This window comes from Maribacter sp. 1_MG-2023, assembly GCF_030547005.1.
GTDB lineage: Bacteria > Bacteroidota > Bacteroidia > Flavobacteriales > Flavobacteriaceae > Maribacter.
The window spans coordinates 57,672-173,014 of record NZ_JAUOPN010000008.1; the positions used below are offsets into that span (position 1 = coordinate 57,672).

Consider the following 115,343-nt stretch of genomic DNA (forward strand, 5'->3'; position numbering starts at 1 on the left):
ATTGGGAAAGACCCTGCAGCAGCATAATGTTCTGCACCCATCTGTTGCAATTGGTAATCTGCACCGTTCATGGTTAAAAACAAGACCATTAATACAAGCTCTATATATAAAATAAGGTTTCCGTCTTTTTTTGGCCATCCTTCCATTTCTGGCTTAAAGAACCGTTTTAGTTTTATTACATTCCTTCTAATCCAGAAAACTACAACAGCTATTATAACCAACAAGGCTAAAACCTCAAATGATCCAATTAAGAAATCATATACAGGTCCTAATACGGCAAACATTCTGTGCGTACCAAAAATACCATCTAAAATAATTTCTAGAACTTCGATGTTTATAATAACAAAACCAACATAAACAATAATATGTAGTACTCCAGCAATTGGGCGCACCACCATTTTAGATTGCCCTAGAGCAATTTTTACCATGTTTTTCCAACGTTGTGGTTTATTATCTGTTACCGAAGCTTCTTTACCTAAAAAAATATTTCGTTTCAACCTTGAAACATTTTTTACAAAGAAACCAATACCTACTATTAGCAGGACTACAAAAATAATATTAGGGAGATATTGCATATAAATTAATCTTCTTTACTTCTCAATTGAATTTGCCGCTGGATCATCTTCTGGTACTTCGTACTCTTTCTGCTTTTTACCAAAAACAGAAACATTTACATACCTCTTAGGATTTAAACGAAAATCTTGCAACAATAAATCTAACTCGTGTGACGCACTATTTAGATTACCATACAATTCTTTATCATTCATAAGTAATCCAAGTGACCCATCGCCATTCTCAATTCTTTCTGTCACCTTATCTAAACTAGCCATAGTAGATTCTAGACTTGCCAAAGTTCTACCAAGTCCCGCAGAATTTAAAGAATCTGAAAGCTTTGCAAAATTAGCAGTTAATTGTTCAAAGTTTTCGAATGAGCTATTCAGCTTTTCTTTATTAATATCTAAAACAGAATTAATTTGAGTGGCACTAGTATTCAAGTTAGTAATTAAAGTATTTAACCCTCCAATAACCTCTTTCAGTTCTTTCTTGGTTTTTTCATCTAAAACAGAATTTACATTGACCAAAACAGAATCTGCACCAGATATTGCCGATTCTACTTTACGCACCAATGGAGTTAATTTCTGCTGCGCCAAATCAGTAATACCAGGTCTGGTTTCGGTACGTAAAGTATCGCCCGATTGTGCGAAGGCTTCATCAAAGATGGGTTTTATTTGTAATCCCTTCCCCCCTATGATACCAGTATCGTATAGTTCAACGGTACTGTTTCTAGAAAACTTAAATTTATTACCCACTGTAAATGTTACTAATAAATTTCCTTTATCATCTAAAAATTTTATATCATTAACCTTACCGACACTAAAGCCGTTAATAGAAACGTTAGTACCAGATTGTAAACCACCAACATTTGGGTAGATAGCGTAAAACGTTTTACTATTATCAAAAATAGGAGTCGACTTTAAATAGCTGAATCCCATGATGAACAGTAATAAGCCACCTATAACAATAATTCCTGTTTTTAATTCTCTAGATAGTTTCAAGCAATTTTATTTTTAGTACTTTCAAAATTATGAATAATATTTACACTTTAAGGTCTAAAATTAGAAACCTCGTCAATAGCGTCTTGAATCGGAATTCTCTCACCTAATTTATAAGCCACAATATAAGCAGTTGCATAGCCCTTTTCTTGAGCTTGAGATTGCATCATTTTTGCTTCTCTATATGACCTTGTTTCACCATACATATAACGATAAAGGTTCTTAAAAGGCTCTTGAGAAAGATTCGAAAGTCCTTTAAAGTTACTAGAACTAAGAGCAACATTCTTACTACTTGCCATCAATTGAATTTTAAAGACAATAGAATCTGCCACTTCTTTTTCATTAATTGCCTCTTTAACCTTCACAACAGGTACTTCTGCTACAACTTCTTTAACTCCCTCAACCTTAGGTGTTGAAATAAGCTCTTTAGTCTCCTCTACTTCAGCAACTATCTCTTTTAAAGGTTCAACGACAACTTCCTTTTTTTCTTCAACCTTTTCTATAACTGCTTCTTGTACAGGTGGTGCATTAGGCTTATTAACTGTAGTAGCCACAGATTTCACTGTTGGCTGAACACCTTCTTTATAAAGCAATATTGCCTTAGCAATTGCCTCGCCCATATCATTCTGCCCCTTAGTAGAGTTTAAATAAGCGCCTTCATCTTTATTAGTTAAGAAACCGGTTTCTACTAAAACGCTTGGCATAAAAGTTTGGTGTAATACAATAAAACCCGCCTGCTTCACTTTTCTATCTGTTCTTTTTAACTTGCTAGAAAAATTCTCTTGAATCATTGTTGCCAAAGCCACACTTTGATCTAAAAATTCTTCTTGCATAATAGTTAATCCGATTACAGATTCAGGAGAATTAATATCATAATCGGCATATCTATTCTCGTAATTATCCTCTAAATAAATTACCGAGTTCTCTTTCTTCGCTATTTCAAAATTTTGCTTATTTGCATGAAGACCCAATACAAAGGTACCTGCACCATGCGCGTCTGAAGTATGAGAATCGCAATGCACCGAAACAAACAAATCTGCATTTGCCTTATTTGCCACCTCTCCCCTAACGTATAAATCAATAAACGTATCGTCTTTTCGCGTGTAAACAACTGTAATGTCTTTATTCTTAGAAAGAATCTCACCTACCTTCAAAACAATATTTAAAGCTATTTTTTTCTCTAAATAGCCATTGCCTAAGTTACCAGGATCATGACCACCGTGCCCTGCATCAAGCACAACAATAAAAGGATCGTCTGATTTGATTTCCTCATCAGATACCGTAAAAGACAGAAGTAATAACGCTGTTGTTAAAACTAAAGAAAAGCTAAAGAATTTTATTTTCATATGTGTTAGGGATTATATCGCCCTGATAATGGTTAAATTTATTGTAAGACCCTACATAGGGATTAAAAAATATATGTAAGTTTGACATCTTAAATAACGGCTCATTGGACCGCCAAACCTTTACAAAAATAGGATATATAGCCTTGCAATCAAACAAACATTACTTACTTTTCCTATTCTTCGTCTTTGTCAATGCTTTTTACGCTGTTGGTCAAGAAGGTAAAATCACGACTCTTAATATCGAAGCAGAAAGAGATTCAATCATTGCGCCATTGTTTCCGCCTACCGCAATAATAGACTCTATCGCCAATGATTCTTTAGTTGCCGATTCTCTTAATCAAAAACCACCTTTACTTTTAGATAAGATAACCTACAAGGCTAAAGACTATGTAAAGTTAAGTCAAAAAGAAAATAAAATTTACCTCTATAACGAAGCAGAAATCTACTATCAAGACACCGAACTAAAAGCAGGTGTTATTATAATGGATTATATAAAAAATGAAGTTTATGCTGGCAGAATGGTAGATTCTTTAGGCAATTACACACAACTACCCTATTTCAAACAAGGTACAAATATTGTAATACCAGATTCTATTCGCTTTAATTTTGATACTCAAAAAGCACTTATCTGGAATTCGAGAACAGAACAGCAAGCGGCAGCAGGTGCTTTAGGTAGTGATGCTATGAAAGTTTATGCTGAAATCACCAAAAAAGAGAACGACTCGGTCTATTTTTTAAGTGAAGGAAAGTTGACTACATCTACAGATACTATAAACCCAGACTACTATATACGAGTTCGAAAGGCGAAATTTGTACCTAAAAAGAAGGTGATTGCCGGTTTCAGTAATTTATATATTGCCGATGTGCCAACGCCTATTGCCATGCCTTTTGCGTATTTTCCACTTTCACAAGGTAGATCTGCAGGTATTTTAATGCCCTCTTTTGGTAATGACCCAAATACAGGATATTTTCTACAGGATATGGGGTACTATGTTCCTTTAGGTGATTATGCAGATATGACCCTTTCCGGAGATTTTTATACAAATGGTAGTTATGCCTTTAGAACCGCATCAATTTATACGAAACGATATAAATACCGAGGCAATCTCAACTTACGATACGAAAACCAAGTCAGAAGTCAAAAAGGCTTTAGTGACTATAGCTTATCAAGAAACTATAATATACAATTTTCGCACTCTCAGGACACAAAATCCAGTCCGAATTCACGGTTTTCAGCGTCTGTAAACTTAGGGAGTAGTGAGTATTATCGAAATTCTTTACAACAACGAAATTTACCTAACACTCAGAATAACACCTTGTCGTCATCGGTATCGTATTCAAAAACATTTCCTAATTACCCTTCTGTGAATATGAGTTTAACTGCTACACATTCGCAATTAACTTCTGCAACTGCAACAGAATCTGACACAGATAACATTACCATGACTCTACCAACATTTCAAGCAAGTGTAGAGCGTATCTATCCTTTCGTAAAACGAGATGGTATAAAAAAGGGAATAATCGATAATATCAATTTTCAATATAGTGTAAACGCTCAAAATAGACTAACCACTAACGATGATGATTTCTTGACAACCAAGATGTTTGATAACGCGAGAGTTGGAGCAAGTCATAGTATACCTATTGCCACAAATTTTAAGGTTGCCAAGTTTTTTAGCGTTAGTGTTGGCGGTAATTACGAAGATGTTTGGTCTTTAGAAACTTACAATCAGCGTTTTGATGCAGATACAGGGTCAGTAGTGAGAGACACAATAAGCGGTTTTGATCGCTATAACACCTACAACTTTAGTGCGAGTGTAGGTACAACCCTTTACGGCACTTTTAATTTAGGTGAAGACAAAAAAATACAGGCAATTAGACATACCTTAAGACCATCTTTAAGTTATGGTTATGCACCGTCTTTTGAACAGTTTTATGATGAATATCTTGATGAAGATGGCGTTGAAGTTCAATATAGTCGCTTTCAAGGTACCCTGAACGGAGCGCCTTCATTAGGCAAGTCCAACAGCCTAAGTTTTTCATTAGCAAATACCTTAGAAGCAAAAGTTAGAGATAAGGATTCTACCAAAATAGAACCTAAAAAAATATCTTTATTAAGCAATTTTAATATTTCTTCGGGATATAATTTTGAATCAGACTCTCTTAAATTGAATCCGGTAAGTATTAACGGAGGCACCAACATACTTGACAATAAAATGTCTATAAATTTCTCAGCTGGCTTAGACCCATATGCAATTGACAATAATGGCACACGAATAAATGAATGGAATATAAATAATGGAGGAAGCCTTTTTAGGCTTACACGTGCAAATGCCAATGTCTCCTATTCCATAAGCAGTGATATGTTTGGCAAAAAAGACAACAACGACAAAGATGAAGAGGAAGATCTATTTGACTACGTTGCCCAAAGTGGCGGTAGAAACGATGACCTTTTCGGAAGAGCCGACGATTTCAACTCTAACCCTGTTAGAAAAGACGACAAGAACAACGATGTAGAAAATCCTATATTCGGCACGAAAATACCCTGGAATTTTAGACTTGCTTATTCTGCAAATTACACTAATTCGGCACGGCAAAGTGAATTTAGCAGTCACTCGTTAATGTTTTCAGGCGACATAGAACTTTCACCAAGGTGGTCTGTTGGCGGGTCTTCTGGTTACGATTTTAAAAATCAAGGATTCACGTTAACACAGTTACGTTTTCAAAGAGATCTAAAGAGTTTTACCATGCGTTTTAATTGGACACCTTTCGGAACCTATAAAAGATGGTACTTCTTTATCGGTATTGATTCTTCGATACTTAAAGATCTTAAGTGGGAAAACAGAAGCCAAAACTAACACCTAAATTTTATCTAACATGAAAAAAATTATCAATACAGTAAATGCTCCTGCACCTATAGGACCATACAATCAAGCAACTTTAAGTAATGGAACTTTATATATTTCTGGTCAAATTCCTTTAGACCCTAAAAGCGGAGAATTAGTTTCTGGAGATATAAAACTAGAGACAAAACAGTCTATGGAAAATTTAAAGGCCATTTTAACTGAAGCTGAAATGACCTTTGAAAATGTTGTGAAGTCGTCTATTTTTCTTAGCGACATGAAACAATTCACTGAAGTAAACGAGGTATATGCTTCTTATTTTAATGCAGAAACTGCACCAGCAAGAGAAACCGTAGAAGTTGCAAATTTACCTAAGTACGTAAATGTTGAAATCTCTATGATTGCCGTAAAATAAAATCTTACATATTAGATCGGTGAAAATCAACCAAACCTTCAATAGGTCTTTGTCTAATTACCCCAACAATTAAATCATTTCTAAGTAGTACAGAAGTTAATTCATCTCTTAGATAATGTGCAATACTACCTACAAAATTGATTGGAACCTTCGTCGCCAATTCAAATTGCATTACGTAGTTATTTATAAATTGCTGAAAGCCTTTATCTATAACACCTTTTGCATACGGGTGATCCTTGTTCTCGATTAAAAAACGAGCAAAGGTCGCTAAGTACGTATTTGGGTTAGGCTGCTTGTATAAGTTCTCTTTTATTACATCGGCATCTAAATCATGAGAAGCAGCAAATTTATGCGCTAAATCAGACGGCATTTTATGAAAATAGTAATCACGAATAAGTTTACGACCAAAGAAATTTCCACTACCATCATCCATAGGTATGTACCCCAATGATGTTACTTTCTGAAATAACTGATTACCATCATAATAACTACAGTTAGAACCTGTACCTAAAATACAAACGATACCTTGATGACCAACTTTTGTTGTAGCAAATATGGCAGCATAAGTATCTTCTTTTACATCGGCTTTTGCATTAGGAAAATAATCTTTAAAGATTGCCTTTAAGAACAACTTCATACGATCGGTACCACAACCGGCACCATAGAAATAAAGATGTGAAACCTTTTCTCTATTTTTAGAAAGCTCAAAATTATTCGCTAAGCGATCTTCAATAACATCTTTTGTCAACACCTCAGGACTCAACCCCAAAGTCTGCGTTAAAAAAAGTTGTTCGCCATTTTCATCTAATGCAATCCAATCTGACTTGGTTGCGCCACTATCTACTATTAAAATCATATACCGAATGTCTTTAAAAAATAAACCTGAAAATAAGGAAAAACTGCCTCATTTTCAGGATATATCTTTGTTATACTAAAATGATGGTTATAAGGTATTAACGTGTTGCATTAAGTCTACCATTTTATTGGAGAAACCAGCTTCATTATCATACCAAGAAATTAACTTAAAGAAAGTAGAGTTTAATTCGATACAAGCACCTGCATCAAAAATGCTAGTTCTAGGATCACCAATAAAATCTTGAGAAACAACGCTCTCTTCCGTATAACCTAATACACCTTTTAATTCACCCTCTGAAGCTGCTTTAAAAGCTTTTTTAATCTCTTCTAAAGAAGTTGCTTTTTTAACTTTCACAGTCAAATCTACCACAGAAACATCGGCAGTTGGTACTCTAAAAGCCATACCAGTAAGTTTTCCTTTCAATGCAGGTATTACTTTAGTTACTGCAACCGCAGCACCTGTAGAAGCAGGTATTATGTTCAACATTGCACTTCTACCGCCTCTCCAGTCTTTTCTAGAAGGACCATCAACAGTCATTTGTGTTGCAGTAGTTGCATGAACCGTAGTCATCAATGCTTCTTCAATACCGAAGTTATCATTAACAACTTTAGCCAAAGGTGCTAAACAGTTAGTAGTACAAGATGCGTTAGAAACTATAGTATCAGTTGCTTTAACATCTTTGTGGTTTACACCAACTACGAACATTGGAGCATCTTTAGAAGGAGCAGATATAACAACTTTCTTAGCACCACCATCAATATGATATTGAGCAGTCTCTAAAGTTGTAAAAATACCAGTACATTCTGCAACAGTAGCAGCACCTACTTCATCCCACTTACAATTCTTAGGGTCTCTTTCTGCAGTAATACGAACAGTTTTACCGTTTACGATTAAGTGACCATCTTTTACATCAACAGTACCATCGAATTTACCGTGAACTGAATCATATTTCAATAAATAAGCTAAGTGCTCAACATCTAATAAATCGTTGATAGCAACTACATCTACATCACCACGCTTAATTGTAGTTCTGAATACCAATCTACCTATTCTACCAAAACCGTTAATTCCTATTTTCAAATTTGACATTTTCTCTATTTTTAATTTTTATAATTATGTAGTCATTATTTCTGAAACTCTAATAAGTTCCTTATCAATTTTTGTATGCCCTTTTATTGCCTTGTTAATAGGGGTCAACGTTAATTGGTTATCTTGAATACCTACCATTAGGTTGGTTTTACCTTCTAACAAAGCTTCTACAGCTTTTACTCCCATTCTACTTGCTAATACACGGTCGTAACATGACGGCGACCCTCCTCTTTGCATATGCCCTAATACAGATACACGCACATCATAAATTGGTAAATGCTCTTCAACATACTCCTTAAGCTCGAATACGTTTTTACCAGATTTATCACCTTCGGCAACAATTACGATACTTGAAGATTTACCCGATTCTTTACTTCTTTTTAAAGATTCAAGTAATCTATCTAAACCTAAATTCTCTTCTGGTATCAAAATTTCTTCAGCACCTGCACCAACACCTGCATTCAATGCAATATGCCCAACATCTCTACCCATAACTTCTACGAAGAAAAGCCTATTGTGAGAACTTGCCGTATCTCTAATTTTATCGATACATTCCACTACTGTATTTAAAGCGGTATCAAAACCTAAGGTAAATGTAGTTCCAAAAATATCGTTATCAATAGTACCAGGAATACCTATAACAGGAAAATTGTATTCTCTGTTAAATATCATGGCACCAGTAAAACTACCATCACCTCCAATTACCACAAATGCATCTATTCCCGCTTTTAGCAACTCCTCATGCGCTGTTTTTCTACCTTCTGGAGTTCTAAAGTCATCGCAACGAGCAGACTTAAGTATAGTACCACCTTTATTAATAATATTATTTACACTACGGGCGTCCATAGGTTTAAAATCGCCCTCTATCATACCTTGATACCCTCTATAGATTCCAACACAATCTACCTTCAAGTATGCACAAGTACGAACAACTGATCTTATGGCAGCATTCATTCCTGGAGAATCACCTCCTGAAGTCAGTACTGCTATTTTTTTTATTTCTGAAGACATTGAAAAATTTAAGCCAACGAAAGTAAGAAATCTTAGTCGAAATTGGAATAAAAGTGAGTCGCATTTTAAGAAAAAATCAACGAAAAGGATTTCGCTATAACAGATTAACACTCAAATTCTTAAAATTTGTTATTTATTCATAAAGAGATAAGTATTTATCTATTAATTTAATGATTTGGGCTTGTCGTAAAAACGGATTAAGCTATCATTACCCATGACAGAAGATGGGGTTTCGATTTCTTCAACAGGTTCTCTCTTTTCAACCGGCTTAGTGGCCAATATTTTTTGAAAGAGTTCTTTAAAATTATTAAAATCTACTTCATAAGATATCCCTGCACCTTGAGTTGAACCTTGTTGATCTGACAAATAAGCCTGTATTTCACTTTGTCTACTGAAAAAATTAGCACTTAGCGTACCTTCTTCATTCAACAAAACCTGTATTTCAAAATCACCAGCCACCAATGTTTCACTAGATGCACCCACCGGTACCCCTACTTTTCCATTAAATAATATTCTATCTGATATTTGTGTAGATACCGTTACCCCTATTCGATCATCGGTTTCTATATCTGCAGATCGATCGAGTATACCTTGTTCGTAAGAAAGCCCTAAATTAAACTTATCATTACCTCCACTTAAAATTGAGTTTAAAATACTTGATGCACTTTGTACCAAATTACCTGTTATCGCTTGCTGATTAATACCACTTTGAGAATTTACAAAAGTACCTTGTGCCAATAAGAATATTGCATTCTTTTCTTCTACCGTTGGATCCTGCAAAGTATATTCTAACTCGGACTTAACAATAGAGCTCGTACCTGGAAATTCAATACCAAAATCAATATCAGGGCTCTCTAACTCCCCTGTTAAACTAATAATAACATTTGTTGGTATTCTACGTGTAAATCCGGCATCCTCAAGTAATGGAGCTGGGTTGGCGTTTAGAGAATATACCGCCTCCATACTCAAAATAGCCTCTAATGGCTTTTGATCCCAATTAATAGTTCCACCGGGTTTCACCTTAAATTTTTTATCAATAATACCTCCAAATTTATAATTAAAGTCCCCTGTAACTACAACATAATCTCCATACATTTCAAACTTACCATTGGTATTGATCTGTATTAAAATAATACCAACTCCAGTACCTTTTAAAGAACTTCCTGTTTTGGTGTCAGTCACAATTTCAACCTCGGCATCGGGTGTAATATCTAGATTGAACTCTAACTCCAAACCTTGATAATCTTTTAATTGACGTTGACTTTCAATTCTTTGCTTATCCTTCTTTTCTAAAAAATTAATAAAGGAGTAATCACCAACACTAGCGACATCACTTAAAGGTATTTTCAATGAAGTACCTTTTGCGGTAGACCCATCAACAGTAATATTCAAAGCAGTTGTAGGTCCGTAAATACGACCAGTACCATTTAAATAACCTGTACCATAATACAGTTCCCCCTCCTTAAACTCTGTATTCAGAATTAAAAATTTGTCTTTCTTGGTATCCACATTTAAGTCTAAAACCCAATCTTTAAAGAAACTATGCGTAATAGTACCATCTAAATTTGCTCGTGTGCCTTTTGCAACGTCTTCTAATGCTATATTTTCGAAATCAAAAGTCTGATCTTTAAGAATTACCCTTGAACGTGGAGCAAAACCATAATCAACATTTAAATAAGGCACTGCAATACCTGCATTATCTAAAGTTAGCAGACCATTAAAACTCGGATTATCTACATTACCCTCTATCTTAACCCTACCATCAATATCACCTCGTATATTATCTATTACCCCTTCGCCTAACGGACTAAATGGTTCTAAACCAAAGTTATTGAAATTGGCAATTAGGTTCGCTTTTGGTATCTCGCCCTTATTTTCTATGCTACCAACTACACTGAATTTTTCGACATTATTATCAGACAATTGAGAGTTAACTTGAAACTCAGATAAATCTTTATTCCCGATAATATTAATTGCTAAATCTCCTAAAGGTATATTGTTAATTCCGAATTGATCGATATTTAAATTCGATGATGGTAGATAGATTCCATCTTTTTGAAGCACGTTTAAAGTACCATTGACTTCCCCTTGCAGTTTTAAGCTATCAATTACCGGTGTTATTTTATCTAAGGATACAATTTTGAACTGAAGCTGAAGATCTTTATATGTAGAATCTGCCAACTGTCCTTTTAGCCGTATTTGCTCTTTTTCTTCGTTATTCATTACAATTTCTTGAATTGTAATACTATCTAAAGCCCTGTTCAGTATAACTTTATTCTTGGTGTCACCATCTTTGTTCAACACCCATTTATTCCCTTTAAAATTGACATCAGACGTTTTGAGACCAATAACAGACTTATTGTCTTTATTAAACGTGTGGTAGAAATTCAAGTTATAAGAATCGTCAAAATCACTACCTCCTTTAAATTCAGACCTAAAGAATAGCGTATCTTTTAATGTGGTATTAATTAGGTTGAAGTCTTTAAAATTATAATACGGCGTATCTAACTCACCTACCGAAACGAAAGTGTTAAACAGCGGATTCTTATTATCAATTCTAACTTCTATATTATCGGCAGCCGTACCAAACGCCTCAATACTAGGTGACTCAAAATTTAGCTTAAAATCACCTTCATCTGCAACAATATTACCCTTTATAAAAGTATTTGGATCGAAGCGTACTTCAGGAAAAAATACATCTACAATCTTATTATAAATTTTAAAATTGAAAGAAAGATTTTGACCATCAGAAATTTGAAAAGGCCTATAGTTTGTATAAATACTACCCAAAGAGTTCTGCACAAGTTTACCCAATTCTCGTACTTTAAAATTACCCTTCATAAAACCGGTAATAATATCTGGAGAGTTTATATTAATTGTACGTTCACGATCTTCACCAAAATTAGAGGTCACCGCAAAGTCTTCGAAATAATACGTGTCGTTTACATTTTGATAGCTCGTTTGCGTAAAGTTTATATCACCAATGATATTATCTAAGGTGGTACCCGTAATATCCATACTAACATTTCCTTTAAAAATAGAAACGCTGTCATTTATGATATTCAATTTCTTTAGATCGGCATAATCTACAGCGGCGATAAAATTGAAATTATTTCTAGTCTCGGCTACATTCGCAAGACCCTTAAAGTTAAATTTAAAATTCTCGTCGTTACTAATTAAAGAACCATCGAACAATTGATCTTTAATTAAACCCGAAACTCTTAAATCTTGATAATTATAGTTATTAAATTCAATAGAATAAATTTGACCTATAACCTCTGTATTCAGTTTCTCTTTTACAAAACCCTTGCCCTCAACATTAAAATCTAAGGTTGTTTTACCAAGATTCTTATTCTCAGTAAAATCACCTAAATCAAAATCAATTAAAGAGATGAAACCCTTGTAGGTTGCATTATCAATATTATTAAAATCACTTAAAACGATATCAGCATAACTACTACCAACAGCAGTATTTAAGTTCACTTTCGCATCTACCGAAGAATTAGTGATAAACGCATTACCACGAATAGTAAATTGCCCCAATTTACTGAAAGAAGACGGCAAAGATTTACCAATTAAATTAGGCAACAAAGCATTTAATTGATAGTAACTACTGGTAACATTTTTCATTTCAGCATTTAAACTGAAGGGTTTTTGTTTGCTAAATAAGTTCTTGAAATTAAAATCACCACGTATGCCAGTGTCATCAGAAAACAAGAAAAGATCATCTGTATTTAAATCATTTAAAACCCCGTTAACATTAGCATTGAAGGTTACTTCTTTTCCTTTCCCAAATTCATTATACAGTAAATTAACCTCGTCAAAAGCGACTAAAGACTCCTTAAATTCTGCAACAACATTTACTTTATTTAAAAAATCTTTAAAATCTTCACGATTATAATTAAATATGAGATTACCATCTAAAGCAGAAAGCGGTGTTTTTATTTTCAAAGAATCGAAACGCATTTGCTGCTTCGTATACTTAAAATTTGTTGCCAATTTTTCTACTTTTAATCCTCGATTGCTATAAAAAGACATTTCTTGAATATCTGTAGAAACCTCTGGACCAAGAATTAAAAAATCGGCTGCACCAATATTAAGACTATCAAAATTTAAAATAGTAGTGTTATTTAAATTTTCATCAATATACTTGAACCTACTATTTTCAATATCTACATACGATGAAGAAAGCCTAAAGGGCGGTGTACCTGACGCCCGAGGTTTGCCATCATCAAGCTTATCTACAAAAACCTCTAGATTGGTATTTGTTTCTCCGAAATACGTCTTTAGCTTAAAGTTTAATTTATCAACCGAAATATCACCAAATTCTAAGTTACCCTGTACCAAATTATTGATACTTAAAATGGATGTTTTAAGCTCATTGACATAGAATAAAGTATCTTGTTTGTAGTCTTCGATAAAGACACCTTCTAAACCGGTATTCCAAGAAATTAACGAAACCTTTAAGCGCTCAATATTAATATGTGTACCGTATTGATTGTTAATTTTTTTCGTAGCAAACTGTGCCAGTAAGGTCTGTACCACTGGCAATGAAAAAATGATAGTACCCAAAACACATATCAGCAAAAGCACCAATAATGTTCGAACCAATATTTTTCTCAGTTTTTTGATAGGTCTTTATGTTTTACCTTTGTTATTTAAATTTTATTCCAAATATGTCGGAACACGATACAATTTATATACTTGCTATAGAATCTTCTTGTGATGACACTTCTGCGGCAGTTTTAATGAACGATAAAGTGCTCAGTAATGTTGTCGCCACCCAGGCTATTCATAAAGAATATGGAGGGGTTGTACCAGAACTTGCATCAAGAGCACATCAACAAAACATAGTGCCGGTTGTTCATCAAGCCATAGCCAAAGCAAATATCGATAAAAAACAATTATCAGCCATAGCATTTACACGCGGACCTGGACTAATGGGTTCTTTACTTGTAGGCACATCGTTTGCAAAATCTTTATCATTAGGTTTACAGATACCGCTTATTGAAGTTAACCACATGAAAGCCCATATTTTAGCTCATTTTATAGATGACGAAACTATGAACGCACCGTCATTTCCGTTTTTAGCTTTAACTATAAGTGGAGGTCATACACAGATTGTTCAAGTGAATGATTACTTTGACATGAAGATTATTGGGCAAACTTTAGATGATGCCGTTGGGGAAGCATTTGACAAGAGTGCAAAAATTTTAGGTCTACCCTACCCTGGCGGACCTTTAATTGACAAATATGCAGCAACAGGTGATCCTCATAAATTTGAATTTACCATACCGAACGTAAAAGATTTAGATTTTAGTTTCAGCGGATTAAAAACGAACATACTCTATTTCATTCAGCGAAAAACGAAAGAGAATCCTGATTTTATCAAGAATAATCTAGAAGATATCTGCGCATCAATACAGTATACCATTATCACTATACTGATGAAAAAACTGAAAAAGGCAGTCAAGCAAACTGGCATAAAAGAAATTGCTATTGGTGGCGGCGTGTCTGCAAACTCGGGTATTCGAAAAGTTTTGACAGAAGCCCAGACAAAATACCAGTGGAAAACCTATATACCCAAATTTGAATATTGTACAGATAATGCTGCTATGATTGGTATTGTAGGATATCAGAAATACAAAAACGAACAATTCTCTCAACAAGATGTCACGGCTAAAGCTAGGTACGTTATATCATAGTTAATAAAATAAACCAAATGCAATTATTTTACAATCCTGATATTAAAGATACTGACACTACTTTCACTTTCGATAGCAATGAAAGCAAGCATATAGTTAAGGTTTTAAGAAAGAAAAACGGTGATGAATTATGGATTACCAATGGCAACGGTTACTTATTTGAGGCTAAAATAAGTAACGACAATATTAAAAAATGCGAGGTTGAGCTTATATCCTCCAAAAAATCGCATCCAAAATCTCATTGGTTACATATAGCAGTAGCACCAACAAAAATGAATGATCGTTTTGAGTGGTTTTTAGAAAAAGCTACTGAAATAGGGGTAGATGAAATAACACCTATAATATGTGAAAGATCAGAACGTAAAGTATTAAAACTTGAGCGTATGCAACGCGTGCTAGAGTCTGCCATGAAGCAATCGCTACAAACATATTTACCAAAATTAAATGAACCTATTAATATCTCTGAGTTTTTAGAGAAACCTGTATCTGAACTTCAATTTATTGCGCATTGTGAAGACACAGAGCGCCATGAACTAAAAAGAAGAGTTGCGGCAGATAAAGATGTAACCATATTAATTGGTCCTGAAGGTGATTTTTCTCCGGAAGAAATTAAAAATGCCATGCAAAAAGGCTATGCCCCTGTTGCTATGGGCAAAACAAGATTAAGAACAGAAACAGCGGCAATTGTTGCCTGCACTATTATTGCGTCGATAAATAACGGATAATTGAATCGCTAAAAAGCACAGTTTCAATTTATCACAACCTATTTTTGTAGATTTGAATATGAGAAAAACCATTCTTGCCTTTAAGTTTTTCATATTGTTTTTTGGCTGGTCTATAAACGCCCAAGAAATAGCCATTTTAAAATATCAAGGTGGTGGCGACTGGTATGCCAACCCAACAGCATTACCAAATTTAGTTAAATTCTGCAATAATAATATTGACACAACTTTAAAAAATAAGCCAGAAACTGTAGAAGTTGGTAGCAGCGCTATTTTTCAATATCCCTTCTTACATATGACAGGGCATGGCAACGTGGTATTTTCTGATGAAGACCTAGAAAACTTAAGAACCTATCTTTTATCTGGTGGCTTTTTACATATTGATGACAATTATGGCATGAAGCCCTATATCACCAGAGAATTAAAAAGGCTTTTTCCTAATACAGAATTAGAAGAACTAGGTGCTGAACATCAGATATTCAAAAACACCTATAGTTTTCCAAAAGGGTTGCCAAAAATTCATGAACACGATGGGCAGCGCCCAAAAGCATTTGCCATATCACACAACAATAGAATAGTCTTACTATTTACCTCAGAATCAGATTTAGGTGATGGCTGGGAAGACCCTACCGTACATAACGACACAGCAGAGGTTAGAGAAAAAGCACTACAAATGGGTGCAAATATTATAACTTACGTTTTTAAAAATTAATCAATGAACTCAAAAACCATCTCAAAAGGTATATTAAGAGCTATAGGCGTTTTGGTCGGCATAGCACTTTTACTCTATTTTTTATACACCATACAATCTGTTATAGCCTATTTAGCAATTGCAGCGGTCACCGCATTAATTGGTAGTCCTTTAGTTCGTTTTTTTAGATTACGGCTTAAATTACCAAATATACTTGCTGTAATTATCACCATGCTTTTTATGGTGGGTCTATTAGTTAGTGTAATAGCGTTATTTATTCCTTTATTATCAGAGCAAGGTAAAAATTTGTCGCTTCTTGATATCAATGAGTTACAGAAAAGCTTAAATACGTTATATCATCAAATTACTAATCATTTAGGGCTCTCTTCTCATTTAGTTGAAAACGTCATTGATGATGCAGGTTTAGAAAAAAATATTTTACAAGGTCTAGATATTGGCTTTATACCTAACTTTTTAAATTCGTTTTTAAATGTTTTAAGCACGGCTAGCATTGGTTTGTTTTCCGTCCTTTTTATATCTTTTTTCTTTTTAAAGGATAGTAAATTGTTCGAGCATGGTTTATTGATATTTATACCAGTAGACAAAAAGAAAGGCACCACAAATTCAATTGGCAAAATCAATGGACTATTATCAAGATACTTTGTTGGTCTTCTACTTCAAATATTCATTCTATTCGTCATTTACACTATAGTTTTACTGATAGTAGGTATTGAAAATGCTGTAGTGATAGCATTTCTCTGCGCCTTATTCAACATTATACCATATATAGGACCCATCATTGGTGGTGTAATTATGTTGACACTGACTATGACCAGTAACTTAGGCTCTGATTTTAGCGAAGTAATTTTACCAAAAACAGGATATGTATTTATAGGTTTATTAATTGGTCAACTGGTAGACAACTTTTTCTCTCAACCTTTTATATTTTCAAATAGTGTAAAATCTCATCCCTTAGAAATTTTCTTAGTGATTATTATTGCTGGATTGTTATTTGGTACCGTAGGTATGATTGTTGCTGTACCTGGGTATACCGCTATTAAGGTTATTCTGAAGGAGTTTCTATCTGACAATCAAATTGTGAAATCTTTGACCCATAATCTCTAGGCATTCGTGAATTCTAAAATATTAGCAAGTGATGTACAAGAGTTTATCAATGAAAATTTAAACACTGATATTCATAAAATCCTTTTATCTAAATCAAAATTTCCCGAGGTTTCTTCGAGAGAACTAGTTGAGCAAATAGAATCGAAATTAAAAGCAAAATCAAAATTACCTACTTGGTTTGCAACAGATCACATATACTACCCCAACAAATTAAATCTTTCGCAAACATCTTCAGAGACCACGGCAGACTACAAATCTACCTTAGTTAACGGCAATACAATCGTTGATCTAACCGCTGGATTCGGTGTTGATTCTCTTGCTTTTAGTAAAAAAATGAACCATGTTATTCATTTGGATAAAAATGAGGAGTTATCAAAAATTGCACATCATAATTTTAAACAACTCAATGCTGTCAATATAGAATGTATTGCAGTTGACGGATTAGAATTCCTTAGAAAGACCAATAGCCCTTTTGATTGGATATACATTGACCCTTCAAGAAGAGATAAGGATAACAAAAAAGTCTATTACTTATCTGACTGCGAACCAAATGTTGTTAGCAACATCAACCTTTTACTATCAAAGACATCAAACCTACTAATTAAAACCGGACCATTATTAGACCTTAAAAGTGGATTAAAAGAATTGTTGCATGTAAAAGAAATACATATTGTAGCAATTAATAATGAAGTAAAAGAAATTCTTTGGTCAATAGAGAAAGGCTATAAAGATGAACCATTGATAAAAACAGTTAATGTTAAGGCGTATACTACACAAAAATTTTATTTTCAATTAAGTGATGAAGAAAACGCACTTATATTATATTCAGGTCCACTTACCTATATATATGAACCAAATGCATCAATTTTAAAATCTGGAGCTTTTAAAGTTTTAGCACAACATTACAAATTATTTAAAATACACCCAAATTCACATCTTTACACCTCTAAAGAATTAATACCATTTCCGGGGCGCATATTTAAAGTTCAAAATATCTATGATTATTCTAATAAAATATTTAAAAAATCAGGTATTTCAAAAGCTAACATTACTACCAGAAATTTCCCAGATTCCGTTGAAAAAATCAGAAAAAAACTAAGTATTAAAGATGGAGGCAAAAACTATCTTTTTTGTACTACAGATTTAAACGAAAAGTTGATTATTATCTCTAGTTTTCAAATTTTCTACGACCAATAATAGACGCTTAAATTGAGAATTCCATAATTTAAAAATCAGATAACTACAACGATATAGATTACCATTTAACGTAATTTTTCTCTACATAACACCGTAAAAATGTTAAAATTTTAACGTGTTAAATTCCTAATTAAGCAAGAGCTATATTACTGATATCCCAATAATTACACCTATTAATACAGATTATTACAATAACAATAGTCGAAAATGATATTATCATGCTCGTAAAAAACTATTAATGAAATATCGGTAATTGAAGGAAAAGTGCTATTATTATACCAGATTTTGATTTTTTTAACATTTAGACACTGCAACTAATAATATTAAAAAATCAATTTCTACACATTTAATTTAAACTAACAAACAACAACGATTATGAATCAAAAACGTGATTACACGTTGATGAAATCCCAAAAAAGGTCTTCCTTTATTAAGACTGGAGTTTTATCAATGCTTGTTTGCTTAAGTGCCCAATTGGCCCAGGCAAATGAAAACACAAGTACTTCAAACGAAGTTGAAGTAAAAACACTTCAATCTACCATTACAGGAACCGTTCTTGATGACACTGGCCAACCACTACCTGGTGCTAATGTCGTAGAGAAAGGTACTACTAATGGTACACAAACAGATTTCGATGGTAACTATAGCTTAAATGTATCTGATGGTGCTACATTAGTATTTAGCTATATAGGATTTAAAAGCACACAAATTGCCGTAAACGGTCAATCAAGCGTTAACGCAACTTTAGCTGAAGATGCCGCGGCTCTCGATGAAGTTATTGTATTAGGGTATTCTACCCAAACAAGAGGTGATTTAACTGGTTCAGTAGCCTCTGTAGATGTATCTGAAGCAACAAAAGCACCAGTTGTAAATGCTGCTTCAGCATTACAAGGTCGTGTAAGTGGTGTTACTGTAGTACAAAATGCAACACCAGGTAGCCCTCCAAAAATAAACATTCGTGGTTTTGGTACTAGTAACAACACCAACCCACTGTTTATTATAGATGGTCTACAAACAGATGACCCATTTGTTTTGAATAGTATTAACCCGAACGACATTGATCAAATGAACGTTTTAAAAGATGGTGCTGCAGCTATATATGGTGCAAGGGCATCTAACGGGGTAGTAATTATCACAACTAAAGGTGGCGGTTACAATATGGATAAACCTGTTGTATCAATTGACACATATACAGGTGTTTCTACTTTAGCTAACACGCCAGAGTTTTTAAACGCACAACAATTAGGAGATGTGTTATTTCAAAGTTCTGCTAACGACGGTACAGCTTTTGATCATCCACAATATGGTAATGGATCATCTGCTGTTGTTCCTTCTGCTTTAAACGGTTACACAAGAGTAGTTTCTTATGACCCTATTACTAGAGGTCCTGCTTCTGCAACTGTTAACCCTAATGGCACAGATTGGATTGATGCAATTACTAGAACTGCTATTATACAAAGTATTGCATTCTCAGTAGCAAATGGTGAAGAAAACAGTAAATACAGTCTTTCTGCCAACTACTTGAATAACCCCGGTAACCTTTTAGAAACAGATTATAAAATCGGACAAATTCGTTTAAACTCTGAATTTAAAATTGGAGATAAAGTACGTATTGGAGAACACTTTAGTACAGCTTATTCAAATTCTAAAGGTGGCGGCGGTGCTCAATACGAAGAAGCAGTAAGAAGTAGCCCGTTAATTCCTTTATACGATGATGCAGGAAGATTTGCTGGTACTGGAGCACAAGGAACAGGTAACTCTAGAAGTCCTTTGGCTAATTTAATTAGACAAAGTGATAACTTTAATAAGACGGTAAGAATTTTGGGAGATGTATATATGTCTGCCGAAATTTTAAACAACCTTACCTTCAAAACAACTTTTGGTGGAACCATAAACTCATTCAACACACGTAGTTTTTTAAAATTAGATCCTGAGCATAGTGAGCCTTTAGGAACAAATGCACTTACTGAAACAAATCAAGATGGTTATTCTTGGACATTTACGAATACGTTGAATTATAAAAAAACGTTCAATAATAGTAAAATTGATGCTTTAGCAGGTATTGAATCAGTAAAAGATGGTATAAAAGGAAAAACAGTTAGCCGTACCGGTTTCTTATTCGAAACTCCAGATTTTTACTTATTAAATAACGGTAGTGGTGTTCCATTCGTAAATAACGCATTCGACGCTACAACATCACTTTATTCTTTATTTGGTTCAGCTACGTATTCTTATGGTGACAAATATTTTGTTACTGGGACCTTACGTAATGATACCTCTTCTCGTTTTACAGGAGATAATAAAAGTGCTACATTCCCTTCACTTAGTGCAGGTTGGGTAGTAAGTAAAGAAGATTTTATTTCTTCTGACGGAGCTTTAAGCTGGTTTAAGTTAAAGGGTTCATGGGGGCAATTAGGTAACCAGTCGTTGCCTGCTAGTAACCCTACTATAAATATTTCATCCTTAAACGAAGCTCAAGCCAATTACGCTCTTGATGGTAACTCAATAACTACAGGTGCTATATTATCCTCAGTTGGTAACCCAAATTTAAAATGGGAAACTAGTGAGGCTATCAACGCTGGTATTGAATTAGGTTTTTTCAATGATAAATTAAATTTAGATTTTGAATGGTTTAACATCAAAACAAAAGATTTAATTACACAAGATAACAGCTTAATAAGTACTACAGCTATTGATGCTAGTGCGCCTTACGTTAATGCAGGTAATGTTACAAACACAGGTTTTGACATTAACCTTCGTTATAAAGACGAAACTACTGCTGGATTAAAATATGGTTTTGACATTAACTTCTCTCACTACAAAAATGAAGTAACTGATTGGATTAGTGAGTTCCAAACTGGTAATGATGGTTTCCGTGGTGGTGCTGTATCTAGAACACAGGTTGGTCAGCCTATTTCTTCTTTCTTTGGTAGAGAAGTAATCGGTTTTACTGATGAAGGTAGATTCGAATACAGAGATGTAAACGGTGACACAGTAATTGACGATGATGACAGAACCTTTATTGGCTCTCCTCACCCAGATTTCACTTATGGTGCAAACTTTAACATAGGATACCAGTCTTTTGATTTGTCTTTATTCTTACAAGGTTCTCAAGGAAATGACATTTACAATTACCAAAAGATATTTACCGATTTTCCAACTTTTGTTAACGGTAACAGAAGTGTAAGAGTATTAGATTCTTGGACACCAACAAACACTAACGCAACATTGCCTGCTTTAAGCAACTCAATTCAGAATAGTGAAACACAACCAAACTCTTACTTCGTAGAAGATGGTTCTTACTTACGTCTTAAAAACATTCAATTAGGTTATGCTTTTTCTGATAAGGTAACTGATAGAATCGGATTAGACTCTTTTAGAGTTTATCTTCAAGGGACAAATTTACTTACTATTACAGGATATGAAGGTTTTGATCCAGAAATCATTTCTTCAGTAACTGGTAATAACTTAACATTAGGTGTAGACAGCCAGGTTGTTCCTCAATCTAGAATATTTACACTTGGATTTAATTTAAAATTGTAAAAAAATGAAAAAGAATTTAATTTATTTACTCATATTATTTGTTGCTATAAGTGCATGTAGCGATGATTTTACAGAGCAACCCGCTGTAGGGGCTCTTAGTGATGCCGCTGTACAAAATGAAGCAGGTGTAGAATTATTACTAGTAGGCGCATATTCAACTTTAGACGGAATACGTAACAACTTATCTGGTAACGGATTTGCTGCAAGTGGAGACAACTGGTGGTTCGATGTTATGGCAGATGATGCCCATAAAGGAAGTACTGATGGTGATCAAGCTGACCTATTTGAAATGGAAATTTACAACTGGACAACTGGTAACCCTTACGTTCTTGGAAAATGGTCTTCTATTTTTGCAGGTATAAACCGTTCAAATGCAGTTATCGCTTTAATTGCGACTATAGAGGATGCCGACTTAACTGGAAAACTTGCTGAAGCTCGTTTTTTACGTGGTCATTTCAATTTTGAATTGCAGAGAATTTACGGAAACGTACCTTACATTTCAGAAGAGAATTATGCAAACACAGAATTTAATCAGCCAAATCCTGGTCCTATCTGGGACCAAATTGAAGCTGATTTACAGTTTGCAATTGACAACCTTCCTGCGTCACAAGCGCAAACAGGTAGACCAAACTCTTGGGCTGCTAAAGCTTATTTAGGAAAAGTTCACTTACAACAATCTGAATGGGCAGCAGCTTTCGATTTATTCGAAGAAGTAATCAACGATGGTCCTTATTCATTAAATCCTGAATTTGTTGCAAATTTTGAAAGCGCTGGAGAAAACAGTTCTGAAGCTATTTTTGCAATTCAATTTACTGCCGATGACGGTCAGTCTTTGAACGGAAATATTGGAGGGGTATTGAATTTCCCTAATCCAGGACCATTTGGATCTTGTTGTGGTTTTTACCAACCTTCTCAAGATTTAGTTAATGCTTTTCAAACAGATGGTTCAGGTCTTCCTTTATTGGACACCTTTAATGATACTGATGTTGCTAATGATTACGGTTTAGAAGATGCTGATGCGTTCACACCCCATGCAGGTCCTTTAGATCCTAGATTAGATTATACAGTAGGTAGAAGAGGTATTGATTATAACCGTTATGGTACTTTCCCTGGTCATTCTTGGATTCGTGCAACTTTCTCTGATATTTCAGGTCCTTATTTACCTGCTAAAAATGTTTACCAATCTGGCGATACCGACAATCAAGGTTCAGGTGCATGGGGACAACAACACGCAGGTATCAACTATCACATAATACGTTATGCTGATGTTTTATTAATGGGAGCTGAAGCTGCTGCCGAAACTAATGATTTAGCTTCTGCATTAACATGGACAAACTTAGTTCGTAACAGAGCTAAGAACATGACCTACATTCAAAATGAAGCTGGTGATACTGATGCCGCTAACTATGAGATAGAGCCATATACATCTTTTGCTAGTCAAGATTTCGCTAGAAAGGCTGTTCGTCATGAGCGTCGTTTAGAGCTTAGTATGGAAGGTCACCGTTTATTCGATTTAAGAAGATGGGGTAATACCGAAAGTGTAATGAACGAGTACGTTATAAATGAAAGCCGTACAATACCAAACTATGGTACTAAAGCTAAAACAGTTGAAGCAAAACATGATGTATTGCCTATTCCTTTATCTGCTATCGATTTAAGTGGTGGAATTCTAGAGCAAAACCCTGGCTATTAATAATTAGTTATGAAATTTGTAATAAGCAGGACATCAAATTGATGTCCTGCTTTTTTTTGAACAAAACTCAAATAAGCAGAAACTCAATTTCTATAGTAGTCAAATAACTCTATATTAAATTATAACCGCACATAATACTAGCTAAACTGAAACATTTTTATAAAAAATAAACAAGTTAAATCTTTAAGTAAGAACACAGCTACCTGTGATATTCAGTACAAAAACACTATTTTGGTACTGTAAAACTGTAGATGACCATCTGCAAACCAAAGATATTTTATCACATTATTTTCTTTACAATAAACACTCTATATATTGAATACTTCTTCACGATTAAATAGCACTAAATTCACAACTATGCGAATCCTTTCGGCTATAGGTATAACTATACTTATTATCAGCATTTTTTCATGCAATCAAAAAAAATCTACTACCCTATTTAAAGTCATACCTTCTTCAGAATCTGGAATCTCATTCAACAACAAAATTGTTGAAACCGATAGCTTCAACATTTTAACCAGTGAATACATATTTAATGGTGGTGGTGTTGCAATTGGAGATTTCAACAATGACAATATGCCCGATATATTTTTTAGCGGAAATCAAGTAACTAATAAGTTATACTTGAATCAGGGGAATTTCAAGTTTAAAGATGTCTCTAAAGAATCTGGTATAGAAGCACTAAACAAATGGAATACCGGTGTGGCTCTAGCAGATATTAATAACGATGGTTTTTTAGATATATATATATGTTCTGCGATGTTAGACAGCGCTGAAGAAAAGAAGAACATTCTTTACATAAATAAAGGTTTAAATAAAGACAACATACCCACTTTTACAGATAAAGCTTCAGAATTTGGAGTTGAAGAATCAGGTAATAGTATGGGAGCTTCCTTCTTTGACTACAATAAAGACGGACTTTTAGATTTATACGTTTTAAACAATGTTGATATTCATGTTTTACCATCTAATTTTAGAAAAAAAATTACTGATGGCTCTGCATTAAGTAATGATAAATTATACAAAAACAATGGCGATGGTACTTTTACAGATGTTACTATAGAAGCTGGCATAACTATAGAAGGTTATGGTTTAGGGCTTTCAATTGCAGATTTAAATTACGATGGATGGCAAGATATCTATGTAAGTAATGATTATCTATCTAATGACATTTTGTACATAAACAATCAAGATGGCACATTTTCCAATAAAATAAAAGAGAACATAAAACACCAAAGTAAGTTCTCTATGGGTAACGACATATCTGATTTTAATAATGATGGTTACCTAGATATCATCACATTAGACATGCTAGGTGAAACCAACGAACGGTTGAAAACAACTTTACCCGGAAACAAATACACCGAGTATATATTAAATGACCGTTTTGATTATGAATATCAGCATACCAGAAACATGCTGCAGAAAGGTAATGGAAACAATGTACCGTTTAGTGAAATTGGTTTAATGGCAGGCGTATCAAAAACAGACTGGAGCTGGTCTCCCCTATTTGCTGATATGGATAACGATGGTTATCAAGATATATTAATTACAAATGGATTTCCAAGAGACATTACAGACTTAGATTTTGGTGATTTCAAATTTAACGTAAGTAGATATCTAAGTCCCGCACAAATTTTAGACTCTATTCCTAAAATAAAGATTCCTAACTACGCCTATAAGAATAACAAAAACAACCAGTTTACAGATGTTAGTGAAAATTGGGGAATAGGCATTCCCTCCTTCTCCAATGGAGCAGCATTTGCAGATCTAGATAACGATGGCGATTTAGATTATATCGTAAATAACATAAACGACGAAGCTCTTATTTTTCAAAACAATACGGATAAAAAAGATGGACTACATAATTACCTAAGTATAGAGTTATTAGATACTTCTTCAAAATCGCTAAAGACAGGAGCCAAAATTGCATTAAAATTTAAAGACGGTACTTTTCAATACCAAGAACACCATACGTATAGAGGCTATATGTCTACCGTGGAAGACATTGCTCATTTTGGACTAGGCAATAAAAAACAAGTAGCATCTATTGAAGTACTTTGGGCAGATAACAAGTTTCAAAAAATAGAGAACGTTGAAGTTAACCAAAGGTTAATCATAAAATACGAGGATGCAATTTCGATATTTTCAGAAGATTTAAATTTTCCATTTGTTGCAAAAAAAGTAGACCCAATCTTCAAAGAAGTTTCTAATGCTATTGGCATCAACTATTTACATAAAGAAAAAGATATTGTAGATTCTAATATTCAACGAACTATACCACACAAACTAACTCAAAATGGTCCTGTCATAGCTACAGGAGATCTTAACGGCGATGGTATAGAAGATTTTATTATTGGTAGCTCTTCAGGTATGTCTCCACAATTATTTTTTCAAGACAAAGAAGGCAGCTTCATACAACAGACATTATTTAGTGATGAAGAAAACAAAATCTATGAAGAGGAAAGTATTGCTTTATTTGATTTAGAAAATGATGGCGATTTAGATATGTACCTAGTTTCAGGCAGTAATGAATTCAACTTAGAAACTATAAACTATACCGATCGATTATTAGTAAATGATGGCAAGGGTAACTTCAGTGTTTCAACCAATAAAATGCCACAAGTAAATGCAAGCGGCTCAGTCGTTACCATCTCAGATTTTGACAAAGACGGTTTCGTCGACCTCTTCGTTGGTGGCAGAACACCTTATTCAAAATATCCCACTGCTGAAAAAAGCTTCTTACTAAAAAACGAAAACGGCATATTAAAAGATGTGACAGATAGTCTTGCTCCAGAATTAAGAAACCTAGGTATGGTTACCGATGCAGTTTGGGCAGATATTGATTTAGACGGAAATGATGACTTGATTATTGTCGGTGAATTTATGCCTATCACTATTTTCAAAAATAATAGAACTAGTTTCAATAAATTAGAAAAAACAGGAGTTGAAGAACTTTCTGGTTGGTGGGAAAGTATTGTAAAAACTGATATCGACAATGATGGGGATATTGATTTCATAGTAGGCAACTTGGGTATGAACAACTACTATCAACCATCATCAGAAAGACCAGTTACAGTAATCGCGAAAGATTTTGATAACAATGGTACTATTGACCCTGTTATGTTTGCTTATTTTAAAGAGAGCTTTGATAATCCTACATACAAATCATTTCCTGTAAATTTTTGGGGAGATTTAAATGGCCAAAGCCCCCTATTTAGAGGTAAATTCAGCACTTTTAAAGAATACTCTAAAGCAACCATCTCAAGTTTATTTACCGATGAGGAATTACAAGGATCAACAAAACTAATTGGCAATTTCGATAAGAGCATAGTTTTGGAGAACATGGGCAATGGTACATTTAAATACAATGCATTACCAATAGAAGCACAAGTTGCTCCAATTAACGGAATTGCAACATTAGATTATAATAATGACGGCAATGAAGATATATTGTTAGTAGGTAATGATTTTGGAAATGAAGTCTTCATTGGACGATATGACGCCTTCAATGGTTTATTATTACAGCATAATGGTAAAGGTAATTTCAAACCTATTGAGACATCTAAAAGCGGATTTCTAGTACCAGGTGATGCCAAAAACATCATAAAGGTAAATAGTAATCTAGAAGACCGACCATACTTCATTGTTACTCAAAACAGAGATTCTGTAAGGGTATTTCAGAGGAATTAATTAGCAATTTCTGTTACCTCAATTCCTGATTCATAAACCAATCATACAAAGCTTCTGTTTCGTAAGCTTTGATCCAAGCGCTATGACCTACATTGGGGTATCTGGTAAATATAACTTCGTACCCCATTTCTTTTAATTTAGCTACCATGGTTTCAGATTCTTCTATTGGTATCGATTTATCTTTCTCCCCATGAAAAACCCATATAGGCATGTCTCTATTAATCCAAGAAGCATAAGGTAAAGGCGTCATTCCACAGACTACTGCCATCGCAGCGAAGGTATCAGGATATTGCACTGCCATTTCCCATGCGGCACCACCTCCACGGCTTAATCCGGTTAAATAAATTCTACGTTTATCTATTCTATTATTATCTACAATGGAGTCTAGTAATTGCTTCACCGCCCTTGTATTCCACCACTTTTTTTCATTAGGGTTCTGCGGTGCCAATATTAAAAACGGAAATTTCTTTCCCTGAACTATAAGTTTTGGCGGACCATTTCTTTTCACCGTAACCAAACTATCGCCCGATTCACCACCGCCATGTAAAAACAGTAATATCGGGAAATCTTTCTCAGGCTCCTCCTCGTAATCTTCTGGATAATACAGGTAATAGGCTAGGTTCTCTTTTACATTCGTTTCCATTTCTGAATCTATCAGAATAGGTTTTGCCTGAGATGCACAACTTTGAAAGATAACCAGTAAAATAATATATATAATTGACCTCATCTGTAAATTCAAAATTTCTATCAAATGTACCTTAAAAACAAGCTCTTTTAAAGTTAAAGTGGTTTTAGGTCCATTTGTGTTCGAAAGGTTAGACGAATAAGAATTCAAAAACTTATTTAAAATTATACAAAGCAAAAAGGAGGATGCAAAATGCATCCTCCTTTTTCAAATTTATGTTCTCTCTATTATTTATCTGTATAAAGTAAAGTGACCCACATACTTAAGCGAATCGCTATTGGCATTTACTACATACCAATAATCTCCTGTCGGCACTTCTTTACCTTCATATTTACCATCCCAACCACTTACCTCATCTAATATAGCCACTACTCTACCATAACGGTCATAGATTCGAACCTCAACACCATCAAAAAGTTCTCTATTATTCGGCGACCAGATATCATTTAGATTATCTCCATCGGGAGTAAAGAAATTAGGGAATTCTAACATACCTGTAAATTCAAATGGTACACTAAGTTCTAACTCACAACCTCTTGCATCTCGTACACGTACATTTACAATTCCGCTTTCATTGGTTGTAAAGGTAGTTTCCTCACCAAAAGATTGTCCGTTGAAAAAGAACTCATATTCACCATATCCACCAGCTGCAGTTGCAAGAACCTCATTTGGTCCGGTTTTATCTACTACTAAGCTTAAAGGCTCATATCCATCAATACTAAACTCTACCATATTGGTACAACCATTTTCATGATAAATGTATACGATATGATCACCAGCAGGTAAATCTCCCCAAACATATTCGTCGTTGGCATTTGCAGTAATTGCATCTGTAGGATCAATAGGGTCAAGTGCGAACATTAATTCTGACAACAAGTTGGTATTAGCCAACTGAATAGTTGATGTACTTGTAGGGAATATGCCTTCACAACCATATTGTACTTGAGGCTCTGCTGTTAAATCTACCCCTATATCTATAGTAAACAATTCTGATGCTGTACAAAAATTAGAATCTTGTATGTAAATTATATACGAAGCACCGCCCTGTAAATTTTCACTTATTTCTCCGTTATAAGGTGCAAATACTGCTGTTCCCGTTTCATCAACTGGATCAACCATTTCAATTTTATACTCAAAATACGGAGTAGGATTCACTAAAACATCATCAAAAGGAGTACCACCACTTATATCAAAAACCACTGTACCATTATTAGCACCGATACACAATTCATCTGTAGTCTCAATATTAATTACCTCTAACTGATCTGGCTCTTCAACGGTGATAAAATCTTTTTCAAAACAACCGTTGTCATCTTTTATTAAAATCTCATATGTACCTGCCGCAAGTTCATCAAAAGTATACGTACCTGGATTATCAGAATCGCTAAAGAACTCATTAAAATTAGGAGCAATTGCAAACTGAATTAAGCCTTCACCACCAGCACTAACAGAAACAGTTATAGTACCATCTTCTTCTCCATTACAAGTTACATTAGTTGGCACAGCATCGAAAATTATAGGATCTGGTCTAACTATTTCAAAAGGACCAGCAATGTCCATACAAGTATCGCCACTAGTTACAGCAATGTAATATTCTGTACCTGCAGGAAGACCTTCAAAAGTACCATTATCTTGAGGACCTCTTATTACCGTTGCAGTCACTGCAGGATTAAAAGCATCTACAGGATCCCCTTCATATAGGTAAAATAAATCTGCACCTACACCACCGTTAACAAAAGATTCTATTCTACCATCTAATTCAGAAGCACAAGAAATATCATCTGGTAAGTTTGGAAGTAAAGTAATACCCGTGGCATCAGTCATGGTAATACCATTAGAACGTATTGCCGGACAAACACCAGCCCCATTCACCTTTCTAACATCAAATTGATATGTAATACCTTGAACACCTGTAATAGTTACAGAATTACCAGTCATTGGCATATAAACACCTATAGTTACTCCGTTTTCAACTCTTAAGTATTCATAAGTAAATAAAGGATCAGGATTCTCTATTGTCATTCTCATTTCTCCGTCTCCTCCACAACCAGGTACTCTTGTTTGTACCAAAACTGGTTGAACTGGTGGTGGTGGGTCTACGTAATACGCTTCCGTTACAAATGAACATCCGAAACTAGAAGAAACTTCTATTGCATACCAACCTGCACTAATATATCCGCCACTATCGCCAATGAAAGTAGGCGTGTTCTGTAATCCACTTTCAGACACAACAGCTGTATTATCATCACCACTTAAGTATAATAATGTGTAATTGTAACCTGCACCGAAAAAACCTCCGCTTGCACCTGCTGTAGCGGTAATGGCATCACCCGTTGTAGTGTCATAAGCTTCAAGCACTGCATTATTACCATTAGGGCAATCTAGTGTTTGTGGTTCTCTAATACCGGCGATAATTTGTGGCACTTCTTCCAATTCTATTTCTACTGTATTTGTGCATCCTTCAACATCTGTAATTTCTACTTCATAGAATCCGAAAGACAAACCTGTGAATTCATTATTATTAGAGAATGCTGCAATTTCAGTAGTATACGTAGCACCGCCATCTGCACTCATTAGTAATCTATACTCATACGGAGTAGTATCCCAGCCACCAGTACCAGTAGCAATTATCTCACCTGTATCATTTGTGCAACTTACATTACCTATAGATTCTGCAGTCACTTGAAGTTCCCCATTAGGAGTTCTAATATTTGTAACATTACTTGTACCAGTACAGAATGGAATATCTGCAGAAACAACATCAACAATCAAGTTGCCACCTGGTAAATTATCTATTCTAGCCTCAAATCCATTTACATCAGGGTAGTTAGTTGTATTAAAAATTTGAGAGGTTAAAAGTGTAGTTCTAGTTACATCAGTTGCTTCATAAACAAACACCTCATATTCACCAGAATAATTACCTACAGTTATAAATAATGCACCATCATTACCAGGTACTGCACAACTAACAGGTTTAGCCTCGCTAATTAAAACCGTTGGTGCTATTGGCGTATTCACCGTATGCACTGGCATTGGGTAAGTACAACCGACTGTATTGTCGGTTACTTCGAATAAATAATCACCAACATCAGGCAAGTAAACATCTACATAGTTATTACCTGAAGTATTTGATACCGGAGCTACAGGAGTAACCGATACCGTATTTACTGTAAAATCAGTTGTACCTATAACTTGTATACGTACACGTTCATCATCTCTACAATTTAAAATATCTACATCAATAATTGTTGGAACTACATCTGTTGGCGGATTAATGGTAGGAACATCAAAAGTAGTCTGACAACCATTTCCATCTATAGCATACACTGTAATATCTTGTGCACTACCATCATCTATAATTTCAAATGTATTACCAGGTTGGTAATTCTCAAAACCGGTAATACTGTACTGATATCCTGAACCAACAGTACCTGCATCAGCAATAGTCACTGTAATAATCGTTGAACTATATCTATTTGCACCTGGTTCACAAGCAAAATCTGCAGCACCGGCAGTAATACTAAATGCATCAGGATTTGTAATCGTATGTACAGCAGATAACACCTCACAGTTACGTGCCGTCACTACCTGAACTTGATAATCACCTGCTGGTAAATCTGAAAATGCACCAGTATTATTTCTATCTTGTTCAGAAGATGTAGTTAAGTTATTTAGGATATAGGTAATTGGAGTGTCTTGAGATGTGAATGGCACTAATGCATTTGCAGGACCAACTACTACCTCTATAGACCCATCATTTTCATCTCTACAGCTAATATCAATTGCTTCTTCTGAAACTATAACTGGCTGTGCTGCTTGATTTAAAATGATGTTTGACACCGTAATTTCACAGAAATCAACACCATCACGAACTATATTGTCCGTTATTAAAACCTCATAAGTACCAGGAGTTAATCCTGTAAAAATTGGATCATTAATTTGGGTTATTGGGCCAACGGAATTCGAATTATAATCCGTTCCAGTTAATTCAAACTCGAAATCTCCACTACCGCCATTCGTATATATTGTTATTATTCCGTCAGCATTATTACAAGTACTCTCTGTTGAAAACTCACCTGTAGCAGATGAGAAATCATATACAGTAGCAGTACCTTCACTAGTACAACCATTAGCATCTACAACATCTACAACATAATCACCAGGACTACTTACAATATATGTATACTCCCAAAAAGCACCAACTACGGTTGGTAATTGTTCATCACCACCCAAAGTAAATCTTGGCGTGTTTACAGAACTAGGTACTCTTACCGTAATATCAAAAGCAGTAGAAGTAGGATCACATTGATTTACTACAGTAAAATCTGGAATAGGTAAATCTGGATCTAAAGAAATAATCGTAGCAATATCAAATGAAGTACAACCACTTGCATCTCTTACATAAACATCATAAGTACCATCAGCTGCAGAAAACGTAGTATCGGTTGTCCAACCTGTAGGAGCTACACCTGTATCCATAAAAGCAAATTCATATGGTCCACCAGAACCACCTCTACCCTGAACGGTTACCTGACCAAATGCATTACAATTTGCAGGAACCTCTTGTAAAATATCAATATCAGGTAAATTCTGAAGTATTGTAACCGGAACGGCATCTGTACATGTATCGGTTAAATTTTCAACCAATATCTGATAATCGCCAGGTAATTCTGCATATGTATCAGTATAAGGCAATCCAGTTGTGGTGACAGAATTTTCAAGAACTATACTTGAGCCATCTGAATTATCTATTAATGTAATTCTTAAAGCATCACCAATGGTAAAACCAATGATGTCATAAGCTATTTCTCCATTTCTATTCGTATCACAAGCCCCAGGTGTTGAAATTGCAGTAACCTCTAAAGTGGAAGGTGCATCTACAGGTGGAATTTCCTGCTCATACGTACAATTTGTAACCACATCTAAAACAACAACCGTATAAGCCACACCATATTGAATACCATCAGTAGTATTGCTAAAGGTATGATCATTGACAGCTGGTGTATTATTTAATGCGTAAAAACTAGGCTGATCTAATAATCTAATTTCATATGAACCAGAACCTCCACTTACGGTAACTGCATAAGTAAATGACGTATCATCACAATCTACTGGTGCTGGTGGTGGAATTGGTGTAATTACTACTTCATTTGAAGTAATTGTCACCGTATCAATATCGGTACAACCATTGGCATCTATTGTAATTACAGTATATGTACCCGTAACCAAACCAGCATCTAAAATTTGTACCGGAAAAGTACTTTGATTTTCTAAACGTGTAATTTCAACCCCTGTGTTATCTTCAATAATAAAATCATAATCAGGTGTACCGTCAGTTACAGCATCAATATTGATTCCACCACTAACTGGTCCACTACCTCCACAAACTGCCTGCTCTTCAGAAACCGTAGTTGAAGGTGGCGGTGTTGAATCTAACACAATATCAAAAGTATCAGCTGGGGTTTCACAACCTCTAGCATCTCTAACCAAGTAAGAATAAGTACCTACAGTTAAGTTGGAGTATACTGTTTCTGAAGCCCACCCCGTTCCATTGAAATTAACTTCATATGGTGGCACACCACTAGTAGCGTCTGGTATGATAGTAACCGCGCCATTATTTGTGGAACTACAACTAACAGGTCTTGTCGTATAAGCAGCCGCTGCAATATTTTGAGGCGGATTTAAGGTAATTGAAACAGACTCTGCTACGCAACCACTACTTGTAGTATTGTTATCTGTAATTCTAAAAACATAATCGCCAGGTGTATTTGTATCATAATCAAAAGTATCGGTAGTAAGTGGCAAGGCAGCTCCAAAAGTAGCACCGCCATCAGAACTAACCTCATACTGTTTTGCTCCAGCTCCAGATGTATAACCTCCATTAACACTTACGTTAATTCTACCATCTGCTCCACCACATGGTATTTCAGCTTCAATACTAGTACTTATCCGTAATTGAGGAGCAATAGTAATTTGTAAACTATCTGAACAGTCATTACCATCTACCACTTCAATTGTGTAATTACCAGGCGAAAGTCCTACAAAAGTTGGAGTTGGTTGTAACGTACCACCATTAATCCTATATTGATGTGTTCCAATAGCTGCCGTTCCCGCAGTAGAAGTAACTGCTACAGTAGCTCCAGTACCTGCTACAAAACAGAAATCTGAAGATGGACCGTCTAAGGCTATACTTGGCGCATCAATAGGGGTTAAATCGAATGAGAATGTATCTGTACAACCCTCAGCATCTTCAACAGTTAATGTATATGTTCCCGCTGCAGAAAGATTACTAAAGGTTCTTCCAGATTTTGGTCCTATTTGCGGTCCTACAGGCTGTGTTAAGGTATATCTAAAAGTACCCCAACCACCAGTGGCATCTGCTCTAACAGCACCTAAATTTCCATTTGCACAACTCATATCGGTAACCGTACTTGTTGCCAAATCTAAAACCGGAGCATCTTGAATATCGAAAGAAGTAGTATCGGTACAACCAGTATCAGCATCCGTAACTGTAATTGTATACGTACCTGCACCTGATAATGGTAAAACTACTTCGTTAGCACTTTGAGGTCCGCCAGAGAATAATCCTCCGTTAATATCATATGTATAGTTATTCGCAAATCCGTCAATAATAAATGTTCCTGTACCATCGGTAGCTCCATTACAAACTCTTAAATCTCCTCCTGATTTTACACGAGCACGAATAGAACTTATCACTACAGGTCTAAATCCTTCAGTATATGAACAACCGTTAACATCTGTTATTTGAAAAATATATGCCTGAGAGGTTAGTAAACCTGTAAACGTATCGTTATTTCCATTATCAAAATAAGCAGGACTAATAATTTCATATCTATTAATTGCAGCGTTGCTTGTTGGAGTCAACTGAACATCAGATGTACCAGCAGCACAACTAACATTACTTTGTGCAAAATCTAGATTAGTTGGAGGATCAACATCTAAAATTTCTATCGAAGTAAGATCTAGACGACAACCACCTGCATCACGAATAATAGGTGTATACGTACCTGCTGCTAAATCTGTATAAGAAGTTATTGCAGAGAAATTGACCCCATCAATACTAAAAACATATCCACTACCTGATCCACCAGAAAACGGACCAACAAAATCAATTTGTCCGCCAGTAGTTCCTGCTCCTGTACAAGTAACATCAGAAATTTTAGTTGCACTACCTGTTAATGAACCAACAGTATCAACCGTTATAGAAGGTAAATCTAAAGTACATTCGAATGCACCTTGTTGGTATCTTACTTCAATATCATTATAAGTACCCGCAGCTACTGAAATTTGTGGTGTATTCACCCAAACTTCAGAAGCACTTTCTCTATAAGAAATATTATAACCTCTACCATTATTTATAGTAAACTCTAGTTTTGCTCCACCATTACTACACGTACCATCAATACCTGCAACCGTAACATCTGGCGGCAATAAATCTTCAACATCAGAAGAAGCATTTATAATACAACCATTACTATCGGTAATTACAAAATCATAAGTTCCTGCAGATGATACTGTATATGTAGTTGTACCAGAATCTGTAGTAGCATCTCCAAATGAAGGTTGAACAGTGCCACCATTAACTGTAAATGTATAAGGTGCTGAACCTCCTGTTGTGTTTAAAGTAATATCTACACTAGAGATATCTGAACAACCAAAACTACTATTAACTTCAGTTGAGGCATCCAAAGCCGAAGCACCCGCCCCAATAGTTAAGGGATTACCACTTGTATCAACATCCTGTCTTGGAGCGGTAATTCCGTTTAAAGGATCACCTGTACATTGTTGAGTCTCTACCTGAACAGTATATGTACCAAAACCTACCGCAGAAAACGTATAAGGGTTTGTTGCTATAAAAGCAGTAAACTCTTGGGCTACACCACTAGAGTTCAATAGAGTATATTTATAAGGTCCTGGTACGTTAGAGGCAGTAACAGTAATACTACCAGTATCTCCACTACATAATGCATCTGTAAAAGTAGCAGCTATTTGAATTTCCTTTTCTTCTATAACAATAGGCTCATAAGGGTATTCACATGTATTTGCCGTATTTCTTAATCTCGCTAAAATATTATACGTACCTGGTGTTAGGTTAGAAAATATAGCACCTTGCCAAGAAGTACCACCATTAATACTAAATTCGTAAGCACTTGATAAATTGGTAATCTGTATTCTACCATCTACACCACAGATATAATCTTGTTTTACATACGTTTGGGTTATAGTACTTTTCTTTACTTTAAAGTAATAGGGTTGACCATCTACCAATACTCTATATTCAGCACCTGAAGTTGCAGGAACAGAACTAGCATCTAAATTAAATGTTTGTCCAGAACTTAATGTAGAGTAACAAGAAGCTGTTGTATTCGGGCATTCTGTATTTACGTTCGCTGAGCAAGAACCACCTAATACTTGCCATGAAACTGAACTATACGGACCGCCAGACAAACTTATAATACGATCATCAAAATCGCCACATAAATTAAAACGTGCAATTGTAAATCCGTTATCATTACAAGTCTCCGTAGCATCTGCACCCACAATCAGTGTAGTAAACATTGCTGGAGCTGCTAAGTTAGACTTACGTGCAACTTGATTTTTCTTTTCTAAAGTAGATGTGTTTTTGACAGAAACCGAAACAGCCTTTTCGATTACATGAGCCACTTCTTCGTATAAAGTAGTTACTTTAGAGTTGGCTAAAGCCGTAGTACCAATTACTGAAAGAACAATCAGAAAAAGTACATACAGCGCATACCGCTGTTGTTTTGGAAGCATAGGTTAAGTTTCGTTTTTAAGAACAAAGTTGATTTGGGATCTAACTTAGTTCTTTGGTGTAATTTTTTGCTTATATTTTATCCTTTAAATAATCATGTGTTCTCTAACATAATTCTAACGCTCTTATATGAAAAATAGTATCATCTTCAGCCTTTTATTCGTTGTATGGCTAAATTTTTCTTGTGCACAAAATACTGATAACAAAGCAACTACACCAAAAGAGTCTGTTTTTACAGGTGAGCTGTTCGTCGATGAGCTACAGATTCCATGGGGGTTCACCTTCCTTCCTGACAAAAGTATTTTAATCACTGAAAAAGAAGGTAAATTGATTCATTTTAATAATGGAAAAAAAACGATAATCGGTAATTTACCTGAAGTGTATAATAGAGGCCAAGGCGGATTATTAGATGTTGCCCTTCACCCTAATTACAAAGAAAACGGATGGATCTACCTCACTTACGCATCAACGGAAGGTGATGAAAAGGGCGGACATACCGCATTAATGAGGGCAAAATTAAAGAACAATTCTTTAACCGAAACACAAGTACTTTATAAGGCGGTACCGAATACTACAAAAGGGCAACATTTTGGATCTAGAATTGTCTTTGATAATGATGGTTACCTATACTTTTCAATCGGTGAACGTGGGGATAGGGACATTAATCCACAAGACATTAAAAGAGATGGCGGTAAAATTTATCGTTTACATGACGATGGGCGTATACCGAAAGACAATCCGTTTATAAGCGAAAAAGGCGCGAAGACTGCAATTTACAGTTACGGACACCGAAATCCGCAAGGGTTGATAAAGCATCCTATTACAGGAAAAATTTGGGATAACGAACACGGACCTAGAGGTGGTGATGAAATAAATATTATTAAAAAAGGGGCTAACTACGGATGGCCTTTAGTTACCTACGGAATCAATTATGGCGGTACCCCAATTACAGACAAAACAGAAATGAAAGGTATGGAGCAGCCCATTCATTATTGGGTACCATCTATTGCCCCAAGCGGAATGGAGTTTGTAACTACGGATAAATACAAAAATTGGAAAGGGAGTTTATTGGTCGGATCTTTAGCTTTTCAATATTTAGAACGTTTGGTTTTAGACGGAAACAAAGTAATATCAAGAGAAAAATTAATGGACGGACTAGGTAGAGTACGTGCTGTAAAGCAAGGTCCCGATGGTTTTGTTTATGTCGCCGTTGAAGGAAAAGGTATTTATAAACTAATTCCGAAAAAGTAGCATAATACCAAGCTATCGAAATCAAAAAAAGGTCTGTAATCATATTTGATTACAGACCTTTTTTTCTAACATAAAAATTAGAAGAGCTACTTACCCCCTACCAGCATCAATAGCTAGCTTAACGGAGCCATGTTCTTTCAATAAAGCTTCAGCGGCGGTGTATTCAATATTCAGCCCTTCCATAATATAGCGCGTACCACGATCAACCAACTTATCGTTGCTTAATTGCATGTTTACCATCTTATTCCCTTTAACTCTACCAATTTTTATCATCAAAGCGGTAGATATCATATTTAATACAAGTTTTTGAGATGTACCACTTTTCATTCTAGTACTGCCGGTAAGAAATTCAGGACCTACATTAATCTCAATAGGAATATCTGCAATTCTGGCTATTGGTGCACCAGGGTTGTTTGTAATTGCAGCCGTTAAGATTCCGTTTTTCTTAGTCTCTTCCAATCCGCCAATCACATATGGTGTACTACCAGATGCAGCTATACCTACTACCACATCATTCGAATTAATATTATGAGCTTTTAAATCTAACCATGCCTGTTTAGTTGCATCTTCAGCATTTTCTACTGCTTTTCTAATGGCAGTATCACCACCAGCAATTAAACCAACTACACGCTCATGTGGCATACCAAAAGTTGGCGGAATTTCAGAAGCATCTAGAATTCCCAATCTACCACTGGTACCGGCACCGATGTAAAATAATCTTCCACCTTTATTAAATCTTTCGGTTAAGGCATCTACAAGTTTTGTTACTTGCGGAATCGTCTTTTCTACTGCATCGGCAATCTTCTTATCCTCCTCATTCATTTTTTGAAGAATAGTAGTGGTATCCATCAACTCTAAATTGTCGTGGTTCGACGGAGTTTCGGTAATTTTCTTGTAATCCATATACTTATAAAATTTTTATATCGTGGTTTCTAAAAGCCTTTAACAATGTATCATCAGGCTTTAACTCTGTAATCATCGTATTAATAGAATTAATATCGCACGTTTTATATCTGTGTTGAGAATTCAGTTTTTCTGAAATGGATAAAAGCACGGTCTTCTTTGAAGCTTTAATCACCGCTTTTTTGATTTGTACAATATCCCAATCAAATTCTGTTAATCCGTAGGTAGCATCAACATATCCTGTTCCTATAAAACTATTATCGAATCGTATTTCAGATATATGATGAATGGCATTTGCGCCTATAGCAATCTGTGCTTCCTTAGAAATTTGCCCACCAATAGAAATTACATTAATATTCGCCTTATGAGACAATTCCATAGCTACCGGTAAACTGATCGTAAAACAAGTAAGGTTTAGATTCTCAGGTATAATTCTGGCAAGTTCCATACAAGTAGTTCCTCCATCTAAAAAAATAACGGCACCATCTCGTAACATACTAACCGCCTTCACCGCAATTGCGGCTTTATCTTCTATCTTATATATATTAGTATTTCTAGCACTATTGGTCATGTAACCCATAGAGATAGCACCACCATGAACTTTACGCAGTTTATTCTCCGCATCAAGCTCTTTTACGTCGCGCCTTATAGTATCAATTGATACGTCTAAAGACTCAGCAATATCTGTTATAAGTATTCTATTGTGTAGATCAACCTCACTTAAAATAGTTTGCTGACGTTCTTCTTTTAGCATGTAATAGCAACTTTATTACTTATCAATATGTCAAAGATAATGATTTTTACCACATGCCGTTTTATGACGTTAATGTTAGTGTAACATAAAATTAAGATTAATTAACGGCATAATACGGCATAATTTCTTGCAAAAAACGGCATTTAATAAAAATAACGCATATATTTGCATGATTTAAAAATCCAAAAATCTACCACTATCTCATGAAAACAACCGTTAAAAATTCTAAAATCGACATCTCCCACAAACCTATAGGTCAGTTTGAAGAAACGCGATTCGAAAAAATACATAATGTCATTTTCGAAGACTCCAATGAAGCTTCAATAGTAGTAGCTCATGAAATTGCTGCTTTAATAAAAAAAAGACAAGGGCAAAAGAGAAATTGCGTTTTAGGTTTAGCAACTGGTTCTTCACCAATAAGAGTTTATGAAGAACTGGTTCGTATGCACAAAGAAGAAGGTTTAAGCTTTAAAAATGTTATCACCTTCAACTTAGATGAATACTTACCAATGGAGCCGAATAACATACAGAGTTATTTCTACTTCATGCATGAACATCTTTTTAATCATGTAGATATACCTGAAAAGAATATTCATATACCAGATGGTACGGTAAGTAATGAAGAAACTACAGCATACTGCTTAAGCTACGATCGCAAAATAAAGGAGCATGGCGGTTTAGACTTTCAATTATTAGGTATTGGTAGAACGGGGCATGTAGGTTTCAATGAACCAGGATCACATTTTAATTCTGGAACACGAGTAATTACTTTAGATCACATTACAAGAGTAGATGCAGCACCTTCTTTTTTAGGTATAGCCAATGTGCCTAGAAAAGCAATTACTATGGGCATCGCTACGGTAAGAAAAGCCAAGAGAATTGTTTTATTAGGTTGGGGTGAAAACAAAGCGGGTATCATTAAAAAAACTATTGAAGGTGATATTTCATCTCATGTACCGGCAACATATCTACAAGAACATGACAATTGTACTTTTGTTTTAGATACAGGTGCAGGCAGTCAATTAACTAGAAACAAAACACCGTGGTTGGTAGATGCCTGCGAATGGACAGAAGAACTAAAAGCAAAAGCAATGGTTTGGCTGTGCGAAAACACAAGCAAGACCATATTAAGTTTGACAGACAAAGATTATAACGATAACGGTATGGCTGATCTTTTAGCCTTAGATGATTCTTATGACCTAAATATTGAAATGTTCAATAAATTACAACATACCATTACGGGTTGGCCAGGCGGAAAGCCAAATGCTGATGACACCCACAGACCAGAACGTGCTACACCGGCTAAAAAGCGAGTGATCATATTTAGTCCACACCCAGATGATGATGTTATTTCAATGGGCGGCACTTTTGACAGGTTAGTGGAGCAAGGTCATGATGTACACATCGTATATCAAACATCGGGTAACATTGCCGTTTCAGATACCGATGCTAGAAAATATGCTGAAATAGCCATGCAAATTAATCCGTCTGACGAGGCTAAAAATATTATAAAATCTATAGCAGAGAAAAACGAAACACGCATAGATGCTCCAGAAGTTAGAAATCTGAAGGGAAAAATAAGAAGAGGAGAATCATATGCCGCAACTAGATATATGGGGCTTGATGATAAAAACGTACACTTTTTAGATCTTCCGTTTTATGAAACAGGTACGATAAAAAAGAAAAACTTATCTGAAGAAGATATTAATATAGTTGTAGATATTATCAAACAGATAAAACCTCATCAAATTTATGCCGCTGGCGATTTAGCTGATCCGCATGGTACACACAAGGTTTGTTTAGATGCCGTATTTGCAGCGTGCGAAGAATTGAAATCCGAATCATTTATGAAAGATTGCTGGGTATGGTTATACCGTGGTGCTTGGCATGAGTGGGATATCAACGAAATTGAAATGGCAGTACCTATGAGTCCGGGGCAAGTATTGAAAAAGCGATATGCTATTTTCTGTCACCAATCTCAAAAAGACGGAGTAATGTTTCAAGGAGATGATTCTAGAGAATTCTGGATGCGTGCAGAAGAAAGAAACCGTGATACCGCCAATAAATACAAAGCAATGGGATTATCATCATACGCTGCTATGGAGGCCTTTGTAAGACATAAATTTAACTAACAACTAAATTGAATTAAAAGGCCTATTTTTAGTTTTAAAATGGGCCTTTTTTACATTTATGACAAAACAACTCACCCTACTACTTTTACTTCTTAATTCTTGCGGAGTTTTTCAATCATACGAAAAACATCCGAAGAGAGAATTTAGAGGCGTATGGATCGCTACGGTCGTCAATATCGATTGGCCAAAAAATGGCAATGATACTTCTGAGAAACAAAAAGCTGACTATCTTAAAATTCTAGACTTTTACGAAAGAGAAAATTACAACGCAGTAATCGTACAAGTTCGTGCTGCAGGTGATGCTTTTTATGAATCTGATTTCGCACCCTATTCCCGATTTTTAACCGGTAAAGAAGGCACTGCACCAAAGTGGAATACAGATGTTCTTGAATGGATGATTAACGAAGCTCACCAGCGTGGTATGGAGTTCCACGCATGGCTGAATCCGTATAGAGCAACTTTCGATGAAAATTTCGAAGTCCTTTCTGAGAATCATGACTACTGCACTCACCCAGAGTGGATAGTGCATTATGGCAAAAAGAACTACTACAACCCTGGTTTACCAGAAGTACGCAAGCATTTTTCAAATATCATTGCAGAATTAGTTACTACATATGATATAGATGCCATTCATTTTGATGATTATTTTTATCCGTACACCATTAAAGATGAAGTTTTTAATGACTCTTTAACTTTTGAAACTTACGCACAAAAAGATCAGACTATTGATGACTGGCGACGTAACAATATAGACTCTCTTGTAAGTCAATCTCACAAAACTATAAAATCGATTAAGCCATGGGTACAGTTTGGTATTAGTCCGTTTGGGGTGTGGAAAAACAATTCCACCGATCCAAAAGGTTCAGATACTAAAGCAGGGCAAACCACTTACGAAGATTTATATGCAGACCCTTTACTTTGGATGGAAAAAGGATGGATCGATTACCTAGCTCCCCAAGTATATTGGAGTATGGATTTACCTGTAGCGTCTCATACCAAAATTGTAGACTGGTGGTCTAAAAACAACTATAGCACTAACCTATATGTAGGTAACGGTCCATATAAAATCAGAAACAACAGCGATAAAGCTTGGGATGATATTAAAGAAATACCCAATCAATTAGAACTCGCACGAGAAACTCCACAAATAAAGGGCAACATCATGTTCAGTGCTAAATCTTTAATGAGCAATAATGAAGATGTAGTTGAATATATTCATAAGAAATATTACAAGTTACCAGCTTTGAATCCTGTTTCTTCACTGGCAAAAAATCATATTTCAACATCACCTAAACTATTAGATGTTTCATTAGATGGTGATGAGGTCATTCTAGAATATGATGATTTAAGAAGCTATCGTTATGCACTTCTTTATAGGGCTGGTAGAAAGGTAAAAGAGGAATATCCTATTAAAAAATTACTATCTAAAAATTTAGTGACAGCGAATTCTAATTCCATTCGCATATCAAAATCAGATTACCGTAAATCATTTTACAGCATCAGCTTTATTGATTTTTATAGTGCAGAAACGAAACCAACAGTTATCAACCTAAAGAACAATCTTAAAAATGATTCAAAAAGATAAGGGCGCCTGGGCATGGGTTCCAGTTTTATATTTCACACAAGGGTTGCCTTATGTTTTGGTGGTTACCGTTTCGGTAATTATGTACAAAAAATTAGGTGTCAGCAATGAAGACATTGGATTATATACCAGTTTATTGTATTTACCATGGGTATTGAAACCATTATGGAGTCCGTTCGTAGATTTAAAAAGCACCAAGCGTAAATGGTTTTTAGCCATGCAACTGTTAATTGCGGTTTCGTTATTAGGCGTTGGTTTGACTTTACCTACCAATATGTTTTTCATATCATCATTAGCCTGTTTTTGGATGGCGGCATTTGCATCGGCAACTAACGACATTGCCTCAGACGGGTATTATATGTTGGGCTTAACCGAAAAGAAACAATCTTTCTTCGTAGGTATGCGTAGTACTTTCTATCGACTAGCAATGGTAACTGGTGAAGGGTTGATTGTTGTTTTAGCAGGATTTTTAGAAAATAAATATGGTGACAATACCAAAGCTTGGAGCGTAACCATGTCGGCAGCAGCATTTTTAATGTTGATTATGACGGTTGCCAACTTCTTTGTTACCCCAAAATATGAATCTGAAAGCACGGAAGAAAAAGAAAAACCTGCAGGATTCTTAGAAGTATTTGCCACCTTTTTCAAAAAACCAGGTATCGGTATTGCGCTGGCGTTTATACTAACCTATCGATTAGGCGAATCTCAATTAGTGAAAATGACATCACCCTTTCTTCTTGATTCTCCCGATAAAGGCGGATTAGGATATTCCACAGAACAGCTAGGAACTATTTTCGGTACAGCAGGTGTTATTTTTCTTTCTATAGGCGGAATTTTAGGAGGTGTTTTAATTTCTAGAGATGGGTTAAAAAAATGGATGCTACCAATGGTGCTTTCATTAAACCTACCGAATATTTTATATGCGATACTGGCGGTGACAAATACCACTAATATATATGCAGTAACGGCAACGGTAATTTTTGAAAAATTCGGCTACGGATTCGGTTTCGCAGCCTTTTTAATGTACCTCATTTATATTGCCGACGGTAAATCTAAAACCTCACATTACGCCATTGCCACAGGTTTTATGGCACTGGGCATGATGCTACCAGGTATGGCCAGCGGCTATATTCAACAATGGCTGGGTTATGACGGATTTTTTATTTGGGTAGTTATTGCTGCATTACCTGCGTTATTCTTACTAAAATTCATTTCTTATCCGGCAGATTTCGGTAAAAAAACATCAGCTCCCAATGAATAATATGATACCTAGAAAAGAAGCTATAGAAAAACTCTCTTTGATTGAAAAAGTCGGACAACTTTTTATGCCTGCAGCTTTTATCAATGATACAGAAGAAGAGATACAGCAATTAGAAAAACTGATATCTGAGCACCATGTGGGCGGACTCTGTTTCTTTCATTCAAGAGCAAGTGCTGCTACTAATTTCGAAGGCAAGAAAAAAATAGTGGTCAATAAAAATAGTTTTGACACCTTAAAAAACCTCATCAAGAGATATCAAAAAGCAGCAACATACCCCCTATTGATTTCTATTGATGCCGAATGGGGTTTGGCTATGCGAATTGAGAATACTCCGCAGTATCCATACGCTATTACTCTCGGTGCAAATATTGCTAATGAGCCCTTAGTTTTTGAAGTTGGCAAGCAAATTGCCAAAGATTGCAAAGCTGCCGGTATTCATTGGAATCTGTCCCCAGTGGTTGACATCAACATCAACCCGAATAACCCAGTAATCGGTTATCGTTCTTTTGGTGATGACAAACATAAGGTGATCACCATGGCAAGTGCATTTGTAAAAGGTACTCAAAGTGAAGGTGTACTTACGAGCATTAAACATTTTCCTGGTCACGGAGATACCGCTACAGATTCCCATTTGGGTTTACCGGTTATAGATAAATCGAAAGAAGAACTTATTGAGAATGAATTGTATCCTTTTCAAAAATTAATAGATGAAGGTGTAGATTCGGTTATGGTGGGTCACTTATCCGTTCCTGCGCTAACCAAAAATGCTAGTCTACCTTCAAGTATCAATAAAGATATTATTTCCGGAATACTTCGTACGGAAATGGGCTTTGACGGTTTGGTTATTTCAGATGCGTTAAATATGCATGCCGTATCAAAACATTATCCAGTAAAGGGAGAATTAGAATGGCTGGCTTTTGACGCTGGTAATGACGTATTATGTTTTGCAGAACATATAGAAGAAGGTATTCAGCATATCTTAAAAAATGCCACTGAAACTCAAATTAACAAAAGCATAGAACGCATTTGGCAGCTGAAAGAAAAAGCAATTTTAAATGAAGATTTACCGCTTAAATTGACCGACCCCAATTCTTTAAATAGAAAAATAGCAGAGAACTCCCTGACTTTACATCATGGTAAAGCTGCAGATATTGCAGCTTTTAAAACTACCGATTTTTGCACGTTGACCATAAAGCGATTTGGAGCCGACCAAACGAAGCAAGATATTTTAGATAATATCTTAGAAATGAAAAAGGAAGTTGAACAAGAAACAGAAATTCTACTACTCCTTACTCCCCCACAAATAAAACCAACCAACAATTTCGGATTCTACGATGAGGAAATTTACTTTATTAACGAGCTGATTACAACTAAGAATGTTGTGCTATATCACTTCGGTAATCCGTATGCATTGAAGTTTTTCAGTACGGGAAAAACTACGGCAGCTGTAATCGCCTATCAAAATTTCAAGGAGTTTCAAGATGTTGCAACAGAGCATTTTTTAGGCAACCTTGAAGCAAAAGGAAAATTGCCATTTAATATCGAGAAAAGCCTATGAATCATAATGGGTGGATAAGAGTTTTAGCAATTGTAATACCCTATTTCCTTATAATAGGTTTATTCCAAGTTGCGGGTGCTTTACTAGCAGGTGTTCCCGTGGGTGATATGGACTACGAAGAAACGACCATACAACATGTAATCATGACGGCTTTTTCTTTTTTAGGCACATTTCTACTCATTTGGCTTTTTATGAGATTTGTAGACAAAGAAAAATTTATAGAAGTAGGACTTCAACTTAAAAACAGAAAAAAGGATATCGCCATAGGCACTTTACTAGGATTATTAATTATGACTTTTGCCTATTTTGGTTTAACTGTTTCAAACGAAATTGTATTCTCTCGATTCAATTTTAATTTCCAAGAATTGTTTTTAACTACCTTACTGTTTATACTCGTAGCAATTTTAGAAGAAGTGCTGTTTAGGGGGTATATTCAAAAAAACCTAATGCTCTCATTTAACAAATATGTTGCATTAATAGTTGCTTCTGCACTTTTTGCTTTAATGCATGGCGCCAACCCTAACATAAGTTTGTTTAGCTTACTGGGGCTTTTCTTAGCCGGTATGGCTTTGGGGGCTACATATATGTATACGAAAAACTTATGGTACCCAATAGCATTTCATTTTAGCTGGAACCTCTTTCAGTCATTACTAGGTTTTAACGTTAGTGGGCAAGATATTTATAGTATTATTGAATTTACGGTTCCAGAAAATAACAAAATTAACGGAGGTCAATTTGGCTTTGAAGGCTCTATTTTTTCTTTAGTAACTGAAATAATTTTAGTGGTATTAATCATATATTATTACCAAGTAAAAAAGAAACCCCAATTGATTACAAATGAAAATATATAAAATTATTGGTCTCATGTCTGGCACATCTTTAGATGGTCTTGATTTAGCTTATTGCCACATTTGGGAGAAAAATGGGGTTTGGGAGTTTGATATTAAAGAAACTAAAAGTATCACGTATTCATCAGATATGCTGAATACCCTTAAAGATGCTATTAGTCTATCCGCAGAAAAACTTATAGAACTACATAACACATACGGTACGTGGCTAGGTGAGCAAACCTCGATATTTATTAACGAGAATAAATTAGATGTAGACTACATAGCAAGTCATGGTCACACCACCCATCACCGACCAGAAATGGGTCTTACTTATCAAGTAGGTTCAGGGCAACACTTGGCAAACGCTACAGGTATTAAAGTAATTGCAGATTTCAGAACAAACGATTTAGCACTTGGCGGACAAGGTGCTCCACTAGTACCTATAGGTGACCGCATGTTTTTCAATGAATATGATTATTGCCTAAATCTTGGCGGTATCAGCAATGTGTCTTTTGAAGTAAAGGACAAGAGAATAGCATATGATATTGGTTTGGCAAATATGATTCTAAACTATATCACCAGAAAAGTTGACTTAGAATACGACGAGGATGGCAAACTAGCACGTTCTGGCAGCATTAACACTAAAATGTTAAAGCAATTAAACAATCTAAAATATTATTTATTACCACATCCGAAATCGATTGGCTATGAATGGTTTTTGGAAGAAGTTGTACCTATAGTTGAAAATACTGATGATACCATAGAAAATCTACTTTATACAAGCATTCACCATATATGCGATAAGGTAACACAACAAATCAATCTCAATTTTAAGCACGATAAGCAACAATTATTGGTTACAGGTGGTGGTGCATTGAACTCTTTTTTATTGGAGACCTTGCAACAAAAGTTAGGTAGCACAACAGAGGTAGTTGTGCCAGAAAAAATAATCATAGAATTTAAAGAAGCATTGGTATTTGCTTTAATGGGTGTTTTAAGAGTAGAACAATTAACAAATGTACTTTCATCTGTTACCGGGGCAAAAAAAGATTCTTCGAGTGGAGTATTGTTCATACCCAATTAAACTTTTTTACCTAATTTACTCGATAATCGAGATTTAAATACAAAGCGAATTACCGCTGTAGCATATTATTTTTTACTTGAAGTTTCCCTCGATGAATTCTTAGGATATTCACTTCATAAAACCAAAAAAGACATGTCAGAAAAACAAAAGAAAGCAACCGCTTACTGGAAAGAAAATGTTAGGTACTTATTCATTTTATTAGCTATATGGTTCGTTGTTTCCTTTGGAGCAGGCATTTTATTTAAAGAAGCCTTAGATACCATTAAAATCGGAGGTTTTAAATTGGGCTTTTGGTTTGCGCAGCAAGGGTCCATTTATGTATTTGTAATTCTGATTTTTGTTTATGTAAGGCTCATGAACAAATTGGATAAAAAATACGGCTATAACGAATAACAGCATAACCATTAACCACCAAAAAACCACATTATGAATGTTCAAACCTGGACGTATATTTTAGTAGGAATCACCTTTGCCCTTTACATAGGTATCGCAATCTATTCAAGAGCTGGATCCACGAAAGATTTTTATGTTGCCGGTGGCGGAGTTTCGCCACTTGCAAACGGAATGGCAACTGCAGCCGATTGGATGTCTGCCGCCTCGTTCATTTCAATGGCAGGTATAATTTCATTCGCTGGTTATGACGGCTCAGTATACCTAATGGGCTGGACAGGGGGTTATGTATTACTAGCATTACTTTTAGCACCTTATTTACGTAAATTCGGGAAATTCACAGTACCTGATTTTATAGGTGATAGATACTACTCAAAAACAGCACGTATTGTGGCTGTAATTTGTGCACTGATTGTGTCATTTACTTATGTAGCAGGGCAAATGCGCGGTGTAGGGGTCGTATTCTCAAGATTCCTTCAAGTAGATATCGATACAGGTGTTATCATTGGTATGATCATCGTTTTGTTTTATGCCGTTCTAGGCGGAATGAAAGGTATCACTTATACACAAGTAGCTCAGTATTGTGTGTTGATTTTTGCTTTTATGGTTCCTGCAATTTTCATTTCCATTCAAATGACCGGTAACCCAATTCCTCAATTAGGTATGGGATCAACATTAAATGATGGCTCTGGCACATTTTTGCTAGATAAGTTAGACGGATTATCAACAGAACTCGGGTTCAATGAATACACCGATGGATCTAAATCAATAACAGATATTTTTGCCATCACCTTAGCCTTAATGGTAGGTACAGCAGGGTTACCGCATGTAATCGTTCGATTCTTTACCGTTAAAAAAGTAAAAGATGCACGTAAATCTGCCGGACTAGCATTACTGTTAATTGCTATTCTATACACTACGGCACCAGCTGTTGCTGTATTTGCCAAAACCAATCTTATTAATACTGTTAGCAACGAAGAATATGCTAGTATGCCAGTTTGGTTTAAAAACTGGGAAGAAACCGGACTACTATCTTTTGACGATAAAAATAAAGATGGCAAAATTCAATATGTAGCTGATAAAACCAAAAATGAGTTAACCATAGATAATGACATTATGGTATTGGCGAATCCTGAAATTGCAGATTTACCTGCTTGGGTAATTGCCCTAGTAGCAGCTGGCGGATTAGCTGCAGCGCTTTCAACAGCAGCGGGGCTTTTGCTAGTTATTTCGGCATCTGTTTCTCATGATTTAGTGAAGAAAGTATTTAAGCCGAATATTTCTGACAAAGCAGAATTATGGGTCGCTAGAGGCGCAGCAACAGTTGCTGTAGTTATCGCAGGTTATTTTGGTATAAATCCACCAGGCTTTGTTGCCGCAGTAGTAGCCCTTGCATTCGGTTTGGCAGCAGCCTCCTTCTTCCCGGCAATTGTTCTCGGTATCTTTTATAAAAAAATGAATAAAGAAGGAGCCATCAGCGGAATGGTTATCGGTATCATTCTTATGCTGTTTTATATGACCAAGTTTAAATTCGGCTGGTTTGGTGGTGGAACTCCTGAAGATTGGTGGTTTGGTATTTCACCAGAAGGGTTTGGTAGTATCGCTATGATTGCTAACTTTATTGTAGCAATTATTGTTTTACAATTTACCCCAGAGCCACCTGAAGATGTTCAAGAAATTGTAGAAAACATTAGAATACCCAGTGGTGCAGGTGAAGCCACAGGTCATTAATTTTAAACAAATCAACATTCAACAACAACCAAAGGATTTCAACACCCTTTGCATACTAAATTAACGCATACCATGAGTAATTACCACATTAAACATCTGGAGGAGTATTATCAAGTCTATCGAAAATCGGTCCGTAATCCTGAAGCGTTTTGGGAAGAGATTGCTGAAGAACATTTTGTTTGGCGTAAGCGCTGGGACAGTGTTCTTAGTTGGGATTTTAAAAAACCCGAAATAAAATGGTTCGAAGGTGCTAAATTAAACATTACCGAAAACTGTTTAGATCGTCATTTACCAACAAGAGGTGAAAAAACGGCAATCATATTCGAACCTAACAATCCTGAGGAAGAAGCAATTCATATTACCTATAGACAATTACATGAACGTGTTTGTCGTATGGCAAATGTCCTATTAGACCATGGCGTAAAGAAAGGTGACCGTGTTTGTATTTATTTACCAATGATTCCAGAACTTTCCGTAGCCCTCTTGGCATGTGCTCGTATTGGAGCGATACATTCTGTAGTGTTCGCAGGCTTCTCTTCACATGCTGTTGCAACACGTATTAATGATTCTGACTGTAAACTTGTAATCACATCAGACGGATCGTTTCGGGGTAATAAATCAATTGACCTAAAAGGAATCGTTGACAAAGCTTTAGAAGCTTGCCCAGGAGTTGCAAATGTTTTAGTAGTAAAACGCACAGGCTCCAAGATTCACATGGAAGAAAAGCGAGATAAATGGTTACAACCATTGCTAGATGAAGCTTATGCAGATTGTGTTGCAGAAATTATGGACGCTGAAGACCCTTTGTTTATTTTATACACTTCAGGTTCTACAGGTACCCCTAAAGGAATGGTACATACTACTGCAGGTTATATGGTCTATACAGCCTATACTTTTAAAAACGTATTTCAATACAAAGAACATGATGTGTATTGGTGTACAGCCGATATCGGGTGGATAACCGGTCATTCTTATATCGTTTATGGACCGTTAGCAAACGGAGCAACCACATTGATGTTTGAAGGAGTACCCTCCTATCCAGATTTTGGACGTTTTTGGGAGGTGATTGAAAAACATAAGGTAAATCAGTTTTACACCGCTCCAACAGCTATTAGAGCTTTGGCTAAAGAAAATTTAGAGTATGTTGAAAAACACGACCTATCTAGTCTAAAAGTTTTAGGTTCTGTGGGTGAACCTATTAATGAGGAAGCTTGGCATTGGTATAATAACAACGTAGGCAAAAAGAACAGCCCTATTGTTGATACTTGGTGGCAAACTGAAACTGGTGGTATAATGATTACCCCTATTCCGTATGTAACACCTACCACTCCAACTTACGCTACCCTGCCATTTATAGGTATTCAACCTGCCTTGATGGATGAGAACGGCAAAGAAATAAAAGGAAATCAAGTAGAAGGTCGCTTATGTATTAAATACCCTTGGCCATCGATTGCAAGAACTATCTGGGGAAATCATGACCGTTATAGAGACACTTATTTCTCAGCATATGAAAACATGTACTTTACGGGTGATGGTGCTTTAAGAGATGCCGTAGGATATTACAGAATAACAGGTCGTGTTGATGATGTCATCATAGTATCTGGACATAATTTAGGAACAGCACCAATTGAAGATTCGATAAATGAACACCCAGCAGTAGCAGAATCTGCTATTGTAGGTTTCCCACACGATGTAAAAGGAAATGCACTCTACGGATATGTTATTTTAAAGGAAACAGGAGAAAGCAGAGATCGCGATAACCTAAGAAAAGAAATCAATCAACAAATTACAGAACATGTTGGTCCTATCGCAAAACTAGATAAGATTCAGTTTGTAAGCGGACTACCCAAAACGCGTAGTGGTAAAATTATGCGTAGAATTCTTCGTAAAATAGCTAGTAACGACACTAGTAATTTAGGGGATACAAGCACACTGTTAAATCCAGAAATTGTTCAGGAAATTATGGATAATTCGCTTTAATTTTTATTTAATAAAAGTGACATTTATAAATTCACCAAGTCTTAAACATTTCGAGCTTGGTGAATGTTTATTTTATACGAGAAGTAGATAATTGAATATCTGCTGTAAACCAACTTTCTGCTCTTTGTCTCTCAATTTTTTTGACCATATTTTGATTATCAAGTTTCTCATAAGCCAGTTTCAAACCATGCAATGCCCATCCATTTTTAGGTAATCTAACCAAATCTTCTTCATAGGTAATGATCGCATCTTTATACAATCCTGCTTCAATTTGAATTGCACCTAAATAATGACGAACAGAAAAAAACCAATCTGGTGGCTCATTATAATTCAAACTATCTTCGAGATCTATAGCTTCTTTCAATAAAAAAATACTTTCTTGGTATTTGAATTCTCTAGCCAAAATTTCAGCTTTCAGAACTCGTTCAGCTATCTGAATTAAAACATCCACAGAATTGATTTCCCAAATAGAGATTTCTTTCAAACTATCATCCATTGCAATTACTTCTAATGAAAGCAATTCTTTTTTAGCATTTTCTAATTGGTTCAACCCCAAAAAAGCCATTCCCCTTGCATAATTTAAAACTGCCGAAGGATATTTTAAAGTTGGTACTTCATTTTGCATTTTCAATATCTCTCTCCATTTACCGAATTTTACATTTACATAATACGGTATTGTATAAAAATGCTGTAACGTACCCCAACCAGGCTCTTTCATAAGTATTGTGCTAGAATGTTTAGCTACATTTGTTGAAGCTTTTAAAGCCAATTCACTATTACCCTCTAAAGTTGCAGTAGCCGACATGAAATGATAATTATGTGGAAAATATGCAAGAGGATATGCGCCCTGAGCATTACAAGCAGCAACATAACTGCTATCTACAGATATAGCTCGCATATTTGACAATGTTCCTTTATGATAATCACCTGTTCTAATGTATACATGAGATGGCATATGAATGAGATGTCCTGCTCCAGGTACTAAATCATCATCAAAAACTTGAGCACTTTTAAGTGCAACTTCTGGAGTAGAAGAAGCTTCTAACAAATGTATATTTAGGTGGTGTGCGCCTGGATGCTTTGAATCTATTACCAAAGTTTCATTTATGACAGACATTATTTCAGTAGTCCATTCTTTGGGGCTCCCACTTTTATCCCAAAGATCCCATGGATGCATATCCATTATAGATTCTGCAAACATTGTTGCCACATCTGCATCTTTTGGATAGTTTTTATAAACCTCGCGCATAGCATTTGAATATTCCAAATCTAGCTCACTCCTATCCTCCAATGGAAATTGCACATATCTTTTGGATAGTGCATTAATTAGAGCCTTCTCTTTCTGAGACACATCACCGTTAGACAATACAAGTGCTTTTTGAATTGCCATATATGCCCTGTTATAATTGTCCTGTTCCATTCCTGCATTATAATTAGGTCCCAAGACATAAGCAAACCCCCAATATGCCATCGCACAGTTTGGATCCAACTTAGTAGCATAATAAAATGATCTTGCGGCTTCTGCATGATTGAAGCCATACGCCAAAACCAATCCCTGATTTATATATTTTTGAGCTAGGCTATTCGTTGTCGATACAGGAAAGTCAAGTACATCTAAACCATTTATAATAGGCGCTAAATTATCAGACTCATACCATTTAAAATCAGTAGTAATTGGGGCACAAGCTATAAAAGGGCGATTAGAAATATTAATTGAATTTGTTTTATTCTTACAACCAGTTAATGTAACCAGAGAAATAATTAAGTATAAAAAAATGAATTTCATTTTATATGATTTTTTTCGTAAAATATTATCTATTTTGAGCCAGTAAGGGTTCTTAAATCTTGAATTAATCGAAGTATCTCTTCATCTTCAATACCATTATAAATTCCTCTAATTTGCCGTTTTTTATCCACTAAAATAAAATTGGGGGTATGTATAAAATCCTGTAATCCGCCATCACCTTGTTCTACTACAGCAAAATAACTTTTACGTGCCAATGCGTAAATGTGACTTTTCTTTCCTGTTGTAATATTCCATTTTGAATCTACGGCACCTTTATCATCGGCATATTTTCGAAGTACGGGAATACTATCAATTTCTGGAGTTACAGAAAGTGATAGTAACATTACTTCTTCATTTTTGATAAATTTGTTTTGAATTTTAATCATATTATTTGCCATTGCCGGGCAAATACTTGGACACCTTGTAAAAAAGAAATCAACCACATATACCTTATCCTCATAATCTTCTTGGGTTACTAGTTCACCATTTTGATTCAATAACTCAAAGTCTGAAACGGTGTGGTTCGTTTCCGTATCCCTTAAACTAACATCTACCAAGTTCTCATTAAAATCTTTGGGTTGATAAATAGGTAAATCACCCTTCATTTTATTAGCACATGAATATAATAAGATTGAAATTATACCCGCAAAAAAGTACATACGCATCATAATAAAACCTTTTTACCCAAAAATTCTTTTGCTTGAAGGATTTCTTTTCTTTCGCTATTACTATTCGCCGTCGAATTCAATAGCTCCTTGTAATAAAAAATAGCTTTATCCATATCACCCAACTGTTGGGCAGAAGAGGCTGCACCAAATAACCCGTTAAATCTATTGGGTCTTCTTTTTAAATTCAGTTCATAAACATCTAAAGCTTCTTTAGGTCTTTTTGCAAGTAATAACATATCTGCCAACAACTCATCTGCTGGTAAAATCTCGCCAGGAGTTACCGGATGTTTTGCTGTTAGGCTTTCTAGTTGAGCAGCATTCGCCATTAACTCTAAAGCCAGACCAACATTCCCCCTTTTAAATTGTAACCATGCTTTAATAGTTTCTATCTGGATTTCAACCTGATTAGCTTTGTAAGGATCATTAGCTACAATCAACTCCTCTTTAAAAGAATTTAGCATAGCAAGTTCTTTTTCGGTTTCCTTGAGATTATCTGTATGTATGGTACCTAAAGCCTTTGCAAAATGAAGTAAGGATTGTTGCCATGGAAATTTTTCCCAATCCAGTTCTGGTAATTGTGGCAATGTAAGATTAGATGCCTCCTCCCAGTTTTTATTTTCTACTGCTATACGAGCCGGTATAGCTGCTGCCGTATATGCAATTTTAAAATTTGGTGGAAATATTTTCTTGAACGATTTAAGATATTCATATTGTTCTTTTGCTTTTTCGTTTTCTCCTTGTTGCAAATAAGCATATACCAAATAGCCCATTGCATGCACTTCTTCGTCCCAATGCTCCCCAGGCGCTATACTTTCCGCATAACATATTGCCGATGATGCAGAATTTAAGTTGGTAGCGACACTTTCCTTCCAAAGGCCTAACCTCGTAAAAATATGAGAAGGCATATGTTGTGCATGCGCTGAATTTGGTGCAATATTCGCATACCGCCGTGCGGTGCTTAAACCTAGCTCTGCCAATTCTGGATAATCGTAAGAATGAATTATATAATGGGCAATTCCTGGATGATTAGGTTCTTTAACAAATAACGCATCCAATATTTTGCCAGCCTCCCGTTGCTTGGCATAACTTTTATCTGTTGGTATCGCTGATGCCCTTAGTGCTAATGCATAAAAAATAGCCACTTCGGCATCATCCTTATAAGTTGTATACATACCATGCATTGCATTGGCATAATTTTCTTTCCTTAATTGGTTGTCCAAGGTATCCCAATCCTTATAAAAAGTACCAATGGCATTTAAGTAATCTTCTGCTTTTTTAGACTTAGGTAATTTTTCTGCAATATCGAGTAGCTTCATTCCTTTTTTTAATACAATAGTTTCTGGTGGCGCCCATAAACCATGATAAATACTCATAGCTACACCCCAATAAGCCATAGCACAATTGGGATCTGCATCAAGCACCTGTGCAAAAGCCTTTTCGGCTTCTCCGTATTCAAAAGAATGCAATAATGAAATGGCTAAATTAAAAGTCTTTCGCGTCTCATAACTACAGGATTCTGAAAAATTGACATCACCAAACTGCCCATTTCCACACAATTTCAAATCACCTCTTAAAAGATTTAAAGATGCTATCTCTGCATTCGACACCTGTTGTTTACAACCATAAAAAAGAAGTGCTACAAAAATCCCAAATACCATTCTTAACTCTTGCCGAAATTTCATACAAAATTAATTTTAAACTTTAAAGAACATTTTCTAAAGTTAAATTTATAACATTTAAAATCAAAACATTATAGTGTATTCTGTAATATAACATGTATAAATTGTAATGGATAAATTTAAAATTGTCCTAATAAAGGAAAAGACATTTTATAATAAAAAATGGTAAATCGTAAACTTAACTAGAAAATGAACGATTACTAGCAAAAAGAGGACGCGTTTTAAAGGTCATAAACAGTATTACAGATATGAGTCCACATATACCTAAGCCTGCAAAAAGTGCCCAAACCGAATTTTCAATAAAGCTACCCACGAAAATAGATATCGGTATAGAAAGAATGGTAGAAATGAATCCGGTAATCGCAGCACCAATACCTGCAATGTGACCAATAGGCTCCATTGCAATAGATCGCATGTTTCCCCAAATAAATCCTAAGCACAAAAACTGTAGTGAAAGAAATATCAATAAGATAGTAATGCTAGGGTCCTTAGACCCAAAAAATAACAGACTATATAACAAGGCTATAAAAGTAAAAGCCACTAAAGCCACAAACGATAAATTTCGCATACCAAAACGCAGTACTAAAGTACCGTTCATTAAAGTTGAAAAACCAACCGATAGTGCCAAACCTGCAAACACGTAAGGGAATGTTTCCGTCAACCCATAAAGCTCCTCAAAAACATGTTGCGCAGAACTTAAATACACCAAAAAAGAACCAGTAATAAATCCTGATATCATGGTACATGAAACAGTTTCTTTATGCCTCATAATTTCTTTAGTTCCTCTAACAAATACGTGAAAAGAGAAAGGTACTTTGTATTCTGGATGTAATGTTTCTGCCTGTCTTTTATAAAACCAAATCCCCACTAACAAAGCAAAAAATAGCTGCAAATAAAAGATACCTTGCCAACCTGTAATACCCATTACGGCTTTACCGATTGCAGGTGCCACGACAGGAACTAAAATAAAAAATGCAGTTACAAACGACATAATTTTTGCCATATAATCGCCACGATACGTATCACGTATGATAGAAATACTTATAGTTCTTGGTGCTGACAAACCAACACCCTGCAACACACGCCCTACAAGCATAATTTCAAGATTTGGGGCTAACAAACAAATGATACTAGCTATCAAAAAAACAGTAAACCCAATATAAACAATTGGCTTTCTACCAAGACTATCTGAAAGCGGACCAAAGAACAACTGCCCTACTCCCAAACCTAAAAAAATCATGGTTACCAGTAATTGATTCTGTGTAGGGTCAAGACTGTTGATAGATATACCTATATCTGCCATTGCCGGTAAAATTGCGTCAATAGTTAACGCAACAATTGACATTAAAGAAGCCATTAACGCGACAAACTCAAAATTCGGTTTTACCTGTTCATTCTGCATCATGCAAAAATAAGGCTTAACAATTCATGCAATGTTATTAAAAGTTGATTTTTGAGTTTATGCATATTTGAAATTCAAATATGTACTTTTGCATTAAATTACAATGTATGCTGATTATAGGTATTGCCGGTGGAACAGGTTGTGGTAAAACCACAGTAGTAAATCAAATTATCAATGAGTTGCCAAATGAAGAAGTTGGGGTAATTTCACAAGATTCGTACTATAACGACCTATCTCATTTATCTCTTGAAGAGAGACGCAAAACTAACTTTGACCACCCTAGTTCTATTGATTTCGCCCTACTTGAGCAGCATTTAATTGCTTTAAAAAACAGCGAATCTATCGAACAACCTGTTTATTCATTTTTAGAATGTAACAGAACGGCAAAGACCATACTCACACACCCTACAAAGGTTATTATCGTAGAAGGTATTTTAATTATGACCAATTCTGCTATTCGCAAAATGTTCGATATTAAAATATTCGTACATGCTGACACAGATGAAAGATTGATTAGAAGATTAAAACGAGATGTCAACGAAAGAGGTTGGGATTTAGATGAAACCATAGAAAAATACCAAGCTGTAATTAAGCCAATGCACGAGCAGTTTATTGAGCCAACAAAAGAGTATGCAGATATTATTATTCCGAATAATAAATATAATACTGTTGCTGTTGAAATAGTTAAAAGTATTATTAATGAAAAAATAATGCAAGAGTAATGGCCTTCAAAGATTTAAAACAAAAAAAATGGTTTAAAATCATGACTAATATGTATGTATTGGTACTGTCCGTTTTTCTTGTTTGGATGGTTTTTTTTGACACCAATTCACTTCTAATTCATTTAGAATTGAGAAAAGAAATAAAAAAACTAGAAAAAACCCAAGATTTTTTGAAAGATGAAATTGCTCGGGATAAAAAAATTATCGAAAAATTATCTGACGAAGATGAACTTGAACGCTTTGCTCGAGAAGAGTATTATTTAAAGAAAAAAAATGAAGAAATCTATCTTATTGAATACGAGGATAGTTTAAAAATCAAGGATAAAGAATAGTTTTTGATATCCTTTTAATAAGTTTTAGTCTTTCTACATACTAAACAATTATCAGCGGCTTAACCATTTCATAATTAAAAGTTTAACGCTTTATTAAAGAAAAGTAAGTGCTTATTCACTTAGTGTTAACAAAAAGCTTTCATTAGCCCCATAAATAATTGTATTTTTACCACCTAACTTACTTTGAACATGGGCAAGATTATTGCTATAGCCAATCAAAAAGGAGGCGTAGGTAAAACTACCACCACAGTTAACTTAGCTGCCTCTCTTGGTGTATTGGAAAAAAAGGTTTTATTAATCGATGCTGACCCCCAAGCAAATGCAACTTCAGGGTTGGGTATTGATGTAGATGGTGTAGAACTAGGCTCATACCAGCTAATGGAACATACCAAAACTGCGAGAGAAACTATTATACCTACAACCTCCCCAAATGTAGACCTTATTCCTGCACACATCGATCTAGTCGCCATTGAAATAGAATTGGTTGATAAAGAAGAACGTGAATACATGATGAAAAAGGCTATTACTGACCTTAAAAAAGATTACGATTATATCTTAATTGATTGTGCACCATCATTAGGTTTACTAACCTTAAATGCACTAACCGCTGCAGATTCGATAATTATACCAATTCAGTGCGAATATTTTGCTTTAGAAGGGCTAGGTAAACTTTTGAATACCATAAAAAGTGTTCAAAAATTACACAATCCAGATTTAGATATCGAGGGCATGTTGTTAACCATGTACGATTCTAGATTACGATTATCGAACCAAGTAGTTGATGAAGTAAGAAAGCATTTCGGCGATATGGTTTTTGAAACTGTAATTCAACGTAATGTTAGATTAAGTGAAGCTCCTAGTTATGGGGAAAGTATAATCAAATATGATGCTGCCAGTAAAGGAGCAACAAACTATTTGAACATGGCTAACGAGATAGTTAAAAAAAATAAGCAGACGGTTTAAGTATGGCAAAAGCGACAAAGAAACAAGCTTTAGGTAGAGGACTTTCGGCTCTTTTAAAAGATCCGGAGAATGATATTAATACAGCATCAGATAAGAATGCAGATAAAGTTGTAGGTAATATTATCGAGCTCGATTTAGAACAAATTGAAGTAAACCCGTTTCAACCTCGTTCTAATTTTAATGATGAGTCAATAAAAGAATTAGCCACCTCAATTAGAGAACTTGGTGTAATTCAGCCAATTACAGTAAGAAAATTAGGCTTTAACGAGTATCAATTAGTATCTGGAGAACGAAGATATCGTGCTTCTAAACTTTTAGGTTTAGACACAATACCGGCATATATACGTATCGCTAATGACCAAGAGTCTTTAGAGATGGCATTGGTCGAAAATATACAACGACAAGATTTAGACCCAATAGAAATTGCTCTTTCTTACCAACGTCTTATAGACGAAATTAATCTTACTCAAGAAAGATTGAGTGAGCGTGTCGGTAAAAAAAGATCAACTATTGCCAACTATTTGCGTCTTTTAAAATTAGATCCGATCATACAAACGGGTATGCGAGATGGCTTTTTAACTATGGGTCACGGTAGGGCGTTAGTCAATATTGACAAAAAGCAGGATCAGATATCACTTTACGAAAAAATTATTTTTGACAACCTCTCTGTTAGAGATACTGAAAGTGCCGTAAAAGCTTATCATTCTGATGATGTGCCAACTGACGATGTAGTAAAAACAGTAAAAAAAGAAGCTTCTGTTTTTGTTCGCAAGGGCATAAAAGAACTTACAGATGCCTTATCGGTAAAAGTGGATATAAAATCTACTGATAATGCAAGAGGAAAAATAACCATACCATTTAAGTCTCAAGAAGAATTTGACCGTATCAAAAAATTGATAACAGGTGCGTAACTATTTTTTATTATTTAGTACTCTATTATTATTTATAAATCTCTCCTTTTCTCAAGAGGAACAAGATTATATTCCTAAAACTGAAATAGATAGTGTTCAATCTGACCTTGCCAAAAATGGCTTTATTATAAAAGATTCTGTCTCCTTCAAGAAGGCTAAAAAAGAATTCAATCCATTAGCACCAAGTAAAGCAGCATTTTACTCTGCTATACTTCCAGGTATGGGACAAATTTACAACAAGCGATACTGGAAAGCCCCTATAGTTTGGGGAGCTATTGGCGGAAGCGCTTATATGTATATCTACAACAATGATCAATATCAACGTTTTAGAACAGCATTTAAAAGGAGACAAGCCGGTTTTACAGATGATGAATTTAATGGTGAAGGAGCATTACCACTCTTTGATGAAGACGACCTTGAATATCAACAAGAACGTTTTCAGAGAGATCGTGATCTTTGGCTAGTTGCAGCAATCGCATTGTATGCATTAAATATAGTTGACGCCAACGTGGACGCACATCTAAAACAGTTTAATATTGATGATGACCTTAGTATAGACTTTGAGCCCTATCTTGATGTAAATCAAGTGACCAATAGTCCTAATTATGGAATGGCATTAATTATAAAATTTTAAAAATGAGAATCGCACTTTTCGGATACGGAAAAATGGGGCAAATGATAGAACAAGTCGCTATAAAGCGAGGACATGAAATTATTGCCAAAATTGACGAGAATTCTAAAAATATTGATTATAGCACTATGGATGTTGCTATTGATTTTAGTATGCCCGAAGCAGCTTTCGGGAATATAACAAAATGCTTAAGTAACAATATCCCTATAATATCTGGCACAACTGGTTGGTTAGATAAATATGAAGATGCAACTACCTTATGCCAAGAAAAGAAAGGTGCATTTATATATGCTTCTAACTTTAGTTTAGGAGTGAACATTTTTTTCGAGCTGAATAATTATTTGGCAAAAATGATGCAAAATCTCCCTGAGTACAACGTAGAACTAGAAGAAATACATCACACTCAAAAATTAGATGCCCCCAGCGGAACAGCCATAACTTTAGCTGAAGGTGTTATTGCAAACTCTAACTACAAGCAATGGAAGCTAGATAATGCATCTAATGAAACTTTGAAAATCACATCTAAAAGGATAGGTACGGTACCAGGAACACATACTGTATCCTATGATAGCATTGTTGACAGTATTGAGATTAAACATACTGCTCACAACAGAGAAGGTTTTGCCCTAGGTGCAGTAACCGCAGCAGAATGGATTATTGGTAAATCAGGAGTATTTTCTATGCGAGATGTGTTAAACCTAGGTTAAAAACGTAACAAAAATCAATCTCAAAGACTTATGAATTATTGATGACTTAATTAGCATCAAAAGAATTCATCCTATTTCAATAAAAATTAAAGAATATGAACGGCACTCAATGGATTATTTTTATTCTCATTGTACAAGTAATACATTTTTTAGGTACTTGGAAACTTTACGTAAAAGCAGGAAGAAAAGCTTGGGAAGCAGCAATACCTGTTTACAACGCTATAGTTTTAATGCAAATTATCAATAGACCAAAATGGTGGGTAATATTATTATTTATCCCTATAATCAATCTATTGATGTTCCCGGTTATATGGGTAGAAACCATAAGAAGCTTTGGCAGAAACAGTAAATTGGAAACATGGATAGTTGTATTAACACTTGGTCTGTACATTTACTACGTAAACTACACACTAGATGTCAAATACGTTGAAGACCGATCTCTACACCCAACAACAGCGGCTGGAGAATGGGTAAGTTCCATTTTATTCGCAGTGGTAGCAGCAACATTAGTTCACACCTATTTTATTCAACCTTATGTGATACCAACAGGATCATTAGAGCGTACCTTAAGAGTAGGAGATTTTCTTTTCGTAAGTAAGTTTCACTATGGAGCCAGAACGCCGATGACAACCGTTGCAGCACCAATGGTGCATGACACGTTACCAGGCTTAGGAATTCCTTCTTATTTAAAGAAACCACAACTACCCTATTTTAGATTACCTGGTTTCACAAAAGTAGAGCGAAATGACATTGTAGTATTTAGCTGGCCGGCAGATACCGTTCGTGTATTTTTCAAGAAAGAAAAAGGCGTTGACAAGCCAATAGATAAAAAATCCAATTATGTTAAGCGTTGTGTTGGTGTACCTGGCGATTCGTTAGAGGTCCGCGATGGTTATGTATTTATTAATGGAAAACAATTAGAATTACCAAAAAGCGCCAAACCACAATTCGACTACGACATCTATAGTTCTAAAGGGGTATCGTCTAGAACTCTTGATAATTTAGGAATTACAGATTTTACTAGAAAATACCAATCAAATCCGCTGAACCAAGATCAAGTAAATGGATTGAGGTCTTATATAATGGGTTTTAATCAAACCGAAAACGGACAACTAGAACTTTACACAAAGGCATCTGGTATTCCTGCGAATGTGATATCTAAATATAGATTAGCATTAAAAGAAGTTACCGATCGCAAACGTACAGTACCTTTAACTGCAGACATGGTAAGTTCGTTAAGAAATGACTCAAATATAGATTCTGTAGTTCAAAAAGTTACAGCAAAAGGAAGAAGAGGCATCAACCTATTTCCTCAAAGTCCTGATTATCCTTGGAATTATAGTCAATTAGGACCTATTTACATTCCTCAGAAAGGGGCAACGGTAGACTTGAATTTAAAAGTACTTCCACTTTACAAAAAGATTATTAAGGAGTACGAAAAGAACGAAATTTCTGTATCTGGAAATCAAATTAGCATTAATGGATCACCAGCTACTACATATACTTTCAAACAAGATTACTTTTGGATGATGGGTGACAATAGAGACCACTCTGAAGACAGTAGAGCTTGGGGTTATGTTCCAGAAAATCATATTGTTGGAACACCAATTTTCATCTGGATGAGTTTTGATAATTTCACAGAAGGTATTAGCAACTGGAGACCAAGATGGGATCGCATATTCACTACAGTAAATGGTGATGGAGAACCACAATCTTATTTCAAATATTTCTTAATATTACTCGTAGCCTATTTTGTAGGAAATTGGTTCTGGAAACGTAAAAAGGAAAAAAAGTGAAATTAATTCATCCCTCATACTTTCCGAATATAGTAACGTTCAGCTATATTATGCACCACCCAATTTGCTGGGAGGTAAATGATAATTACCAAAAACAGACGTTTAGAAATAGAACATATATTTCTAATGACCGAGGCAAGCATATATTGAGCATACCAATAATTCATGCTGGTAGAGCAAATGGCAGACAAAAATACAAGGATGTTTTAATAGACAATTCTTATCCGTGGCAACGTCAACATTGGCGCACCTTAGAAACAGCCTATAGAACATCTCCATTCTTTGAGTTTTACGAAGATGATATTAGACCACTTTACCATCAAACTTACGAAAGCCTTCTTGACTTTAATTTAAAGACTATAGAGACGATATTTGAATGTCTTCAACTAGAAATGCCTACAGAAAAAACTCTTGCATATGAGACCACCCCTGAAGGTAAAATAGATCTGAGATTTTTAATAAGTGCTAAGTTTACCCCTCAATTGAATATAGAACCCTATACGCAAGTATTTGGTGATAGACATGGGTTTACTCCTAATTTAAGCATATTGGATCTCTTGTTCAACCTAGGCCCCAATAGTATACAGTATCTAAAACACGAGTTCATAGCCGTTAATAATGATTAGGTTCATAGCACATTATGGAATACATTTTATTGTACCCATTATAATTGCTATTTATTTCTATAAAGAAAACAAGCTCTGGTCTGCGGTTATATTATTATCAGCAATTGTAATTGATGTTGATCACCTTTTATCTACACCAATGTTTGATCCATATCGATGCAGTATAAACTTTCACCCTTTACATACCTATTGGGCAATCGGCATATACACGCTGTTATTTGCATATAAGAAGACACGAATTATCGGCTTGGCTCTGCTTATACATATTTTAGCTGATACCGTAGACTGTTACTTTATTCACCAGACAATTTAAAAGTCGCCATGATAGGTTCATGATCAGAAATATCGATTTTGTAGTTTTTATGAGATAAGAAAGTAAAACTTGGATCTCCCAAAATCATATCTATTCGAAAAGGGAATTTCCAAAATTTAATGGTTTCACCATACCCGTGTCCCGATTCTAAGAAGCTATCCTTTAAATCTCCTTTAATATTAAAATACACTTTAGAGAATTGTGTATTATTAAAATCACCGCTAACTACAACTGGATAAGGGCTTAGATTTATATGCTGCCTTACAATTTCTGCTTGTTTTTGCTGCTCAGCAAAAGAATCTCTTAGCCTGACGAAAAGCTTATCTGAACGTTCCTTCTTAAAGTAGTTAGGTCTAATATCAAGAGATTCTAGATGTAAATTGTATACACGAACAGTATCTTTGTCAACCAAAATATCGGCATATATACCACCATTTACGGTGTTATTAAAATGCAAGACATCTTTATTTATTATTTTATATTTAGAAAAAATAGCTAAATTCTTACCAATTGCCTCTTCTCTTATATCATAGCGTCGAGCAACATATGGATAAGTTTTCATCATATCATCCTGTATGTAAAACATTTCAAATTCCTGAAAACTGACTATCTCAGGATTTTCTTCATATACAAAATCGACTATATCAGGAGCTGTATTAACCTCCCAATTATGATCATTACTGTGAAAACCCAAAACATTATAACTTAAAAGTGAAATTGAATTTGATTTAATATTTTTTTGAGTATTACCGTTAAAGGCTATAAAAGAACCGAGCGTAAAATAACCGAAACCCAATATTGAAAGCGACAGCAGTAGATATATCTTTTTCCCAATTAACCAATACAAGAAAAATAACACATTAATAAGAACTAAAGCAGGCACTGTTAAACTTATAAATGCTAAACTAGCTGAAGATGTATAAGGAACTATACAAGCCAAAAACAAACTGAAAGCTACAATCACATTTAAGAACAACATGAGCTTTTTGAAAAAAGACATTTTCTTCATTCTTAATTCTCTTTACCAGCTTTAAACAAAAAGTCCTTCTCTGCTTTTGAAAGACTTTCATAGCCAGACTTGCTTATTTTATCTAGAATAGCATCAATCTTCTTCTGATGTGTTTTCTTGTCGTAATCTACAGCAGAATTGCTGTTACTACGTGTTGCGCTTTTATTCTTATAAACTGTTTTCATTGGAGCCTTCTTCTCTGAACCTTTAAACAAATTAGCAATACTATCCATAAACCTCGAAAAACCAGAACCAATATCATTGCCTTTCGTTAATTGATGAGCATATAAGTACCCTAAAAAGGCACCTCCTAAATGCGCTAAATGTCCGCCAGAGTTACTTATAGGTAATTGAATTAAATCACTTAAAACCAGTACAGCACCAACCATCCAAAGTTTTATGTTGAAAAATATGATTCTAACTTCTTGATTAGGCAGATAGGTGCAAATAAATATTAAAACGGCACTAGCACCCGCTGAGGCACCAATTAAAGAAGCATTCGTGTCAAAAAATGCAGGAAAGATATTATATCCTAAAACAAAGAATAGTCCGCCTAAAATCACTCCGAGTAAATAAACATTTAAAAATCGTTTTGCATCAAAGAGATTTAAAAATATTCTACCTACAAAATAAATCATCAACATGTTCCAAAACAAGTGTCCAATACCACCATGAAAAAATGAATAGGTAACTATAGACCAAGGTTGAAAAGCGATATCGACAATATCATTAGGTAACTCAAACCATTGAACAATGGTATCTTTTTGTAAACCAAGTAAGAATGGTATTAAAGCATTTACAATAAAAACCACTACATTGACTGCAATGAGCTTCTCTGCAATGTTTAATCTACTAAATTGATATTTTAAATCTGGTTGAGCCATATCTTAGTTCCACCTTTTATCATTAAACTGATTTTTTTTCCAATACCACATCATTAAGAAACCAAATAAAGCTCCACCAACGTGTGCAAAATGCGCTATACCTTGTCCAAACAAACTGTACCCAGTTACGCCGGAGAACAAATCCAAGCCAATTAAAACAGGAATAAAGAATTTTGCTTTTATAGGAACAGGTAGAAAAATAAGAAACAACTCGCTATTAGGATAAGACATTCCAAATGCTACCAAAATACCATAAATAGCACCTGATGCACCCACAACTGGAGTATTGAAAGCACCTAAAAAGTTATCGATAGTTGCTTTCCCTGCAATGCTATACCACTCCGTATTATACTGCCCACTATTAATAATCTCTAGAATACTACTTTCAGAAATTCCAGAATCTATCAGAGCACTCATGCCGGCATTATAGTAGTAATAGTTAACACCTATATGAATTAAAGCTGCACCTAAACCCGCTGAGATATAGAAAAACAAAAACTTATTTCTGCCCCACATACGCTCTAAAGGTGTACCGAAAGCCCATAATGCATACATATTAAAAAGTATATGCATAAAGCCACCATGCATGAACATATGTGTTATAATCTGCCATAGTTCAAAGTGTTCATTCTTTGGGAAATATAACGAGAACCACTCGTACATTTGCTCGCCATACATTTGTGTAGCGATAAAAAACAGAACATTGATAATCAGTAAATGTTTTATAGTATCTGTAATTCTTCCCATTTATATAAATTTTCGTTCAATATCATTCTCTGTAATCGTAATGTAAACTTTTTTGTTAAACGGACTCAAAGTGGTTTCCTTACAAGCGAATAGATCATTAACTAATTTCACTTGAGACAACTCGTCTAAAGTTTCCCCTGTTTTAACCGAGAGGGTTTTAGCTAATGTTTTCGCCAACATATCACTTTGAGAAAAACTATCTCCAGGTACTTCTTGTTGAAAATCTGAAATCAGTTGTTCCATTATCATTTGCACTTCGCTTTCTACAACTAACACAGGTACACCAGAAATCTCTACTCCGTCTTCAGTTATTTCTCCGAATACAAAACCGACAGTACATAAATTCTCTTTTATCTCTTTTAAGATATTTATTTCACTAGTAGAAAAAGATAAAGTCAATGGAAAAAGTAATTGTTGACTTACAGCTTCTTTTATAGTAATGTTCTTTAAGAAATTCTCGTATAGCACGCGTTGGTGCGCCCTACTTTGATTAATTACTACCATACCAGATTTTATAGTCGTAATAATATACTTTTTACGCATTTGAAAAGTAGTGGTCGTATGATCAAAAACTTCTCTTTCATCATCAAAAATACTACTATTTACAACCTCTGACTCAAATTCTAAATGGCTTGCCCCGTTATCAACTGTATTCTCTAAACCTACATATAAATTCTCCCAACCGTCAACTTTTGGTTTTGAATAGCTACCACCTCCAAAATTTCCTTTAGACGGTTGCACAGTTTCAAAAGGGTTAAAAGAAGAATCTACCACAACTTGAGGTATACCCACCTGTTTATTTTTATAGGAATACGGAGTATCTAAATTTTGATCTTGTTCAAAGTCTAGCGCAGGCACAACATTAAATTGCCCTAGACTATGCTTTACCGTAGATTTAAGCATTGCATACAATGTATGCTCGTCGTCAAACTTCACTTCCGTTTTCGTTGGGTGTATGTTTATATCAATAGTACCGGGATCAACCTCTAAATTCAAAAAATAACCCGGATGTGTACCCGGACGAATTAATCCTTCAAAAGCACCCAATATGGCATGATGCAAATACGGACTCTTAATAAACCTATTATTGGCAAAGAAAAATTGCTCTCCCCTACTCTTTTTAGCGAACTCAGGTTTTTGAATATACCCTGAAATTTTTACTACATGAGTTTCCTCTTCAACGGGCACAAGCTTCTCATCGGTCTTTCTACCAAAAATATGTACAATACGTTTTCTAAAATCGGTACTTGGTAACTGAAATACATCGCTACCGTTATTATAAAAGTTAAATGCTACTTGCGGATGCGCTAATGAGATTCTATGAAACTCATCTGCTATATGTCGATATTCGACTTGATCAGATTTTAAAAAATTACGTCTAGCAGGAATATTAAAAAACAGATTCTTAACTAACATTGAAGTTCCCTTTGGGGCAACAACAACATCTTGGGTTACTATTTTACTGCCTTCAATTTTAATTTTAGTACCAATCTCGTCATCTTCAGTTTTGGTAAGCATTTCTACATGTGCAATTGCAGCAATAGAGGCTAGTGCCTCTCCTCTAAAACCCTTGGTATTTAAATTGAAAAGATCTTCTGCCTTTTGAATTTTAGATGTTGCATGGCGCTCAAAGCTTAAACGAGCATCTGTACCGCTCATTCCCTTACCGTTATCAACTACTTGAATTAGTGTTTTACCACCATCTTTTATGATAAGTTGAATTTCAGTAGCACCGGCATCAATGGCATTCTCCATTAATTCTTTTACCACAGAAGATGGGCGTTGCACCACTTCACCCGCAGCGATTTGGTTTGCTACATGGTCAGGTAATAATCTAATAATATCTGCCATTATAAGGTAAAGAAAATTGTGAGGTCAAAATCGATTATGTAAAGAAAAATAAGAAGCAATACCGCAATAATAATTACCATTCTAATTTTTAAATTGCGATCTCCTTGTCTTTTGGTATCTTCTATAGCACTATTAATCTTTCTTTTTAATCCTCGAGATGTATTTAACGTACTACGAAATTGGTCGAATTTAGGTTCCATTTTAAACGGATTCCCTTTTCCTTTGCCATCATAATACCTAGGATTGTATTCAAATGACCTATTTTTTCGTAACCGCGTTATTTTGCTCAACATCCCCATAACCTCAAAGTTACTTAAAATAGAAAAATAGGGCATGTTACCAATGCCAAAATTTGTTAACATCTTACGATACTAATCTAATACACTTAAACTTATAAGAAAATAGAGCTATAAAAAAGACTACTAACTACCTAAAACTGCCATTTTAATAGCAGCAATAGCGGCTTCAGTACCTTTATTACCATGCTTACCACCACTACGATCTATGGCTTGTTGCATGTTATTATCTGTAAGAACACAAAATATAACAGGCACATTTGTAGTGATATTTAAGTCTTTAATACCTTGAGCCGTAGCATCACAAACAAAATCAAAATGTTTGGTCTCCCCTTGTATTACACTACCAATAGCAATTACGGCATCAACCTTATGGCTATTAATCATTTTTTTTGAACCAAAAGTAAGTTCAAAACTACCAGGAACGTTCCATCTTATAATATCAGATTCGTCCGCTCCACAATCAATTAATGCTTCAATTGCTCCTGAATACAAACCCTCTGTTATTTCTGAATTCCATTCAGAAACAACAATCCCAAACCGAAGTCCGTTCGCGTTTGGGATTGTTGCCTTATCGTAAATCGATAAATTTTTATTTACTGTAGCCATTACTCACCACTTTTAGCCATACCTATAAAAGCATCTATAGAATTGGCGTTTTCTGATTTTGGAAACTCGTCTTTTATTTTCTGAAAAAAACCTAAAGCTTTATCCTTATCTCCCATTTCTAAAGCAGTAACACCTGCTTTATATAAAAATTTAGGAGCAGTATATTCGTTACCACTATGCTTTACAGCAGCTTCATAATAACTTAATGCATCTGAAGCTTGGTCTAATTGCATAAAAGCATCACCTAAACCACCTTTTGCCAAAGCACCCAAAACAGCATCTTCAGAGCTAAAATCCTCTAAATATGTAATAGCTTCTTGGTAGTTGTTCATATTCAAGTATGCCATACCTGCACTATAATTTGCAAGGTTAGCAGCTTTGGTACCATTGTATTCTTCAATAATATCTAAAAAACCATATTTACCTTCAGCGCCTTCTAATGCCAACGTAAACAATGAATCTTTTGCAGTTGTAGCAACCAATGCTTGGTCGAAATATTGTTGTGGGTAGTACATCTCATTTGCTGCACTAGCCTCTTTTGGTTTCTCTACGAATTGGTCATAAGCTAAATAGCCTAAAACACTAATAGCAATAACACCTATGGCACCTAAAATGAAATTCTGATTCTTAGAAACCCACTCTTCTGATCTAGAAGCGCCTTCATCTAATGAACTAAAAACCTCAGCCGTTGTGCTTTCCTGTTCGTCAAATTCTTGCTGTTCAGCTTTCGTTTCAGGTTTATATCCTCTTTTCTTATATGTTGCCATCTGTAAATTTATTGGTCGCGCAAAAATAATGGTTTTATTGAAATCGCAAAGTGTATTTATTCGTTATTTTTGGATATTTTAAGCGAGTATAGATTCTTCCAAATTTAAAATCCGATTTTATTAATGCTTCTGAGACAATTATCATTGATTAATTACAAAAATTTTGAGTCAAAAGAACTGACTTTCGATGCTAAAATAAATTGTATTGTAGGTGATAACGGAATTGGAAAAACAAACATTCTTGACGCTATCTATCATTTGTCATTTGGCAAGAGTTATTTTAACCCGGTATCATCTCAAAACATTCGTCACGGATCAGATTTTTTTGTGATTGACGGTACTTTTGAAAAAGAAGATAGAGAAGAAAAAATTGTATGTAGTCTTAAAAAGAATAACAAGAAAATCATTAAACGTAACGGAAAAGCATATGACCGCTTTGCCGACCATATAGGTCTTCTACCCTTAGTAATAATTTCCCCAGCAGATAGAGACCTTATTATAGAAGGTAGTGATACTCGTAGAAAATTCATTGATGGTGTTATCTCTCAATCAGACAAAAGCTATTTACAAAACCTTATCAACTATAATAAGGTAGTTTCTCAGAGAAATGCACTTTTAAAGTATTTCGCAGCCAACAGAACATTTAACAAAGACACTTTAGCGGTCTATAACGAACAGATGAACACCTATGGCACCGAAATATTTAAAAAGAGAACATCATTCTTAGAAGCTTTTATTCCTATTTTTCAAGAACAATATAAATCTATCACAGGCAACACAGAAGATGTTTCCCTTTCTTACGATAGTAAATTGAAAGATTATGACCTGATTACGCTTTTAAATAAAAATTTAGATAAAGACCGCGCGCTACAATATACCAGCGTTGGTGTTCATAAAGATGACCTTAGCTTTGAAATTAGCAATCACCCTATAAAGAAATTTGGTAGTCAGGGGCAGCAAAAATCTTTTTTGATAGCCTTAAAATTCGCTCAATTTCATTTTATGAAATCGCAAAGTGGCACTACGCCAATATTAATTTTAGATGATATTTTTGATAAGTTGGATGAGCATCGTGTATCTCATATTATAACTCTAGTAAATGATGAGAATTTCGGACAAATTTTTATTAGTGACACCCATGCAGATAGAACTGAAAGTGTTGTTAAAAAAATTCATCAATCATATAAAATCTTTAAATTGTAGTGATGAAAAAATTACTGATTATTTGCTTCCTAATTCTTGCTTCATGTAGCTCTAAAGTTGACAAAAATCAATTACACCTATTAAATGGCTATTGGGAAATAAAAGAAGTTACCTTTAAAGACGGAGCAAAAAAAGAGTATTCCATAAATAGTACGGTAGACTATATAAAACTAGACTCTTTAACAGGATTTCGAAAAAAAGTAGTCCCAAAATTCAATGGCACATTTGAAACGTCTAATGATGCAGAGCCTTTTCATATTAGCATATCGAACGATTCTATTTTTATGAATTACACCAATAATTCGAATAGTTGGAAAGAGGTTTTGACTAAACTAACAGAAGATAGTTTCTCGGTAAAAAACAAAGAAGGACTTACCTACCAATATAACAGATTTGAACCTATAAATATAACCCCATAATGGCAAGCAGAGGCAACGATAATACTTCAATGAAAGATGCACTTTCTGCATTTATTCAGAAAAATAAATTAGAAAAAGGAATAGATAAAGTAGATGCAAGAACTGCATGGGCTAAACTTATGGGTAATGGTGTAAATAATTATACTACTGAAATTGAATTAAAGTTCGGCACCCTTTACGTGGCTTTAAGTTCTTCTGTATTACGTGAAGAGTTAAGCTTGGGAAAATCGAAAATAATTCGCATGCTCAATGAAGAAATTGGAAAAGAAGTCGTAAAAAAATTAGTACTTAGATAGCCGTTAGTTGTTGGAAAATACTATATAAAAAAAGCCAGTTCTTTCGAACTGGCTTTTTTTATCTCTAACAATCTTACTTAGTAAATTTCTCTGCCAGAAAAATGGAATGAACCTTCAATAGCTGCATTCTCATCACTATCAGAACCATGTACTGCATTCTCACCAATACTAGTAGCAAACATTTTACGAATAGTACCTTCAGCTGCATCTGCAGGGTTGGTAGCACCGATCAATGCTCTAAAATCTTCAACAGCATTTTCTTTTTCTAAGATAGCTGCTACAATTGTACCGCTTGTCATGAATTCAACTAATTCACCAAAGAAAGGACGCTCGCTATGTACACCATAAAATTCTTGTGCATCTCTTAAGCTCAATTGTGTATATTTCATTGCTACGATTTTAAAACCAGCAGCAGTAATTTTTTCTAAAATAGCCCCAATATGTCCGTTTTTAACAGCATCTGGTTTAATCATTGTAAACGTTCTATTCGTACTCATATCTTAATTTTTGCGCAAAAATACGTTTTTCCACATATCTCACAACTATTCGTAGACTTGTTCTAATTTCTCTAACACTATTCCGTTATCTCCAACTATTTTAAAATCAACCTTTTTGGCGTCAAAATCAAACTCTAAAATTCCGAAACTTTCTGTAAAAACAACTTCCCCTACTCTATATTTATTAGGCTCACCAGTAAATCCTCTGTAAGCATGTGTTAGTCCGCTACTCGTAAAATCTATTACCGGATAACTCATTCCATCGATAGTAGTTTTTGAAAATTCAGAAATATGACGATCACCAGATAATACAATTACCCCGTCCGCATTCGAATCAGCAATAACTGTTGCAAGTTTATCAACCTCATGCGGAAAATTACCCCAAGCTTCAAATCCGTGTTCATCAGACAGGTATTGAACACTGCTTACAATAATATTAAAATCAGATTTTGATGTATTCAGTTCATTTTCTAACCATGCCCACTGCACGTCACCTAACATAGTACCGTCGCCATATGCATTTGGTTTAACTCTTTTAGAGGTTTCAGTATCAGGCGTCAATTTTGTTCTAAAATAACGTGTATCAAGTATGATAAAATTAATAGAATGACCATTTACTTCATATTTCTTAGAATTATAAACCCCTTTACGTTTTCTTAGCGGACTATCATCTGGAACATTCATAAAATTCAAAAACTCTTGCTGACTGGCATCTTTGGCTTCAAATTCTACTCCGCCATCATTTAGACCATAATCATGATCATCCCAAGTACCCAATATATCCGTACTTTCTACTAGCTTTTTATATTCCGTTTGCTCCTTCTGCTTATTATACATCGCTCTCAAAGCAACCATATCATCGGTATCGGCATAAATATTATCGCCGCCCCACACCCATACATCTGGCTTGGTATTTAAAATATCATCCCACAAAAGATTAGGTAAATCAATTCTATTGCAAGAACCAAAAGCTAAAACAAAATCGCTGTTTGTAGCTTTATTATCAACTTGTTTTTTGTTTGACGAACATGACGCTAAAAGAAGCGCGCAAATAAAAAAGTATGTAATTTTCATATGAGATAGTTAAGTCTGGGTAAAATTAAGGCTTTCGCTTTAAAGCCTATATTATTAAATTGTATCTTTGCCGCCATGAATTTAGAGCACCTAAACGAGCTTAAAAAGCTACTTTCTTCACCAAAGAAAATAGCCATTATCCCACATAAGAATCCTGATGGAGATGCTATTGGATCAACATTGGCACTTTGGCATTATCTGGTTAATACCGGTCATACAGCTAGTATTGTTGCACCAAACGACTATCCGAAGTTTTTAAAATGGATGCCAGGCTCAGATAAAATTTTGAATTTTGAAAAAGAAAATTCAAAATCCAAATCATGCATTAATAAGGCTGATATTATATTCACTTTAGACTTTAACCACCTTGGTCGTGTTGGTCAAATGAGCGAAATACTAGAATCTGCAAAGGCAACTTTTGTAATGGTAGACCATCACCAAGAGCCATCGGATTATGCCAAGATCATGTACTCAGATGTAAAAATGAGTTCTACTTGCGAAATGGTATATGTACTAATCAATCAATTATGTGATGAGAACAGTATTACTCCAGAAATGGCTAATTGCATATATACTGGTATTATGACAGACACAGGTTCTTTCAAGTTTGCTGCTACTACAAGTAATACGCATAGAGTTATTGCCGACCTTATGGATAAAGGTGCTGAAGGAACAGAAATTCATCACCGCATTTATGACACTAATTCTCCTAGTAGATTACATTTATTAGGTTGCGCATTAAAGAATATGGTCATATTAGAAGAATATTCTACGGCATATATTACAATGAGTCAAGACGAATTAGACACCTATAACTATCAAAAAGGAGACACCGAAGGTTTTGTAAACTACGGCTTAACTTTAGATGGTATTAAATTTGCCGTCATATTCATTGAAAATAAAGAAGAAGGTATTTATAAAATATCTTTTAGATCAGTTGGAGAGTTTTCGGTAAATGATTTCGCAAGAAAACATTTTAGCGGCGGCGGACATACAAATGCTGCAGGTGGAAAAAGTGATGATAATTTAGAAGAAACCATTTCAAAATTTACTTCGTTACTACCTTTATATAAGAATCAATTACAATCATGAGATTAGTTTCATTTCTATTTTTAGTCATATTGGTAATAGCCTGTGATGGACCTGAACCCAGAAAACCGATCCAAACAAAAAGCGGTAGTTTCTTTAAGGCGTCCATAGAGCGAAGCCGAAAACTACTTGAAGCCGAAGAAAATAAAATTCAAGAAATTATTAAGTTAGATTCTTTAAAACATTATTCGCACAGTAATTCTGGATCATGGTATCATTACTTAACAGTTAATGAAGAAGGTGACTATAAACCTAAAACAGGCGATTTAGTAGCATTCAGCTATGATATATTAACTCTGGACAACGACACTATCTACTCAAAAGAAGAAATTGGTGTTGTTACCTACAAAGTTGATAAGCAAGAGTTATTCTTAGGTCTTAGGGATGCTGTTAAAATGTTAAAGGAAAATGAGCGCGCTACATTTCTTTTTCCATCATCGATTGCCTTTGGTTACCATGGCGATGAAAATAAAATAGGAAGCAATGTGCCTATAAAATCTACAATTACAATTTTACAAATAGAAAAACAACAAGACAACACAGTAAATTAAAATGACCATTATGATTAAAAAAATGTACTTGCTTGCAGTTATAACCTTAGTTTTAGCTAGCTGCAAAACCGGCAAAAGAGCCGATTTAGGAGACGGTTTGTTTGCCGACATCAAAACATCTAAAGGCGATATTATAGTTCGTCTAGAACAAGATAAAACTCCTGTTACAGTTGCTAACTTTATTTCTTTAGCAGAAGGAACAAATACTTTTGTTAGCGAAGAATACAAAGGCAAAAAATATTATGACGGACTAACATTTCACAGAATTATGAAAGATTTCATGATTCAAGGTGGTGATCCATTAGGTCAAGGAACAGGAAACCCAGGTTACAAGTTCATGGATGAATTCAATGATTCATTAGTACATGATAAAAAAGGTATTCTTTCAATGGCAAACTCTGGCCCAACAACTAACGGTAGCCAGTTTTTCATCACACATAAAGAGACACCTTGGTTAAACAAAAAGCACACCGTTTTCGGTGAGGTTGTAGAAGGTATGGATGTTGTTGATTCTATTGCAAATGTTGCAGTAGGTGCTGGCAATAAGCCGGTAGAACCAGTTTTAATGAATACTGTAGAAATCATTAGAAACGGAAAAGAAGCACGTAAGTTTGATGCTGTTCAAATTATGACAGATTATTTTGATGGTGAAGAAGATAGACTTGCTGCCATTGAAAAAGAAAAAGCTGAAAAATTAGCTGAAGTTCAAAAAATAAAAGCGGAGTTTGCTTCTTCTACCGAAGCTCAAAAAGCAAAAGCTCAGTCTTTACCTTCTGGTCTTAAAGTTTTAACCTTAGAAAGTGGTAGTGGTGAAAAACCAAAGGTTGGTCAGAAAGTTAATGTAATGTACGCTGGTTATTTAATGGACGGTACGTTATTCGATAGTAACTACGAAGAAATTGCTCAAAAATATGGTATGTTCGATATTAAGAGACAGCAAGGTGGTGGTTATATGCCAGTACCAATGGACTATTCTCCTGAATCTCGTTTAATCGCAGGATTTAGAGAAGGACTTTTAACAATGAAAGTTGGTGATAAAGTTCGTTTGTTCATCCCTTCTCATTTAGGATATGGACCACAAGGTGGCGGTCCAATTCCACCAGATGCAGATTTAGTATTTGATTTAGAAATTACGGGAATAACCCAATAAAAATAACAAATAAAAAAGCCCTTTAGTTTTCACTAAAGGGCTTTTTTTTTATACCTATAATTCTAATTCGTATTCTTCAAAACTTCTAGAAGCAAACTCCAGAATTTCTGAACAGATAAAATACTTACACGCTCATCTGGTGAGTGTGCCCCTAAAATTGTTGGTCCGAAACTTACCATATCCACATCAGGATAATTCTGTCCTAAAATACCACATTCCAAACCTGCATGACAAGCAACAACCCTTGGCTCTTCTTTAAACAGATTTACATAAGCATTCTTTGCAATCGTTAAAATCTCAGAATTCGGATTCGGATTCCAACCTGGGTAAGAACCACTAAGTTCTACATCAAAACCACTTATCTCAAAAGCAGAACGCAAAGAATTTGCTAAATCTAATTTTGCAGTATCTACTGATGACCGTGTCAAACAACCAATAGTTATTTCTCCCTTTTCAACTTTTACAATTGCTATATTATTTGACGTCTCTACTAAATCATCTATAGCACCACTCATGGCATAAACTCCATTATGTGCTGCATAAACTGCTTTAACCAATTTTTCTTGAGCACCAAGCCCCATTACTTTTTTAGCAGGCTTTATGTCAATCAGTTCTATTTGCAAATTAGGCTCCTGAACACTCAACTCTGCTTTAATAGCTTCAGAAAGCTTATTGACTTTTTTTAAGAATTTATCGGCATGTTTTCTACCCACATTTATTTTACAAACACTTTCTCTAGGTATCGCATTTCTTAAACTGCCACCGTTCAAAGAACTAATACGAACATTATAATCAAGTCCTAAATAAAGTAATCGATTCATAATCTTATTGGCATTACCCAACCCTTTATGAATATCCATACCACTATGACCACCTTTTAAACCTTTAACCGTTAACTCTATACCGGCATCACCATGGGTACCATCTTTTTCATTATAGGTTCTAGTTGCCGTAACATCAATACCACCCGCACAACCTATATCAATTTCGTCATCTTCCTCCGTATCTAGATTCAAAAGAATTTCACCTTGCAAAACTCCTGCTTTCAATTCAAAAGCTCCAGTCATTCCAGTTTCTTCATCAATTGTAAATAAAGCTTCAAGAGCAGGATGCTGTATATCTGTACTTTCTAAAAGCGCCATAATTGCAGCTACTCCCATACCATTATCAGCCCCTAATGTTGTTCCGTTTGCCTTTACCCAATCTTCGTCAACATACATTTCTATACCTTGGGTATCAAAATCAAAAACAGTATCTGCATTTTTTTGATGTACCATATCTAAATGACTCTGCAGCGTTATCATCTTTTTATCTTCCATGCCTTTTGTAGCAGGTTTTCTTATGATAACATTACCTATTTCATCAGAGAAAGTTTCTAAACCAAGGGCATTGCCAAACTCCAACATAAAGCTAATGACCCTTTCCTCTTTTTTAGAAGGTCTAGGTACCGCGTTCAACCTTGAAAAATTGTTCCAAACTGAGATTGGCTCTAATTTATTTATATCCATACTATTATTTTCATGGTTAGTGCCTGCAAAAATACTGATAGAAAAAGGATTTCGCTATTTTTGAGATAATGAAGATATCATTTAAGAATGCCATTGTAATTTCATTGATTCCCCAAATCATCATTGTAAAATGGCTAGGTACGCGTACAGACTTAGTTGAACAATACTACAGTAACGGATTATACCCAGTAATTTCAAAATTCTTTAGGCTCCTATTGGGATGGATACCCTTTTCAGTAGGTGATATTATTTACTTCGTTTTAATTCTATTGGCACTTGTTTTTATTATTAAAAATCGAAAATACATTTGGTGTCATAAACTTCTATTTTTACAGAATGTAGCCATGGTACTCTCCGTAGCTTATTTCACATTTCATGTTATGTGGGGCATGAATTATTATAGAGAACCATTAGCTGAAAAATTAGAATTAGTACCAAATAAAGATTATCAAGACCTACTTGAATTTACAGAACGGTTAATTCAAAAAACAAACGAAACACAAGTAACTATCACAAATGACTCAAGTTTAGCAGTCAATATTCCATATTCTAAAAAGGAGATTTTCAATAAAACAATTCAAGGTTACGACCATTTAAAAACGATACATCCATTTTTAGCTTACGATAGACCAAGTATAAAAACATCGTTATTTAGTACAGGTTTAACATATATGGGCTACGCCGGATATTTAAACCCGTTTACGAACGAAGCTCAAGTAAATGACCTACTGCCCAACTTTAGATTCCCTTTTGTTGCCGGTCATGAAATTGGTCACCAGTTGGGGTATTCTGCAGAAAACGAAACAAACTTTATAGGTTATCTGGTTACTTCTAATAACGAAGATGAATATTTTAAATATGCAGCTTATGCCTACGGTTTAGGGTATTGCTTAAATGATATTAGACGATCGGATAAAGAAGATTTCGACAGATTAATGCTTCAATTAAACGCTGGGGTTAAAAGTAATTTTCAAGAAATGGCTATTTTTTGGAACTCTTATGAAAACCCTATGGAACCCGTATTTAAATCTATTTTTGATACGTTCTTAAAAGCTAATAACCAAAAAGAGGGAATTAAAAGTTATAGTGCCGTAGTACTCTTTTTAGTCGCTTATCACAAAGATCATCAACTTTAAAATAGGATTAGAACTTCGCGATCCTAAAGCAATATATTAGTCTTTCCTTTAATATTTTAAGAAAATAATGGCTATTCTCAATTACTGCCTATTCAACTGTTAAAGAAAAGTGAAACAGACCGAATTTACTGTAGAATCCGAGTATTTTTAAAACACTAATTCAAACCAAACGTAATGAAAAAACTATTCTTTGCGCTATGCCTACTCGGGTATGGCTCATTTTTAACTGCACAAGATTATTTCCCAGAAAATGCTGGGGTAAAAGTCAACAATAACAACTACACGGCTTTTACAAATGCAAAAATCTTCGTAACCCCTACACAAGTAATTGAAAAGGGAACATTATTAATTCAACACGGCAAAGTCGTAAGTGCTTCAAACTCTGTTAGCATTCCAAAAAATGCTGTTGTAATTGATGTAGAAGGCAAATCTATTTATCCTTCTTTTATAGATGTGTATTCTAAATTTGGCGTAGAACAGGCTAAGAAAAAACCAGGTAGAGGCAGATCTACCCAATATAAACCATCAAGAGAAGGCTATTACTGGAACGACCATATAATGCCAGAAAACAAAGCAATTGAAAAATTTACTTATGATGACAAGGAAGCCAAAATACTTCGTGAAGCTGGTTTCGGTGTCGTTAACTCTCACATTCAAGATGGTATTGCCAGAGGTACTGGTGTTCTTATTGCTTTAAACGGAAACGGAACTAATGCGAATAGAATTTTAGATGACCGCTCTGCGCAATATTTTTCTTTAAGCAGAAGTATTGCCAAAGGGCAATCTTACCCAGGTTCATTAATGGGAACATTGGCGCTGTTGAGACAAATGTATAGCGATGCCGACTGGTACGGTAAAGGCAATGCCTCTACTACAGATTTATCATTAGAAGCATTGAACAATAATAAGAACTTAGTTCAAATTTTCGAAGCTAAAGATAAATCTCATGATTTACGTGCCGATAAAATTGGAGATACTAACGGAATACAGTACACCATACTAGGTGGCGGTAATGAGTTTGAACGTATTGAAGAAATAAAGGCTACGAATGCCAAATACATTCTACCGCTTAATTTTCCAGATGCGTATGATGTTTCTAATCCGTATGCTGTTGGTTATGTTTCTTTACAAGATATGCGTTATTGGAACCAGGCTCCATCAAATCCTAAAGTTTTGGCTGATAACGGAATTCAATTCTCTCTTACTACACATGATCTAAAATCAGCTGCAAACTTCAAAGAAAAGCTAATGAAAGCCATTGAATACGGTCTTTCATCTACAAAGGCTTTAGAAGCATTGACTACAGTACCTGCTCAAATTTTAGGAAAATCAAATGAAATTGGTTCCTTAAAAACAGGAACTCTTGCCAACTTCTTAATCACATCAGGAGATGTCTTTGACAAATCTACTACGCTTTACGAAAACTGGGTTCAGGGTACAAAAAGTGTTGTAAATTCAATGGACTCTAAAGACATTCGCGGAGACTACAATTTAACCGTTCAAGGAAAATCTTATGATGTTTCTATAACAGGAGAAATCTCTAAACCTAAAATTGAGGTAAAACAAGACACCTCAAAGTTGTCTTCTAAAATAGCATATAATGACAATTGGGTAACTATGTCATTTGTTACAGATAAAGGTGAAAAAACATTTAGAATGATTGGTGCAGTTACTAAAGCATCAGACAATTTATCAGGTCGTTTGGTTTTACCAGATGGTACTGAATCTCAATTCACGGCAACCAAATCTAAATCTTTCACAGAAAAAGAAGCAGAGAAAAGCAAAACCGCAGAAGCGATAAAAGTAATGCCAGTAACTTTCCCCAATGTAGGATACGGATTCGCATCAAAACCAAAAGCACAAAACACATTGTTCAAAAATGCTACGGTATGGACAAGTGAAGATGCTGGTGTTTTAGAAAATACCGATGTTCTTGTTAAAAATGGAAAGATTGCTAAAATAGGAAAAGACTTAAACGCTGGTGGTGCAACAGTAGTCGACGCTACAGGTAAACATTTAACTGCTGGTATTATTGATGAACATAGTCACATTGCAGCTTTAGCCGTAAACGAAGCAGGTCAAAATAGTTCTGCAGAGGTAAAAATGGAAGATGTTGTAGACCCAGAACACATGGGTATTTACAGATCTCTTGCTGGCGGTGTTACATCACTTCAATTACTACATGGTTCTGCAAACCCAATTGGTGGTCGATCGGCTATTTTAAAATTAAAATGGGGAGAAGAAGCAGACGGATTAATTTATGACAACTCGCCTAAGTTCATCAAATTCGCCCTTGGTGAAAATGTAAAACAAAGTAACTGGGGAAGCTTCTCTCGTTTTCCGCAAACACGTATGGGTGTTGAACAGATGTACATGAACTATTTTCAAAGAGCTAAGGAATATGACACCAAAAAGAAAAATGGTGAATCATATAGATATGATGAAGAAATGGAAGTATTAGCCGAGATTATCAACGGAGAGCGTTTTATTTCTTGCCACTCTTATGTACAAAGCGAGATTAATATGATGATGAAAGTAGCCGAGCATTTCGGTTTCAGAATTAATACGTTCACCCACATTTTAGAAGGTTATAAAGTAGCCGATAAAATGGCTAAACATGGTGTTGGCGCTGGTACATTTAGCGACTGGTGGGCATATAAGTTTGAGGTAAACGATGCTATACCTTATAATGCAGCTATCATGCAAAAGCAAGGCGTTGTTACAGCAATTAATAGTGATGACCGCGAAATGATCAGAAGATTAAATCAAGAAGCTGCCAAAACTATCAAGTATGGTGGCATGACGGAACTAGAAGCTTGGAAAATGGTAACCATAAATCCTGCTAAACTTTTACATTTAGAAAATCGCGTGGGTAGTATTAAAGAAGGTAAAGATGCCGATTTAGTTCTATGGTCTGGTAGTCCGCTTTCAATATACTCCAAAGCAGAAAAAACGATGATTGAAGGTGTTACTTATTTCGATTTGGAAACCGACAAGAAGAACCGTGAAACCATTAAGAAAGAAAGAAACGAGTTGGTTACGATGATGCTTAAAGAAAAAAGTGGCGGTAAAAAGACACAAGGTCCGAAACAAAGTGTAAAAAGAGATTTCACTTGCGAAAGTCTTTAATTCAATAAGCTATAGTTCAAAAATATAAAACAATACAAATGAAAAAATTCATAACCTTAATCATAGCCTTAGGTCTGGTCATACCAACTATGGCACAACAAACACCCGGTTCTAAACAAACCGAAGCCATTACCATTGAAGGTGCCACTGCACATTTGGGTAACGGGGAAGTAATTGAAAGTTCTTTGATTATGTTCGAAGACGGTAAAATCACTTTCGTGGGTGATTCAAAAATGAGAATTGCTAGAAAGGGTAAAGTAATCGATGCTACCGGAAAACACGTTTACCCAGGTTTCATCGCCCCTGCTAAAACATTAGGTCTAGTTGAAATCGATGCAGTAAGAGCATCTAAAGATGAAGATGAAATAGGAGATTTCATTCCGCATGTAAGAAGTTTAATAGCCTACAATGCAGAATCTAAAGTAGTAGAAAGCATGCGCCCGAACGGAGTTTTGATCGGACAAGTTGCCCCTTCAGGTGGTCGTATTTCAGGTACATCAAGTATTGTACAATTTGATGCTTGGAACTGGGAAGATGCCGCTATTAAAGTAGATGACGGAATTCATTTAAACTGGCCAAGTACTTTCAAGCAAGGTCGCTGGTGGGCTGGTGAAGACCCAGGATATCACCCAAATAAAGATTACGCAAAACAAACAGAAGCAGTAGTTACATTTTTCAACAATGCAGCAGCTTATGGCAAATCCACTCCGAAAGAAGTGAATCCGGCTTACGCGGCAATGAAAGGTGTATTTGATGGTAGTCAAAAACTATATGTTCATGCAGATGATGAAAAGCAAATCATAGATGCAATCAACACTTTAAAGTCTAATGGCGCCAAAGAAGTCGTATTAATTGGTGGTTATCATGCCTATAAAATTCCTGAGTTTTTAAAGAGCAATAACATTCCTGTTTTGGTTCAGTACACACACAACCTACCTGTATTTGATGATGATGATTATGATCTACCTTACAAACTACCTAAATTATTGGTAGACGCAGGCTTGTTGGTTGGAATTCAAAATTCAGATGCGGTGAACTTTCAAACAAGAAATTTACCTTTCTATGCGGGTCAAGCAGCACAACAAGGTTTGAACAAAGAAGTAGCCGTTCAATTATTAACAGGTAATACTGCCAAGATTTTAGGCATAGATGATCTTTACGGAACATTAGAGAATGGCAAAAGTGCCACACTTTTCATATCGGAAGGTGATGCTTTAGAAATGGCAGGAAATCAATTAACACATGTTTTTATTGATGGTAGAACAGTTTCATTAGAAACACACCAAACTGAGCTTTGGAAACGCTATATGGGCAAGTACGAAGGAGAATAGTGATTTTAATAAGTTGATATATCAAAAGAGGCTGTCTACAATTGTAGACAGCCTCTTTTGATTTAAAATAAATTAGCTATTTTTTTTAGCAAGCATATATCCTAGATATCCCATAGGCATATAAGCTACTATAATATCTAAGGCAGTAAACCACATTGGTCCGCCGAGCATTGCAATATTTGCTGTTCCACCAATTAAGAAAAACAAACCAACAAGTAATGCCATAGTCATTTTTCTTGTAGCTGCGATTTTCGTTGCTATAACTGCACCCACCAACGTTCCTAAGGCATGGGCAAGAAACGGAAAAATAAAATGTTTAGGTTCAAATAAGTGCATAGAAGCCTTTAGCCCTTCCATAGTTGTAATATCCCCGCCTTCTGGTGGCGGAATAATAGAACCACTGACCATAATAATTCCCATATTAACAATGCTACCAACAACAATTCCGGCTACGACTGCCAAAATATTCTTTAGAACAGGATTCATATATAAAAATTTAATTGGTTACTATCTGGTCTTTACAAAAGGTACTACCTCACCTACTACATATATCTCATCTCTTGGTTCTAAATTAATAAACCCGTCAGCTTTTGCCAAACTGGTTAAATCTCCTGAACCATTTTCAACAACAGGTGTTGCCCAAAATATACCGTCTTTTGATTCTGTACTAACCTGAATAAATCGGGTTAGCGGCTGTGTTATTTTAATTGCCGCACTTAGCTTAATATACGAATTTTCTAATGGAAGCCCCCAAGAGGTCTGTAACCATGGTAAAAAATAGAGGTGATAATTGGCAAATGTAGAAACTGGGTTTCCTGGAAAAGAAAAAATAACCGTTTTCAGTTTTGGGTGAATACCGAACCAAAATGGTTTTCCTGGTCTTTGTAACACTCTATGAAACACTTTTTGAACTCCCAAAGACTCCATTACCTCAGGAATAAAATCGAACTTACCTTTAGACACTCCACCACTTAGTAAAAGCACATCGTTTTCAGTTAAAGCTTTCTTCAACTCCTTTTTTATTATCTCTTTCTCATCTAATAAATGAAGAGAACTGGCTTCAATTTTAGAATTCAATAATGCCGCTTCAATAGTCAACATATTAGATTTTCTAATTTGATGTGGCTTGGGAATGTCCTTTACCTCTACCAATTCATTACCTGTAGCAATAGTGCAAATTTTAGGATTACCCATAACCTTTACTGTAGCTTTCCCGACCGTAGCCATTACTCCGATTTCCGCTGGAGTAATTTTTTTTCCTTTTGATAAAAGAAGAGCACCCGCTTTTTCATCGCTACCTTGATAATGTATATTCTGACCTTTTTTGACCTTCTCGTTAATTGTAACCTTGCCATCTACAATAGTAATGTGTTCATACATAACAACAGTATCGCAATTCTCTGGTACTACAGCACCTGTCATGACTTCTAAACAATTACTTTTATCTTTTAAAACTTGTTGAACTTCACCAGCGGCAGCTACTCCTTCAACTACAAAAGACTGACCATTATTTACAAAATCAGAGAACTGAATTGCTATACCATCTTTGGTTGCACGATCAAATGGAGGAAAATCTCTATCGGCATAAATATCTTCTGCCAATACTCTATTCAAGCTACCCATAAGTGAAACAGCATCAACACCTAAGTCTAGAGGATGGTCTAATACTTTTTGAAATGCTTCTTTAAATGTTATCATAGAGTTAAAGATAAAACGATTATAATATTTACTCTTGAAGATTTACTGCAATATTAATTTGAGCTTTTAAAACAAGTCAAGCCCATTGACCAATAATACTCTAACACCCACTACAAATACAAGTAATGCTGTTACTCTTTTTATGCCATTTGCCGATAGTTTTTTAAGACTGATACGAATACCTAACTGTCCGCCAAGTAAAACTGCTATAACCAAGCAAATGGTTTCTCGCCATGGCAGTGATAGCGAATCACTAGTAATCAATCCGAATAAACCGGATATCGAATTAACCAAAATAAAGAAACTTGCTAAGGCTGCTATTTTTATGGCTTTGTTCCATCGTAAATGATTTAGAACCGGAGCTAAAAATATACCTCCACCGATGCCTACTAATCCTGATAGGAATCCAATTCCTGCTCCTAACGCATAACTTAAATAGTTAGGGTAATCTTCCACTTCCTTTTTTGATTTGTTAATCTCAAAAGTCTGAACAGCCAAAAACAGGGCGGAAAGAATAAGTGAGCATCCTAAAATTATAAAAAAGACGCTTTCTTTTAATCGGAATGTTGCACCTATATATGCTAACGGAATACTCGCCAAAACAAAAGGAAGAAAATCTTTTAGTCTTGCATGACCATTTTTAAAATACAGATACGTGCTACCTGAAACTACCACCAAATTACAAACCAATGCAATAGAGCGGATGGCAAAAAAACTAGTTAAAAAAAGTGTCAATAAAGCCAAATAACTAGAGCCACCGCCAAAACCTACAGAAGAATACAAGGTGGCTATGATAAAAAACCCGATGCATAAAAACACCAATTGCTCAATAGGTATCAACATAATTTTTCATCTGGTTCATACCACCGGTAACATTGACAAAATCTTTACCTGGGAATAATTCTTGTAACTGAACAATCGCCTTTTTACTTCGTACACCAGACTGACAAATAACATAAACGGTAGTTTCTAGATCAACCTCAGCTACTCTATCTGTTAATTCACCTAAAGGAATATGTTTGGCTTCTTTTAAATGTTGTCTTTGAAATTCTTTTACCGTGCGCACATCAATTAGTTCAACAGTCTGTTCAACTAGAATAGTACTAAATTCCTCAGCTTCTACTGATTTTAATGGAAGTTCACAACCAAACTCATAACTAGTTGCGAGTGTTTTAATTTCGTTGTTACCTGGTTGTAACTTAAACTTCATTCGTTGTGTTCGTTGAGTAAGCGTATCAAAAAGCAATAGAACACCTGATAACACATCTCCTATTTCTGCAAGTAATTTTACTGCTTCTAAAGCTTGTAAATTACCAACAATACCAGGCAAAATACCCAACACGCCATTTTCGTTACAATTAGGCACCGCATCTGCTGCAGGCATAGTCGGGAACAAACAACGATATGTTGGTCCGCCTTTATAATTAAAAACACTCACCTGACCTTCAAAAGAATGTAACGCACCATAAACAAAAGGTTTATTTGCAATTACACAGGCATCATTAATTAAATATCTAGCGGGGAAATTATCGGTAGCATCAATAACGATATCATAATTTCTAATAATATCAAGTGCGTTAGCGACCGATAAAAAAGTTTGATACGTATGTATTTGTGTACTAGAATTCTGTGCAGCCAATTGATTTTTAGCAGCAATCACTTTCGGAATGCCCACCATATCTTCGGTAAACAAAACCTGACGATGAAGGTTGGATAATGAAACTACATCAGCATCAACAATACCTAAAGTACCCACGCCCATGGCATTTAAATAGGTTAGAACCGGAACTCCTAGTCCGCCAGCACCAACCACAAGCACTTTTGCCTGACTTAATTTCTGTTGACCTTCAGTTCCAAATCCGTCTAAAGTAATTTGTCTTTGGTAACGATTTTGGTTCATGGTGCTATTTTAAGTAGCGCTTCTTCATATTCTGCTTTTGAATTGGCGTTTAGCAATACTTCTTTCTGTTTTGGAAACACCAAATTAACATCTGCATTAATTAAGAATTTTCTTGGGCAAGATCCGTTACCTGCTTTCAAGTATTCAACAGATTGTTTTAAAGCTTCTGGTTCCCAAATAGCGCAAAGCGGCTCTGGTAAAGGATGATCAGCATCGGCATAGGCACTTGCTAACTTATCTGAGTTTCTTGCAGCAATTAATTCTTGAAGTGCCTTTTTATCCATTAACGGTAAATCGCACGCCAAAACTAACCAAGCAGCTTCTGGATATGCTTTATGAGCTGACAATAGTCCGTTGTAAGGACCACGAAACTCATCGTTATCTAGTATAGTTTTAAATGAATTTGAAATATCTTTCTCTTGATCTTTACGGATACTCAGAAATGTTTGATCACAGACTTCATTTAATAAATGGTATAAATGTTCACGTTGCGGAAGGTTATGATATTTAATCAAACCCTTATCCTCTCCCATTCTAGTGCTTTTACCACCTGAAAGCACCAATCCGTATAACTTAGCGTTGGAAATCATTCTTCCCTCCTGTTTTTTGTTCTAATTGAATAGCACCAATCACTATATCTTGTGAAAGGGCCTTACACATATCGTAAATAGTTAGTGCTGCAATTGAAACTCCTGTTAAGGCTTCCATTTCAACACCTGTTTTTTCATTGCATTTAACAGTACACTTAATTTGAAAAGCATTCATACCTGGTTCAATTTCAACATTGATTTTAGACAAGTTTATTTGATGGCATAACGGAATCAATTCCGCCGTTTTCTTCACTCCTTGTATACCTGCAATAACCGCTGTTTGCACTATACTTCCTTTCTTACCAACAAAATCTTGATCAGATAGCGATTTAAATACTTCTGTTGGAAATTTTATAGTTCCACTAGCAATTGCGGTACGAACTGAAGCTGTTTTTTGAGAAACGTCTACCATAGTAGCATTCCCAGATTCATCTATATGTGATAATTTCTTCTGCATTATCCTCCTATTGAAGTCATTGAATTACTAAATACATCTTTATATTTTTCTTGTGCTTCAAAACCTGTTTTAGCACGATTGCCTACAGCCTTTAAAATTTCTTTTTTAATATTTTCTTCCACATCATCAGCTCTCATTATATCTCTTAGATTCGCACTTGCTTTAGCATACAAACATGTAATAACATCACCTGTTGCTGAAATTCTTAATCTATTACAACTTCCACAGAATGTTCTACTAAAAGAAGGAATCACTCCGAAAGTCCCTTTAAAACCAGGAATTTTATAATTAATGGAAGTCGATGTTTTTGGAGATTCTAATTTGTAATAATCTGGATGTTCACTTCGAATATGTTCAAGAATAGTCTTAAAATCCCATTTTATGGTTTGAAATTCTTTTGACCCACCATTAAAAGGCATTTCTTCCAAATAACGAACCGATACATTGTAGTGTTTTGTCAGTTCTAACATTGGCAGAATATCATCGGTATTCTGACCTTCCAAAGCAATGAAATTAATACGAACATTAAACCCTTCAGTGATTAAACGAATCATATTATTATACACCACATCATAATGATCCCGACGCGTAATACGCTCAAAAGTCTCACGATTAATGGCATCCATACTCACATTAATATTCTTAATGCCCAATTCTTTCAACTCATCTATATGCGGACCAATCAAAGTTGCATTCGTAGTCACAGAAATATCGTTTAACCCGTCTAATTTTGACAAGCTACGTAATAGCACCATTAAGTCTTTACGAACAAAAGGTTCGCCACCGGTAATACGTATTTTGTCTATACCTTGAGAAACCACAATCTCACTTAATTTCACCAGTTCATCTATGGTAAACAATTTGTCATTTTTAGCAAAATTGATTCCATCTTCTGGCATGCAATAATTACAACGAAGATTGCAACGGTCTGTAACCGCTAATCTCAAGTAATTTATTTCTCTATTATGGTTGTCTACTAACATACTTTAAGTACAAATTCAAATATAAAAAACAAATACAAGTTCAAATTCTCTATTCTCTAACTTCTCTTCTCTATTTGCTATTTTCTTTACTCTATTATCTCTTTTCTATATTCTATTCTCTCTCTTCTAACTTCTCTTTTCCAAAAAATCAAGGATGGGCAGAAACCCAAACCGTCTTATTCTTGAACTTCTCTTTTTTCCAAATAGGAACTGTTTCTTTTAAAGTATCTATTAAAAACCTGCATGCTTCAAAACAAGCATCTCTATGAGCAGATGATGCACCTACAATCACAACGGGTTCTTCAACACCTTTTTCACCAACCGCATGTCTCATGACCACTTTATTCAATGACCATTTTTGCATTGCAGCATCGGCAATCTTCTCCATTTCCTTTAACGCCATTGCCTTATACGTTTCAAACTCTAGAGCAACTACCTCTTCATTGTTGGTAAACTCACGTACAGCACCCACAAAAACACAGATTCCTCCACTATTTGCATCGCTTAATTCAGCATACACCTTAGCAGTATCAATTTCATCAACTATCTCAATTACTTTCTTCATTAGCCTCCGCTTACTGGTGGTATAATAGCAATTTCTTCATTGCCGTTCAATGGTAAATCATCATCAGCATATTCACTATTTACAGCTACTGCCAAAGAATTTAGTTTTGAAAATTCAGGATACGATTTAATAAGTTGTTTTTTTAGTTCGGCAACATTTACAGGTTTAAGTTCATTAGAAAAATTGATTTCAGAACTACCTACAATATCTTTTGTTATGCCAAAAAAAAGTACATTCATATCCCATTAAAATTAGATAAATTCCAAGTTAGGTATAAAAAATAAGGTGCCATAAAAATGGCACCTATTTTAAAAAAATTATATGATTTTGAAAAAAGCCTTACTCCACAATTACAGCATTCTCAGATTTTGAATAAAAATCTTTTGACTTAGCTTCTGTAGATAAAGTAGCATTTTCAAAGTTTACAGTTTTAGTTGCTTCTTTAACTTCCCCTTCTTCAACTTTATGCCATGTAATAGATTTTGGCAATAAAATGGCATCAACCTTTACCCAATCAGCATAATTGATCCAATTTACTTTAGTAGATGGCTCACCACTAAAATAAGTCATTGTATAACCCAACCATCTCATCTCAAAGGTTTTTGCATCATAATGAATATAATACTCATCTGTAGAAGAAGCTCCTACTCCGCTATTATATGAAATTTTGTACCCAGGGTATGAAACTCCGTCATATACCAAAGCATCAACTTCTTCATATTTAATACCGTCATCTGACAATACAAATGGCATCGCATAGAAGTAGAACATTAAATTATGATAGAATTTTGGCTTGCCTTCATAATTACCGGTGTTGTCTAAAAGCCAAACTTCTCCGTTATAACCAAGCGTGTAATCTGGTGTAGAAATTTTATCGAACCTTTTTTGAAGATCAATGGTTTGAATTTCGTTGAACTTCTCATTAGGCATTTCAAAACTTAATGTTTTGTATCCTTTCCAAGCATTTAATCCGCCATGAGCTTCAAATACTTTATTTAACTCCGTAGGATATTTATCTAAATTTACCTGTGAAACCACTTCTTCAACAGCATCGGTAATCATTTCTTTTTTAGGTGCTTCTTTACATGAAAATATAGCTAAGGCTAAAACTAAAAGGTAAAATTTACTCATCATCTCAATTGGTTATTTATTGTTTTTTGAGCTCGCTTAGTCGAGAAACTATAGGAGACTTACTAAATTGAACTATTTTTGTATTTCATGCAAGCAACAAAACACATTAGCAGCGCCCAAAACCCACTAATAAAGAAGATCTTACTCTTAAAAGAAAAATCTAGGGAGCGCAAAAAAACAGGACTTTTTATTTTAGAAGGGCTGCTTGAATTACAGCTATCAATTGGCGCGCAGTATGATATAGAAACGGTGTTATATTGTGAAGACATTTTAGAAAATTCTGAAAGTAGCGGTATTTTAAAATCATTTCACTCCGATCAACTTATTTCGGTAACCACAGAAATCTATAAGAAATTAGCCTACAGAGACACTACCGAGGGAGTAATAGCCATTGCTAAAAGTAAAGACCATCAACTTTCGACATTGAAATTCGAGACTAAAAATCCGTTAGTACTTATTGCTGAAGCACCCGAGAAACCAGGTAATATTGGCGCATTATTAAGAACGGCAGATGCAGCAAATTTAGATGCTGTTTTAATTGCCAACCCAAAAACAGATTTATACAATCCGAATATCATAAGATCAAGTGTTGGTTGTGTGTTCTCTAGAAATGTAAAAATGGGCAACACTACTGAAATTATATCTTTTTTGAAGAAAGAAGGATTTCAAATATTCTGTGCAGCTCTTTCAGCATCTAAAGATTATACGACAGTTGACTTTAAAGAACCTACAGCAATAGTTGTAGGCACCGAACATTCTGGTCTTAGTGATGAATGGTTAGAAAACAGTACTCAGAACATCATTATACCAATGGAAGGTCAAATAGATTCTATGAACGTATCTGTATCTGCAGCAATACTTATCTTTGAAGCGAAACGTCAACGAAAAATAAACAAGTAACATTTATACTTTTTATAGTACCGTATTCGTTTGCAACAACACTATATGGATAATACACTTGTCTTTTACTGCATACTTTTCATTCTGATTGCAGAATTTATACTTGCAACAGTTATGAATTATTTGAATGCAAAACGTTTTAAAGACCCTATTCCAGAAGATTTAAATGACGTTTACAATGCTGAAGAATATGAAAAATCGCAAGCATATAAATTAACCAATTATAAGTTCGGTGTTTTTACCTCTGTTTTTTCGTTAGTATTAATCTTAGCCTTTTTATTTTTCGGCGGATTTGCTTGGGTAGATAATGTTACTCAAAATATCAGCGAAAACATTATTGCACAAGCATTAGTTTTCTTTGGTATTATTATGATTGGAAGCGATATTCTCAACATTCCGTTTGCATACTACCAAACATTTGTAATCGAAGAAAAATTCGGATTTAACAAAACCACAAAAGCTACATTTTTAGTTGATAAGTTAAAACAATGGGCAATGACCATTATTTTTGGTAGCTCAATTCTATCGCTAGTAATATGGTTCTTTCAATGGGCAGGCACTAACTTTTGGGTATATACCTGGGCATTTGTAGCGATTTTTACGTTGTTCATGAATTTATTCTACAGTAAATTAATTGTGCCATTGTTTAATAAACAAGAGCCTTTAGAAGCTGGTAGTTTAAAAGAGAAAATCGAAAATTACGCAGCTCAAGTAGGTTTCGATCTACAAAACATATTTGTCATTAATGGATCTAAACGCTCTACAAAAGCAAATGCCTATTTCTCAGGATTCGGAAAAGAGAAGCGCGTAACGCTATATGACACCCTAATCAACGATTTAGAAGAAGAAGAAATTGTCGCTGTTTTAGCCCATGAAATAGGGCATTATAAAAGAAAACACATCATATTTAATTTAGCCACATCAATAGTGCTTACAGGAGTAATGCTATTTATACTGTCATTATTCATAAATAACCCTGAAGTTTCATTGGCAATAGGTGTAGACAGACCAAGTTTTCATGCAGCACTGATCGGTTTCGGTATCTTATATAGTCCCATCTCAGAAATCACAGGCTTGCTAATGAATCATTTTTCAAGGAAATTTGAATATCAGGCAGATGACTATGCAAAGAACACTTACGCAGCCTTGCCTTTAGTGACTTCTTTAAAAAAGCTGTCAAAAAACAGTCTTAGCAACTTGACTCCCCATCCTGCATATGTTTTCATGCATTATTCTCATCCGCCGTTAATCGATCGCATACGTAATTTAAAGGCATAATTTTTGTTGCCCATCATATAAGATTATCTTATTTTTAATCTAGTATGACACAGGTAGAAATAGAAGAAGAAAATAAGCTTATAGCTCACGAGTACAAAGAATTACTCCGTATTAGCTACCAAACCTTAACAGATGAGGATAAAAAACTAATACGAAGCGCTTTTGAGATAGCTGTTGATGCGCACAAAACTCAACGTAGAAAATCTGGTGAGGCCTACATTTTTCACCCAATTGCGGTAGCAAAAATCGTTGCATCTGAAATTGGTCTAGATGCCGTTTCCATTGCATCCGCCCTACTACACGATGTTGTTGAAGATACCGAATACACCTTAGATGATATTGATCGAATGTTTGGTGAAACCGTGGCGCGTATTGTAGACGGACTCACAAAAATATCACACTTAAAGAAAGACATGAATATCTCTCAACAAGCAGAGAATTTCAGAAAAATGCTCTTGACTTTAAATGATGATGTAAGGGTTATCATTATTAAAATTGCTGATCGTTATCACAATATGCTCACAATGGATTCCATGCCAGAGCATAAGCAGGTGAAAATTGCATCCGAAACCTTATACATTTATGCACCTTTAGCACATAGAATCGGGCTTTACAATATTAAATCAGAATTAGAAGATTTAAGTTTAAAATATACAGAACCCGAAGTTTACAATTCAATTAAGGACAAAATTGAAGAAAGCAAAGAAGAGCAGCAAGCCTATATTCATGCATTCTCTGATACCATTGATAATTCACTTAAAAAAGAGGGACTCAATTATACGATTAAAGGGAGGATGAAATCTATCTTCTCGATGCGTAAAAAGATGATTGCCCAGAATGTTAGTTTTGAAGAGATCTATGACAAATTTGCCATTAGAATTATCTACAAATCTGATGTACAGAATGAGAAGTTTCTTGCCTGGAAAATATACTCTATTGTAACAGATCACTTTACCCCTAACCCAGTTAGACTAAGAGATTGGATCTCATCCCCTAAATCTACAGGATACGAAGCATTACACATTACCGTAATGGGACCTCAAGGAAAATGGGTTGAAGTACAAATTAGAAGTGAGCGCATGCACGAAATAGCTGAAAAAGGTTATGCAGCGCACTATAAATACAAGCATGGGAATCAAAAAGATCAGGGTATCGATGTTTGGCTAAATAAACTTCAAGAAGCTTTAGAAAACGCCAATACTAATGCCGTTGATTTTGTTGAAGAGTTTAAACTCAACCTATATTCAAAAGAGATATTTGTATTTACCCCAAAAGGGGAATTAAAATCACTACCAAAAGGTGCTACACCTTTAGATTTTGCATTTAGTATACACACCGAGGTAGGTATGCGAACTAGAGGCGCTAAAGTAAATGGTAAATTAGTACCCTTAAATACAACACTTTCTAGTGGCGACCAACTTGAAATAATTACCTCTGACCAAGCAAAACCAAATTCAAACTGGTTAGATTATGCTACGACGGCACGTGCTCGCGCAAAGATTAAATCTGTATTAAGGGAAGAGAAAAAATCTGTTGCAGAAGATGGAAAAGAGATTTTACGCCGTAAGCTAAAATCACAAAAAATGACATTAAATGAAGACTCCATAAATAAAATGGTTTCTTTCTTTAAACTAAAAACAAGTCTAGATTTATTTTACAGAGTTGGTATTGGATCCATTGACAATACCATGATTAAAGATTTTGCTTCTTCTTACAACAATGCATTTATAAGTTTCTTTAAGAACAGAATGCGCAAAACACCAGTACCAGAAGATATCAACAAAGATGAGATTACATCAAAGTATGATATGTTGGTTTTTGGTAAGGAGGAAGAAAAATTAGAATATAAACTTTCGCAATGTTGTAATCCAATACCTGGTGACGAGGTATTTGGTTTTGTAAGTGTATCTGAAGGTATTAAGGTTCATAAAAAAAACTGTCCTAATGCCATCTCATTACAATCTAATTATGCATACCGTATAATTAGTGCGAAATGGATAGATTCATCTCAACAAGAATACCAAGCTGATATTGTAATGACCGGTATTGACAACTTAGGTCTTGTAAGTGATATTACAGAAGTTATATCTGATATTATGCACGTAAATATGCGCAATTTAAATTTCAGCACCGATGGTGGCACCTTTAAAGGGAAGATTACAGTAGTGGTCAAAAATAAAGCTGTCTTAAAAAAGCTGACCGATAATCTTATGAACATCAACGGTATTGATAAAGTTACACGTATTTAGAAAAAAGAAATTAAAATTTAACTGTACCTTTGTACATTAATGTAGCATATATGTCTTCTGATAAAAATCAAGAAATTGTAAAAAACGTCTTCACAACCTTTTTGGGGGACAAAGGACATAGAAAAACACCCGAACGTTACGCCATTCTTCAAGAAATTTACGAAAGTGAAGAGCATTTTGATATAGAATCACTCTACATTAAAATGAAGAATAAAAACTATCGCGTTAGTAGAGCTACCCTATACAATACGATAGAACTTCTTTTAGATTGTAAATTAGTACGTAAACACCAGTTTGGAAAAAATCAGGCACAATATGAAAAGTCATATTTTGACCGTCAGCATGACCATGTTATTCTTACCGATACTGGTGAAGTAATGGAGTTCTGTGATCCTAGAATTCAATCGATAAAGAAAACAATTGAGGAAGTTTTCGATATTACAATTAACACACATTCCCTATATTTTTATGGGACTAAAAATACTCCTGCAAAAAAAGCAGGCAAAAAAGAAATTAAATAGAACTAACCAAGTATATAATATTTAGATGGCAGTAGATTTATTGTTAGGCCTACAATGGGGTGACGAAGGAAAAGGAAAAATTGTTGATGTATTAACTAGAGATTACGACATTATTGCGCGTTTTCAAGGTGGCCCAAATGCTGGTCACACCTTAGAATTTGACGGGATTAAACACGTACTTAGAACTATTCCTTCAGGAATTTTTCATAAAAAAGCAATGAATGTTATTGGTAACGGTGTTGTTATTGATCCAGTTGTTTTTGTAAAAGAACTAGAAGGTTTAGACCAGTTTAATATAGACTACAAGGCAAAACTTATTATTTCTAGAAAAGCACATTTAATATTACCAACACACCGATTGTTAGATGCAGCTTCTGAAGCATCTAAAGGAAAAGCAAAAATTGGTTCTACGTTGAAGGGTATTGGTCCGACTTACATGGACAAGACTGGTAGAAACGGTATGCGCATTGGAGATTTAGAATTAGAATCTTGGAAAGAAAAATACCGCCATTTAGCAGATAAGCATGAAACTATGATTAGTTTCTACAATGTAGATGTACAGTATGATTTGGACGAAATGGAAGTAGAATTCTTTGAAGCCGTAGAGCGTTTAAAAGAATTAACCTTTATTGATAGTGAAGAGTATTTAAACCAAGCTATTAAAGCAGGTAAAACTATTTTAGCAGAAGGTGCTCAAGGATCTTTATTAGATATCGATTTTGGTACATACCCATTTGTTACATCATCTAATACAACAGCAGCAGGTGCTTGTACAGGTTTAGGTATTGCACCTAATAAAGTAAAAGAAGTATATGGTATTTTTAAAGCATATACTACACGTGTAGGTTCTGGTCCTTTCCCAACAGAATTGTTCGATGAAGTTGGTGCAGAAATGGCTAAAGTAGGTCACGAATTTGGTGCAGTAACAGGTAGACCTCGTCGTTGTGGTTGGTTAGACCTTGTAGCATTAAAATACGCTTGTCAAGTTAATGGTGTAACACAATTAAATATGATGAAGGGCGATGTACTTTCTGGTTTTGATAGTCTTCAAGTATGTACTGCTTATGAATATAAAGGTGAAACCATAACTCATTTCCCATATAATATAGAACCAGAAAATGTAACTCCTATTTACACTGAGTTCGCTTGTTGGAAAGAAGATTTAACCAAAATGACTTCAGCAGAACAACTGCCGAAAGAACTTAACGAGTATATTGACTTTCTTGAAAAAGAATTAGAAGTGCCAATTAAGATTGTTTCTGTTGGTCCAGATAGAACTCAAACAATTTCAAGATAGACATCTAACGACCAAGAGAGGTTGTTCAACTTACATGAATGGCGATATAGGGAAAACCTTTATCGCCATTCTTTTTTTTTGTAATTTCAATATCGTGTAAAATGTACATTTTACATCTATCAACTACAACACGATATATGAAAAAAACCACCTACTCTATCCTATTTATATTTGCTGCTTTAGCCGTTTCTTGTAAGACGGAAAAAAAACAAACCACAGAAGAGCAAACAAAAACCGAAGAACCAGCTAAAGGCGAATGGATTTCCTTATTCGACGGCACCACAACCAAAGGTTGGCGCGCTTATAACGGCAAAGAACTACCACCAGGGTGGATTGCTAAAGATGGCGAATTACAATTCGATACCGAATTAGGTATGGAGCAAGATTACACCGGTGGAACTGATATTATATACGGTGCAGAAGAGTTTGATAATTTTGAACTATATGTGGAATGGAAATTACCTAAAGGTGGAAACAGTGGTATTTTCTATCATTTAAAAGAAGGTTACGATAGTCCGCCAGAAGTTTCACCTGAATATCAATTGATCGATGATGAAAACTACGCCAGCATTCACAATATTAAAGATTACAATATAAGTTTAGGCTACACCGAAAAGCCCGAAGAATTAAAGCCACTTCAACAGACTGCCTCTGATTATGCCATGCATGCCGCTAATCCCGAAGGTAAAATACTGCATCCGGCTGGAGAATGGAACACTACCAAAATCATTTTCACGACAGAGCAAGTTGAGCATTGGCTGAACGGTAAAAAAGTAGTATCATTTGTACCTTGGGATGAAGCTTGGTATGCAAAAAAGAATTCGGACAAATGGAAGAACAGTGAAGACTACGGCAAGTTTAAAACTGGCTATATAGGCTTCCAAGATCACTCTAGCCCCATCTGGTTTAGAAATATAAAAATCAAAAAACTTTAACGACCACACCAATGAACAAAAGAGACTTTATAAAAAACGCAGCTGCACTTTCTACATTTGTATTATTACCATCAGGACTTTGGTCTTGTAAAAAGGAAGAAAAGAATCTAACAAGATTACGTACTGCGCACATTGGTGTCGGTAATATGGGAGCTGAAGACTTAAAAGCGATTTCTTCGCATAGTAAAGTTGATGTAACTGTATTGTGCGATGTTGATGCAAATAACTTAGCAGAAGCAAAAAAACTGCATCCAAATGCAAAAACATATAGCGACTACAGAGTAATGCTAAAAGAAATGGGTGATAAAATTGATGCTGTTGTAGTTTCAACTCCAGATCACACACATGCTCCCGCTTCAATGATGGCAATGGAGATGGATAAACCTGTTTACTGTCAAAAACCATTAACTCATTATGTATCTGAAGCTAGGGCAATGAATAAACTAGCGGCAGAAAAGGGGCTGGTAACCCAAATGGGAATTCAAGTACATTCCTTTTACGATTATAAATTAGCTACCTTATTAATACAATCTGGTATTATTGGAAAAGTACATACAGTACGTGCTTGGTCACCAAAAGATTGGGGCTATGACGGAACCGAACCAATAGGTTCTGACCCAATACCAGAATCATTAGATTGGAATTTATGGTTAGGGACTTCAGCTGAGAGACCGTATAAAGATGGATTCTATCACCCAGGCAATTGGAGAAAATTAGTCGATTACGGTTGTGGTACTTTAGGTGATATGGGCGTACATATTTTTGATACTCCATATAATGCTTTAGACCTACAAGTTCCTATGACCATTAAAAATGAATGTAGAGAACCAAACGGATTTGGATTTCCTCAAAACAATGTTGTGACTTACGAGTTTCCGCAGACGGCTTATACAGCAGAAACCTTAAAATGGGTTTGGTATGATGGTCCGGGTGCACCGCACTATCATGAAGATTTAATACTTCCTGGAGCTAAGAAAGTGAAAGGTTCAGAAGAAACTGCGGAAGATACTATGGAAGACAAAATGTCTCTAGAAACCAAAACTGCAGGTAAAGGTACATTACCTGACCAAGGAGCTATGTTCATTGGCGAAAAAGGAAGGTTATTACTACCTCACTTTATGCAACTACCACAGAAAATAGTAGATGGTGAATACGTAGATATTACTGCAGAAATAAAAGCCGTAGAAAAAGCGAATAGTATGGGTAAACCAATTCGCAATTATGATTTGGAAGGACCTAAACATTATCACCAATTCGTAGATGCCTGTTTAGGCACAGATGAAACTACCGCACCATTTTCATATGCATCTAGACTTACTGAAACTATTTTATTAGGCGTTATTGCCGGCAGGTTCCCAAATCAGGTTTTACATTGGGACAGTGAAAATGCCAAATTTGCCGAAGATGAGGCAAATGCTTATTTAGAAGGGGATTATAGAAAATTCTAAAACATATGTAAAATAGCAAAAACCACTTTCGAGTGGTTTTTTTTATGCCGTATTTCACTGTATTGAATAAATCATATTTAAAAACAATAGTACTTTTGATAGTCCAATTAACACTGAGCAAATAAAATAAACAATAACACTTTTCGTATTAATCTCCCAAAAGTATCTTAAGCATGACAAGGCTCTTTTAAAATGTTCTATTTTTGAAAAAATTTTTAGGTTGAAAAAGATTTATTCAGTTGTTCTTATATTCTTTGCATGTACTCTTTTTGGTTATGCCCAACAAGATGCCGCAGAAGAAGAATCCAAACAAATTAATATTGTCTATGGTGCCAACTTTACAAAAAATGAAGCTGAATACCCTGGCGCCTCAATTTTCAGTAAAGATGACCGACAAGTACAATTTGAACACCAAGGCGCCGACCTATGGTGCGACGTTGCCATTTATTACCAGCTAGAGAATCGTTTAGAAGCCATTGGCAATGTTATACTAAAACAAGGCGATTCGGTTGAAATGACCAGTAAAAAAATCAACTATTTAGGTGATGTAAAATTAGCGAAGGCTTGGGGAAATGTTGTTTTGACAAATTCAGACATGACGCTCAGAACAGACACTCTTCGTTTAGATCGCGAAAAGCAGGAAGCTTTTTATCAAGATAACGGTACCGTAATAGATTCTGCAAATACGTTGACCAGTAAAATTGGTAAGTATTTTATGGAACTAAAAAAGTATCAATTTTTAGATAGTGTACATATAAAAAATCCTAAATACACAGTAGATTCTGAGCAATTAGACTATTATCAAACATCTAAAAATGCTTATATGTATGGACCATCAACAATTAATGGAGATACCTATAAAATATATTGCGAAAGAGGATTTTATGACACCAAAGTAGAAACTGGTTACGGAATTAAAAACACGCGGATAGATTATAACAATCGTATTATTGAAGGTGACAGCGTGTATTTCAACAAAGCTCAAGAATTTGCTTCGGCCACCAATAACATAACCGTTACAGACACTATTAACAATGGTATCATTAGGGCACATTACGCCGAAGTTTACAAGGCAAAAGATTCTGTTTTCGCTACACGTAGAGCAGTTTCTATTTCAGTACAAGAGAGAGATTCACTTTATGTACACGGAGATACGCTAATGGTAACAGGTAAACCAGAAGATAGAATTCTGCGTGCTTTTAGAAATGCAAAATTCTATAAAACCGATTTAAGCGGAAAATGCGATAGTATACACTCTGCTCAAAAGACAGGTATTACTCAGTTAATTAAAAATCCGATTATTTGGAACGGTGCAAACCAAATGACAGGTGATAGCATTCACCTAAAATCGAATTTAGAAACTGAAAAACTAGACTCTTTAAAAGTATTGAACAATGCCTTTATTATCTCTTTAGACAGTGTCAGCATGACTGGCTACAACCAAGCAAAAGGAATTAATTTGTACGGTAAATTTATAGAAAACGAATTAAAGCTTATAGACCTAGTACAGAATACCGAGGTTATTTATTACATGTATAATGACGATGACGAACTTATTGGAATCGATAAAACGGTATGCAGTAAAATTCGCATAACCATGGCCGAAAATAATATTGAAGACCTTACTTTTTATACTGACCCCGATGGTGATATCTTTCCAGAAAAAGATTTACCTAAAAACAGTAGAATTTTAAAAGGCTTTGTCTGGCGCGGAGATGAGCGTATACTCACCAAAGATGATATTTTTGATGAAGACGATAACAACATAGAACTTGTAGTTATTAACGGTATTGACAACCCTATTGATATTGATGCCGAAGAGCAACAAAGAAGTAAAAACGACACCGACCCAATCAACAATATTTCGGGTCAGGATAAAGCGACAGATCCAAAAAAGTCTGTAAAGCCAAAAAAGGTGAAATAGACCTTTAACATGAATAAAGATTTTCTACAATACCAAGCTCAAACTTCTCCCTACCCATTGGGGATGGAGGTATCTCATGCCAGCGGCAGTTATATTTATGATACCGATGGCAATGCACATTTAGACTTTGTTGCAGGTGTCTCAGCTTGCACACTCGGTCATTGTCACCCTCAAGTTATTGAAGCAATAAAAAATCAGGTAGATAAGTATATGCATGTAATGGTGTATGGCGAATATTCACAATCACCGGCAACTATCTATACCAAATTATTGGCAAACAATTTACCTGCACCTCTAGAAGTTACTTATTTGGTAAATTCTGGCACGGAAGCTATTGAAGGCGCATTAAAATTGGCTCGCAGATATACGGGTCGTTCTGAAATTATTGCGGCTAAATCTGCCTATCATGGTAATACAATGGGAAGCTTAAGTCTGATGGATTTCGAAGAGCGCAAAAGTGTATTTAGACCTTTGTTACCAGATATTTATCATATCGAATTCAACAACGATAAAGATTTAAAGAAAATTACCAACAAAACTGCATGTGTAATATTAGAGACAATACAAGGTGGTGCTGGTTTTATACTCCCAAAAAATGGCTATCTAAAGAAAGTAAAAGAGCGTTGTACAGAAATGGGTGCATTACTAATACTAGATGAAATACAGCCAGGGTTCGGTAGAACAGGAAAGCTATTCGCATTTGAACATTTTGATTGTATACCTGATATTTTAGTAATTGGTAAAGGCATGGCTTCTGGTCTACCCGTTGGTGCATTTACTGCCAGTAAAGAGATTATGCATACGTTAAGCGAGAAACCGAAAATGGGTCACATTACTACATTTGGCGGCAACCCTGTAATCGCCGCATCTAGTTTGGCAACGCTGAATGTATTATTAAATTCGAATTTGATTGCCGAAACTTTAAGGAAAGAAGCACTATTTAAATCGCTATTAAAACATCCGAAGATAAAAGAAATTAGAGGAAGAGGTTTAATGCTTGCTTTAATAATGGATACACCAGAAACTGCAAATGAATTAGTACTACAGGCAAAGAAGAAAAATTTAATTCTCTTTTGGTTATTATTCGAAAATAGAGCAGTAAGAATTTCTCCGCCATTAACTATTTCAGAAAAAGAAATTAAAGAAGGTTGCGCAATAATTTTAGCACTTCTTAACTCTATGTAAATCAACGTTGTTAACTAATTTGTTAATAATATCGATTCGTACAGTGGCTGAAACCCCGTACAATCACTTACTTTTAAAATATCTTGTAAAACCAAAAAGTTCCTATGGCGTTAGAATCTAACGAGAGACCGGACAAGCCAATTACAAAATTCGAATCAATGTTGAAGACAGATGATGTCTATTTCTTTGATGCTGAGGATTTTGAAGATATTGTGCACCACTACCTAAATCATGGGAAGGTTTCTTTGGCTAAAAAAGGAATTAAAATTGGTCTACAGCAACATCCAGCTTCTACAGAATTAAAATTACTTCAGGTAGAAGTCATGGTTTTTGAAAACCAAATGGAAAAAGCTGAGGCACTTTTAGATGAGCTACAAAGACTGGATAATTACAACGAAGAAATTTATATTCAACGTGCCAACATATTTTCGAAGCGAGATGATCATGAAGGTGCTATAGAATTACTACAAAAGGCATTAAGCTTTACTAATAATAGTTTTGACATCTATAGTCTTTTGGGCATGGAATATTTGTTCATGGACAATTTCGATAATGCCAAAGAGAGCTTTATGAAATGTGTGGAATTTGACGAACAAGATTATTCTTCACTTTATAATGTAGTGTATTGCTTTGAGTTTCTTGAAGATTATGATGGCGCCATTATTTACTTGAATAGTTATTTAGAAAAGAACCCATATTGCGAAGTAGCATGGCATCAATTAGGTAAACAATACTATTACAAAGAAATGTTTACAGAAGCCTTGGGCGCTTTTGATTTTGCTGTTATTTCAGATGACACTTTTATAGGTGCATATTTCGAAAAAGCCAAAGTGCTTGAAAAATTAGGCCGACATAAAGAGGCTATAGAAAATTACGAGACTACCATTGCTATTGAAGACCCTACATCTCATGCATTTTTAAGAATAGGAAAATGTTATGAAAAACTGAAGGATACCGAAATGGCCAAATACTATTTCTACCAAACGGTTCATGAAGATCCATTGTTAGACAAAGGTTGGTTAGCTATTACAAATCTATATTTTAATACTAGAGATTTTGAAAAAGCCATCTTTTACATCAATAAGGCCTTGAATATTGATGGTGAGAATCCTCAATACTGGAAAAAATGTGCAAATATTAACATGGCATTAAAGAATTATGACCAAGCTGATTTTGCATTTAAACAAGCAGTAGAATTAGGGAATTATGAATTGGACACTTGGTTAAATTGGGCTGAGGTAGTTAATATTAACGGAGATAAATTATCAGCTGTGCAAATTCTATCTCAAGGAAGAGAGTTTTATCCTGAAAGTTTAAAACTTTTATATAGGTCTGTAGGTTATCTGTTGCTTGCTGAAGACCCAATTAATGCACGTATTATGTTTATGGATGCATTAAAAATTGATAAAAAGCAGAAAAAACTACATTTGTTCACTGAAAATTTTCCGGAATACGGCAAGTCTGAATGGACACAAGAAATTGTAAGAAAATACAATAAAACCTCATAGAATAGGTTCTACATTTCATGGACAATAGAAAACTAAAAGATTATACATTCATATCTCTTAAAGGTATGGCAATGGGTATTGCAGAATTGGTACCAGGCGTATCTGGTGGCACAATAGCTTTTGTAACAGGTATCTACGAAGAATTCATTACTTCTATCAATAACGTTAACCTAACTACTTTAAAAGTTTTAAAAGAAGAAGGCTTTAAAAAGTTCTGGGAGAAATTAAATGGAAATTTTCTATTGTCATTGGTAATTGGTATGATGAGTAGTATTTTCTCGCTATCAAAAGTCATCGCTTGGTTATTAGAAGAACACCCTATAACAACATGGTCATTCTTTTTTGGTCTGGTATTGGCAAGTGTCATTTTCGTAGCCAAATCAATTAAAAGATGGAATATTTTAGCCGTCGTTTTATTTATAATTGGAACAGTTAGTGCTTTCTATATTACTACCCTACCCCCTTCTGCTAGTTCGGGTAGCCTACCGTTTATATTTTTATCTGGTGCCATAGCTATTTGTGCAATGGTATTACCGGGTATTTCTGGTTCTTTTATATTGGTTTTACTAGGTTCTTATAAAACAGTTTTAGAGGCCGTAAATGAAAAGGATTTTGGCATTATTATCACCTTTGCGTTTGGTGCTGCCTTTGGTATTTTAAGTTTTGCTAGAGTTTTAAAATGGATGTTTACCAATTACAAAGATGCTACGCTTGCTGTTTTAACGGGATTCATCTTAGGATCATTGAACAAAATATGGCCTTGGAAGAATATTATCGAGATTATTCAGATTGGTAAAAAAGAAATAATAATAGACGAAAACATCTCACCTTTCGCTTTTCAAGGCGATAATCAATTAACCTTTGCTATTGTAGCCGCTGTAATAGGTTTTTCTCTTATTTTTATATTAGAAAAATCAGCTTCTAAGAAGTAACGCAAAAACCTACATGAACGAACCCCGATCCTTTACTGATAAATTTTTCTTGGTCGTAAAGGGACTTTGTATGGGTGCTGCCAATAAAGTGCCAGGTGTATCTGGCGGTATTGTTGCATTTGTGGGTGGTTTTTACGAAGAATTCATTTATTCACTTCAAAAGGTAAATGGCAAAGCCTTTAAACTTCTTGTCAACGGAAGACTTAAAAGCTTCTACAGGTATATTAACGGTTCTTTTCTAACCCTGCTCATTTTTGGCATGCTGGTTAGCTATTTCAGTATATCTAAGGTATTAGATTATTATTTGGTTAAACGAGAACTCTATGTTTGGGCCGCTTTTTTTGGTATGATCCTAGGATCTATATATTACATAGGTAAAGATTTCGATTATTGGAAAAAGAAAACATTTACTGCTGCCATTATAGGTTTAAGTGTTGGTGTAGCCATTAGTTTTCTTAGTCCGGCAAAAGAAAACGACAACTTACTATTCATCTTTTTATGTGGTATGATCAGTGTATCGGGAATGACATTACCCGGACTTTCGGGTTCCTTCATATTAATACTTTTAGGTAATTATGTGTTGTTACTGGTAGACTCTGTAAACGCATTATATGATACGTTCTCAGAATTACTAGTAGGTGATTTTAGTTTTACTTCTAATACAGAAAGATTACACACACTTAAAATCTTAGCCGTATTCACCTTAGGATCGGCAACAGGTCTAGTTACTCTTTCACATGTATTGACATTCGTATTAAAACACTATAAACATGTTACTACGGCAACCATATTGGGATTTATAACAGGATCCCTAGGAGTTGTTTGGCCATGGAAAAAAACTATCTTCAAAACAGGAATAGATGGTGAAAGCATTTTAGATTCTAACGGAAAACAAATAATAATGAACTACGAACGGTTTCTACCAGATATGACCACCGTAGAAAATTGGATAGCTATTATATGTATTATATTTGGTATTAGTATTTTGCTACTTTTAGATTGGTATGGAAAAAACAGAAAAACAGAAAGCTAATTACGGCTTAATAGGTAAAGATATTTCTTATTCATTTTCAAGAGGATATTTCAAAAAAAAATTCGAAGATATGGGCTTGGACAATTGTTCGTATCAAAACTTTGACCTACAAGCTATTTCAGAATTTCCCACTATCTTCAAAAACACTGAAAATGTACAAGGACTTAATATCACCATTCCGTATAAAGAAGAAGTAATGGCTTTTTTAGACGATATCGATATTGCCGCTAAAAAAATAGGTGCCGTAAATACTATTAAATTTACTAAAAACGGTTTAGTCGGTTTCAATACTGATGCCTACGGATTTCAAAAATCATTGGAACCCCATTTAAAAGAACATCATAAAAAAGCCCTAATATTAGGCACAGGCGGAGCATCAAAAGCTGTAGCATTTGTACTTGAAGAGCTAGGCATAGCATTTTCTTTTGTTTCAAGAAGTGGCAAAAATAATGGTTATACCTATAATGAACTGACCGATGATATCATAGCCGAACATACCTTAATCATAAACTGCTCTCCAGTAGGCACTTTTCCTAAAATTGAAGAAAAACCTTCAATTCCGTATTCAAAAATTGGCAAAGAACATCTTCTTTTTGATCTAATATATAATCCCAAAGAAACTGCATTTTTATCTGCAGGCAAAGCCAATGAAGCTACTATTTGTAACGGACATAGAATGCTAGAGTTTCAAGCAGAAAAATCTTGGGAAATCTGGAACCGTTAACCGCCTATGCTTTAAATTATTTATTATAAAGACATTGTAAATTATAGGTTTCTACCAGATTACTCTTTTACCTTTTAACTAAAAAGACGAATCAATACTTTGCCAGTCGTAGGGTTGTCACTATCTTGTAAGCATATAATTTAGGAATATGTCTGAGGATAAAGAACAACAATTACCAGAGAATTCAATAGAGGAAAATACTGTAATAGAATCTGCTGAAAATATAGCAGAGGAAACGGTTAATACTACTGAAGAATCAACAGAATTACCAGCAGAACCTTCAACTGATGCTAAAGAAGCTAAAGAAGAAACTGATGTAATGAATGAGATTGACGATTCTAATGCTGAAGACGCGGAAGATACCGATACCGAAAAAAGACATGAAATACCTATGCCAAATTACCATGAAATGAGCATGGAAAATTTGGTAGGTGAATTACAACGCTTGGTGAAGAACGAAAAAGTTCAAGCTATAAGAAAACATGTTGACACTATTAAAGACCAATTCAATCAGAAATTTGATGAGTTTTTAGAAGAAAAAAAAGAAGAATTTATTGCTAATGGCGGTAATGAAATTGATTTCAGATATAATTCTGTAGATAAACAACAATTCAACGAAGTATACTCAGAATACAGAGACAAGCGTAACCAACATTATAAAAGCTTAGAAAAAAGTCATAAAGAAAATCTTGCCTATAGATTAGATCTTATTGAACAGCTAAAAGCCTTGGTTAATGTTGAAGAAGATATAAATACTACGTATAACAATTTCAAAGACATACAAGCTAAATGGCGCCATGCTGGGGCTATACCACGTGCAGATTATAACAATGTTTGGAAAACATACCACCACCACATTGAAATTTTCTATGATTTTTTAAATATTAACAGAGACTTAAGAGATTTAGATTTTAAGCATAACCTTGAAGAAAAAGGTAAAATAGTTGCTAGAGCCGAAGAGCTTTCAAAAGAACCAGATTTAAATAGAGCCTTTAGAGAATTACAGGTTTTACACAAAATCTGGAAAGAAGATTTGGGTCCGGTTGGTAAAGATCATAGAGAAGAAATCTGGGATCGTTTTAGTGCGGCTACAAAAATTATTCATGAAAGAAGACAAGATTATTTTAAGAATCTTGATAAAATTAAAGAAGAAAATTTAGAACGTAAACATGCAATTATTGCCGAAATAAGTGCACTCAGTGAAAATGTATCTAGCAATCATGGTACGCTACAGCAACAGATAAAAAAATTAGAGGAACTTAGAGAAGCCTTTTTCAAAGCAGGTCAAGTACCACAAAAAGTAAATTCTAAAACTTGGAACAGTTTTAAGGGAGCAGTACGTATGTTCAATCAAAATAAAAATGCCTTTTACAAGAACCTTAAAAAAGACCAACAAGAGAATTTAGACAAAAAAAGAGCTTTACTAGAAATTGCAGTTTCAATAAAGGATAGTGACGATTTTGACGCCACTACTGCAGAAATGAAGCGTATACAAGGTCAGTGGAAAAAAATTGGGCATGTTCCTAGAAAGTATTCCGACAAATTATGGAAAGATTTTAAAACTGCCTGCAATCACTACTTTGACCGATTAAATGCACTTAAAAGTGATGCATTTAAAGAAGAGGAAGCTAATTTTAAACTAAAAGATGAATTCCTTGACCGTCTTAAGGCATTTGAATTAAGCGGCGACAAAGCTAAAGATCTAGAGGCAATCGAGAAATTTTCTGAAGAATGGAAAACTTATGGAAGAGTTCCTTTCAAAAAGAAAAACATCAATCAGAAGTTCGATAAAATTATAGATGCCCTTTATCAAAAATGTGGTGTTAGCAAACAAGAATCTGAACTGTTGAAATATGGCAACAAGATTCAGCAACTTAGCAATAACGACAATCAAGAACGTGCTATACAGAATGAACGTGCATTTATCAGAAAAAAGATAGATGAAAGCAACGACGAAATTAGACAGTTAGAAAATAACTTACAGTTTTTCTCTAACGCCTCTGAAACTAATCCGTTAGTACAAGACGTTATCAAAAGAGTCAACCAACACAAAGAATCATTGGCTGCTTGGAAAGCTAAATTGAAAAAATTAAACATCTTAAAAAATACACTTCTTAAAGAAGACGAAGAGGTTGAAGAAACAGAAGAGCCTACAACCGAAGAATAAGTATTTTTAAATATTGAAACACCTATAACATTTATATGATTTGAACGTTATATGTGTAAGAATTAACCTACTTATAAGGGTAGCGATTAGTTATATCTAATATATGGTTAAGCCAGAAATACCTAATAACGAACAACAACGATTAGAAGCACTAAAAAGCTTTAATATTCTTGACACACTAGAAGAAAAAGAATACGATGCCATAACCCGTATTGCAGCTGATATCTGCAATACACCTATGGCATTAGTTTCATTAGTTGATGAAGGTAGGCAATGGTTTAAATCTCATCATGGTTTAGATGCTACCGAAACCCCTAGAGATTTAGCTTTTTGTGCGCACGCGATTAATACACCCGATTCTTTATTATTGGTACATGATGCCAGTAAAGATGAGCGCTTTTCTGACAACCCCTTAGTAACAGGCGGACCTTCAGTTCAGTTTTATGCCGGTGCCCCATTAAATACAAAAGATGGTGAATCTATAGGCACTTTATGCGTTATAGATACTAAACCGCGAGCTGAATTTACAGAGCGTCAACAAGCTTCTTTAAAAGACTTAGCCGATCAAGTTATGGCTCAATTAGAACTTCGAAGACAACATATTAAGGAAAAGATTGTAAATGAAGAATTACGAATAAAGAATAATCAACTAAAACAGTTATCATATCGAATGGCACATGATATGAAAACCCCATTATTAGGGATTAGTTCTGTTGTTGGGTTTATTAAAGAGGATTACACCGAATTCTTTAAGGATACTGAAATACCGAATTACTTAGGTATTATAGACAATAGAGTTGAATATATGGAATCTTTAATTAATGGGATTATCAATTACAACGCTATAACCAATGCAGATATAAAAGTTGAAAACTTTAATGTTTCAAAAGAATTACAGCATGTGCTCAACACACAATCTGATCACGATACAGTACAATTAAATTTAGAAAATTGTGATCACAACATAAAGCATTCTTTAAATAGTTTTGACCAAATATTTAGAGATTTAATATCTAACAGTATTAAGTTTACTGATAAATCAGACATTGAAATAAACGTATCATTCAGTGAAGATCAAAACTTTTATTCTTTCACTTTTGAAGATAACGGTCCAGGAATACCTGAAAAATACTGGGAAAAGGTTTTCGTCTTATTCGAAAAGCTAGGTACAGATGACACTAAAAATACCGGTATTGGATTGACAACAATAAAAGAGCTCATAGAAAAACTTGGAGGTAGCATTACTTTAGGCAAACGTAAAGACAATAAAGAAGGTGTACATTTTAGTTTTACGGTTTCCAAAAATCTTTCCTAAATGTTAGTTAGTATATGAAATCAGTAATTTGGATTGTTTCAGTAATTACCAATTTCATTTCTCAACCATCTATTAACGAACAACAAGTATTAGAACCTCAAACTAATACGACGAAACAAGGCGCTTATTTAGTGTTGCATACAAAATGTAATTTTTGTCATTCCGTAAAAAAGAACAGAACCATCTTTTCATTACAAAATATGGATGGCTTAGCTAAAGCAATAGAATATCAAGTTTTTATAAAGAAGAAGATGCCGAAAGGCAGAAAGAACAACTTATCAAGTTTAGAAGAAAAAAAGTTATTAAAATGGATTAGTTCTCTGGATAAGACATAAAAAAAGCCTCTATAAATAGAGGCTTTTTTTTATACTGTTAATTAAAATTACTTCGCTACATTGACAGCTCTTGTCTCACGTATTACAGTAACTTTCACCTGACCAGGATAAGTCATATCCGTCTGTATTTTCTGAGAAATCTCAAAAGATAATTGAGCAGCTCTATCATCATTAACCTTCTCGCTCTCAACGATTACACGAAGCTCTCTACCCGCTTGAATAGCGTAAGCCTTCTGTACACCACTAAAACCAAACGCAACCTCTTCAAGATCTTTTAAACGCTGAATATAAGAATCTAACACCTGTCTTCTTGCTCCTGGTCTTGCACCACTAATGGCATCACAAACCTGTACGATAGGTGCAATTAAAGTTTTCATTTCAATTTCATCGTGGTGAGCACCGATGGCATTACATACCTCTGGTTTTTCACCAAACTTCTCGGCCCACTGCATACCTAAGATAGCGTGTGGTGTTTCAATTTCATTTTCAGTATTCGGCACTTTACCTATATCATGTAAAAGTCCTGCACGTTTGGCGATTTTAGGATTCAATCCTAACTCAGCAGCCATAACACCACAAAGTTTAGCAACTTCTCTAGAGTGTTGTAATAGGTTTTGGCCGTAAGAAGATCTATACTTCATTCTACCAACTGCACGTATTAACTCTGGGTGTAAACCATGAATACCTAAGTCGATAACAGTACGTTTACCTATTTCAACGATTTCTGTCTCTATTTGTTTTTCGGTCTTCTTAACAATCTCTTCAATTCTTGCAGGGTGAATTCTACCATCCGTCACTAGCTTATGAAGCGAAAGTCTTGCAACCTCTCTTCTAACAGAATCGAAACAAGAAAGTATAATAGCTTCTGGCGTATCATCAACAATAATCTCAACACCAGTAGCAGCTTCTAAAGCTCTAATATTTCTACCTTCTCTACCAATGATTCTACCTTTAACATCATCAGATTCAATATTAAATACAGAAACACAGTTCTCTACTGCTTCTTCTGTACCAATTCTCTGTATGGTGTTAATTATAATTTTACGTGCTTCTTGTTGTGCTGTAAGTTTAGATTCTTCAACAGTAGATTGAATGTAAGCCATAGCATCAGTCTTAGCCGTTTCTTTCAAACTTTGTACTAATTGATTTTTAGCTTCATCTGCAGAAAGACCAGAAATAACTTCTAATTGTTGAATTTGGCTTTTATGCATTTTATCCAACTCCTCATGACGTTTGTCAAAAAGTTCTTTTTTCTGCTCTACGTCTTTCAGTTTATTATCTAACTGAGAGTTCATGTTCTTGTTTTTGGCAAGTTCACTACTCACTTGAGACTCCTTATCTCTAGTACGCTTCTCTGCTTCATTTATCTTTCTGTCTTTACTATTAATAACCTTCTCATGCTCAGCTTTTAATTCTAAAAACTTCTCTTTCGCTTGTAAAATCTTTTCTTTCTTGACACTCTCTCCCTCTGCATTTGCATCTTTTAATATGCGGTCAGCGTCTTTTTTTGCGTTTATTATGGTTTTAGAGGCTTTCCCTTTTTCCAAAAATTTTGCTATTGCAAAACCGATTGCCAGCCCAACTATTGCGGCAATAATTATCATTGTACTATCCATAGTGTAATTTATTAATAAAAAAAAAGCCCACATTGGAGAAGTTTTGATCAAACTCCGGTAAACAGGTTTAGGGCTAACAGACTGATCAAGGATCCCTATACAAGTAGGGCTTGCTTTTACAATCTAAACTCACCCTTTTTAAAAAAAATAAATGTTGAGTTTGTCAAAAGGTATTACCAATGTGGGCAGTAACTTAATGTATTTAAAAGAACGTTTTTATTTCAAAGCTAATTTAGATGTTACCAAATCTTCTAGCGCTTGTAAACGCTCTTCAGCTTCTTTGGTACCTTCTGTTTGCTCTATGCCATTTTGTTCAATTTTAGACGCAAATTGTAAGGCACACATGGCCAAAACATCTTGTTTGTCTCTAACTGCATAGTTCTTCTCAAATTTTTTAGCCAACTGTTCTATATTCTTAGCCGCTTTACGCAAGCCTTCTTCCTGAGCAGGGTCAATAGTCAATGGGTAGACCCTATCAGCAATAGAAAGTTTTATTTTGAGCTTTTCTGACATATTATTATAAACATTACTCCGACAATTGAGCTATACAATGGTCCAACTCTCGTATTAATGTATTTATTTTAAGCTTAGCTTCTGTTTTATTTGTATTACTGCCAAGCATTGAATTTGCAAGTTTGAGTGAATTATATTTCTCTTCCCATTCAGACACCGTTTTACTGGCATTTTCTTGTGAAGATTTTATATTCATTAATTCTTTTTCCAATTCAATATTAGCATTGTTTAAAACCTCAAGTTTATGCAACAATTTGCTAATTTTATTTTCTAAAGAATCAACAATTTTAATTAACTCGCCCATACATTACAATCAATGCGATTTACACAAAGTTAACATACATTATATGACTTAGCAATAGTTTTATGAAATATTCGTAAAACTGTCGTTCTAAATTTCAGAATACATTACAATAAACTCTTTATAATAATTTTAGCGTCCTCAACTTCACCGAATTGTTATTGATTAATTATTTTCGCACTATTGCTATCTACCTATGAAAAAAATATCCCTTGGTCTTTTATTATTATTTTGTTTTAGTCTATTCGCTCAAGAAAATTATCCGAAAGATGCTTTTGGACCACCAATGGACATCCCCATTATTTTAGCGGGTACTTTTGGCGAGCTACGTTCTAACCACTTTCATTCTGGTGTTGATATCAAAACACAGCAGCGAGAAGGTATTCCAATAAATGCTATTGGCGATGGCACCATTACCCGTATTAAGGTTTCTCTTTGGGGCTACGGTAAAGTTCTTTACATAGCTCACCCAAATGGCTATACTTCGGTTTATGGTCATCTTCAGAAGTTCTCACCTACTATTGAAGCTTATATCAAAAAATTACAATACAATAAAAAATCGTTTGAAGTAGAGGTTTTTCCTGATTATGGAGAATTGAAGGTATCAAAAGGTGAATTAATTGCATATAGCGGTAATACAGGTGGTTCTGCTGGTCCGCATTTACATTTTGAAATTAGAAGTAGTATTTCTGAAAAACCGACCAACCCTTTAATGTATGGTTTAGATGTTGCCGATGCTACAAATCCTATACTAGAAAAATTATTTGTTTATCCGTTGACAGATAAATCTCATATCAATAATAACTATGAAAGAACACAAATAAATTTTAGTAAACAGACTGATGGTTCATTTTTAGCGGATAAAGTTACCGCGCTAGGTGATATTGGAGTTGGTTTTATTGGTTTTGATAGGCTAGATATGGCCGCTAATAAAAACGGAGTATATAGTGTTGAACTTAGTGTAAATGGAAAAATATATTCATTATATGATTTTGAGTCATTTTCTTTTGGTGAGACTAGATATATAAATACGCTCGTTGACTATGATTATTATGGTAGAAATAGACAAAAAATTCAGAAAAGTTTTAAATCACCGGGTAATAACCTGAGTATTTATAAAGATTTATATAATGACGGTAAAATAAAAATAAACGAAGGTTTAAGTTATACTGCCAAATTATTGATCAAAGATTACGCTGGTAATAAGGTAGAGCTTCATATACCTATTGAAGGCGTAAAGAATTTATTGGGCAACAAAAAAGTAATAGCGAAAACCGACAATTACGTGATTTCAAAAAAACCTAATAATTTTGATTTAGGTGGTGCGAAAGTTTATTTT

The 115,343-nt window shown here is 34.9% G+C and carries 93 protein-coding genes and 1 other RNA gene (2 of these 94 cut by a window edge); 55 read left to right on the forward strand and 39 right to left on the reverse strand.

Translation table 11 applies throughout. The features are described from left to right. The 3 genes in view from Q4500_RS10605 to Q4500_RS10615 are tightly spaced (at most 47 nt apart) and all read right to left on the reverse strand, a layout consistent with a single transcriptional unit that may run on beyond the window. Positions 1–575: the 5' portion of a (Fe-S)-binding protein gene (locus Q4500_RS10605; protein WP_303599643.1), read on the reverse strand. It extends 751 nt beyond the left edge of the window; 575 of the gene's 1,326 nt are visible here — the first part of the coding sequence; its start codon is at positions 573–575; the stop codon falls past the left edge of the window. 15 nt (positions 576–590) lie between these two features. Beyond that, the gene (locus Q4500_RS10610; RefSeq protein WP_303599644.1) at positions 591–1,556 is read right to left on the reverse strand and encodes an MlaD family protein; all 966 of its coding nucleotides are present in this window, start codon (positions 1,554–1,556) and stop codon (positions 591–593) included. 47 nt (positions 1,557–1,603) lie between these two features. Beyond that, positions 1,604–2,899, reverse strand: a complete 1,296-nt coding sequence (locus tag Q4500_RS10615) for an N-acetylmuramoyl-L-alanine amidase (protein ID WP_303599645.1) — start codon at positions 2,897–2,899, stop codon at positions 1,604–1,606. Between the two features lie 104 nt (positions 2,900–3,003). On the opposite strand from Q4500_RS10615, the gene Q4500_RS10620 reads away from it, so the two are divergent. Then, entirely contained in the window at positions 3,004–5,757 is a 2,754-nt protein-coding gene (locus Q4500_RS10620; RefSeq protein WP_303599646.1) for a putative LPS assembly protein LptD, read from the forward strand. Between the two features lie 19 nt (positions 5,758–5,776). Continuing rightward, complete coding sequence (locus Q4500_RS10625) at positions 5,777–6,157, forward strand: RidA family protein (RefSeq protein ID WP_303599647.1); 381 nt, start codon at positions 5,777–5,779, stop codon at positions 6,155–6,157. 4 nt (positions 6,158–6,161) lie between these two features. Here the strand turns inward: Q4500_RS10625 and Q4500_RS10630 are convergent, their stop codons facing one another. The 4 genes from Q4500_RS10630 to Q4500_RS10645 all read right to left on the reverse strand — a co-directional run bounded on the left by Q4500_RS10630 (position 6,162) and on the right by Q4500_RS10645 (position 13,724). Continuing rightward, entirely contained in the window at positions 6,162–7,013 is an 852-nt protein-coding gene (locus Q4500_RS10630) for an N-acetylglucosamine kinase (RefSeq protein ID WP_303599648.1), read from the reverse strand. A gap of 87 nt (positions 7,014–7,100) precedes the next feature. Then, entirely contained in the window at positions 7,101–8,102 is a 1,002-nt protein-coding gene (gene gap, locus Q4500_RS10635) for a type I glyceraldehyde-3-phosphate dehydrogenase (RefSeq protein WP_073246243.1), read from the reverse strand. Positions 8,103–8,126: 24 nt separating this feature from the next. Beyond that, entirely contained in the window at positions 8,127–9,113 is a 987-nt protein-coding gene (pfkA, locus tag Q4500_RS10640; RefSeq protein WP_073246241.1) for a 6-phosphofructokinase, read from the reverse strand. 162 nt (positions 9,114–9,275) lie between these two features. Beyond that, positions 9,276–13,724 (reverse strand): translocation/assembly module TamB domain-containing protein, encoded by a 4,449-nt coding sequence (locus tag Q4500_RS10645; protein ID WP_303599649.1) that lies wholly within the window; start codon positions 13,722–13,724, stop codon positions 9,276–9,278. A gap of 65 nt (positions 13,725–13,789) precedes the next feature. On the opposite strand from Q4500_RS10645, the gene tsaD reads away from it, so the two are divergent. From tsaD to Q4500_RS10685, 8 genes are all read left to right on the forward strand, one after another. After that, positions 13,790–14,818, forward strand: coding sequence for a tRNA (adenosine(37)-N6)-threonylcarbamoyltransferase complex transferase subunit TsaD (gene tsaD, locus Q4500_RS10650; protein ID WP_303599650.1), 1,029 nt, complete (start codon positions 13,790–13,792; stop codon positions 14,816–14,818). Between the two features lie 17 nt (positions 14,819–14,835). Next, on the forward strand, positions 14,836–15,543 hold the full coding sequence (locus Q4500_RS10655; protein ID WP_303599651.1) for a 16S rRNA (uracil(1498)-N(3))-methyltransferase: 708 nt from the start codon (positions 14,836–14,838) through the stop codon (positions 15,541–15,543). A 58-nt stretch (positions 15,544–15,601) separates the two neighbouring features. Next, positions 15,602–16,252, forward strand: a complete 651-nt coding sequence (locus Q4500_RS10660; protein WP_303599652.1) for a DUF4159 domain-containing protein — start codon at positions 15,602–15,604, stop codon at positions 16,250–16,252. A gap of 3 nt (positions 16,253–16,255) precedes the next feature. Beyond that, positions 16,256–17,356 carry an AI-2E family transporter gene (locus Q4500_RS10665; RefSeq protein ID WP_303599653.1) on the forward strand — a complete coding sequence of 367 codons (1,101 nt, stop codon included), beginning with the start codon at positions 16,256–16,258 and terminating at the stop codon, positions 17,354–17,356. Positions 17,357–17,362: 6 nt separating this feature from the next. Next, positions 17,363–18,553: a class I SAM-dependent methyltransferase gene (locus tag Q4500_RS10670; protein WP_303599654.1), complete on the forward strand. Its 1,191-nt coding sequence runs from the start codon at positions 17,363–17,365 to the stop codon at positions 18,551–18,553. A gap of 375 nt (positions 18,554–18,928) precedes the next feature. Further along, a complete protein-coding gene (locus Q4500_RS10675; RefSeq protein WP_303599655.1) occupies positions 18,929–22,096 on the forward strand; it encodes a TonB-dependent receptor in 3,168 nt (1,055 codons plus the stop codon). A 4-nt stretch (positions 22,097–22,100) separates the two neighbouring features. Then, on the forward strand, positions 22,101–23,789 hold the full coding sequence (locus Q4500_RS10680) for a RagB/SusD family nutrient uptake outer membrane protein (RefSeq protein ID WP_303599656.1): 1,689 nt from the start codon (positions 22,101–22,103) through the stop codon (positions 23,787–23,789). 357 nt (positions 23,790–24,146) lie between these two features. Next, a complete protein-coding gene (locus tag Q4500_RS10685) occupies positions 24,147–27,482 on the forward strand; it encodes a VCBS repeat-containing protein (protein WP_303599657.1) in 3,336 nt (1,111 codons plus the stop codon). A 13-nt stretch (positions 27,483–27,495) separates the two neighbouring features. Here Q4500_RS10685 and Q4500_RS10690 read toward each other — a convergent pair whose 3' ends face one another. Together Q4500_RS10690 and Q4500_RS10695 are read right to left on the reverse strand one after the other, a co-directional pair. Continuing rightward, positions 27,496–28,209, reverse strand: coding sequence for a PHB depolymerase family esterase (locus Q4500_RS10690; RefSeq protein ID WP_303599658.1), 714 nt, complete (start codon positions 28,207–28,209; stop codon positions 27,496–27,498). A gap of 189 nt (positions 28,210–28,398) precedes the next feature. Further along, the gene (locus tag Q4500_RS10695; RefSeq protein WP_303599659.1) at positions 28,399–36,963 is read right to left on the reverse strand and encodes a T9SS type B sorting domain-containing protein; all 8,565 of its coding nucleotides are present in this window, start codon (positions 36,961–36,963) and stop codon (positions 28,399–28,401) included. A 127-nt stretch (positions 36,964–37,090) separates the two neighbouring features. On the opposite strand from Q4500_RS10695, the gene Q4500_RS10700 reads away from it, so the two are divergent. Continuing rightward, positions 37,091–38,212, forward strand: a complete 1,122-nt coding sequence (locus tag Q4500_RS10700) for a PQQ-dependent sugar dehydrogenase (protein WP_303599660.1) — start codon at positions 37,091–37,093, stop codon at positions 38,210–38,212. A 90-nt stretch (positions 38,213–38,302) separates the two neighbouring features. Here Q4500_RS10700 and murQ read toward each other — a convergent pair whose 3' ends face one another. After that, positions 38,303–39,115, reverse strand: coding sequence for an N-acetylmuramic acid 6-phosphate etherase (gene murQ / locus Q4500_RS10705; protein WP_303599661.1), 813 nt, complete (start codon positions 39,113–39,115; stop codon positions 38,303–38,305). Positions 39,116–39,119: 4 nt separating this feature from the next. Next, positions 39,120–39,869 (reverse strand): DeoR/GlpR family DNA-binding transcription regulator, encoded by a 750-nt coding sequence (locus Q4500_RS10710; RefSeq protein ID WP_303599662.1) that lies wholly within the window; start codon positions 39,867–39,869, stop codon positions 39,120–39,122. A 203-nt stretch (positions 39,870–40,072) separates the two neighbouring features. Here Q4500_RS10710 and nagB point away from each other — a divergent pair, with 203 nt between their 5' ends. The 9 genes from nagB to acs all read left to right on the forward strand — a co-directional run bounded on the left by nagB (position 40,073) and on the right by acs (position 52,417). Further along, complete coding sequence (gene nagB, locus Q4500_RS10715) at positions 40,073–42,001, forward strand: glucosamine-6-phosphate deaminase (RefSeq protein WP_303599663.1); 1,929 nt, start codon at positions 40,073–40,075, stop codon at positions 41,999–42,001. A gap of 58 nt (positions 42,002–42,059) precedes the next feature. After that, a complete protein-coding gene (locus Q4500_RS10720) occupies positions 42,060–43,586 on the forward strand; it encodes a glycoside hydrolase family 10 protein (RefSeq protein WP_303599664.1) in 1,527 nt (508 codons plus the stop codon). Beyond that, positions 43,570–44,844 (forward strand): MFS transporter, encoded by a 1,275-nt coding sequence (locus Q4500_RS10725; protein WP_303599665.1) that lies wholly within the window; start codon positions 43,570–43,572, stop codon positions 44,842–44,844. The genes Q4500_RS10720 and Q4500_RS10725 overlap by 17 nt, the downstream gene beginning before the upstream one ends. After that, complete coding sequence (locus Q4500_RS10730; protein ID WP_303599666.1) at positions 44,837–46,402, forward strand: glycoside hydrolase family 3 protein; 1,566 nt, start codon at positions 44,837–44,839, stop codon at positions 46,400–46,402. Before Q4500_RS10725 ends, Q4500_RS10730 begins: the two co-directional genes overlap by 8 nt. Beyond that, on the forward strand, positions 46,399–47,253 hold the full coding sequence (locus Q4500_RS10735; RefSeq protein ID WP_303599667.1) for a CPBP family intramembrane glutamic endopeptidase: 855 nt from the start codon (positions 46,399–46,401) through the stop codon (positions 47,251–47,253). The genes Q4500_RS10730 and Q4500_RS10735 overlap by 4 nt, the downstream gene beginning before the upstream one ends. Continuing rightward, the gene (locus Q4500_RS10740) at positions 47,240–48,316 is read left to right on the forward strand and encodes an anhydro-N-acetylmuramic acid kinase (protein WP_303599668.1); all 1,077 of its coding nucleotides are present in this window, start codon (positions 47,240–47,242) and stop codon (positions 48,314–48,316) included. The genes Q4500_RS10735 and Q4500_RS10740 overlap by 14 nt, the downstream gene beginning before the upstream one ends. A gap of 132 nt (positions 48,317–48,448) precedes the next feature. After that, complete coding sequence (locus tag Q4500_RS10745; protein ID WP_303599669.1) at positions 48,449–48,709, forward strand: DUF4212 domain-containing protein; 261 nt, start codon at positions 48,449–48,451, stop codon at positions 48,707–48,709. Between the two features lie 33 nt (positions 48,710–48,742). Beyond that, entirely contained in the window at positions 48,743–50,437 is a 1,695-nt protein-coding gene (locus tag Q4500_RS10750) for a sodium:solute symporter family protein (RefSeq protein WP_303599670.1), read from the forward strand. 72 nt (positions 50,438–50,509) lie between these two features. Next, positions 50,510–52,417, forward strand: a complete 1,908-nt coding sequence (gene acs / locus Q4500_RS10755) for an acetate--CoA ligase (RefSeq protein ID WP_303599671.1) — start codon at positions 50,510–50,512, stop codon at positions 52,415–52,417. A 67-nt stretch (positions 52,418–52,484) separates the two neighbouring features. Here the strand turns inward: acs and Q4500_RS10760 are convergent, their stop codons facing one another. The 4 genes from Q4500_RS10760 to Q4500_RS10775 form a co-directional block, all read right to left on the reverse strand. Then, entirely contained in the window at positions 52,485–54,203 is a 1,719-nt protein-coding gene (locus tag Q4500_RS10760; protein ID WP_303599672.1) for a hypothetical protein, read from the reverse strand. 29 nt (positions 54,204–54,232) lie between these two features. Next, on the reverse strand, positions 54,233–54,808 hold the full coding sequence (locus Q4500_RS10765; RefSeq protein ID WP_303599673.1) for an SCO family protein: 576 nt from the start codon (positions 54,806–54,808) through the stop codon (positions 54,233–54,235). A 59-nt stretch (positions 54,809–54,867) separates the two neighbouring features. Continuing rightward, positions 54,868–56,553: a tetratricopeptide repeat protein gene (locus Q4500_RS10770; RefSeq protein WP_303599674.1), complete on the reverse strand. Its 1,686-nt coding sequence runs from the start codon at positions 56,551–56,553 to the stop codon at positions 54,868–54,870. Between the two features lie 175 nt (positions 56,554–56,728). Next, complete coding sequence (locus tag Q4500_RS10775; protein WP_303599737.1) at positions 56,729–57,952, reverse strand: multidrug effflux MFS transporter; 1,224 nt, start codon at positions 57,950–57,952, stop codon at positions 56,729–56,731. Between the two features lie 107 nt (positions 57,953–58,059). Between Q4500_RS10775 and udk the strand changes: the two genes are divergently transcribed. The 9 genes from udk to Q4500_RS10820 all read left to right on the forward strand — a co-directional run bounded on the left by udk (position 58,060) and on the right by Q4500_RS10820 (position 64,953). Beyond that, positions 58,060–58,674 (forward strand): uridine kinase, encoded by a 615-nt coding sequence (udk, locus tag Q4500_RS10780; protein WP_303599675.1) that lies wholly within the window; start codon positions 58,060–58,062, stop codon positions 58,672–58,674. Further along, positions 58,674–59,006 (forward strand): septum formation initiator family protein, encoded by a 333-nt coding sequence (locus tag Q4500_RS10785; protein WP_303599676.1) that lies wholly within the window; start codon positions 58,674–58,676, stop codon positions 59,004–59,006. The genes udk and Q4500_RS10785 overlap by 1 nt, the downstream gene beginning before the upstream one ends. A gap of 189 nt (positions 59,007–59,195) precedes the next feature. Then, positions 59,196–59,969: a ParA family protein gene (locus tag Q4500_RS10790; RefSeq protein WP_303599677.1), complete on the forward strand. Its 774-nt coding sequence runs from the start codon at positions 59,196–59,198 to the stop codon at positions 59,967–59,969. Positions 59,970–59,971: 2 nt separating this feature from the next. Next, the gene (locus tag Q4500_RS10795; protein ID WP_303599678.1) at positions 59,972–60,880 is read left to right on the forward strand and encodes a ParB/RepB/Spo0J family partition protein; all 909 of its coding nucleotides are present in this window, start codon (positions 59,972–59,974) and stop codon (positions 60,878–60,880) included. After that, entirely contained in the window at positions 60,873–61,514 is a 642-nt protein-coding gene (locus Q4500_RS10800) for a DUF5683 domain-containing protein (RefSeq protein ID WP_303599679.1), read from the forward strand. The genes Q4500_RS10795 and Q4500_RS10800 overlap by 8 nt, the downstream gene beginning before the upstream one ends. Positions 61,515–61,516: 2 nt before the next feature. Further along, positions 61,517–62,218: a 4-hydroxy-tetrahydrodipicolinate reductase gene (gene dapB / locus Q4500_RS10805; RefSeq protein ID WP_303599680.1), complete on the forward strand. Its 702-nt coding sequence runs from the start codon at positions 61,517–61,519 to the stop codon at positions 62,216–62,218. Positions 62,219–62,313: 95 nt separating this feature from the next. Continuing rightward, complete coding sequence (gene lepB, locus Q4500_RS10810; RefSeq protein WP_303599681.1) at positions 62,314–64,014, forward strand: signal peptidase I; 1,701 nt, start codon at positions 62,314–62,316, stop codon at positions 64,012–64,014. Next, positions 64,011–64,640: a WbqC family protein gene (locus tag Q4500_RS10815; RefSeq protein ID WP_303599682.1), complete on the forward strand. Its 630-nt coding sequence runs from the start codon at positions 64,011–64,013 to the stop codon at positions 64,638–64,640. The genes lepB and Q4500_RS10815 overlap by 4 nt, the downstream gene beginning before the upstream one ends. Continuing rightward, on the forward strand, positions 64,633–64,953 hold the full coding sequence (locus tag Q4500_RS10820) for a DUF6122 family protein (protein ID WP_303599683.1): 321 nt from the start codon (positions 64,633–64,635) through the stop codon (positions 64,951–64,953). The genes Q4500_RS10815 and Q4500_RS10820 overlap by 8 nt, the downstream gene beginning before the upstream one ends. On the opposite strand, the gene Q4500_RS10825 is transcribed toward Q4500_RS10820, so the two are convergent. Genes Q4500_RS10825 through Q4500_RS10855 form a run of 7 tightly spaced genes read right to left on the reverse strand, consistent with a single transcriptional unit; the run spans position 64,934 to position 71,116 of the window. Then, on the reverse strand, positions 64,934–65,953 hold the full coding sequence (locus tag Q4500_RS10825; RefSeq protein ID WP_303599684.1) for an endonuclease/exonuclease/phosphatase family protein: 1,020 nt from the start codon (positions 65,951–65,953) through the stop codon (positions 64,934–64,936). The genes Q4500_RS10820 and Q4500_RS10825 overlap by 20 nt on opposite strands. Before the next feature lie 11 nt (positions 65,954–65,964). After that, positions 65,965–66,846, reverse strand: a complete 882-nt coding sequence (locus tag Q4500_RS10830) for a rhomboid family intramembrane serine protease (RefSeq protein WP_303599685.1) — start codon at positions 66,844–66,846, stop codon at positions 65,965–65,967. Positions 66,847–66,849: 3 nt separating this feature from the next. Further along, complete coding sequence (locus Q4500_RS10835; protein ID WP_299325153.1) at positions 66,850–67,593, reverse strand: rhomboid family intramembrane serine protease; 744 nt, start codon at positions 67,591–67,593, stop codon at positions 66,850–66,852. After that, positions 67,594–69,444 (reverse strand): DNA mismatch repair endonuclease MutL, encoded by a 1,851-nt coding sequence (gene mutL / locus Q4500_RS10840; RefSeq protein ID WP_303599686.1) that lies wholly within the window; start codon positions 69,442–69,444, stop codon positions 67,594–67,596. It lies immediately after the preceding gene. Beyond that, the gene (locus Q4500_RS10845) at positions 69,444–69,806 is read right to left on the reverse strand and encodes a riboflavin synthase subunit beta (protein WP_368389752.1); all 363 of its coding nucleotides are present in this window, start codon (positions 69,804–69,806) and stop codon (positions 69,444–69,446) included. Before Q4500_RS10845 ends, mutL begins: the two co-directional genes overlap by 1 nt. A 60-nt stretch (positions 69,807–69,866) precedes the next feature. Beyond that, the gene (ribH, locus tag Q4500_RS10850) at positions 69,867–70,349 is read right to left on the reverse strand and encodes a 6,7-dimethyl-8-ribityllumazine synthase (protein ID WP_303599687.1); all 483 of its coding nucleotides are present in this window, start codon (positions 70,347–70,349) and stop codon (positions 69,867–69,869) included. Continuing rightward, positions 70,349–71,116 carry a tol-pal system YbgF family protein gene (locus Q4500_RS10855; protein ID WP_303599688.1) on the reverse strand — a complete coding sequence of 256 codons (768 nt, stop codon included), beginning with the start codon at positions 71,114–71,116 and terminating at the stop codon, positions 70,349–70,351. Before Q4500_RS10855 ends, ribH begins: the two co-directional genes overlap by 1 nt. Positions 71,117–71,239: 123 nt before the next feature. Between Q4500_RS10855 and Q4500_RS10860 the strand changes: the two genes are divergently transcribed. The 3 genes from Q4500_RS10860 to Q4500_RS10870 are packed head-to-tail and all read left to right on the forward strand — an operon-like array spanning position 71,240 to position 73,034. Next, complete coding sequence (locus Q4500_RS10860; protein ID WP_303599689.1) at positions 71,240–72,319, forward strand: DNA replication/repair protein RecF; 1,080 nt, start codon at positions 71,240–71,242, stop codon at positions 72,317–72,319. Between the two features lie 2 nt (positions 72,320–72,321). Then, the gene (locus tag Q4500_RS10865; RefSeq protein WP_303599690.1) at positions 72,322–72,738 is read left to right on the forward strand and encodes a lipocalin family protein; all 417 of its coding nucleotides are present in this window, start codon (positions 72,322–72,324) and stop codon (positions 72,736–72,738) included. Next, positions 72,738–73,034: a DUF721 domain-containing protein gene (locus Q4500_RS10870; RefSeq protein WP_303599691.1), complete on the forward strand. Its 297-nt coding sequence runs from the start codon at positions 72,738–72,740 to the stop codon at positions 73,032–73,034. Before Q4500_RS10865 ends, Q4500_RS10870 begins: the two co-directional genes overlap by 1 nt. A 77-nt stretch (positions 73,035–73,111) precedes the next feature. On the opposite strand, the gene Q4500_RS10875 is transcribed toward Q4500_RS10870, so the two are convergent. Both Q4500_RS10875 and Q4500_RS10880 read right to left on the reverse strand, forming a co-directional pair. Beyond that, positions 73,112–73,531: a nucleoside-diphosphate kinase gene (locus Q4500_RS10875; protein WP_303599692.1), complete on the reverse strand. Its 420-nt coding sequence runs from the start codon at positions 73,529–73,531 to the stop codon at positions 73,112–73,114. Between the two features lie 45 nt (positions 73,532–73,576). Beyond that, positions 73,577–74,605 (reverse strand): alkaline phosphatase D family protein, encoded by a 1,029-nt coding sequence (locus Q4500_RS10880; protein WP_303599693.1) that lies wholly within the window; start codon positions 74,603–74,605, stop codon positions 73,577–73,579. Positions 74,606–74,680: 75 nt separating this feature from the next. On the opposite strand from Q4500_RS10880, the gene Q4500_RS10885 reads away from it, so the two are divergent. From Q4500_RS10885 to Q4500_RS10895, 3 genes are read left to right on the forward strand one after another with little or no spacing between them, the layout of a single operon-like run. Continuing rightward, entirely contained in the window at positions 74,681–75,697 is a 1,017-nt protein-coding gene (locus tag Q4500_RS10885; RefSeq protein ID WP_303599694.1) for a bifunctional oligoribonuclease/PAP phosphatase NrnA, read from the forward strand. Continuing rightward, positions 75,694–76,245 carry a gliding motility-associated peptidyl-prolyl isomerase GldI gene (gene gldI, locus Q4500_RS10890; RefSeq protein WP_299325162.1) on the forward strand — a complete coding sequence of 184 codons (552 nt, stop codon included), beginning with the start codon at positions 75,694–75,696 and terminating at the stop codon, positions 76,243–76,245. The genes Q4500_RS10885 and gldI overlap by 4 nt, the downstream gene beginning before the upstream one ends. 10 nt (positions 76,246–76,255) lie before the next feature. Then, positions 76,256–77,395 carry a peptidylprolyl isomerase gene (locus Q4500_RS10895; RefSeq protein ID WP_303599695.1) on the forward strand — a complete coding sequence of 380 codons (1,140 nt, stop codon included), beginning with the start codon at positions 76,256–76,258 and terminating at the stop codon, positions 77,393–77,395. Positions 77,396–77,457: 62 nt separating this feature from the next. On the opposite strand, the gene Q4500_RS10900 is transcribed toward Q4500_RS10895, so the two are convergent. Continuing rightward, the gene (locus Q4500_RS10900) at positions 77,458–78,903 is read right to left on the reverse strand and encodes an aminoacyl-histidine dipeptidase (RefSeq protein WP_303599696.1); all 1,446 of its coding nucleotides are present in this window, start codon (positions 78,901–78,903) and stop codon (positions 77,458–77,460) included. A 68-nt stretch (positions 78,904–78,971) separates the two neighbouring features. On the opposite strand from Q4500_RS10900, the gene Q4500_RS10905 reads away from it, so the two are divergent. The 3 genes from Q4500_RS10905 to Q4500_RS10915 all read left to right on the forward strand — a co-directional run bounded on the left by Q4500_RS10905 (position 78,972) and on the right by Q4500_RS10915 (position 84,499). Beyond that, complete coding sequence (locus Q4500_RS10905; RefSeq protein ID WP_303599697.1) at positions 78,972–80,039, forward strand: DUF3810 domain-containing protein; 1,068 nt, start codon at positions 78,972–78,974, stop codon at positions 80,037–80,039. Between the two features lie 174 nt (positions 80,040–80,213). Next, positions 80,214–83,168: an amidohydrolase family protein gene (locus Q4500_RS10910; RefSeq protein WP_303599698.1), complete on the forward strand. Its 2,955-nt coding sequence runs from the start codon at positions 80,214–80,216 to the stop codon at positions 83,166–83,168. A gap of 38 nt (positions 83,169–83,206) precedes the next feature. Continuing rightward, positions 83,207–84,499 carry an amidohydrolase family protein gene (locus Q4500_RS10915; protein ID WP_303599699.1) on the forward strand — a complete coding sequence of 431 codons (1,293 nt, stop codon included), beginning with the start codon at positions 83,207–83,209 and terminating at the stop codon, positions 84,497–84,499. A 72-nt stretch (positions 84,500–84,571) separates the two neighbouring features. On the opposite strand, the gene Q4500_RS10920 is transcribed toward Q4500_RS10915, so the two are convergent. The 10 genes from Q4500_RS10920 to Q4500_RS10965 all read right to left on the reverse strand — a co-directional run bounded on the left by Q4500_RS10920 (position 84,572) and on the right by Q4500_RS10965 (position 91,826). After that, positions 84,572–84,985, reverse strand: coding sequence for a hypothetical protein (locus Q4500_RS10920; protein ID WP_299325168.1), 414 nt, complete (start codon positions 84,983–84,985; stop codon positions 84,572–84,574). Positions 84,986–85,006: 21 nt separating this feature from the next. After that, the gene (locus tag Q4500_RS10925; protein WP_303599700.1) at positions 85,007–86,197 is read right to left on the reverse strand and encodes a molybdopterin molybdotransferase MoeA; all 1,191 of its coding nucleotides are present in this window, start codon (positions 86,195–86,197) and stop codon (positions 85,007–85,009) included. 66 nt (positions 86,198–86,263) lie between these two features. Then, a complete protein-coding gene (locus Q4500_RS10930) occupies positions 86,264–87,040 on the reverse strand; it encodes a sulfite exporter TauE/SafE family protein (protein WP_299799088.1) in 777 nt (258 codons plus the stop codon). Continuing rightward, positions 87,024–88,097: a HesA/MoeB/ThiF family protein gene (gene moeB / locus Q4500_RS10935; protein WP_303599701.1), complete on the reverse strand. Its 1,074-nt coding sequence runs from the start codon at positions 88,095–88,097 to the stop codon at positions 87,024–87,026. The genes Q4500_RS10930 and moeB overlap by 17 nt, the downstream gene beginning before the upstream one ends. Then, positions 88,094–88,687 carry an NTP transferase domain-containing protein gene (locus Q4500_RS10940; RefSeq protein WP_303599702.1) on the reverse strand — a complete coding sequence of 198 codons (594 nt, stop codon included), beginning with the start codon at positions 88,685–88,687 and terminating at the stop codon, positions 88,094–88,096. The genes moeB and Q4500_RS10940 overlap by 4 nt, the downstream gene beginning before the upstream one ends. Next, a complete protein-coding gene (moaC, locus tag Q4500_RS10945; RefSeq protein WP_303599703.1) occupies positions 88,671–89,144 on the reverse strand; it encodes a cyclic pyranopterin monophosphate synthase MoaC in 474 nt (157 codons plus the stop codon). Before moaC ends, Q4500_RS10940 begins: the two co-directional genes overlap by 17 nt. Then, a complete protein-coding gene (gene moaA / locus Q4500_RS10950; protein WP_299799084.1) occupies positions 89,144–90,127 on the reverse strand; it encodes a GTP 3',8-cyclase MoaA in 984 nt (327 codons plus the stop codon). The genes moaC and moaA overlap by 1 nt, the downstream gene beginning before the upstream one ends. A gap of 148 nt (positions 90,128–90,275) precedes the next feature. Beyond that, entirely contained in the window at positions 90,276–90,692 is a 417-nt protein-coding gene (locus Q4500_RS10955; RefSeq protein ID WP_299799083.1) for a molybdenum cofactor biosynthesis protein MoaE, read from the reverse strand. Then, positions 90,692–90,931, reverse strand: a complete 240-nt coding sequence (locus Q4500_RS10960) for a MoaD/ThiS family protein (RefSeq protein WP_299799082.1) — start codon at positions 90,929–90,931, stop codon at positions 90,692–90,694. Before Q4500_RS10960 ends, Q4500_RS10955 begins: the two co-directional genes overlap by 1 nt. 100 nt (positions 90,932–91,031) lie before the next feature. Beyond that, entirely contained in the window at positions 91,032–91,826 is a 795-nt protein-coding gene (locus tag Q4500_RS10965) for a DUF6503 family protein (RefSeq protein ID WP_303599704.1), read from the reverse strand. Positions 91,827–91,910: 84 nt separating this feature from the next. On the opposite strand from Q4500_RS10965, the gene Q4500_RS10970 reads away from it, so the two are divergent. The 16 genes from Q4500_RS10970 (at position 91,911) to Q4500_RS11045 (ending at position 111,574) form a co-directional block, all read left to right on the forward strand. Next, entirely contained in the window at positions 91,911–92,723 is an 813-nt protein-coding gene (locus tag Q4500_RS10970) for an RNA methyltransferase (RefSeq protein WP_303599705.1), read from the forward strand. Between the two features lie 45 nt (positions 92,724–92,768). Then, positions 92,769–94,001: a M48 family metallopeptidase gene (locus tag Q4500_RS10975; protein WP_303599706.1), complete on the forward strand. Its 1,233-nt coding sequence runs from the start codon at positions 92,769–92,771 to the stop codon at positions 93,999–94,001. A 44-nt stretch (positions 94,002–94,045) separates the two neighbouring features. Beyond that, positions 94,046–96,250: a bifunctional (p)ppGpp synthetase/guanosine-3',5'-bis(diphosphate) 3'-pyrophosphohydrolase gene (locus Q4500_RS10980; RefSeq protein WP_303599707.1), complete on the forward strand. Its 2,205-nt coding sequence runs from the start codon at positions 94,046–94,048 to the stop codon at positions 96,248–96,250. Positions 96,251–96,300: 50 nt separating this feature from the next. Next, the gene (locus Q4500_RS10985) at positions 96,301–96,771 is read left to right on the forward strand and encodes a Fur family transcriptional regulator (RefSeq protein WP_303599708.1); all 471 of its coding nucleotides are present in this window, start codon (positions 96,301–96,303) and stop codon (positions 96,769–96,771) included. Between the two features lie 25 nt (positions 96,772–96,796). Beyond that, positions 96,797–98,068 (forward strand): adenylosuccinate synthase, encoded by a 1,272-nt coding sequence (locus Q4500_RS10990; RefSeq protein WP_303599709.1) that lies wholly within the window; start codon positions 96,797–96,799, stop codon positions 98,066–98,068. A 137-nt stretch (positions 98,069–98,205) separates the two neighbouring features. Further along, positions 98,206–99,003: a DUF1080 domain-containing protein gene (locus Q4500_RS10995; protein WP_303599710.1), complete on the forward strand. Its 798-nt coding sequence runs from the start codon at positions 98,206–98,208 to the stop codon at positions 99,001–99,003. An 11-nt stretch (positions 99,004–99,014) separates the two neighbouring features. Beyond that, positions 99,015–100,451 (forward strand): Gfo/Idh/MocA family protein, encoded by a 1,437-nt coding sequence (locus Q4500_RS11000; RefSeq protein ID WP_303599711.1) that lies wholly within the window; start codon positions 99,015–99,017, stop codon positions 100,449–100,451. Between the two features lie 247 nt (positions 100,452–100,698). Next, positions 100,699–102,375, forward strand: a complete 1,677-nt coding sequence (locus Q4500_RS11005; RefSeq protein WP_303599739.1) for an OstA-like protein — start codon at positions 100,699–100,701, stop codon at positions 102,373–102,375. Positions 102,376–102,384: 9 nt separating this feature from the next. Next, entirely contained in the window at positions 102,385–103,560 is a 1,176-nt protein-coding gene (locus tag Q4500_RS11010; RefSeq protein WP_303599712.1) for an aspartate aminotransferase family protein, read from the forward strand. A gap of 104 nt (positions 103,561–103,664) precedes the next feature. Then, entirely contained in the window at positions 103,665–105,068 is a 1,404-nt protein-coding gene (locus tag Q4500_RS11015) for a tetratricopeptide repeat protein (protein WP_303599713.1), read from the forward strand. Between the two features lie 17 nt (positions 105,069–105,085). Beyond that, complete coding sequence (locus tag Q4500_RS11020) at positions 105,086–106,000, forward strand: DUF368 domain-containing protein (RefSeq protein WP_303599714.1); 915 nt, start codon at positions 105,086–105,088, stop codon at positions 105,998–106,000. A gap of 13 nt (positions 106,001–106,013) precedes the next feature. Next, on the forward strand, positions 106,014–107,033 hold the full coding sequence (locus Q4500_RS11025) for a DUF368 domain-containing protein (RefSeq protein ID WP_303599715.1): 1,020 nt from the start codon (positions 106,014–106,016) through the stop codon (positions 107,031–107,033). Further along, a complete protein-coding gene (locus Q4500_RS11030; RefSeq protein ID WP_303599716.1) occupies positions 107,005–107,757 on the forward strand; it encodes a shikimate dehydrogenase in 753 nt (250 codons plus the stop codon). Before Q4500_RS11025 ends, Q4500_RS11030 begins: the two co-directional genes overlap by 29 nt. A 148-nt stretch (positions 107,758–107,905) precedes the next feature. Continuing rightward, the gene (locus Q4500_RS11035; protein ID WP_303599717.1) at positions 107,906–109,924 is read left to right on the forward strand and encodes a DUF349 domain-containing protein; all 2,019 of its coding nucleotides are present in this window, start codon (positions 107,906–107,908) and stop codon (positions 109,922–109,924) included. A gap of 103 nt (positions 109,925–110,027) precedes the next feature. Continuing rightward, complete coding sequence (locus Q4500_RS11040; RefSeq protein WP_303599718.1) at positions 110,028–111,239, forward strand: GAF domain-containing sensor histidine kinase; 1,212 nt, start codon at positions 110,028–110,030, stop codon at positions 111,237–111,239. Between the two features lie 14 nt (positions 111,240–111,253). After that, entirely contained in the window at positions 111,254–111,574 is a 321-nt protein-coding gene (locus Q4500_RS11045; protein WP_303599719.1) for a hypothetical protein, read from the forward strand. A gap of 47 nt (positions 111,575–111,621) precedes the next feature. Here Q4500_RS11045 and rny read toward each other — a convergent pair whose 3' ends face one another. The 4 genes from rny to Q4500_RS11065 form a co-directional block, all read right to left on the reverse strand. Next, the gene (gene rny / locus Q4500_RS11050) at positions 111,622–113,190 is read right to left on the reverse strand and encodes a ribonuclease Y (RefSeq protein WP_303599720.1); all 1,569 of its coding nucleotides are present in this window, start codon (positions 113,188–113,190) and stop codon (positions 111,622–111,624) included. Positions 113,191–113,239: 49 nt separating this feature from the next. Next, positions 113,240–113,350, reverse strand: a non-coding RNA gene (gene ssrS / locus Q4500_RS11055) — 6S RNA. A 56-nt stretch (positions 113,351–113,406) separates the two neighbouring features. Beyond that, entirely contained in the window at positions 113,407–113,703 is a 297-nt protein-coding gene (locus tag Q4500_RS11060) for a cell division protein ZapA (RefSeq protein WP_299325194.1), read from the reverse strand. Positions 113,704–113,716: 13 nt separating this feature from the next. Next, positions 113,717–114,007: a hypothetical protein gene (locus tag Q4500_RS11065; protein WP_299799064.1), complete on the reverse strand. Its 291-nt coding sequence runs from the start codon at positions 114,005–114,007 to the stop codon at positions 113,717–113,719. A gap of 193 nt (positions 114,008–114,200) precedes the next feature. On the opposite strand from Q4500_RS11065, the gene Q4500_RS11070 reads away from it, so the two are divergent. Continuing rightward, a protein-coding gene (locus Q4500_RS11070; RefSeq protein WP_303599721.1) for a M23 family metallopeptidase crosses the window boundary here: on the forward strand, positions 114,201–115,343 show its 5' portion. 549 nt of this gene lie beyond the right edge of the window; only the first 1,143 of its 1,692 coding nucleotides appear in the window; the start codon lies at positions 114,201–114,203; the stop codon falls past the right edge of the window.

Excerpts from the sequence above, each read along its gene's own strand:
- Q4500_RS10615 (WP_303599645.1), bottom strand. The coding sequence starts at position 2,899 with ATGAAAATAAAATTCTTTAGCTTTTCTTTAGTTTTAACAACAGCGTTA.
- Q4500_RS10625 (WP_303599647.1), top strand. The coding sequence starts at position 5,777 with ATGAAAAAAATTATCAATACAGTAAATGCTCCTGCACCTATAGGACCA.
- Q4500_RS10630 (WP_303599648.1), bottom strand. The coding sequence starts at position 7,013 with ATGATTTTAATAGTAGATAGTGGCGCAACCAAGTCAGATTGGATTGCA.
- gap (WP_073246243.1), bottom strand. The coding sequence starts at position 8,102 with ATGTCAAATTTGAAAATAGGAATTAACGGTTTTGGTAGAATAGGTAGA.
- pfkA (WP_073246241.1), bottom strand. The coding sequence starts at position 9,113 with ATGTCTTCAGAAATAAAAAAAATAGCAGTACTGACTTCAGGAGGTGAT.
- tsaD (WP_303599650.1), top strand. The coding sequence starts at position 13,790 with ATGTCGGAACACGATACAATTTATATACTTGCTATAGAATCTTCTTGT.
- Q4500_RS10655 (WP_303599651.1), top strand. The coding sequence starts at position 14,836 with ATGCAATTATTTTACAATCCTGATATTAAAGATACTGACACTACTTTC.
- Q4500_RS10660 (WP_303599652.1), top strand. The coding sequence starts at position 15,602 with ATGAGAAAAACCATTCTTGCCTTTAAGTTTTTCATATTGTTTTTTGGC.
- Q4500_RS10665 (WP_303599653.1), top strand. The coding sequence starts at position 16,256 with ATGAACTCAAAAACCATCTCAAAAGGTATATTAAGAGCTATAGGCGTT.
- Q4500_RS10675 (WP_303599655.1), top strand. The coding sequence starts at position 18,929 with ATGAATCAAAAACGTGATTACACGTTGATGAAATCCCAAAAAAGGTCT.
- Q4500_RS10680 (WP_303599656.1), top strand. The coding sequence starts at position 22,101 with ATGAAAAAGAATTTAATTTATTTACTCATATTATTTGTTGCTATAAGT.
- Q4500_RS10685 (WP_303599657.1), top strand. The coding sequence starts at position 24,147 with ATGCGAATCCTTTCGGCTATAGGTATAACTATACTTATTATCAGCATT.
- Q4500_RS10690 (WP_303599658.1), bottom strand. The coding sequence starts at position 28,209 with ATGAGGTCAATTATATATATTATTTTACTGGTTATCTTTCAAAGTTGT.
- Q4500_RS10695 (WP_303599659.1), bottom strand. The coding sequence starts at position 36,963 with ATGCTTCCAAAACAACAGCGGTATGCGCTGTATGTACTTTTTCTGATT.
- Q4500_RS10700 (WP_303599660.1), top strand. The coding sequence starts at position 37,091 with ATGAAAAATAGTATCATCTTCAGCCTTTTATTCGTTGTATGGCTAAAT.
- murQ (WP_303599661.1), bottom strand. The coding sequence starts at position 39,115 with ATGGATTACAAGAAAATTACCGAAACTCCGTCGAACCACGACAATTTA.
- Q4500_RS10710 (WP_303599662.1), bottom strand. The coding sequence starts at position 39,869 with ATGCTAAAAGAAGAACGTCAGCAAACTATTTTAAGTGAGGTTGATCTA.
- nagB (WP_303599663.1), top strand. The coding sequence starts at position 40,073 with ATGAAAACAACCGTTAAAAATTCTAAAATCGACATCTCCCACAAACCT.
- Q4500_RS10720 (WP_303599664.1), top strand. The coding sequence starts at position 42,060 with ATGACAAAACAACTCACCCTACTACTTTTACTTCTTAATTCTTGCGGA.
- Q4500_RS10725 (WP_303599665.1), top strand. The coding sequence starts at position 43,570 with ATGATTCAAAAAGATAAGGGCGCCTGGGCATGGGTTCCAGTTTTATAT.
- Q4500_RS10730 (WP_303599666.1), top strand. The coding sequence starts at position 44,837 with ATGAATAATATGATACCTAGAAAAGAAGCTATAGAAAAACTCTCTTTG.
- Q4500_RS10735 (WP_303599667.1), top strand. The coding sequence starts at position 46,399 with ATGAATCATAATGGGTGGATAAGAGTTTTAGCAATTGTAATACCCTAT.
- Q4500_RS10740 (WP_303599668.1), top strand. The coding sequence starts at position 47,240 with ATGAAAATATATAAAATTATTGGTCTCATGTCTGGCACATCTTTAGAT.
- Q4500_RS10745 (WP_303599669.1), top strand. The coding sequence starts at position 48,449 with ATGTCAGAAAAACAAAAGAAAGCAACCGCTTACTGGAAAGAAAATGTT.
- Q4500_RS10750 (WP_303599670.1), top strand. The coding sequence starts at position 48,743 with ATGAATGTTCAAACCTGGACGTATATTTTAGTAGGAATCACCTTTGCC.
- acs (WP_303599671.1), top strand. The coding sequence starts at position 50,510 with ATGAGTAATTACCACATTAAACATCTGGAGGAGTATTATCAAGTCTAT.
- Q4500_RS10760 (WP_303599672.1), bottom strand. The coding sequence starts at position 54,203 with ATGAAATTCATTTTTTTATACTTAATTATTTCTCTGGTTACATTAACT.
- Q4500_RS10765 (WP_303599673.1), bottom strand. The coding sequence starts at position 54,808 with ATGAAGGGTGATTTACCTATTTATCAACCCAAAGATTTTAATGAGAAC.
- Q4500_RS10770 (WP_303599674.1), bottom strand. The coding sequence starts at position 56,553 with ATGAAATTTCGGCAAGAGTTAAGAATGGTATTTGGGATTTTTGTAGCA.
- Q4500_RS10775 (WP_303599737.1), bottom strand. The coding sequence starts at position 57,952 with ATGCAGAATGAACAGGTAAAACCGAATTTTGAGTTTGTCGCGTTAATG.
- udk (WP_303599675.1), top strand. The coding sequence starts at position 58,060 with ATGCTGATTATAGGTATTGCCGGTGGAACAGGTTGTGGTAAAACCACA.
- Q4500_RS10785 (WP_303599676.1), top strand. The coding sequence starts at position 58,674 with ATGGCCTTCAAAGATTTAAAACAAAAAAAATGGTTTAAAATCATGACT.
- Q4500_RS10790 (WP_303599677.1), top strand. The coding sequence starts at position 59,196 with ATGGGCAAGATTATTGCTATAGCCAATCAAAAAGGAGGCGTAGGTAAA.
- Q4500_RS10795 (WP_303599678.1), top strand. The coding sequence starts at position 59,972 with ATGGCAAAAGCGACAAAGAAACAAGCTTTAGGTAGAGGACTTTCGGCT.
- dapB (WP_303599680.1), top strand. The coding sequence starts at position 61,517 with ATGAGAATCGCACTTTTCGGATACGGAAAAATGGGGCAAATGATAGAA.
- lepB (WP_303599681.1), top strand. The coding sequence starts at position 62,314 with ATGAACGGCACTCAATGGATTATTTTTATTCTCATTGTACAAGTAATA.
- Q4500_RS10820 (WP_303599683.1), top strand. The coding sequence starts at position 64,633 with ATGATTAGGTTCATAGCACATTATGGAATACATTTTATTGTACCCATT.
- Q4500_RS10825 (WP_303599684.1), bottom strand. The coding sequence starts at position 65,953 with ATGTCTTTTTTCAAAAAGCTCATGTTGTTCTTAAATGTGATTGTAGCT.
- Q4500_RS10830 (WP_303599685.1), bottom strand. The coding sequence starts at position 66,846 with ATGGCTCAACCAGATTTAAAATATCAATTTAGTAGATTAAACATTGCA.
- Q4500_RS10835 (WP_299325153.1), bottom strand. The coding sequence starts at position 67,593 with ATGGGAAGAATTACAGATACTATAAAACATTTACTGATTATCAATGTT.
- mutL (WP_303599686.1), bottom strand. The coding sequence starts at position 69,444 with ATGGCAGATATTATTAGATTATTACCTGACCATGTAGCAAACCAAATC.
- Q4500_RS10845 (WP_368389752.1), bottom strand. The coding sequence starts at position 69,806 with ATGTTAACAAATTTTGGCATTGGTAACATGCCCTATTTTTCTATTTTA.
- ribH (WP_303599687.1), bottom strand. The coding sequence starts at position 70,349 with ATGGCTACAGTAAATAAAAATTTATCGATTTACGATAAGGCAACAATC.
- Q4500_RS10855 (WP_303599688.1), bottom strand. The coding sequence starts at position 71,116 with ATGGCAACATATAAGAAAAGAGGATATAAACCTGAAACGAAAGCTGAA.
- Q4500_RS10860 (WP_303599689.1), top strand. The coding sequence starts at position 71,240 with ATGCTTCTGAGACAATTATCATTGATTAATTACAAAAATTTTGAGTCA.
- Q4500_RS10865 (WP_303599690.1), top strand. The coding sequence starts at position 72,322 with ATGAAAAAATTACTGATTATTTGCTTCCTAATTCTTGCTTCATGTAGC.
- Q4500_RS10870 (WP_303599691.1), top strand. The coding sequence starts at position 72,738 with ATGGCAAGCAGAGGCAACGATAATACTTCAATGAAAGATGCACTTTCT.
- Q4500_RS10875 (WP_303599692.1), bottom strand. The coding sequence starts at position 73,531 with ATGAGTACGAATAGAACGTTTACAATGATTAAACCAGATGCTGTTAAA.
- Q4500_RS10880 (WP_303599693.1), bottom strand. The coding sequence starts at position 74,605 with ATGAAAATTACATACTTTTTTATTTGCGCGCTTCTTTTAGCGTCATGT.
- Q4500_RS10885 (WP_303599694.1), top strand. The coding sequence starts at position 74,681 with ATGAATTTAGAGCACCTAAACGAGCTTAAAAAGCTACTTTCTTCACCA.
- gldI (WP_299325162.1), top strand. The coding sequence starts at position 75,694 with ATGAGATTAGTTTCATTTCTATTTTTAGTCATATTGGTAATAGCCTGT.
- Q4500_RS10895 (WP_303599695.1), top strand. The coding sequence starts at position 76,256 with ATGATTAAAAAAATGTACTTGCTTGCAGTTATAACCTTAGTTTTAGCT.
- Q4500_RS10900 (WP_303599696.1), bottom strand. The coding sequence starts at position 78,903 with ATGGATATAAATAAATTAGAGCCAATCTCAGTTTGGAACAATTTTTCA.
- Q4500_RS10905 (WP_303599697.1), top strand. The coding sequence starts at position 78,972 with ATGAAGATATCATTTAAGAATGCCATTGTAATTTCATTGATTCCCCAA.
- Q4500_RS10910 (WP_303599698.1), top strand. The coding sequence starts at position 80,214 with ATGAAAAAACTATTCTTTGCGCTATGCCTACTCGGGTATGGCTCATTT.
- Q4500_RS10915 (WP_303599699.1), top strand. The coding sequence starts at position 83,207 with ATGAAAAAATTCATAACCTTAATCATAGCCTTAGGTCTGGTCATACCA.
- Q4500_RS10920 (WP_299325168.1), bottom strand. The coding sequence starts at position 84,985 with ATGAATCCTGTTCTAAAGAATATTTTGGCAGTCGTAGCCGGAATTGTT.
- Q4500_RS10925 (WP_303599700.1), bottom strand. The coding sequence starts at position 86,197 with ATGATAACATTTAAAGAAGCATTTCAAAAAGTATTAGACCATCCTCTA.
- Q4500_RS10930 (WP_299799088.1), bottom strand. The coding sequence starts at position 87,040 with ATGTTGATACCTATTGAGCAATTGGTGTTTTTATGCATCGGGTTTTTT.
- moeB (WP_303599701.1), bottom strand. The coding sequence starts at position 88,097 with ATGAACCAAAATCGTTACCAAAGACAAATTACTTTAGACGGATTTGGA.
- Q4500_RS10940 (WP_303599702.1), bottom strand. The coding sequence starts at position 88,687 with ATGATTTCCAACGCTAAGTTATACGGATTGGTGCTTTCAGGTGGTAAA.
- moaC (WP_303599703.1), bottom strand. The coding sequence starts at position 89,144 with ATGCAGAAGAAATTATCACATATAGATGAATCTGGGAATGCTACTATG.
- moaA (WP_299799084.1), bottom strand. The coding sequence starts at position 90,127 with ATGTTAGTAGACAACCATAATAGAGAAATAAATTACTTGAGATTAGCG.
- Q4500_RS10955 (WP_299799083.1), bottom strand. The coding sequence starts at position 90,692 with ATGAAGAAAGTAATTGAGATAGTTGATGAAATTGATACTGCTAAGGTG.
- Q4500_RS10960 (WP_299799082.1), bottom strand. The coding sequence starts at position 90,931 with ATGAATGTACTTTTTTTTGGCATAACAAAAGATATTGTAGGTAGTTCT.
- Q4500_RS10965 (WP_303599704.1), bottom strand. The coding sequence starts at position 91,826 with ATGATGAGTAAATTTTACCTTTTAGTTTTAGCCTTAGCTATATTTTCA.
- Q4500_RS10970 (WP_303599705.1), top strand. The coding sequence starts at position 91,911 with ATGCAAGCAACAAAACACATTAGCAGCGCCCAAAACCCACTAATAAAG.
- Q4500_RS10975 (WP_303599706.1), top strand. The coding sequence starts at position 92,769 with ATGGATAATACACTTGTCTTTTACTGCATACTTTTCATTCTGATTGCA.
- Q4500_RS10980 (WP_303599707.1), top strand. The coding sequence starts at position 94,046 with ATGACACAGGTAGAAATAGAAGAAGAAAATAAGCTTATAGCTCACGAG.
- Q4500_RS10985 (WP_303599708.1), top strand. The coding sequence starts at position 96,301 with ATGTCTTCTGATAAAAATCAAGAAATTGTAAAAAACGTCTTCACAACC.
- Q4500_RS10990 (WP_303599709.1), top strand. The coding sequence starts at position 96,797 with ATGGCAGTAGATTTATTGTTAGGCCTACAATGGGGTGACGAAGGAAAA.
- Q4500_RS10995 (WP_303599710.1), top strand. The coding sequence starts at position 98,206 with ATGAAAAAAACCACCTACTCTATCCTATTTATATTTGCTGCTTTAGCC.
- Q4500_RS11000 (WP_303599711.1), top strand. The coding sequence starts at position 99,015 with ATGAACAAAAGAGACTTTATAAAAAACGCAGCTGCACTTTCTACATTT.
- Q4500_RS11010 (WP_303599712.1), top strand. The coding sequence starts at position 102,385 with ATGAATAAAGATTTTCTACAATACCAAGCTCAAACTTCTCCCTACCCA.
- Q4500_RS11015 (WP_303599713.1), top strand. The coding sequence starts at position 103,665 with ATGGCGTTAGAATCTAACGAGAGACCGGACAAGCCAATTACAAAATTC.
- Q4500_RS11020 (WP_303599714.1), top strand. The coding sequence starts at position 105,086 with ATGGACAATAGAAAACTAAAAGATTATACATTCATATCTCTTAAAGGT.
- Q4500_RS11025 (WP_303599715.1), top strand. The coding sequence starts at position 106,014 with ATGAACGAACCCCGATCCTTTACTGATAAATTTTTCTTGGTCGTAAAG.
- Q4500_RS11030 (WP_303599716.1), top strand. The coding sequence starts at position 107,005 with ATGGAAAAAACAGAAAAACAGAAAGCTAATTACGGCTTAATAGGTAAA.
- Q4500_RS11035 (WP_303599717.1), top strand. The coding sequence starts at position 107,906 with ATGTCTGAGGATAAAGAACAACAATTACCAGAGAATTCAATAGAGGAA.
- Q4500_RS11040 (WP_303599718.1), top strand. The coding sequence starts at position 110,028 with ATGGTTAAGCCAGAAATACCTAATAACGAACAACAACGATTAGAAGCA.
- Q4500_RS11045 (WP_303599719.1), top strand. The coding sequence starts at position 111,254 with ATGAAATCAGTAATTTGGATTGTTTCAGTAATTACCAATTTCATTTCT.
- rny (WP_303599720.1), bottom strand. The coding sequence starts at position 113,190 with ATGGATAGTACAATGATAATTATTGCCGCAATAGTTGGGCTGGCAATC.
- Q4500_RS11060 (WP_299325194.1), bottom strand. The coding sequence starts at position 113,703 with ATGTCAGAAAAGCTCAAAATAAAACTTTCTATTGCTGATAGGGTCTAC.
- Q4500_RS11065 (WP_299799064.1), bottom strand. The coding sequence starts at position 114,007 with ATGGGCGAGTTAATTAAAATTGTTGATTCTTTAGAAAATAAAATTAGC.